Below are 88,594 nucleotides of genomic sequence, written 5' to 3' on the forward strand. Positions count from 1 at the left end.
CGCTGGGTCGCGCAGCGGCCCCAAAAAAGCGATGAGCGCTGCGCACTCAAGCGGGAGCAAGCTCCCTCGCCACAGGACCGTGCCGCTCCCAAAACCCTTGTGGGTATCCAACATCACCGGACATCACATCGCACAAACCACACGATTTCGCCCACTGGCCTTCGCCTGGTACAGCGCCTTATCCGCAGCGAACAAAAGTTGCGAAAGCTCACCATATGGCCCATTCAGCCAAGTAGCGATGCCAATACTTACCGTCATGGTCGCTCCCCCCTCGGTCACTGGCGGTAATTGTTCAACCGCGTCGCGAATGTTCTGGGCCATGGTAAAGGCGCCCGCAGTGGTGGTCTCCGGCAGAATCACCGAGAACTCTTCACCGCCATAGCGCGCCGCCAGGTCGGCGGGGCGTCGCACATGCTGGCCGATCAACTGCGCCAAGGCCCGCAGGGCCTCGTCACCCTGTTGATGACCATGGCGATCGTTGAACGCCTTGAAGTGATCGGCATCGATCATCAACACCGACAACGGTTGACCCGAACGTTGCGCGCGCAACCACTCCTGCTGCAACGTTTCGTCCAGGGTTCGCCGGTTGGCAAGGCCTGTGAGGGCGTCCGTGGCGGCCAGCTCTGCCAGTTCCCGTTCGGCATTGTGGCGGCGGCGCAATTCCCGGCGCAGCAGCCAGGTGAGCCAGAGCAAACCTATGCACAGCGCACCGGTGGCGCCACTGACCAGCAATGCCGTGCGTTGCCAGGACGCGAAGACCTCTCGGGAGGAGAGCGCCACCACGACGATCAGTGGCAGGTTGCCTACCTGGGAAAAGGTGTATAGGCGCTGTGTCTGATCGACACTGGATATGCTGGTAAAACTGCCGTTGCCCTCGCGCAGGATACGCACGAAGTTCGGTCGGTTGCTGAAGTCCTTGCCAATCATGTCGTCAGCCAGGGGCGGTTCCTGGGCCAGCAGGATTCCATCGCGGCTGACCAGGTTGACCGTCCCATGGCCGATGTTCAGGCTCTTGAACAACTGACTGAAGTAGTTCAGGCGCATCGCGGCTTCGGCCACGCCCATGAACTCGCCCTGGTCATCGCTCAGTCGATAGCTGAAGCTGATGCGCCAATCCTTGGTGGCACTCCTGGAACGGAACGGGCGGCTGATCATCATGTCCGGAGTCGGGTTTTGGACATGGGACTGGAAATACTCCCGGTCGGCGTAGTTGCCTTTGCGCGGTTCGACCGAGGCGGAATCGGCGATCACATCGCCCCGCTTGTCGAGCAGCAGGATGTCGCCTTTATAGGGAACGGTGGTGGCGCGGTCGAACAGGGCCAGGTGGCGGATCGTTGGCGAAACGTCTTTCAGGTCGTCGCGTTTTGCCGTGGCGATCAAGCCTTGTAGCGACAGGTCGTAGAGTTCGACGTTGCGCAGCACGTCGGCATCGATCAGTTGCACGATATTGTTCGCCGCGCGTGTGGCCGCCTGCTGGGCCGTTGCGTGTTCGCGAATCAACAGGAACGTCACGATACTCAGGATGGCAATGACAACCAGCGAGCTGGCCAGTACGAGTACCCGTTCCGAACGTATCGAAGACGGGGTGTTGCCGGGTGTCGCACTGCGCGCGCTCATGGTTCCGAATGTCTGCATTGTCATAGGGTTGGGATCCGTCCCAAAGGATTGCAAACCGGCAAATGAACCAGATGCTGGCCTTTTGCTGATTGTGCTTGGATCGATGAGAGCGGGCAATCAGTGTTTGCGCAATATCTGGTACGCGCTGCCGAAGGTGGCGATCTGATAATTTTGATTCAGTTGGCTTTCGCCCAGCATTCAACTGGAAAACACCGGACCTTGTGGCGGTGTCAGGCTGGCAAGCGGATTCCGAACGTGTTGGCGCCCTGGTCGCTGTGCACAAAAACATCGCCACCATGCATCAGTGCGATGGCCTTGACGATGGCCAGCCCCAGCCCATGGTTGGCGCCGCTGTTGCTGCGCGAGGCATCGACGCGATAGAAACGTTCGAACAGGCGCGGCAGGTGTTCGCCGGCAATCGGGTCGCCGGGGTTGGTGACGGCGAGGCAGATCTGCTCGCCAAGGGCTTCGATGCGCACATCGATCACTTGACCGGGCGCCGTGTGCTGGACGGCGTTGCTCAACAGGTTGATCAGCGCCCGGCGCAGGTGGGCGATCTCGATGTTGGCCTGGGCATCGCCGCTGACCCGGACCTGGACTTGGGCATCTTCCAGAATGAAGTCCAGGTAATCGAGGGTGGTTGCCACTTCGCTGGCCAGGGAGGTGCTGGTCAACTTGGTGGCCTTGCTGCCCTGGTCGGCGCTGGCCAGGAACAGCATGTCGTTGATGATCGAGCGCAGCCGCTCCAACTCCTCGAGATTCGATTGCAGCACTTCGAAGTAATGTTCGGCCGAGCGTCCGCGGGTCAGCGCCACCTGGGTCTGGCCGATCAGGTTGGTCAAGGGCGAGCGCAGTTCATGGGCGACGTCGGCGTTGAACGACTCCAGCCGTGAGTAAGCCTGTTCGACCCGGTCCAGAGTGGCGTTGAAGGAGCTGACGAACTGGTTCAGTTCCGGCGGCAAGGGCGACAGTTGCAAGCGCCCGGACAGGCGGGGCGGGGTCAGGCGTTGGGCTTCATCGGAAAGCTTGATCAGCGGCTTGAGGCCGATGCGCGCGACCCAATAGCCCAGCAACGAAGCCAGGAGCACTCCGACAATCGCCAGGCTCACCAGCGCCACCAACAGGCGATGCTGGGTCTGGTAGAAGGTCTCGGTGTCGATACCGATCATGAAACGCAGCGGCGGGCGTTGGTCCTTGGCCGGGAACTGGCTCACCAGGACTTTCATCGGGTAGTGTCGATGGGGCAACGTCAGGTCGCGTTTACCCAGGGGACCTTGGGCAAAGGTGCGGATCTGCCCATCGGGATCGCCGTACTCAAAGCGCGGATCGTCACTGACGATCCAGAAATGGATGCGCTTGTCTTCCTCGCCGAGCAATCGCAGCTTGTTGTTGATCTTTACCCAGTGTTCAGGCGTGCCATAGCGACCGACAGTAGACTCCAGGACACTGTAGCGGGCATCGAGCTCGGCTTCGGGTAACAGGCCCAGGCCTTTGGCGACTTGTTGATACAAAGCGCCACCGATCAACAGGAACACTAATGCCGCCACCAGCGTGAACAGGCCGCTGAGGCGCAGGGCGATGCTGTCAGGCAATTTCATTGCCGCGATTCTCCAGCACATAACCCATGCCGCGAATGGTGTGCAGCAACTTTTGCTCGAATGGCCCGTCGAGCTTGGCCCGCAAGCGTTTGATCGCCACTTCCACCACGTTGGCGTCACTGTCGAAGTTGATGTCCCAGACCATTTCGGCAATGGCGGTCTTCGAAAGGATTTCGCCCTGGCGGCGGGCCAGGACACTGAGCAGGGAGAACTCCTTGGCGGTCAGGTCCAGGCGCTGGCCGGCGCGGGTGGCCTTGCGGCTTATCAGATCGATCCACAGGTCGGCGATGCTCACCTGCACCGGTTCATGGCCGCCACTGCGGCGGGTCAGGGCTTGCAGGCGGGCCACCAGTTCCAGGAACGAAAAGGGCTTGCCCAGGTAGTCGTCGGCGCCGTCGCGCAGCCCCTTGATGCGGTCCTCGACCCGTTCCCGGGCGGTGAGCATGATCACCGGCGTCTGCTTGCGGGCGCGCAAGGCCCGGAGCACGCCGAAGCCGTCCAGGCCCGGCAGCATCACGTCGAGCACGATCACCGCATAGTCGGTTTCCAGGGCCAGGTGCAGCCCCTCGATGCCGTCCGGCGCCACGTCCACGGTGTAGCCCTGTTCGGTCAGGCCGCGGTGCAGGTAGTCCGCGGTTTTTTCTTCGTCTTCGATGATCAGAACGCGCATGGCTCCGCCTCAGTGGTCTGTGCTTGCCAGCGCCGCCGTCGGCGCCGACCCTGGCTGGTGGGCGGGCCGATGGAACAGGCGCTCGAGCCACAAGTATATGACCGGTGTGGTGAACAGCGTCAGCGCCTGGCTCACCAGCAGGCCGCCCACCACCGCGATGCCCAGGGGCTGGCGCAGTTCCGCGCCGGCGCCGTAGCCGAGCATCAGCGGCAACGCACCGAGCAGGGCGGCCAGGGTGGTCATCATGATCGGACGGAAGCGTGTCAGGCACGCCTGGAAAATCGCCTCCTGGGGCGCCAGCCCTCTGTTGCGTTGGGCGTCGAGGGCGAAGTCGATCATCAGGATGCCGTTCTTCTTGACGATCCCGATCAGCAGCACCAGCCCGATCAGCGCCATGATCGAAAAGTCCTGGCCCAGCAGCCAGAGCATGATCAGCGCGCCGAGGCCGGCCGAGGGCAGGGTAGAAATGATCGTCAACGGGTGTACGAAACTCTCGTAGAGCACGCCGAGGATGATGTAGACGGCCACCAGCGCGGCGAGGATCAGCCATGGCTGGCTCGCCAGCGAACTTTGGAAAGCCTGGGCCGCGCCCTGGAAATTACCGGTGATGGCGGCGGGCATGCCGATTTCGTTTTTTGCCTGGTCGAGCAGGCGCACCGCGTCTCCCAGGGCCACGCCGGGCGCCAGGTTGAACGACAGGTTGGCGGCCGGGAACATGCCGTCGTGGGCAATGGACAGCGGGCCGTTGCTCGGCGCATCGAAGCGGGCCAGGGCCGAGAGCGGCACCATTTCCCCGCTCAAGGGCGAGCGCAGGTAGAAATATGCCAGGCTTTCGGCCTTGCCCCGCTGCGCGGTGTCGAGCTCCAGGATCACGTTGTACTGGTTGGTCTCGGTCTGGAATTCATTGATCTGCCGCTGGCCGAAGGCGTCGTACAGGGCTTGGTCGACATCGGTGGCGGTGAGGCCGAAACGCGCCGCCGCGCTGCGGTCGATGTTGATGTGGGTGATGCTGCCGCCCAGTTGCAGGTCGTTGGAGATGTCGCGGAACGCCGGGTTGCCGCGCAGCTTGTCGGTGAGTTTTTGCGTCCAGGCGTTGAGGCTCGGTCCGTCGTTGCTCTTGAGCACGTATTGGTACTGGGCGCGGCTGGGGCCGGAGCTGAGGTTGATGTCCTGCCCGGCCCTGAGGTACAGCACCACGCCAGGGATTTTCAACAATTGCGGGCGGATCCGGTCGATGAAGCCACTGGCCGACACGTCACGCTCGCCCCGGGGCTTGAGGGCGATCCAGAAGCGGCCGTTGGCGATGGTCTGGTTGTTGCCCGAGACACCGACGGAGTGGGAGAAGGTCTGCACCGCCGGGTCGGCGGCGACGATCTCGGCCAGGGCCTTGTGCTTGGCCACCATGTCCGGGAACGACACATCGGCGGCGGCTTCGCTGGTGCCCAGCACCAGGCCGGTGTCCTGTACCGGGAAGAAGCCCTTGGGAATGAACACATAGCCGACCACCGCCAGTGCGAGGGTCAGGCCGAACACGCCGATCATCAGTTTTTGATGGGCGAGGGCCCGACGCAGGCCGCGTTCATACCAGCCCAACAAGCGTTCGCCGAACCCTGGCGAGTCGTGGGCGTGGTGCACCGGGGCACGCATGAACAGCGCGGCCAGGGTCGGCGCCAATGTGAGGGACACCACCACCGAAATCAGGATGGTCGAGGTGGCGGTCAGGGCAAACTCCTTGAACAGACGCCCGACCACGCCGCCCATGAACAGCAGCGGAATGAACGCGGCGATCAGCGAAAAACTGATGGAAACCACGGTGAAGCCAATTTCGCCGGCGCCCTTGATCGCCGCCTCGCGCATGCCATCGCCGGCCTCCAGGTGTCGGTGGATGTTCTCCACCACCACAATCGCATCGTCCACCACGAACCCCACCGAGATGACGATCGCCACCAGGGTCAGGTTGTTCAAGCTGAACCCCATCACGTACATCAGGGCGAAACTGGCGATCAGCGACACCCCCAGCACCGCCGAGACGATCAACGTCGCCGAGAGCTGGCGCAGGAACAATGCCATTACCGCCACCACCAGCAGCACCGCGATCAGCAAGGTGATCTCCACTTCATGCAACGAGGCGCGGATGGTCTGGGTGCGGTCGATCAACACTTTGACCTGCACCGCGGCGGGCAACATCGCTTGCAAGGTGGGCAGGGCCGCCTGGATGCGGTCGACGGTCTCGACGATGTTCGCCCCCGGCTGCCGGAAGATCACCAGGTTGACCCCCGGCTCGTTGTCGGACCAGGCCTGGACGTAGGCGTTTTCCGAGCCGTTGACCACCTTGGCGATGTCCTTGAGGTGTACCGGTGCCCCGTCCCGGTAGGACACGATCAGCTCGCCATACTCGGCAGGTTGGAACAACTGGTCGTTGGTGGACAGGGTGGAAATGCTCGACTCGCCGTACAGTGCGCCCTTGGCCAGGTTGAGGCTGGCCTGTTGCAGCGCCAGGCGAATGTCCGCCAGGGTCAGGCCGATGGCGGCGAGCCGGTCGGCCGAGGCCTGGACGCGGATCGCCGGGCGCTGCTGGCCGGTGATGTAGATTTGTCCGACGCCGTCGATCTGGCTGATCTGGCGGGCGAGCAGGGTTTCGACGTAGTCGCTCAGTTCGGTGCCGGGCATCAGGCTGGAGCTGATGCTGAGGATCAGCACCGGGCTGTCGGCGGGGTTGACCTTGCGCCAGGTCGGCAGGTTCGGCATGTCGTTGGGCAATTTGCCGGCGGCGGTGTTGATGGCGGCCTGCACTTCCTGGGCGGCGGTGTCGATGCTTTTATCGAGGCTGAATTGCAGGATCAGGTTGGTCGAGCCCAGGGCGCTGCTGGACGTCATTTGGGTGATGCCGGGAATGGCGCTGAATTGCACTTCCAGCGGCGTCGCCACCGACGACGCCATGGTTTCGGGGCTGGCCCCGGGCAACTGGGCGTTGACCTGGATGGTCGGGAATTCCGCCTCCGGCAACGGCGCGACGGGCAGGCGAGGAAAGGCGATTACCCCCAGCAGCACCAGGGCAAATGTCAGCAGCACCGTGGCGATGGGGTGGTCGATGCACCACGCCGAAACCGAGCCGCGGCCCTTCATGGTTGCGACTCCGCAGTCTTGGCCAGGGCGGGCGGATCACTGAGCACCTGGATGTGGCTGCCCGGCTTGAGCCGTGACTGGCCGTCGCTCACCAGTTGGTCGCCGGCGTTGACTCCCTTGATGATGTGCAGGTCGCTGTCCTGGTAAACCATCGTCACCGGCACGCTCTCGACCTTGTCGCCCTTGATCCGGTACACGAAGTGTTGCTCCAGGCCACGCTGGACCACGGTGGGCGGCACCACCAGGGCGTCCTTGTCGATGGCCGTCTGGATTTTCAGCGTCACCAGTTGCCCAGGCCACAGTCGTTGCGCGGCGTTGTTGAATTCGGCCTTGGCCCGCAGGGTTCCGGTGTTGGCGTTGATCTGGTTATCGATGAGGCTCAGGCGCCCCTCGCCGAGCAGTTCCCCGGTGGCGCCATCGGCACCGATGTAAGCCTTGACCAAGGCTTGTTCAGGGGCGGCGATCAACCGTTGCAAGGTCGGCAGCATTTGTTGGGGCAGGGAGAACTCCACCGCGATCGGGTCGATCTGGGTCACCGTGAACAGGCCTTCGGCATCGCTGGTGCGCAGGAAGTTGCCTTCGTCTACGTTGCGAATGCCGACGCGCCCGCTCACCGGGGAGCGGATCTGGGTGTAGGACAGTTGCACCTGTGCCGAGTCGATGGCCGCCTGGTTGCCCTGGGCGGTCGCCTTGAGCTGGTTGACCAGGGCCTGTTGCTGGTCATAGGTCTGCTTCGAGACGCCGTCATCGACGCTCAGCAACTTGTAGCGCTTGAGGTTGACCTGGGCCACCGCCAGCTGCGCCTGGCTCTCGCCGAGCTGGGCCCGGGCCTGGTCGAGGCTGGCGCGGATCGAGCGGTCGTCGATGGTCGCCAGCAGGTCACCCTTCTTGACCAGCTGCCCTTCCTTGACCAGAAGCCGGGTGAGGATGCCGTCGATCTGCGGCCGGATTACCACGCTGTGCAGCGACAGGACCGTGCCGATGCCGCTGGCAAAGCGCGGCACATCCTTTTGCACCACGCTGACGGCCCGTACCGGAACGGCGGCGGGGGCGCCGGGCTTGGCGGCCACGGGCTTGAGCGCATACCAGAGGACGAGGGCCGCCAGGGCGACCAACAGCATGACAAGCAGGACAGTTTTCTTCTGGGTGCGCATGGATATGAAGGGCCGGTTCGGGACGCAGGAGTTTGAGCTTTCTTATATAGCGTTGCGAGCCGGTCAGGAAGGTGACGGCTAACTGACAGGCGTGTCAGTTTTGTCCTGGATTGCTGTCGGATGAAGGGATGTTGGGTTTGCTGGCCCCATCGCGAGCAAGCTCGGCTCCCACAGTGGCTCTGTGTTGGATATCAGTTTCGTGCCCACTGAAGATTGAATGTGGGAGCGAGCCTGCTCGCGATGGCGGTGGTTCATGTTGGATGAAACTGGCCTGCGCGCCGGGATATCGGGCAGGTATACTGCCGCCTTTCGCGGCTTGCCTACCGAGCCCGGCATACTGAATTGTGGCGAGGGAGCTTGCTCCCGCTGGGCTGCGAAGCGGCCCCATCCCTGTGAGCGCTTCGCACTCAAGCGGGAGCAAGCTCCCTCGCCACGGGTTTGTTGTCCTACTCAAGTGAATAATTCAAATGACTTCCTCAATACCATCGCCCGCGGACGAACGCTCGCAAGGCGAACCGTCTGGCCAGACGGACAGCGATGTTTCCAGCAGCGAGGACGTGAAAGCGGCGATCCCCGCCTTCAAATTCCCATTCAAACCCGGTGAACTGGCTGCGGCCAAGGGCGCCGGCCAGCAGCCGTGGTACAAGAATGGCGCAAAGAATGGCCACACCAAGACCCCGGGCGCCGCGCCTCCCGGCACGCGCCGTTCAATGGGCAAGCGCTGAAGTCATCCTTCGAGCACGGGGGCACGACTTCAGTTCGCGACCCGTGTGCCTGCCAGGCTGCCGCTCAATTCATAAGCCGTCAGTTCAGCCTGGTGCGCCGCGAGGATTTCCGGCAACGAGCCGCGCAGGTATTCGACCCAGGTCTTGATCTTCGCGTCCAGGTATTGGCGCGACGGGTAGATGGCGTAGAGGTTCAGTTCCTGGGAGCGGTAGTTGGGCATGACCCGCACCAGCGTGCCGTTGCGCAAGCCTTCGATGGCGGCGTACACCGGCAGCACCCCCACGCCCATGCCACTGGTGATCGCGGTTTTCATCGCATCGGCGGAATTCACCAGGAACGGTGAGCTGTTGATGGTGACCATCTCTTGGCCTTCCGGGCCGTCGAACACCCATTTTTCCAGCGGGATGACCGGGCTGACCAGGCGCAGGCAGGCGTGGTTGAGCAGGTCGCTGGGTTTTTGCGGGCAGCCGCTGGCTTTCACGTAGGCGGGCGACGCGCAGACGATGCTGTAGGTGATTCCCAGGCGTTGGGAAACGAAGCCCGAATCCGGCAGTTCGCTGGCGAGCACGATGGAGACGTCGTAGCCCTCGTCGAGGATGTCCGGCACGCGGTTGGCCAGGGTCAGGTCGAAGGTCACGTCCGGATGAGTCTTGCGGTAGCGGGCGATGGCGTCGATCACGAAATGCTGGCCGATGCCGGTCATGGTGTGGACCTTCAACTGCCCGGCCGGCCGCGCATGGGCGTCGCTGGCCTCGGCTTCCGCTTCTTCGACATACGCCAGGATCTGCTCGCAACGCAGCAAGTAGCGTTTACCCGCCTCGGTCAACGCAATGCGTCGGGTGGTGCGGTTGAGCAGACGGGTTTGCAGGTGGGCTTCCAGGTTGGAAACCGCACGCGAGACGTTGGCTGTGGTGGTATCCAATTGCGCGGCGGCGGCGGTGAAACTGCCGGCTTCGGCCACACAGCTGAACGCGCGCATGTTTTGCAAGGTGTCCATGGAGGGCTCTCTTGGGAGGTGGCAAATTGTGACATGAAGTTACAGAGATGCGGGACCCGACTAATGGATTATCGCGTTAACGGTAACAAAGATTCGCAGAAAGGTCGGCTTATCGCCGGGGAGGGCGATGCCTAGAATTGCCGCCAATCCTGGGTCACTGACTCCTGTGGAAGCGAACTTTGTGGGAGCCGAGCTTGCTCGCGATGAACGATGACGCGGTCCTGTGGTTAAACCGTGTCGTCCCCATCGCGAGCAAGCTCGGCTCCCACAAAAGCTTGCTCCCACAGGTCTTGTGTCCACAGGCAAGCACTCTCATCCCATCGTTGTGCCCCTCTCAGGAATTTTGCGCCAGTGCCGCGTTGCATCAGCAGAGAGCTGAAGACTCTCAGTGTTTGGGTTCTGACATTAACCATCAGCGGTTGCATCGGCACAGGCGGCATTGCGCCACACGGCCAGGTAGTGCGGGCCAACCAACTGGCAACCGATGCCGCCATCCGCGAGGCCGCCCGCGATGCCCGCTGGCCCGCCGGCCAATGGTGGCAAGCCTACGGTGATCGGCAATTGGATCGCTGGATCGACCTGGCGGTGCAGGGCAGCCCGAGCCTGGCCATGGCCGCCGCCCGCGTGCGCCAGGCCAAGGCCATGGCCGGTGTTGCCGAGGCCGCCGAGTCGCTGCAGATCAATGGCCAGGCGACCCTCAAGCGCCATGACTGGCCTACCGATCAGTTCTACGGCCCGGGCGAGTTGGCCGACACCACGACCTGGGACAACAAGGCTTCCCTGGGCTTGAGCTACGCCCTGGACCTGTGGGGCCGTGAGCGTAATGCCAGTGAACGGGCGGTTGATCTGGCCCACGTAAGCGTCGCTGAAGCACGACAGGCGCAACTGGAGTTGCAGAACAACATCGTGCGCGCCTACATCCAGTTTTCACTGCACTATGCCCAGCGCGATATCGTCGCCGCGACGCTTCATCAACAACAGCAGATTCTCGCTCTGGCGCAAAAGCGTCTGGACGGCGGCATCGGTACCCAGTTTGAAGTCAGCCAGGCCCAGGCGCCCCTGCCCGAGACCCATCGCCAACTCGACGCCCTCGACGAAGCCATCGCCTTGAGCCGCAATCAGTTGGCGGCGCTGGCAGGCAAAGGGCCGGGCGCAGGCGCGCCGTTGCAACGCCCGACCCTGTCCCTTGGTGCGCCCTTGAAGCTGCCGTCGGCCTTGCCCGCCGAACTGCTTGGCCAGCGGCCGGATGTGGTGGCCGGGCGTTGGCAAGTGGCGGCCCAGGCCCGAGGCATCGATGTGGCCCGGGCCGGTTTTTATCCCAACGTCGATCTGGTGGGGAGCCTCGGCTACATGGCCACCGGTGGTGGGGCGCTGGAGTTCCTGACCGGCAAGAAACTCACCTACAACGTCGGGCCGGCGATCACCTTGCCGATCTTCGACGGCGGGCGCCTGCGTTCGCAGTTGGGCGAGGCGGCCGCCGGTTATGACATCGCCGTGGCGCACTACAACCAGACACTGGTGAACGCCCTCAAGGGCATTTCCGATCAGTTGATCCGCCGCCAGTCCCTGGACAAGCAACAGGTCTTCGCGGCTGAATCGGTGGCTGCGGCCCAGCGCACCTACGACATCGCAAGGGTGGCGTTCCAGCGCGGGCTCACCGACTACCTCAACGTGCTCAACGCTCAACGCCTGTTGTTCAAACAGCAACAGGTGCAACAGCAGGTGCAGGCGGCCCGGTTGAGTGCCCATGCCGATTTGGTGACGGCGCTGGGTGGCGGGCTTGAGGCCGGCAACGACAGTCCTGACTTGGGCCATACCCTGTGGCGAGGGAGCTTGCTCCCGCTGGGCTGCGCAGCAGCCCCTCCAATCGCGCCGCAAAGTGGGTGCTGCGCACCCAAGCGGGAGCAAGCTCCCTCGCCACAATGCTGAGTCGTCCTATTGTGATGTCTTTATTCGCCCCTGCCCGCTGGCTGTACCGCCTCGAATGGCGCCGTGGTTTCTTCGACTGGGCCCGCAGCGACGGGGTGACCTGGGTTTATATCTTCAAGGTCCTGTTGGCCGCGTTCCTGACCTTGTGGCTGGCGATGCGCCTGGAATTGCCACAACCACGCACGGCCATGATCACCGTGTTCATCGTCATGCAACCCCAGAGCGGGCAGGTGTTCGCCAAGAGTTTCTATCGTTTCCTCGGCACCCTGGCCGGCTCGGCGGTGATGGTGGCGCTGATCGCCTTGTTTGCCCAGAACACTGAGCCATTCCTCGTTTGCCTGGCGATCTGGGTCGGCCTTTGTTCGGCGGGAGCGGCGCGTTACCGCAACTTCCGCGCCTATGGTTTCGTGCTGGCCGGTTATACCGCGGCGATGATCGGCCTGCCGGCCCTGGCCCATCCAGAAGGTGCATTCATGGCGGCGGTCTGGCGGGTGCTGGAAATTTCCCTGGGGATTCTTTGCGCCACCCTGGTCAGTGCCGCGATCCTGCCGCAAACCGCCAGTGCCGCCATGCGCAATGCCTTGTACCAGCGCTTCGGGGTGTTTGCCCTGTTTGTCACCGACGGCCTGCGTGGACGCAGCCAGCGAGAGGCGTTCGAGGCGCGCAACGTGAGCTTCATTGCCGAGGCCGTGGGCCTGGAAAGCCTGCGCAGTGTGACTGTGTTCGAAGACCCGCACATGCGCCGGCGCAACGGTCGGCTCAGTCGCTTGAACAGCGAGTTCATGGGTATCACCACTCGCTTCAACGCCTTGCACCAGTTGCTTGAGCGCTTGCGCAGCAGCGCGGCGGGTCATGTCGTCAATGCCATCAAGCCTGGTTTGCAAACCCTGGCCGAACGGTTGGACGGTTTCAGTAGCCGGGCCCTGACCGACGCCGATGCGGCCCGTCTGTCGGCGACGCTGGCCGAGTACAAGGCCGATTTGCCGGCCCAGGTGCGGCGGCTGCGGACGGTTTTCCAGGACACCGCGCCGAGCGACGGGCAACTACTGGATTTCCACACCGCCTATGAACTGCTGTATCGCTTCGTCGACGACCTGCATGGCTACGCTCAGACCCACGCGTCCCTGGCCGAGCATCGCCATGACCGTGAACGCTGGGACGAGCCGTTCGTGCCGCAGACCAACTGGCTGGCCGCCACGGCGTCGGGGGTTCGCGCTGCTTCCATCCTGTTGTTGCTGGGCAGCTACTGGGTCGCCACCGCCTGGCCGAGCGGCGCAACCATGACGATGATCGCCGCCGCCACCGTGGGCTTGTCGGCCGCGACGCCGAACCCCAAGCGCATGGCCTTCCAGATGGCCTGCGGCACGTTGGCCGGGGCGTTGATCGGCTTCGTCGAAATGTTCTTCGTCTTCCCGTTGATCGATGGTTTCCCATTGCTCTGCGTGATGCTGGCACCGGTGATCATGCTGGGCTCGTTCCTCAGTTCGCGTCCCCAATACGCCGGGGTCGGGCTGGGGCTACTGATCTTTTTCTGCACCGGCTCGGTGCCGGACAACCTGACGGTCTACAACCCCTACGCCTTCATCAACGATTACATCGCGATGATCCTCGGCATGCTGGTGTGCGCCGCGGCCGGGGCGATTATTCTGCCGCCCAACAGCCGCTGGCTATGGCGCCGGCTGGAACAGGACCTGCGCGAGCAAGTGGTGTTTGCCATCAGTGGCAAGCTCAAGGGCCTGGCCTCGGGTTTCGAAAGCCGTAGCCGCGACTTGCTGCATCAGGCCTACGGGCTGGCGGCGGGGCAACCTGGGGTGCAACGGGACTTGCTGCGCTGGATGTTCGTGGTGCTGGAAGTCGGCCACGCGATCATCGAGCTGCGCAAGGAACAGGCGATTTTACCGGTGCATCCGGCGTATGCCGAAAGCCAACCGTGGCGCCAGGCGATCCGGGTGATGGGGCGGGCGCTGGTGCGGCTGTTCCGCCAACCGAACCCGAGCAATCTGGAGCGTGCCCTGGTGGCGGTGGACCACGCCATTGGCCGTGTGCAGGCCACCGACGAACCCTTCGCCCCGCATTTCGACACCTCGGCCCTGCGCCGGGTGAAAAGCTACCTGCATTTCATCCGCACCTCGTTGCTCGACCCGCAATCGCCTTTGGCCGGCTATGTCATACCGCCTGCCATGCCGCAGGCCACAGCGCTTCCCCAGGAACCTGAACATGCCCCGTGAAATCGCCTTCCATGGTGTGTACATGCCCACCATGACCTTGATGTTTTTCATCGCCGCCGCCCTGGCCTGGGCCTTGGACCGATTCCTGTCGGGGCTGGATTGGTACCGCTTCTTCTGGCACCCGGCGTTGCTACGCCTGAGTCTGTTTACCTGTCTGTTCGGCGCACTGGCGCTGACGGTCTACCGTTGAGATCAATGCGATGAAAAAGTTTTTCAGCCTGCTGGCGACGCTGTTGGTACTGGCCTTGGCGTTGTGGATCGGCCGTACGCTGTGGGTCCATTACATGAATACGCCCTGGACCCGCGATGGCCGGGTGCGAGCCGACATCATCAACGTGGCCGCCGATGTCAGCGGCGAGGTGGTCGAGGTGCCGGTGGGCGACAACCAGTGGGTGAAAAAGGGTGATCTGCTGATGCGCATCGACCCCGAGCATTACCGCATCGCGGTGAAGCAGGCGCGCTCCCTGGTGGCGTCGCGCAAGGCCACCTGGGAAATGCGCAAGGTCAACGCCCATCGGCGTGCCGACCTGGACAGCCTGGTGATCTCCCGGGAAAACCGCGACGACGCCAGCAACATCGCCGACTCGGCCCTGGCCGATTACCAGCAGGCCCAGGCGCAATTGGAAGCCGCCGAATTGAACCTGTCCCGTACCGAGGTTCGCGCAGCGGTGGACGGCTACGTCACCAACCTCAACGTCCACCGTGGCGACTATGCGCGCATCGGCGAGGCGAAGATGGCCGTGGTGGACATGCATTCTTTCTGGGTCTATGGCTTCTTCGAAGAGACCAAGTTGCCCAAGGTGCGGGTCGGCGATTCGGCGCAGTTACAGTTGATGAGCGGTGAGGTGCTCAAGGGGCATGTGGACAGCATCTCCCGTGGTATCTACGACCGCGACAACCCCGAAAGCCGCGAGCTGATCGCCGATGTCAACCCGACCTTCAACTGGGTGCGCCTGGCCCAGCGGGTGCCGGTGCGTATTCATCTCGACGAAGTGCCCGACGGGGTGCTGCTGGCGGCGGGGATGACTTGCACGGTGGTGCTAGAACCCCATGACAAGCGCTGAGATCACTGGCTTGCTTGTGGATGATGTTGAGTTTGTTGCACACCAAAAAACCTGTGGGAGCGAGCCTGCTCGCGATAGCGGTGGTCCAGCTTGAACTGATGTTGGCTATGCCGGCGCCTTCGCGGGCAAGCCCGCTCCCACATTCGATCTTCGCTGGGCCTGAATGTTGTGTTCACCCCAGGTCCCTGTGGGAGCCTGCTCGCGATAGCGGTGGTCCAGCTTGAACTGATGTTGGCTGTGCCGGCGCCTTCGCGGGCAAGCCCGCACTTTTTCCGGTTGCACCCGGAACTCTCGTTCACCCGTGGCGAGGGAGCTTGCTCCCGCTGGGTGGCGAAGCCACCCCAAAACAGGCATTGCGGTGCGACGGATTAACCGTGCAAGCCGGGTTACGACTGCTGCGCAGCCGAGCGGGAGCAAGCTCCCTCGTCACAACAGCCAAAAAGCCAGGTTTGCGATGATTACAGCGATTTGCCCAACCCAAACCGCTTCATCAACCCCTTCTCCAGCAGCCCTTTTGGCAACAAACCGGCCATCATGGGCAATGCCCGGCTGCCATTGCCCAGTCGCAGCAGGCGGGGCGGCTTGGGTTGTTGTACGGCCTTGAGCAGCGCGGCGGCGAATTCGTGGGCCGGGGTCGGGTTGTCCTGGGAGGCCTTGGCCCGGGCGCGGATGCCCTCGCGCAGGGGCCACCAGGGCGATTGTTCGCTGATCAATTGTTCGGCTTCGTGGCCGGCATTCTTGGCGAAGCTGGAGGCGATCGCGCCAGGCTGGACTTCCATCACGCGGATGCCGAACGGCGCCAGTTCCATGCGCAAGGCATCGCTCAAGGCATGCACCGCCGCTTTCGAGGCGCAGTAGGCGCCGGCAAACGGCGTGACCAACACCCCGGACACGCTGCCGATGTTCACCACCAGCCCCCGGGCCCGACGCAATACCGAAAACAGCGCCCGGGTGACCCCGACGATGGCGAACACGTTGGTTTCGAACTGACGTTGCATGGCCGGCACGCCGCCATCCAGTAGCGGGCCCATGGCGCCGTAGCCGGCATTGTTGACCAGCACATCCAGGCCACCCCGCTGCTGGTTGATCCGTTCGCTCAACAGCTCCAGCGCCTGGCCATCGTTGACGTCCAGTTGCACGGCGGTGAACCCGGCCGTGGCGAGCGTCGCCACGTCCTCAGCCTTGCGCGCCGTGGCCCAGACCTGATAACCCGCGGCCTTGAAGGCGTCGGCGAGGGCGCGGCCAATGCCGCTGGAACATCCGGTGATCAACGCAACAGGCATGGCGCGTTCCTTGTGCAAAAAGTGGGGGAGGCAATCAGTTGGAGAAGCTGCCGTGCAAGCGCTCGGCGCGAAACTCCAGGGTTTGCGGGCGATAACCCGGACGCAGGGGCGGCAGGGGCAGGCAATCCTGCCAGTCGGCGCCGGCCTGCAATTCGCCAGGGCCACGGTAGCGTGGTGCGTCGTAGGGGCTGTCGGCCAGGTTGATGGTGTCGCCAGGTGCATAGGCCGCGACCCGCCAGCGCAGTTCCAGCAGCGGCACGTCGTTGTTGTTCTTCAGGGTCAGAGACAGCGGCCGGTCGGCGGGGCACTGTCCGGGGGCATAGCTGATGCGCAATTCCAGGCGCTCCAGTTGCCGGGTCTCGCGACTTTCCTGCCAGAGCACCCACACGGCGACCAGTCCCAGCCCGATGAACGCCGCGAGGGAGACCGGCAAGGCCTTGGCCGGGTAGCGCAACAGCAGGATGAGCCAGGTGATGACCAGCAAGACGCCGATAAGCATGGTGGAAGCCTCCGTTACCGTAGGCACATCCTACCGAAGGGCGCGGGCAATGTTGAAGCAATGATGCCCGGCCATGACTTACTTGCAAAAAAAAAGCCCCCACCCAACCCACTGCGGATAGGGGACGCAATGGGCTGGATGGGGGCTTCTTGTACGGCTGATCGTTGCTGCGGGTTACTGTGCGATGGTCTTCACCGACACGCCACGTTCGATCGGGGTGGAGCGACCGTAGATATCCTCGAAACGCTCGATGTCGTCTTCGCCCAGGTAGCTGCCGGACTGCACTTCGATGATTTCCAGCGGGATCTTGCCCGGGTTGCGCAGGCGGTGCACCGACGCGATCGGGATGTAGGTCGACTGGTTTTCGCAAAGCAGGAACACGTTCTCGTCGCAGGTCACCTCAGCGGTGCCACTGACCACGATCCAGTGTTCGGCGCGGTGGTGGTGCATCTGCAGCGACAGGCACGCACCCGGCTTGACCGAGATGTGCTTGACCTGGAAGCGCCCGCCCATGTCCACCGAGTCATAGGAACCCCACGGACGATAGACTTCGCAGTGGTTCTGGGTCTCGGTACGGCCCTGTGCGTTGAGGGTGTTGACCATCTGTTTCACGCCTTGGACCTTGTCCTTGTGGGCGATCATCATGGCGTCCTTGGTTTCGACCACCACGATGTTTTCCAGGCCGATCACCGACACCAGCTTGCCGTTGCCGTGGATCATGCAGTTGCGGCTGTCCTGGACGACGACGTCGCCCTTGGTGACGTTGCCATTGGCGTCTTTCTCGTTGACTTCCCACAGCGACGCCCAGCAGCCGACATCGCTCCAGCCGGCCGACAGCGGTACGACGCAGGCACGCTGGGTCTTTTCCATCACGGCGTAGTCGATGGAGTTGTCCGGGCAGCAGGCGAAGGTGGCTTCGTCGAAGGTGATGGTGTCGGCGGTCTGCTCACTGCGCTCCAGGGTCAGCAGGCAGGTGTCGTAGATGTCCGGATCGTGCTTTTTCAGCTCTTCGAGGAAGCGGCTGGCGCGGAACAGGAACATGCCGCTGTTCCAGAAATAACCGCCGGCCTCGACGAACTCGGTGGCACGCTTGACGTCGGGTTTTTCGACGAAGTGCGAGACGCGGCTCACGCCCTCGGGCAGCAGCGCATCGTTGGTCGACTTGATGTAGCCGTAGCCGGTTTCCGGTTTGGTGGCCGGTACGCCGAACAGCACCATTTCGCCACGCTCGGCGGCCACGGTGGCCAGTGCCAGGGCGCGTTGCAGGGCTTTCTGGTCGTCGATCACATGGTCGGCCGGCAGCACCAACATCAGCTCGTCGCGGCCTTCGTTGACCAGCATCATCGCGGTCAGCGCCACGGCCGGAGCGGTGTTGCGGCCGAACGGTTCCATCAGGATGCGCTGGGTTTCGAGCTTACGGGCGCTCAGTTGCTCGTTGACGATGAAACGGTGGTCTTTGTTGCAGACCACGATCGGCGTGTCCATGCCTTCGAACACCAGGCGCTCGAGGGTCTGCTGGAACAGGGTGTGTTCACCGGTCAAGGCCAGGAACTGTTTAGGGAATTGCTTGCGCGAAAGCGGCCAAAGACGTGAGCCACTACCACCTGACAAGATCACCGGAATCATGTTTGTTACTCCTTGAAGCGAAATGGTTGTTAGAGCTACTGCGTTCTGTCGTTTCACTCTCTTGTTGTTGTTCCGTACCCGATTGACACCCCGATTCAGGGTGGGAGCGGGCTTGCTCGCGAAAGCGGTGGTTCAGCCAACATCAATGTTGAATGTGAGACCGTATTCGCGAGCAAGCCCGCTCCCACAGGGGTACAGCGTCAATCAGGTGAATTCATCAGCGGGTCGACACTGGGCGTTTCACCCACACTGGCGACAGGCTGCTGCCTGAACCGGTGACGTACAGCACGGCCGCTTCGCCGCGCTCCAGGGCCACGGGCTTGACGTCGCCGACTTTCTTGTCGCCTTCGAACAGGGCCAGGGACACTTTCACTGGGTTGATTTCACGTTCGCCACGGCCCTTGGCGGCCACGTTCGGCACCACTTCGGTCTTGCCGTCGGCGGTCTTGAGGGTCAGTGCCTTGTCGCTGAGGTTCTGTACGCGGACCAGGGACTTCTGTTTGTTCTTGAACGGTGGCTCTTCGATCAGTTGCGGCTGGCCGGTGGCGTTGTTGACCAGGGTGTAATAGTGATCGGAGGCCAGTTTCACCGGCACGGACTGGCTGCCGACCTTGGCGCTGTAGTCGCCACCGGGCATGAAGCTGAAGTCGCTGCTGGCCAGGGGAGCTACGTCGCTGATGTTGGTGCTGCCGACGGTGGCGCTGACTTCGGCGTTGCTGGCGTTGTACACCCGCACGAAGCTCGAGCCTTTTGGCGCGACCGGACCGTAGAGGGCCGAGTCACCGGCGAAGGCCGAGAAGGAAAGGGCGCTCATGCTGGCGACCAGGGCAACAGCCTTGAAGGAGCGAGCAGCGAGACGGCGAGGAGTAGTGTTGAAAGTCATGGTGGACCTCTCTTTCAGTTTTGCGCCCGGTCGGGCGTCTCGGATTGTGTGTTAGCAGCTACGTTCTGTTGGCGGGCGCCGGCCTGCTTGAGCTCGGCGACCCACTGCGGATCGGCGTCGCCGATCTCGTTGTTCACGGGCAGATAACGTTCAGGGAACTCCCAGATCAGCACCTGTGGCGGGCTGTTCTTGAAGGCATCGCTCTTGAGGTAGCTGAGCATCGGCAGAATCGGCCCATGGCCGTCTTCGGCGTAGTTGACGACGTCGCTGTGCAGGGCTTGCTTGAGCGCACCGACGAAATTCCAGTTGGGGTTGGCGCTGTAGCTGGTGCCGATCAGGGCCACGGGCACCTGGGCATCGGCGAACAGTGCGTCATCGCTGGCCGGCTGGTCGTCGGCTTCGCGGGTGTTGCGCTTGACGAGCGGCTCCTGGGCCGGCATCAGGTTTTCGAACAGCGGGTCCAGCGGCAGGAACTGACGCAGGTCGCCTTTATGAATGACTTTTTCTGCCGGCTCAGTGACGAAACGCTGTGGTTCGCCATTGAGTGGTGTGCGTTCGGCAATGGCTTTGGCCAGATGTTCCGCAGCAATTTGCGCGCCTTCCGGTGTCCAGTGGGTGTCGGTGCGCAGGAACACTTGCTGGCCGCTTTGCTTGGCCTGCTGCAGCGGGGCGAGCAGGTCAGGGGCGACGATCTTGTCCGCTGCCACGCGGGCATGGAAGTCCTGGTACAGGTTGGCGTGAATGCTCGAAGGCTTCACTTCACCCAGGTGCTCGGGGTACAGCCGCGCCTTGGCCGGCACGATCGCCATGACGAGGGTGATGCCTTGCTCCTTGAGCTTCTGGCGCACGCCTTCGATCAGCGCGTAGTTGCCTTGCAGGTTCTGGTCTTCGTTGACGATCGGGTTGAACTCTTCGTCGCTGTACAGCCACTGGTCGCGGCCCAGGACCACGCCTTTGCGGCCCTCGTTGAACAGCTTGTAGTCCAGCGCGGCCCAGATGTTGGTGCCCAGGCGCTTGATCGGAAACTCTTCGTCGTAGTGCGTTTCCACGGCCTTGGCCCAGCGCCCGTTGAGCACGGTCGCGTCGGGGTTGGTGCTGAAGCCGAAGAAGCTGCGCATCGACCACAGGCCCAGCGCTGTCAAAATCAGCATGAACAGTGCGATGTAAAAGATGCGTAATGAGCGGGTCATGTTCAGATCCCTCAGAACTGGAAGTAAAGGAACGGCGAGAAGCTTTGCGCCGAGAGTTTGAGAATCGAGGCAATGAACAGCAGCAGCACCAGGGCGCGCATCACGTAGCGTGACCAGTCCACGGTCCAGTAGGCCGGTTGCACTTGGGCCTCGACGCCGACGGTGTAGCCCGGCTCGTGGATCGCCGCTGGGTTGTCACCCGGCACGGCCTTGATCATTCCCGGTTGCGCGGTGGCCGGGCCGTTGGCTTCGGTATTGACCTCAGGCTTGGTCTTGACCGGTGGACGGTTGGTGTAGAAGTCCCGCAGGCCGAAGAAGGCGAGGGTGGCGTAGGCCACCACCAGCGTGGCGATCTGCAGGCCGGTGAGGTTGGCGCGGGTCAGTTCCGACAGCGACCAGTCGCCGAAGCTGAACATCGCGCTGTACATGCGACCGGCCACGTGCAGGTTTTCGGCGCGGAAGATCACCCAGCCCATCACCACCAGCAGGAAGGTCAGCGCCCAACGAATCGGGTTGATGCTGCGTGGGTTGGTGTCGATGCCTACCGCTTTTTCGATGGCCAGCCACATGCCGTGCCAGGCACCCCAGATCACGTAGGTGATGTTCGCGCCGTGCCACAGACCACCGAGCAGCATGGTCAGGAACAGGTTGCGATAGGTCATCAGCGTGCCTTTGCGGTTACCGCCCAGGGTGATGTAGAGGTAGTCGCGCAACCAGGTCGACAGGCTGATGTGCCAGCGGCGCCAGAACTCGGTGATCGACTGGCTGATGTAGGGCTGCTTGAAGTTTTCCATGAAACGGAAACCCATCATCAGGCCCAGGCCGATGGCCATGTCGCTGTAGCCGGAGAAGTCGAAGTACAGCTGTGCGGTGTAGGCCAGGGCGCCGAGCCAGGCATCGCCCGTGGTCGGGTTCTGCAAGGCGAAGCAATGGTCGGCCACCACCGCCAGGGTGTCGGCGATGAACACTTTCTTGATGAAGCCCTGCATGAAGCGGGTGCAGCCTTCGGAGAACTTGTCCAGCGTGTGGGTGCGGTTGTTGAACTGGTCGGCCAGGTCGCGGAAACGCAACACGGGGCCGGCGATCAGGTGCGGGAAGATCGCCACGAATGCCGCGAAGTCGATCAGGTTGCGAGTCGCCGGTGTGTCACCGCGATAGACGTCGATGATGTAGCTGATGGACTCGAAGATGTAGAACGAGATCCCGATCGGCAACAGCACGTGGGTCAGGATGAACGGGTTCAGACCAAAGCCGGTGATGATCGCATTGAGGCTGTCCACGCCGAAGTTGGCGTATTTGAAATAGCCCAGGATGGCCAAGTCCACGCCCACGCCGAGCAACAGCCAGCGCTGGGCCGGTTTGGTGCGCACGCCGGCGGCGCCGACTTTCAGGCCGATCCAGTAGTTCCACAGGGTCACGCCGGCGAACAGCGCGAGGAAGTCCACGCGCCACCAGGCATAGAACACGTAGCTGGCGATCAGCAGCAGCAGGTTGCGATAGCGTTGCCCGCTCAAGTAGTACAAGCCGAGAAAGATCGGCAGGAACAGGAACAGGAACACGTTGGATGAAAATACCATCCCGATCTCTCCATGTTGAATCAACAGTCAAGGGCCAGAGCCCCCCCAAACCCCCCCATGAAAACCGGGGGGCGTATACAGTTCATGTCTGACACTGCCCCTGTGGGAGCGGGCTTGCTCGCGAAGGCGGTGTATCAGTCGACATCATTGTTGGATGTCAGACCGATTCGCGAGCAAGCCCGCTCCCACAATGGGTTTGCCGCCAGGCAAGGGGTACGGTGTCAGCTCCCTTTCTCGCCTTTCTCCCGCGAAGGGTCATACACCCGGGTCAAGTCCCCGCCGAGGCGGAAGGTCTTGAACGGTTGCATTTCGTGCTTACGTTCCAGCACGTCCTCCGAGCAGGTGTAGAGGCTGCAGAACGGTTCGAGCCAGGCGAATTTCGAATCGACCTTCAGGTCCTTCATGTCCTGCTCTTCGCCGTTCTTCTCTTCGAAGATGTCCGGGTCTTTCACCCCGGCCAGCACCCGGTCGCCCAGGCGCTTGAGCGCACCGTTGTTTTCCTGGCGCAGGTCGACGCCGTTGACCTGGGCGAAACTGGCGATCATCGCCAATGGCGGCAGGGCGTAGTTGTGGTAGGACAGGGCCCGTTGCTTGCGCTTGAGTTCGTTGGGCAAATAGCCTTCGGCGTCGACTTGATTGACGCCGACCTTGTATTCCTTGACGGCCCAATCGAACAGGTCGCGGCGGTTGGTTGCCACGGAGGTGGCCATCACCGACCAGGCAGCCCAGTAGGAATGGTTGTTGATCTTGTCCAGCGGCAGGTTGTCCCAATCGCTGACCACCTGGTCGGCCATCCGACTGAACCAGCCTTCGATCAATTGCGCCTGCTCCGGGTGATTGGCCAGCGGACGGGACTCGGAGAACTTCAGGCGCACATAGGCCGAAGCCATGCTGCCCAACGCCCATTTGCGCATGGACTTGCCGGTGTGGTTGAAGTCCTTGGACATCAACGCATCGGCCTGGGCCCAGGCGGTCAGCCAGTTCAGCGTGCATTCCAGTTGCTCGGGGCGGCCGTCACGCATGAACTGCATCACTTGCTTGCTGACGCCACGCTCGATCTTGGTGATGTCGGCGGTGCTGTCGCGGAAGGCTTTTTCCGATTGCACGTTCAGCGTTGCGCGGGCCTTGTCGGAGCCCTCGTACTTGCTGCGAAATTGCAGGGAACCGGTGTAGGGCGTCGGCGTGGCGTCGCAACCTTTGGCCGCTTCGCCGGCCTTGACCTTCTCGATCGGTGCGAAGTAACCCTGTGGCGGGCGCAGCGGGGCCGCCGCCTGCGTGGCCCCGGCGAACATCGCCAGGGTCAGCAGGGAGGGCGCCAGCAGCGTTTTCAACGTTCGGGTGCGCGTGGTACTGGTCATGAGACGAGACCTCATTGTCCGATTTGAGCCGTTTGTTGCCCGGCTTGCGGAGATGCGTTGCGTTTGCAGACTTTCGCTTCCACTTGCAGTGGCTCCTTGCCGGCTTCAGGACCCTGGACCTCTAGAGCCAAGAGGTTCTGGGAGGCCCAGTCCTCGTCGGTACGCAATTGGAAGGCGAAACGTCCGTCGGTGTCGGAGGTATTCGGTTTTTCGATCTTGATGTCCTCGTGGCGCCCATTCATGTACCAGAGGGTGGCTTGCAAGGTTTTCACCGAGGTGTCGGCGAAGCGGATGTCGACCTGGTGGCTGCCGTTACGCAGATCCATGTTCTGGCTGTTGACCATCAATTCGTTCTTGCCCGGCTTGAGCTTGGCCTTGCTGCTCATGAGCGCCGGCTTGCCTTCGCAACCGTTGTTGTCCAGCAGCGCCATCATCTGGCGGTAGATGGTTTCCTGGTCCAGGCGATACAGCGGCGAGAATTCCCAGATGAGAATCTTCGGTGGATTCTTCTGGAATTCTTCACTGCCCAGGTACTGGATCATCGCGCCTTCGAAACCACCGCCAGGGAAGGCGACGTTGAGGATGTCGGCGCCGATGGCTTCTTCCAGGAAACCGGCAAAGTTGTAGTTCTTGCCGCTGTGACTGGTGCCCACGAGGGTGATCTGCGGGTTGCCGGAATCGCCGAACAGGTCGCCGTCGCCGGCCTCGCCCTTGGGTTCGGTGGTGAACTGGTCCATGTATTGGATCGCGTAGCTGGTGCCGCACAGCTGCCCGGCCATGTTGTGCAGGGTGCCGGTCTTGCCCATGCGACCGGACTTCTTGGTCTCGAACTCACGCTTGGGGATGTCGGCGAAGGCCGGGATCTGCTTGACCTTCTCGGCCACGACCTTGGCGGTGCGCTGGGCGCCGTATGGGGTCCAGTGCTGGTCGCCACGGAAATAGAAATCGTGGGCCGGCAGGGTTTCGGGCAGGTTTTCGTTGGTCAGCGGCGACAGGTCCGGCACCACATAACCCATCTGGGCGAAACGGCCGAGCATGGATTTGTAGTTGGCCAGGGCTTTCTCATAGTCGAAAGCGGCTTTTTCCTGCGGGTTGAGCTTGTTGCGGTTCACCAGGCCCCGGGTCGGCTGGTAGACGAGCACCAGCTCGACGCCTTTGGCCTTGAACGCATCGTGCAACTGCTGCAGGCGCTTGTAGCCGGCCGGCGAGGTGTTGAATTCGGTGCGCAGGTCTTCCTGGGTCCGGAACAGCCAATCGCCCTGGGCTTGTACCAGCGTGGTGAAGTTCTGCTGGTAGCGCGTGGTGTAGTTCTTCGCGTCATGGGCCGCCGGGCACAGGTTGCAGCACGGTTCGGCGGTGAAGCTCGGTGCCTTGACTTCATCGGCGCGCGCGCCACTTGCAGCGGCGAGAATGCCGGCAGTCAGGGCGGACAGGCCCAAAAGTTTGATCATCTGTGGGTTCATAAAGGTCATCCTCAGTCCCGCATTTCGGTCTGGCGTTCGACAGGGTCGATCAGCACGGCTTTCTGCTGGCGCACCAACAGGTCGAGAATTTCATCCTGGCGCTCGCCAAGGATCCCCGTGAAGCTGATGCCGCTGGATTTGGTCGGCGCGAGCATGGACACGCGGTACAGCTCAACGCTCAAGGGCGAGTCAATGGACAATGGGCCGCTGCCATTGGCGGCGAGTTCGCCACCCACCACGATCAACGACACTTCGGTATCGAACGGGTCGAGCTTGATGTCCCGGTCGGTGTCCGACAGGTCTTTGATGTGGCCGTAGAGACCGGTCAGGCCGTTGGCCATGGACACGTTTTCGTAGAGGCGGATGTTCACGCTGTTACGAATCCGGATGCCGTGGCGGCGGTTGCTGATCACTTTGTTGCCCCACAGCAGGTTGTCACCACTCTCGTACAGCGTGATGCCGTCGGTGTGGTTCTTGTAGATCTCGTTGTAGGCGATCAGGTTGTTCACACTGTTACGGTCGATCACCAGGCCCGAGAGTTTGTTGTCATAGCTGCGGTTGTTGAAAATGAAACTGTCGTTGACCTCACGGGAAATAATGATCCCGTGCTTTTTCTTGGTCCCGTAGACGGTGTTGTCGGCAATGATCAGCCGATGGGAACGGTCGTGGGGGTCGATGCCGTAGACGATGTTGTCCTTGTAGGTATTGCCCTTGACCACGAAGTCGTTGGTTTCGTAGCAGTAGAAGCCGTACCACATGTCCGAGAACTCGGAACCGATGATCCAACCGGTCGGTTCCGGGCGCTTGAGGACCTTGGCCATGTTCGGCGTGTACTGGGAAATACTCACCCCGTACGACTTACTGTTGGCGTAGCCGAAACTGGCCATCTTGCTGTTGACGATGTAGGTCTCGGTGCCGCCCCAGGACAGCAGGAACGGACGGAATTCATTGGGTGAGCGGAACGTGGCAGGGCCGTTTTCCTTTTCGCGCCAGCCGGTGACCTTGGTGTCGCGGATGAACATCCGGCCATCGTTGATCAGGAACGCGCCGCCCTCCTGGGACAGGCGCAATTCCTGGGTTTGCTTGTCGATCTCAAGGATGCCTTTCTGGCCGACCACAATCGGAATCCTGGCCAGGAATACGCCTGGCGAGGTTTCGCTGAGGTACTGCTTGGGCACCTTCTTGACCAGGTCCTTGAGGTTCATGTAGCCATCGTCGATGAAGATGGCCTGTGGGATGCCGCGCTGGCGCACCACCCACTCGGCCATCTTGTTGTCGCCGCCGATGAAGTCTTTCAAGGCGTTTTCCTGCATCATCCGGCGCACGCTGATCTTGCCGGGCTTGCTGCGCACGATCTTGGCCGCGACCGCTTCGGGCGTATAGCCTTTGAGGTCGGGCAGGGTCGGCGCGGCCAGCTCCAGCGGTGCGGTCGGCGCGCTGCTGACGGTGTAGGTCTTGGCTTGTTGCAGTTCCTTGGCCACGTTGCCCGGCTTGACCACCGGTTCAACGTTGGCGAACGCCGGCGAGCCGGCCAGCAGCATCGCTGCGACCAACAGGCTGATCGAACCTTTCATCGCCTGGCTGTTCCTGAGGTAGCGGTTCATATCGGGCACTCCCATGGCCATTCGCATCAGAAGCGCCAGATCACGTCGACAAAGGCGCGATGCATGTACGAATCGACCTCTTTGCCGTAGGCGTCGCCTGGCTTGAACACGCCGCCACGAAAGCGCACCAGCGCCGACGGCTCATCAATGGACTGACTCAGCGCGGCCGGCAGCAGGCCTTGCTTGAAGTACTTGGTGACGACGAGGTCGACTTCCTGGCCCAGGTCCTTGTCGCCATCACGCAGCGGCAGGGTCGAGGTGGACAGGATCGCGCCGGTCACGTCGTCGGTGTTGTTTTCCACGGCGTTGATGCCGTTGCTGCCTACCGGCTTGTTGCCGTCCACGCGCCAGAACTTGTGGTACACAAGGCTTGCGTCGTATTCGTCACGCAGTTGCCAGGAACCGAACAGGCTGGCGCTCTGGGTGTTGGCCATTTCGCCGCGGAACGCTTCGCCGAAACGGTGCACGCGCGAGCGGGTGCCGGTGAAGTTCGAGCGGTTGCTCTGCAGGCCGTTCTGCTCGTAGTCCTCGCTGGCGCGGGCATAGGCCGCACCGACTTGCCATTGCGGGTCCAGACGCAGACGGATACCCAGGTCAGTGGCCCAGCCGTCGACATCATCGCTGTGCTTGGCTTCTGTTGGGCGCGTGCCGTCGGCGTTGAGCGGGTTGACGGTGTCGCGGTCGCCGGTCATGCCGGTGAGGCTCGCCCAGTAGTTGACGGTGTTGGTGTTGCGCCAGTTGTAGGCGTCGCTGTTGGCTTCCAGGCCCAGCCAGGTCAAGTCACCGTTCTCGGTCTTGTCCAGGGTGTCGGTGGCTTCGCCCGGGGTCGGGTAATCGAGGCTGCCGCTGTCATGGGAGTGGTGGGCACGGATCCCGGCCCACTGGCCTGGCATCCACTGGTAGCCCACGTCGCCGTAGACGTGCATGCGGTCCTTGTCCTTGGGGGACAGTTCCTTGAGGTCGGTGCGGTATTCGCTGAACCGTTCGGCCACGCCGAGGTTGGCCCGCAGCAAGGTGGTGTCGAAGGTCCAGTTCAGGGCTTCGATGTTGGTGTCGCGCCATTGGCCGTCGTCGTTGCGCAGGCGCTGGCGACCGAACTTCAACTGCTCGCCCGGGTAAGGGGTCAGGCCACGGTAACCGATCCAGAACTCGCGCATGGCCAGGTAGCTTTTCTTGGCTTCGCGATCACCGCTGTCGGTTTGCTGGGTGCTGCCATCGGACTGCTGCAGGGTGTCGGTCTCGATGATGTCGCTGGACGTCACGGCCTGGGCCATGGCGTAGGCGCTCCAGGCGCCGCTTTCGCTTTCGCCGTAGACCCATGGACGCAAGTCCAGGCCGACACCGTTGACGTCGCCACCGCTCTGGGTGCCGAGGTCACGGTCGTCTTCGGACTGGCCGGTGATCTTCACTTCCAGGCCGAAGTTCTTGGTGTCAGTCAGGGCCGCCAGGGTCGGGCTGGACCACAACAGGGCAAACGACAGGCCAATACCAGCCTGTACAAAAGGATTGAGCTTCAAAAGCTTCATAGAGGTTCCTCGCCGTCATCTTCTTTTAGGGCTTGCAGTTCAAGCGTATCGGGGCTCATTGCGCCGCGAATGGCCTGCTCTTGTTGTAGCAGGCGTTGCGCTTGTGCAAGTTGTTCCGGCGGTAATTGTGCTTCGAGGGTTTGGGCAAGCTCGGTGGCTTGCGGGGTGTTCTGCGCCTTGGCCAACTGGCTGAACACATACGCGTTGACCGGGTTGGGCTTGGTGCCCTTGCCCTGGGAGAACAGCTGGGCAATGGCGTAGTCGGCGCTGTTCTGGCCGTTGCGGGCGGCCTTGAGCAGGTGGTCCAGGGCTTTTTGCGAGTACACCTGGCCCAGGTAACCGCGGCGATAAATCTGGCCGAGGTAATAGTCGGCGGCCACTTCACGGCCCACGGCTTTCTGGAAATGCGCCTCGGCGACCTTGGCATCGGCCGGGACCCACTTGCCTTCGTAGTACAGCTTGCCCAGCAACAGATCAGCGCGCGACTGGTCGGCGGCGCGGCCGTTTTCCAGGTACTGCATCATCTTGTCGACGTCACCCAGTTCCGGGAAGTCGTAGAGCAGTTGCGCCAGGCTGACCCAGGCAGCGGGGTAGCCAGGGGCGATGCCTTCGAGCAGCGATTGGGCGGTCTTTTCATCGGTCTTGCCCAGGCTGGCATCGGCCAGGACGCGGGCGACGCTGTCCACGCGCTGGGCGGAAACGACGCCACGGGCGTGGCCGTCCTGCATTTGCTTGAGCAGCGCGGCCTGCTGTTCCGGCTGGCCGCGTTTCTGATAGACGGTGGCCAGTTCGACGTAGCAGATGTCCGTGGTCGCCAGCGCGGCCTTGCAGACTTTCTCGACTTCATCCAAGTGCTGGTCGTAGGTGCCTTGGGTGCGGTAGAGCAGGATCTGCGCCAGGCCCGCTTCCGGATAACCGGCGCTGCGCCATTGACTGATCTGCTGCTGGGCGTTGACGTTCGGGAAGCTGTGGGGATATTGCAGGTACAGCATCGCCAGCGGGATCAGGGTGTTGCCTTCGCCGTTGGCGAAGGCTTTCTTCAACAGGCCTTCGGCTTCGTGTTTTTCCGCTTCGGTGGAACCGGGCTTGGCCACCAGCAGGCGACCCAGGCGCGCCTGGGCCCGCGGCGAGATGTCGGCCGCGGCGCGGTAAGTCGCCTCGGCTTTTTTCATCTGCTCGGGATCGCGGCTGTCCACCTGGATATCGGCCAGGCCTACTTGGGCTTCGCTGTAGCCCAGGTCGGCCAGTTGCTGGTAGTTCTGCTGCGCCAGCGCCGTGTCGCCGCGCTTTAGGGCTTCGTTGGCCAGGCGTTGATCGGGCAGGCCGGCGCAACCGCTAAGACTGACTGCCAGCGCCAGTGCACACAACGCATATCCTGTGTGGGAGCGAGCCTGCTCGCGATGCGGGCCGCTCGGTGTACCAGACAGACCGCGTCGATCCCATCGCGAGCAGGCTCGCTCCCACAGGGAATGCGGTGCATTGTTGTTTTGTGGAGTGATCACGGGCATATCCTCGACTTAAATACCGACGGCCATGGCTTTGTCGATCAGCCAGTTCAGGTTCGGGCCACGGTCGCTGGTGACTTCTACCGGACGGCCGGCCAGCGCGCTGTCCAGGGGTTCGTCAGGCTGGATCAGCACACGGATATCGGAGGACAGGTCGGCACTTTTCAGGCTGGTGCTGCTGACGATCTTGCCGGTACGGGTGGTGTCTTCGCCGGCGACCTGGAAGCTGACCGGCGTGCCTGGGCGCACGTCGCCGAACTGGCGATAGGAGAAACGCGCTTCGACGTTGGCCTCAGTGCCCCGTGGAACCAGTTGGAAGATCACGTCGCCCTTGCTGGCGTACTGACCGTTGGCAACCAGTTGTTGGGCCACGATGCAGTCGCACGGCGACGTCAGGGTGCCGGTCATTTGCTTGCCGAACAGCTCTTCGACTTTGGACGGCTGCAATTGGTTGTCGTCCAGGTGACCCTTGAGCACATCGAGCATGCTGGTGCTGAAGGTCGCCAGTGGGGCGCCCTTGGCGGCCGCGCCGTCGGCCTTGACCAGGCTCTGCACGGTGCCGTCGCGCGGCATGGTGATCGCCATGCCCGGTACATTCACCAGGCCTGCCTGGGCGTGGCTGACGAAGTACATGCCATACACCGACTTGAAGATGAACCCGAACGCCGCCAGGCCAACGATGAAGATCCCGAGGCTGAAGGTCACGGCGCGCAGGCGACCGAAGGCGCTCATGCCGCCGTTGTCGTCTTTCTGCTTGCGGGCCTTGGTGAAGTTGTCGCGCTGCAGGGTCGCCAGCACGTCGCCGACGCCGACGATGTCGCCGGCCAGGTGCGAGGTGATGATGTGACGCAGTGTCGAGATGTCCCGCGGCTCCAGGTTCTGGAACTGGCAACCGGTACGGCCGGTCTCGCGGTCGTAGGAGCGGATCTGCAATTCCACGTCCATGGCCAGGCCAAGGTTGTCGATGACGAATTGCAGGCGAGCCTTGTAGGTCTCGCCAACCTTGAGCGGCAGCTGGCCGGCGTTGAAGCACAGCCCGCCGGCGGACAGGTCCAGGACCTTGACTTCCATGGGCGTGCGGTCGGGACCGAAGAAGCGCAGCTTGGCCGGGATTTTGACCCGGGCGTGTTGGCGCTGGGCTTCGGATTCATGCACTACGTTGACATTCACGGCGGTGTTCATAGGGGCGATTTCCTAGTTAATTCATTCAAGTCCGGTCAGACCATCGTCAGCAGCACGGCGACAAAAATGCTGCCGGCGGAGAAGGTCATGGTCCGAGACGACCAAGTGTTGAACCAACGTTGAAAGCTGGCGAGATCACGGGTCAGGTGGGTGGGCTGGCGAGTCCAGGACTGCTGGTCGAGGCGGAAGAACACGTAGATCTTCACCAGGGCACCGACGATCTGGTTGTAATAGAGAATCGCCGGGTAGGCAGGGCCGATCTTGTGTCCGGAGCACGACAGCAGCAGGGTCAGCAGGAACCGGGTGATGCCGATCCACAGCAGGTACACCAGGATGAACGCGGTGCCGTACTTGAAGCTGGCGATCAAGGCCACGGTCAGGCCCAGCAGCGAGGTCCACATCGACACCCGTTGGTCGAACAGCACCACCGAGGTGAACAGGCCCAGACGCCGCATGCCCAGGCCCAAAGCCCGGGAGTTCTGCCGCAGGTTGTTGCCGTACCAGCGGAACATCAGCTTGCGGCTGGCCTTGATGAAGCTCTTCTCCGGCGGATGCTCGACGGTGTTGATCGCCGCATCGGGCACGTAGAAGGTGTCGTAGCCCAGGCGCATCAGGCTGAACCAGCTCGACTTGTCATCGCCGGTCAGGAACTTGAAGCGGCCCAGGCGCCAGTGCTGCAGCGAGTCGCTTTCCACATCGGCGATGAAGTCCGGGTTGGTGACCACGGTGGCGCGGAATACCGACATGCGCCCGGTCATGGTCAGCACGCGCTTGGACAACGCCATGGAGCACATGTTGATGTGCCGCTGGGCGAAGCGCAGCTTGTGCCACTCGCTCATGATGTAGCCGCCGCGCACTTCGCAGAACTCGTTGGTGGTCAAGCCGCCGACATTGCCGAACAGCTGGAACCACGGCACGGTCTTGCGCACGACGCCTTCGGCGAGCACGGTGTCGCCGTCGATCACCGCCACCACGGCGCGGTCGTCCGGCAAGTGACGGGAGATGGCGCGGAAGCCGAAGGCCAGGCCGTCGCGCTTGCCGGTGCCGGGAATGCGCACGAAGTCCAGCTTGACCCGCGCTGGCGGGTTCATGCGGGCCCAGAGGCTCTTGACCAGCAGTTCATCGGACATTTCCACGATGGAGCAGACCACGGTGGTGGGCAGCCCGCAGTCGATGGCCTCGCGAATGACCGAGCTATAGACCTGGGCCGTGGTCAGCGCGTCGATCCGGAAGCTGGTGACCATCAGGTACACATGGGACGGATCCGCCGCCTTGCCCAGCTTGCGGACCTTGCGGCGCAGGTGCGGGTAGACGATGTACAGGAAGATCATGCCGCGCACGAAATGCGTCGCTCCCATGGAGTAACGCCAGATGCCCACGGCGCCGATCAGGAAGATGAAATCCTTGGATTCGGAGTCGAACGTGGACGTGGGCAGCGCCATGGCGATGCCCATCAATAAACTCAAGTAAAACAGCCAACCGGCGGCCTGAAGCAGGCCGTGCTTTAGCCTGTGCATAATCTGCATCCGTCTCTATCTCGGGCGGGCCTTGTGGGCGGCCCGATGGGTTAAGGCAGGCGAAAGGCCGGCCAGGGCATGCCCCGGCCGGCAAACAGACTTACCAGCAGATGCCTTCGGTCCGGCCACTCGGGTTGGTGGCCTTGGACATGAAGCCGACCAGGTCGATGACCTGCTTGCCTTCCGGTACGTTTTCGGTCAGCGCGCGGAACTTCTCGTCGCGGTTGCCCAGGATGATGATGTCGGAGCTGTCGATCACCGAGTCGAAGTCGGCGTTGAGCAAGGACGAGACGTGAGGAATCTTCGACTCGATGTAGTCCTTGTTCGCACCGTGGACGCGGGCGTATTCGACGTTGCTGTCGTAGATCTTCAGGTCGAAGCCCTTGCCGATCAGCATTTCCGCCAGTTCTACCAATGGGCTTTCACGCAGATCGTCGGTGCCGGCCTTGAAGCTCAGGCCCAGCAGCGCGACTTTGCGCTTGTCGTGGCTGGAAACGATGTCGAAGGCGTTCTGCACCTGGGATTCGTTACTGCGCATCAACGAGTTGAGCAGCGGTGCTTCCACGTCCAGGGCGCCGGCGCGGTAGGTCAGGGCACGAACGTCCTTGGGCAGGCAGGAGCCGCCGAAGGCGAAGCCTGGACGCATGTAGTACTGGGACAGGTTCAGGGTCTTGTCCTGGCAGACCACGTCCATCACTTCACGACCATCGACGCCGACGGCCTTGGCGATGTTGCCGATCTCGTTGGCAAAGGTCACCTTGGTGGCGTGCCACACGTTGCAGGTGTACTTGATCATCTCGGCAACGGCGATGTCCTTGCGGATGATCGGCGCGTCGAGTTCTTCGTACAGCGACTGCAGAACGTCACCGGAAGCGGTGTCGAACTCACCGATCACGGTCATTGGCGGCTGGTCGTAGTCCTTGATCGCGGTGCTTTCGCGCAGGAATTCAGGGTTGACCGCGACACCGAAATCGACGCCGGCTTTCTTGCCGGAGCAGTCTTCCAGGATCGGGATGACAACGTTTGCCACGGTGCCCGGCAATACGGTGCTGCGAACCACGATGGTGTGGCGGGTGGTCTTGTCACGCAGGACAAAACCGATCTCGCGGCACACGGCCTCGATGTAGTTCAGTTCCAGGTCACCGTTCTTTTTGCTGGGTGTACCGACGCAAATCATCGACAAGTCAGTATCACGAATGGCTTCGGCGAAGTTGGTTGTACCGCGCAGTCGGCCTGTTTGAATGCCTTGCGCCAATAGCTCGCCAAGACCAGGTTCAACGATCGGCGATTTGCCCGCGTTGATCATGTCGATTTTGTCTTTGGCGACATCTACGCCAACTACATCATGGCCCCGTGCAGACAGGCAACCGGCACATACTGCACCGACGTAACCCAAACCAAATATGCTAATGCGCATCGCATTTACCTCTGTTTTTCACGCCATTAAATGGCCGGAGTTAATAGTGTTCAGCGGTCATCGTGCACTCGGAAGTGTGGAATGCAGGCGCCACAGTGCCGTGTGCAGGCATACTAAGTTCCGAGTGTCTAAATAATTGCACTCAAGTTGTGCGCAAAGCGGCCTAGTTGTTATGACCTGCCCTGTTATGCAGCCAGTCCTCGTTGTCGGGAACGCTCGTGCAAAGGTCCTTCACTTCCAATCCCTGGCGAAAAGCCCACAAAATCAGAAGCTTGTGTGCTCGGGTGAGCACGTTATAGGGGCGCAGCCTTGGCCTTGTAGGGGATAGTAATGGTGCGTTATCTCCCATCCTTTAAGGGTGGATCCAATTAGACGACCGTTTCGCTAAGTTGTCGTGACAACTTGGTTAATCCGTTCGACGTCCTGTGTAAGTGATCTCCTACAGATCTGCGAAGAATCGTTACGGGTGGTATGAGCCGTGCAATTTCACATAGTTCCGATCCGCTCATCGCGATTTTCGAAATTTTTCGAAATATTATCGAAGATGGCACTGCTCTCAAGATGATGGCACTTACCATTTTGGCCTTTATAAATGGGGAGTTAATGAGCTGAGATATTTTTGTGCCACTACCGATGAAAAAAATCGGTGCCACTACGCAAAAAACTGACGAGTGTCGAGTGAAAGAAAAGTTAGCGGGGGAGTGGGGCGATTTATTGGCGCCATGAAACTGGCGAAACAGGCGAGGAACTAAGATGACAGATCGGGGCTTGATCGAAGCCCCCAATCAGAGAGCGATATAAGGTGATGCCTTATTCGGGGGCGTGATCGCGCAGGAAGACCAATTTGTTCTGGCTCGATTGCTCGGGGTTGAAACGATAGCCTTGCACGTCGAATTGGCGGAGTGCCGCAGGGTCGTTGATCCGTTCCTCGATCACGAAACGACTCATCAGGCCCCGGGCTTTCTTGGCGTAGAAGCTGATGATTTTGTACTGGCCGTTTTTCAGGTCGCGGAATTCGGTATCGATGACGCGCGCTTTCAGTGCGCTGCGCTTGACCGCCGAGAAATACTCATTGGAAGCCAGGTTCAGCAGTATGTCGTCGCCCTGGTCGGCCAAGGCTTCGTTCAGCCATTCGCTGATACGCGTGCCCCAGAAGGCATACAGGTCCTTGCCCCGAGTGTTGGCCAGCTTCGTGCCCATCTCCAGGCGATAGGGTTGCATCAGGTCCAGTGGCCGCAACAGGCCATAGAGGCCGGAGAGCATGCGCAAGTGTTGCTGGGCATAGTCGAAATCGGCTTCGCCAAGGCTTTGCGCATCGAGGCCGGTGTACACGTCACCCTTGAAAGCCAGCAGCGCCTGCTTGGCGTTGGCCGGGGTGAACGCCGGTGTCCAGCTGCCGAATCGCGCGGCATTGAGGCCGCCGATCTTGTCGGAGACGTGCATCAGCTCGCTGATCTGTGCCGGCGAGAATTCGCGCAGCTGTTGGATCAGTTCCTGGGAGTGATCCAGGTACTGCGGCTGAGTGAAACGCGCGGTGGCCGGCGGTGTTTCGTAATCGAGGGTCTTGGCGGGGGAAATCACCATCAGCATGCAATCGTCTCCTTGAAGGTGCGGCGATTCTAGGGGGTTGTCCGGGTGGACTCCAGCTATTGGGGTGATAGTGGATGAGTGGTGAAGTACCGAATTTTGTGGCGTGCTCAATGTGGCGAGGGGATTTATCCCCGCTGGGCTGCGCAGCAGCCCCAACAACAGTGGAATCAATCTGATCAATGAGGCTGCAGATTTTTTTAGGGCTGCTTCGCACCCCAGCGGGGATAAATCCCCTCGCCACAGATCAGCTATCATGCCGCGCGGGTTTCGTTATGGAGACATCCCTTTTGCGCATCGCCCTTCTGTTATCGGCCTGGTTGTTGAGCCTGGGTGCCAGTGCCGCGCCCAACGACGTCGCCACCCTGGACCGCAGCACCTGGCCGGAACAACTTACCAGCCCGACGCTGTTCGACGTGGCCTCGCGGGCCGAGATCCTGATGTTCGCCCGGGGCCTGCTGGATATCGATGCCATGGATGAAATCGCGCTCAAGCAGTACTTGGGGTTGCGCACGGTCAACATGGCTGCGGTCGACGCGCTTCGCGCACGGCTGTGGCAGCGGCTGCTGGCCAATTACAACTTTGCCCAGCGCAGTTGCGATCAGGATGCTTCTTTCTGTTATTTGGTCGAGGACATGGCCACCCTGCGCGAAGAGGCTCGCAGGTTCCATCTGGATGACAACTCCTACTACATCAAATGGGCGGCGCCGAGCCAGATTTTCCATACCCAATATCGCGATGAACTGCTGCGTAAAGCCGCGCTTTTTCCGCAAACCAGCAGTGAAGTCGCTCGTTTTGGCGACTACGAGCGCAATGGCGAGAACATGAACGATCGGCTGTTCCTGCTGACCTTCGACAGCGCCGCCAACGTGGTGCCGGACAACACCCCGTGGCTGACCGATTACCTGCGCAAAGCCAACATGAACGGCACTTTTTTCGTGCTGGGCAAGGACATCCAGGCGCGGCTGGAGGAGCGCTCGGCCAACAGCCTCCAAATGTTGTATGCGGGGCAGTGCGTGGGTGTGCAGGGCTGGGAGTTTCGTTCCCACAGCCATTGGCAGGACTGGCAAGACTCGGTCCGGCGCAGTGTCGAGCTGGTCAAAGGCAAGTTGCCCGAGAATTACGTACCGCTGTTCCGCCCGCCCCAAGGCCAGCGTCGAGGCGATGCCGAAGGGTTTTTCCGGCAGCAGGGCCTGCAAGTGGCGCTGTGGGACATCGATCCCCAGGACAGCGGCAAGCGGCTCAAGCCTGAGCAAAGCGCCCAGCGTGTGCTGACCCTGATGCTGCTATGGCGTCACGGGGTGATCAATTTCAACGCCAAGCAGGATGGGGTGAAAACGGCAATGCCCTGGCTCATGGCGCAGACGGCGCAGAGCGGGATCGGTTGGGCGGACTGCCAGGAAGCGTTTCGCTGAAACCGGAAAAAGCCCGGAAACATTGGGGAGGGAGGAAAACCCGGGCCACATTCGTGACAACCGGACTTCCGACTTTAACGGCGCAATGACGGTACGCCAAGGGTTATTCGTCACTCTGAAAAATAAACTTCAAAAAAACGTCAAAGTGCTTTTTCCTGTCATGTGTTTTGGAGTATCAAGAAGTCAGACCGCCGAAACCTGCAACACAGGTGGCGTCTTCCAAGACCCAATTGTGTGCAGTTCACCTGAATCCTCGCGGGTGAATTCGGTGGCTACCTCGAGGCGCAGCACTGTCACGGTATTGCGTCGAATGGCCCCCACATAGGTGACCGAGTATGGATGACCACGGACGTAGCCCTTCCTCCAACCAGCCAATCCTCTATGTACTCGATACCAACGTATTGATCCACGATCCAAACGCGCTCCTGAACTTCGAAGAACACCACGTTGCCCTCCCGATGACCGTGCTTGAAGAGCTGGACAAGCTCAAGAGCGGGCACCACAGCGTTGCGGCCGAATGCCGGCAGGCGATCCGCCTGATCGACAAGACCCTGGGCGATGCCTCCCCGGAAGATGTCGAACTCGGCGTGCCGATCCAGCGCGGCAAAAGTGGCCCCAAGGGCCTGCTCTCGATCCTGATGAGCAAGCGCACCGAACCCAACCTGGTGCTGCCTGAACACCTGAACGACAACATCATCATCAACCAGTTGATCGACCTGCACGCGCGCAACAAGGACCAGGCCGTGGTGTTGGTGACCAAAGACATCAACATGCGCCTCAAGGCCCGCGCCTGCGGGATTGCGGCGGAGGACTACAGCACCGACCAACTGGTCGACGACGTTTCACTCTTGCCCAATGGCTACCACAACATGACCGGCTCCTTCTGGGACCGTGTGAGCAAGGTCGAGACCCGCCAGGACCATGGCCGAACCTGGCATCAGGTGCAACTGATCGACAACCTGCCGGCGGTGCACATCAACGAATTCATCATCGACGAACAAGGCTTCGTCGGCTGGATCAAGGAAATCCAGGTCGACAAATTGCTGATCCTGGATTTGCACCAGGAACCGCTGTTGCATCAAGAGGCGTGGGGCCTCAAGCCTCGTGACATCTACCAGAGCCTGGCGCTGTTCGCCTTGCTCGATCCGGATATCCACCTGGTCAACCTGTCCGGCGCCGCCGGTTCCGGCAAGACCATCCTGGCCCTGGCCGCCGCTATCGAGCAGACCATGGTCAGCAAACGCTACCGGCGCATCATCGCCACCCGCAGCGTGCAGGGCCTGGACCAGGAGATCGGTTTCCTGCCCGGTACCGAAGCGGAGAAAATGGAGCCGTGGCTGGGGGCGATCACCGATAACCTCGAAGCCTTGCACATGGATGATGAAAGCACCCATGGCAGCGTCGACTACATCCTCAGCAAAGTGCCGTTGCAGTTCAAATCCCTCAACTACATTCGCGGGCGCAGCTTCCAGCAGAGCCTGATCCTGATCGACGAATGCCAGAACCTGACCCCGCACCAGATGAAAACCATCATCACCCGTGCCGGTGCCGGTTCCAAAGTGGTGTGCCTGGGTAACCTGGCGCAGATCGACACCCCTTACCTGTCCGCGACCAGCTCCGGGCTGACCTACCTGACCGAACGCTTCAAGGACTTCCCCAACGGGGTCCACATCACCCTGCAGGGCGTACCGCGCTCGATCCTGGCCGAATACGCCGAATCCCATCTGTAACTCCAGCCAAGCCTGGGCGACCACCAAGTCGCCCGGTTTTTTTGTATGCGCCACATAATCCCTGTGGGAGCGGGCTTGCTCGCGAAGGCGGTGTATCAGTTGACATATATGCTGCCTGACACGCCCCCTTCGCGAGCAAGCCCGCTCCCACAGGTAAATGCGGTGTTTTGCAAATTGCAGGTGCGACAATCAGCCCTGCCGGAATCTGACCCACGGGTTTACAATCGACGTTCCTGATCAGGAGTAACCCTGTGCTGACTCATCTCGATTCCCAAGGTCGCGCCAATATGGTTGACGTGACCGACAAGGCCGTGACTTTCCGTGAGGCCACGGCCGAAGCTTTTGTGCGCATGCTGCCCGACACGCTGCAGATGATCGTCAGCGGCGGTCATCCCAAGGGCGATGTATTCGCCGTTGCGCGCATTGCCGGCATCCAGGCGGCCAAGAAAACCAGTGACCTGATTCCGCTCTGCCACCCGTTGATGCTCACCAGCGTCAAGGTCGAACTCAATGCCGAAGGCGAGGATCGGGTGCGCATCGTCGCCCGCTGCAAACTGTCGGGACAGACCGGCGTGGAAATGGAAGCGCTCACCGCCGCCAGCGTCGCTGCGCTGACCATCTATGACATGTGCAAGGCCGTCGACCGGGGCATGACCATCGAAGGCGTGCGGGTGCTGGAAAAGCTCGGCGGCAAGAGCGGCCATTTCCAGGCGGATGCGTCATGAACATCACCGTGAAGTTCTTTGCTCGCTACCGTGAAGCGCTAGGCGTGGACTCGGTAAAGGTGGAAGGCGATTTCGCCACGGTCGACGATGTGCGCGCATTGCTCGCCCAGCGGGACGGTGCCGAGGTGCTGAAAGAGCAAAACCTGATGTGCGCGCGCAATGAAGATCTGTGCCAGCTCGACGAACCATTGGCGGACGGTGACGAAGTTGCGTTCTTCCCCACCGTGACCGGAGGCTGAACCATGGCGATTCGTGTGCAGGTCGAACCGTTCGACCCGGGTGTTGAAGTCAACGCGATGCATGCGGCCAATGTCGGCGTGGGGGCGGTGGTGAGCTTTGTCGGCTACGTGCGCGACTTCAATGACGGCCTCGATGTGTCAGGGATGTTCCTGGAGCATTACCCGGGCATGACCGAAAAAGCCCTGGGCAAGATTGCCACCGAGGCCGAGCAGCGCTGGCCGTTGCTCAAGCTGGAGGTGTTGCACCGTATCGGGGCGCTGGAGCCGGGTGAGCCGATCGTTTTTGTCGGCGCCGCCAGTGCCCATCGCCAGGCGGCGTTCGACGCCTGCGCCTTTGTCATGGACTACCTCAAGACCCGCGCGCCGTTCTGGAAGAAGGAAAACACCGTCGACGGGCCGCGCTGGGTGGAAGGGCGGGACAGTGATCATGCGGCGGCGGATCGCTGGAAGCAGTAAGCAGCAAGCAGCAAGCAAACTGTTGTTTTTTCGCAGCCCATAAGTCCGTCTTCGCGAGCAAGCCCGCTCCCACAGGGAATTTGTGTTGTACACAGCATGTGTGTTCGGCACAGATCCTTGTGGGAGCGGGCTTGCTCGCGAAGGGGCCAGCAGCCTCCCATCACATTCCCTTGTTTCCCCAATTGACGATATATACATTAAAGTCCAGTATGGATTTATAAGTACATATAAAGTCATTGCCCCACCTTTCTCTGCCAAACCAACAACAACCCCGCGAGAGATCGATCATGAAGAAACTCCCCCTCATCACCAGCCTGGCCTTGAGCCTGTTGGCCTCCAGCGGCCTGTTCGCCGCTGAGAAAACCCTGCGCATCGGCATCGAGGCGGCTTATCCGCCGTTTGCTTCCAAGACCTCGGAAGGCAAGATCGAAGGTTTCGACTACGACATCGGCAACGCCTTGTGCACCCAGATGCAGGTCAAGTGCGAGTGGATCGAGGGTGAGTTCGACGGGCTGATCCCGTCGCTCAAGGTGAAGAAGATCGACCTGGCGCTGTCGTCCATGACCATCACCGAAGAGCGCAAGAAGTCGGTGGATTTCACCCACAAGTACTATTTCACTTCATCGCGGCTGGTGATGAAGGAGGGCGCTGTGGTCGATGACCAGTACGCCAGCCTCAAGGGCAAGACCGTGGGTGTGCAGCGGGCTACCACTACGGATCGTTTCGCCACGGAAGTTTTCGAGCCCAAAGGCGTGACGGTAAAGCGCTACAGCAACAACGAAGAAATCTACATGGACCTGGCGTCCGGTCGCCTGGACGCGATTTTCGCTGACACCATCCCTCTGGAAGACTTCCTGTCGATGCCCCGTGGCAAGGGCTACGCGTTTGTCGGGCCGGAGCTCAAGGACCCGAAATACGTGGGTGAGGGCGCTGGTATCGCAGTGCGCAAAGGCAATACCCAGTTGGTGGCGGACTTGAACAAGGCCATCGATGGGATTCGGGCGAATGGGGAGTATCAGAAGATCCAGGCCAAGTATTTCAAGTCTGATATCTACGGCGACTGATCAATCGCCTTCGCGAGCAAGCCCGCTCCCACATGGATCTTCGTCGGACATAAATCTCGTGTTCAACGCAAATCCCTTGTGGGAGCGGGCTTGCTCGCGAAGGCGTCAGTAAGGCATCAAAGGTCTCAGCCCTTCAACTCCTTCAAATGCTTGTACACCGTCGCCCGCCCCATGTTCAGCACATTCGCCACATAGTTGGACGCGCTCTTGCCCTTGAACGCGCCTTCGGCATGCAGCGCCAATACCAGCTCGCGTTTGTGGTCGCGGGTCAACAGGTTCAAGCTCAGTTGACGCTCGCGCATCCAGGCGTGCAGGAAGGTGTTGATCCGCTCCTGCCAGTCATCGCGAAACAGTGAATCCGGCTGGGGGATCAGCTTGCCCGGCGACAGGAACAGATCCAGCGCGGCCTTGGCATTCTCGAACAGCGAAATATTCAGGTTGATGCACAGCACCGCCAACGGACGACCCTGGGCATCGCGCAGGACGCTGCTGAGGCTGCGAATCTTCTGTCCGTCCCAGTTCAGTTTTTCATACGGCCCGATGTTACGTTCGCTGACGTCCTCACTGAGCATGTCTTCCAGGGACGAGTCATCACCGATTTCGCGCTTGGACAGGTTATTGGCGATGTAGTCGACCTTCTGGGTGCGCAGGTCGTGCAGCACGACTTCGGCGTGGGGGTAGAACAGCGTGGCGATGGCGTCGGCGATGGTGCGGAAGTTTTCCAGCGCCGTATCGGAGGGCGAAGCAGTCATGACAGGGCTCCAGGCAGCGTCAGCGCCCCGTGGAACAGGGGCGCGGGGGGAGTGTGCCGCAATCGTGGCGATGCGTCACCTGAGTGGGTTCATCCCAAGCGCTCGGGAGAGAGCATGGCGCTGCTCAGGCCGAAACGCGCCAGGGCTTCGGGCAGCGGTTCGCCACGCACCAGCGCCGCGCTGGCCTGGCCCATGGCCGGGGAGGTCTGGATGCCGTAGCCGCCCTGTGCCGCGACCCAGAACAGCCCGGGCACCTGCGGATCGAAACCGGACAGCAGATCACCGTCGTGGACGAAACTGCGCAATCCGGCCCAGGTGCGGGTCGGACGGCGAATGGTCAGGGTGGTGGCCTCTTCGATCTGGTAGATGCCCATGGCGATGTCCAGCTCTTCCGGCTGCACGTCGTGGGGTTCCACCGGGTCGGCGTTGGCCGGCGAGCCGAGGAACATGCCGGCGTCGGGCTTCATATAGAAGGATTCGTCCAGGCTCACCAGCATTGGCCAGTCGTGGATGTCCACGCCCTCGGGGCCGGCGAAGATGAACGCCGCACGGCGCTTGGGTTGCAGGCCCAGTTTGCGGGCGCCGGCCAGCTCGGCCAGTTGATCGGCCCAGGCGCCGGCGGCATTGATCACGATGGGGGCGGTGAAGGTCTGGCTGGCGGTTTTCACCTGCCAAAGCCCTTGGTCATCGCGGCCCAGGCCCAACACTTCGCTGTCGGTGTGCACACTGCCGCCGCTGCGACGGATGCCACGCAGGTAGCCTTGGTGCAGGGCATCCGTATCGATGTCGCAGGCCGTGGGGTCATAGATCGCCCCGTGGACCTTTTCCCGCCGCAGGATCGGCAGCCTCACGCAAGCTTCGTCGGCGCTGAGCAGTTGCATCTGCGGCACCGTGGCCTTGGCGCTCAGGTATTGGTTGTTCAGCTCGGCGGGGTTACCGGTGAAGTCCACGGTCATTTCGCCCCGTGGGCTCAGCAGCGGGTGCTCGCAGAAACCGGCCGGTGGTGCGTCGAAAAAATCCCGGCTGGCCTGGGTCAGCGCCCGCACCTGAGGGGTGCCGTAGGCCGCGGTGTACAGCGCCGCGGAGCGTCCGGTGGAATGGTAGGCCGGGTGCGATTCGCGTTCGAGCACAACGACCCGGCCGTGGGGTGCCAGCCAGTAACCGGTGGAAGCACCGGCAATGCCGCCGCCGATGATGATGAAGTCTGCTTGTGTCATGAAACGCTCCTGTCGAGCACATTGCCGGGAGTTCGCGGAACCTGTGGGAGCGGGCTTGCTCGCGAAAGCGGCTTGTCTGCCACATCAATGTTGAATGTGCTGCCGCCTTTGCGAGCAAGCCCGCTCCCACAGGGAATCGAGTTGTGTCAGTGGTGGTGCAACCGATACAGCGCATGCGCCAACGCAACATCCTCCAGCCCCAGGCCGATGGAGCGGAAGAATACGTGGCGGTGGTAGTCAGGACGCTCCACGTGTTCGCTGAGCAATTCAGGCAAGTCACCGATGATGCTCGACGCTTGCCAGCCGTACTGTTCGCTGGCGATCAACATTTCACCGGCCGAACCCGGAGTGGTCTGACGATAGTCGCAGAACACGTCCATGTCGCTGAGGCGCTGGGGCGGTATTTCGTGGGCGCGTGGGGCGTTGGTGCTGATGGAGGTAATCAGTGCTGGTTTGCCCAAGGTCCGTGGGTCGAACACGGCGTTGGCGGACGAGGTGCAGAGCATCACCACATCGGCATCGTGCAGCGCCGCTTCGAGGGTGTCGGCGATTTGCAGGCGCGGGTCCAGGCCGGTGAGCGAGGCAAGTTCCTGTGCCGACTTGGTTTTCAGGCCGGGCGAAAACAGGCTGATGCCTTGCCAGTCCCGCAGGTCCTTGACGTAATGCACATGCGCCCGCGCCACTGCGCCGCTGCCAATGACCACCAAGCGCCGGGCGGTATGCGGGGCGAGGGCATCGACGGCGACGGCGGTGGTCGCGGCGGTGCGGGCGGTGGTCAGTTCGGCGGCATCGCACAGCAGCAGCGGTTGGCCGGTCTGCATCGACATCAGCAAGGTCCAGGCGGTCACCAACGGGCCTTGCTCGCGCACGATGTAGGGCGAGGTCTTGATCCCGTAGACCTGTTCTTCAGCCAGCACGCCCAGGTAATTGATGAAGTCCCCGGCACCCTGGGGAAACACCACCAATTGCTGGGGTGGCTGCACCGCTTGCCCGGCCGCGAGATCACGAAACAGCTTGCGCAAGATGTGTGGCACATCGACCTGTCCGAGCAGTTCTCGGGCTGTCGCTTGGGTCATGACATAAGGCGTGCTGGACATAGGGACTCCGGGATGGGCTTCTAAACTAATTTGTCCATTATGGACTTTTAGTTTATTCGAGCAATATCCCGGGGCAAAAAAAAGCGCAGCCTGTCGTGGCTGCGCTTTTTGTTTTGTGGGGCCGTTAAGGGCGCTTGCGCTCAACCGACCGCAACAAATGCGTCGGTGGCATCTCACAACTGATCTTGCGCCCCAGCAACGCCTCGATCGACGGCAATTGGTAAGAATCATCTTCACCGGCGAAGCTGATCGAAACCCCTGCGGCCCCGGCACGACCGGTGCGGCCGATACGGTGCACGTAATCGTCCGGTACTTCCGGCAGGGTGAAATTGATCACATGACTGATACCGTCGATGTGGATACCACGACCGGCCACGTCGGTGGCGACCAGCACACGGATCTTGCCTTCGCGGAAGCCTTCGAGGGTCTTGATGCGCTTGTGCTGGGGCACGTCGCCGGAGAGTTGGGCGGCGTTGACGCCATCACGCACCAGGCGTTCTTCGATACGCCGCACTTCGTCCTTGCGGTTGGCGAATACCATCACCCGTTCCCAACCGTTGTCGTTGACCAGGTTGTAGAGCAGCTTGTATTTGTCGGCACCGGCGACGGCGTAGATATGTTGCTCGACGTTTTCGCTGGCGACGTTCTCGGCTTCGATCTCGACGATGGCCGGGTCGGTCGTCCACTGTTTGGCCAGGTTCATCACGTCTTCGGTGAAGGTGGCGGAGAACAGCAGGGTCTGGCGTTCGCTTTTCGGTGGGGTCTGGCGAATGATCTGGCGCACTTGTGGGATGAAACCCATGTCGAGCATGCGGTCGGCTTCGTCCAGCACCATCACTTCGACCATGTCCAGGTGCACGTCGCCGCGCTGGTTGAAGTCCAGCAGGCGGCCCGGGGTGGCCACCAGGATGTCGCAGTGGCGGGCTTCGAGGTGCTTGAGTTGCTTGTCGAAATCCATGCCGCCGACGAACGTCATCACGTTCAGGCCGGTGTACTTGGTCAGGTCGGCGGCGTCCTTGGCGATCTGCACCACCAGCTCGCGGGTCGGCGCGATGATCAGTGCCCGCGGTTCGCCCATGTAGCGTTCCTTGGGCGGCGGGGTCTGGAGCAATTGGGTGATGATGGAGATCAGGAACGCGGCGGTCTTGCCGGTGCCGGTCTGGGCGCGACCGATGGCGTCTTTGCCGGCGAGGGTGTAACCGAGCACTTGCGCCTGGATCGGCGTGCAATAGGGGAAACCCAGGTCCTGGATGGCATGCATCAATTCAGGGGCGAGCTTGAAGTCGTGGAAGCGGGTCTTGCCTTCCTGGGGATCTACGGCGAAGTCCTCGAGTTTCCAGGCGACGACCGGTGGTTTCGGTGCGCGTTCGCGGCGCGGCCTGGGGGCTTCGTTGCGAGGTTTCTCGGGCTCGGAGGCCGTGACAGGCTGGACGACGGGTTCTTTTGTTGCCTGTGCAACAGGTGCCGCCCGGCGCGGTTGTTGCGCATCGGTATGGCTCGGGCCGTGGGTCGGCGCTGTGGGGCCAGGCGCGAGTTGCTCGGCCTCGCTTTTACCGAACATCTTCTTGAGTGCTTTGAGCACGGTCATCTCATCGATTGGTTAAGGAATGTACGCCGGCCAGTGTAATGCAAGAAACGGGCGCGGCGTAGTGGGATCGTCAAAGGACCGGCGTGGCGATTGGCCGCCTAGCGCAACCGCTCGGCCAGCCAGGTGCCGATGTCGCGAATCTCCTCGGGTAACACTTCGTGGCCCATTGGGTATTCCTGCCATGTCACGGTGACACCATGCTGCTTTAAATACTCTTTAGCAGTCCGCCCCATGGGGTTGAGTACCACTTCGTCGTATTGACCATGCAGCGCCAGGACCGGAATGCGCTGCTGGCTGGCCGATAATTGCAGTTCTTCGCTGAAGGTCGGTGCATAAGTAGACAGTGCGACCACGCCGCCCAGCGGGCCCTGCCATTTCACGAAAGCGGTGTGATAGACCACCGCGCCACCTTGGGAAAAACCGGCGAGGAAAATCCGCGAGGCGTCTATTCCGCTGGCTCGCTGGGTTTCGATCAGGTCAATGACCCGTTGCGCCGAGGCTTCGAGTTGCTGTTCGTCGATGGCCCGGGCCGGGCTCAAGGCACGAATGTCGTACCAACTGGGCATGGCATAGCCGCCGTTGATCGTTACTGGTTGGGTCGGGGCCTGGGGTAGAACGAAACGTGTGGTGAGCAGGCTTTGCTGCAACATTTCGGCGACCGGCAGGAAATCAAAACGATCGGCGCCGAGGCCGTGGAGCCAGATAACGCACGCGTCAACAGTGCCGCTGGGCTCGAGAATCAAGGGGTCGGTCATGGTTGTGCTCCAAATCTGTGCGGGTGCGCTCAATCAGTGCGTGATTACAGTGCGCTTCCGGTGTCTCAGTTAATTAGATGTCGCAAAGTTGAAAGTTTTTGTCTTGACGTGTTTTACATGGCCTAAGCGCAGCGGTCTGGTACGGGCTTTGCTATGGGGTAGCTGAGTGATGATTCTTACGCTGCGCGGTAACACTATCAGTTAGACGCGTCGCATGGGATATCAGAAATCCGGTGATGAATGTTCGCCAATAGCCGCTACGGGCTTCGCGAACGTGAAGGGCTACAGCCCGTTCGGCCGATTGGTGAGAGATGGGCATGACCACTGTTTACGGACATCCTCATTAGTAGACCCATAGCGAAAGTCCAGACGTCGGTTGACCCTAAAAAAAGCCAACAAGGGTCGGCAATGCCCCAAAAGGGTGCGACAGGGCTCGAGCTCCGACACAACAAGAGCAAAACTGGAGGTTTGAATGAAGTTACTGAAATCCACCCTGGCAGTCGTGACTGCAGCAGCAGTCCTCGGCGTCAGCGGGTTCGCTCAGGCGGGTGCAACCCTGGATGCCGTGCAGAAGAAAGGTTTTGTGCAATGTGGTGTAAGTGACGGCTTGCCGGGTTTCTCGGTACCTGATTCCACCGGCAAGATCGTTGGTATCGACGCTGACTTCTGCCGTGCCGTGGCCGCTGCGGTGTTTGGCGACGCGACCAAGGTCAAGTTCAGCCAGTTGAACGCCAAGGAGCGCTTCACCGCGCTGCAATCCGGCGAAATCGACATGCTGTCGCGCAACTCCACCATGACCAGCTCCCGTGATGCGGGCATGGGCCTGAAGTTTCCTGGCTTCATTACCTACTATGACGGCATCGGTTTCCTGGCCAACAGCAAACTGGGCGTCAAGAGCGCCAAGGAACTGGACGGTGCGACCATCTGCATCCAGGCCGGTACCACCACCGAGCTGAACGTGTCCGACTACTTCCGCGCCAACGGCCTGAAGTACACCCCGATCACTTTCGACACCTCCGATGAAAGCGCCAAGTCGCTGGAATCCGGCCGTTGCGACGTGCTGACCTCGGACAAGTCCCAACTGTTCGCCCAGCGCAGCAAGCTGGCGTCGCCGAAGGACTACGTGGTCCTGCCGGAAACCATCTCCAAGGAGCCACTGGGCCCGGTCGTGCGTAATGGCGACGACGAGTGGCTGGCCGTTGTGCGTTGGACTGGCTACGCCATGCTCAATGCTGAAGAAGCCGGCATCACTTCGAAAAACGTCGAAGCTGAAGCCAAGTCCACCAAGAACCCGGACGTCGCTCGTATGCTGGGCGCTGACGGTGAATACGGCAAAGACCTGAAGCTGCCGAAGGACTGGGTCGTGCAGATCGTCAAGCAAGTCGGCAACTACGGTGAAATGTTCGAGCGCAACCTCGGCAAGGACACCCCGCTGCAGATCGATCGCGGTCTGAACGCTCTGTGGAACGCAGGCGGCATCCAATACGCACCACCAGTGCGCTGATGGTTCTATCACCCGGTGGGCCAACCACCGGGTGATGTTCTGTTCCATTCTTTGCGGGGCACTTCATGCAAAATTCAATCGGCGCACCTAAGCAGAGGCTCAGCCTCAGCGATCCACGAGTGCGTGCGTGGGTATTTCAGATCGTCACCATCGTGGCGGTTATTTCGCTGGGCTGGTTTCTGTTCGATAACACGCAGACCAACCTGGAGCACCGGGGCATCACGTCCGGTTTCGGCTTTCTGGAGCGCAGTGCCGGGTTCGGCATCGCCCAACACCTGATCGACTACACCGAAGCGGACAGCTATGCCCGCGTCTTTGTCATCGGTTTGCTCAACACCCTCCTGGTGACCTTCATTGGCGTGATTCTGGCGACCATCCTGGGGTTCATCATCGGCGTCGCACGCTTGTCGAAGAACTGGATCATCTCCAAGCTGGCGACCGTCTATGTGGAGGTTTTCCGTAACATTCCACCGCTGTTGCAAATCCTGTTCTGGTACTTCGCCGTATTCCTGACGATGCCGGGACCACGGGCTGCCCACAATTTCGGTGACACCTTCTTCGTCAGCAGCCGCGGCCTCAACATGCCAGCGGCGCTGATGGCGGATGGGTTCTGGCCGTTCGTGGCCAGTGTCGTGCTGGCGATCGTCGCCATCGTGCTGATGACCCGCTGGGCCAACAAGCGTTTCGAAGCGACCGGCGAGCCGTTCCATAAATTCTGGGTGGGCCTGGCGCTGTTCCTGGTGATCCCGGCACTGTGCGCCGTGATCTTCGGTGCGCCCGTGCATTGGGAAATGCCGCAGCTCAAGGGCTTCAACTTCGTCGGTGGCTGGGTATTGATCCCTGAGCTGCTGGCCTTGACCCTGGCCTTGACCGTGTACACCGCGGCGTTCATCGCCGAGATCGTGCGCTCGGGCATCAAGTCCGTGAGCCATGGCCAGACCGAGGCGGCCCACTCGCTGGGCCTGCGCAACGGTCCGACCCTGCGCAAGGTGATCATCCCGCAAGCCTTGCGCGTGATCATCCCGCCGCTGACCAGCCAATACCTGAACCTGGCGAAAAACTCTTCCCTGGCTGCCGGTATCGGTTACCCGGAAATGGTTTCGCTGTTTGCTGGCACGGTGTTGAACCAGACCGGTCAGGCCATCGAGGTGATCGCGATCACCATGAGTGTGTACCTGGCGATCAGTATCAGCATTTCCTTGCTGATGAACTGGTACAACAAGCGCATTGCGCTGATTGAGCGGTGAGGAAAAGCGCATGACATCCCATACTTTCAAACCTGATATGCCGCCACCGAGCAAAGTGTTCGGGCCAGTGGCATGGATGCGCGCGAACATGTTCTCCAGCTGGCTCAACACGCTGCTGACGTTGTTCGCGTTCTACCTGATCTACCTGATAGTTCCACCGATCCTCGGTTGGGCTATCCTCGATGCCAACTGGGTCGGCACCACCCAGGCCGATTGCACCAAGGAGGGCGCCTGCTGGGTGTTCATCCAACAGCGTTTCGGCCAGTTCATGTACGGCTATTACCCGACGGGCCTGCGCTGGCGCGTAGACCTGTCCGTGTGGGCGGCAGTGCTGGGTGTGGCGCCGCTGTTCATCTCGCGCTTCCCGCGCAAGGCGATCTACGGCCTCAGCTTCCTGGTGCTGTACCCGATCATTGCCTGGTGCCTGCTGCACGGTGGCGTTTTCGGTCTGGATACCGTGGCGACCAGCCAGTGGGGTGGCCTGATGCTGACGTTGGTGATCGCCACCGTCGGTATCGTCGGTGCTCTGCCGCTGGGCATCGTCCTGGCCCTGGGCCGGCGCTCGAACATGCCGGCGATCCGCGTGGTCTGCGTGACCTTCATCGAGTTCTGGCGCGGTGTGCCGTTGATCACGGTGCTGTTCATGTCGTCGGTGATGCTGCCGCTGTTCCTGCCCGAAGGCATGAACTTCGACAAGCTGCTGCGGGCATTGATCGGGGTGATCCTGTTCCAGTCGGCCTATGTGGCCGAAGTGGTGCGCGGCGGCCTGCAAGCCATTCCGAAGGGGCAGTACGAAGCGGCCGCGGCGATGGGCCTGGGTTACTGGCGCAGCATGGGCCTGGTGATCCTTCCACAGGCACTGAAGATGGTGATCCCGGGGATCGTCAACACCTTCATTGCGCTGTTCAAGGACACGAGCCTGGTGATCATCATCGGCCTGTTCGACCTGCTCAACAGCGTGAAACAAGCTGCCGCCGACCCGAAATGGCTGGGCATGGCCACTGAAGGCTATGTGTTTGCCGCCCTGGTGTTCTGGATTTTCTGTTTTGGTATGTCCCGCTATTCCATGCATTTGGAACGCAAGCTGGACACTGGCCACAAGCGTTAGGAGTTGACTCATGAGTGAAGCGATCAAACAGCCTGTGAGCCCTGAAGGCATTATTCAGATGCAGGGCGTGAACAAGTGGTACGGCCAGTTCCACGTGTTGAAAGACATCAACCTGAACGTCAAGCAGGGCGAGCGTATCGTGCTGTGCGGCCCGTCGGGTTCCGGCAAGTCCACGACTATCCGCTGCCTCAACCGCCTGGAAGAGCACCAGCAGGGTCGCATCGTGGTCGATGGCGTGGAACTGACCAACGACCTCAAGCAGATCGAAGCGATCCGCCGTGAAGTCGGCATGGTGTTCCAGCATTTCAACCTGTTCCCGCACCTGACCATCCTGCAGAACTGCACCCTGGCGCCGATGTGGGTGCGCAAGATGCCCAAGCGCAAGGCCGAGGAAATCGCCATGCATTACCTGGAGCGCGTACGCATTCCAGAGCAGGCGCACAAGTATCCGGGCCAGCTCTCGGGCGGTCAGCAACAGCGTGTGGCCATTGCCCGTGCCCTGTGCATGAAGCCGAAAATCATGCTGTTCGACGAACCGACCTCGGCACTCGACCCAGAGATGGTGAAAGAGGTGCTGGACACCATGATCGGCCTGGCCGAAGACGGCATGACCATGCTGTGCGTGACCCACGAGATGGGCTTCGCCCGCACCGTGGCCAACCGCGTGATCTTCATGGACAAGGGTGAAATCGTCGAACAGGCCGCGCCGAACGACTTCTTCGACAACCCGCAGAACGACCGCACCAAGCTGTTCCTGAGCCAGATCCTGCATTGATCGGCGTTAGGCAGTGAAATAAACCCGGACTTGTCCGCAATGCTGTTCACGTAAGAAAAACGGTGAACCCGTGGCGAGGGAGCTTGCTCCCGCTTGAGTGCGAAGCGCTCACAAAGAGGGGGCCGCTACGCAGCCCAGCGGGAGCAAGCTCCCTCGCCACGGATTTTTCTACCGCCCGATGTGAATAGCGTTGGACTTGTCCGTTTTTTTTGCTGTTTTGGCTGCTCAGTGAGTCGTGAGGGTTTCGTGCTCTTTGTGCGCTGTAGTCTTGAATCCTCTCAAGTCCGCACCTTCAGCCAGGGTTCGTGCATCTACGAGCAAATGCGGGTAGCGATCGAGCAGGCGCATCAGCAGCATCAACGCTTTTGGTGGCAGTACCTCACCGCGCTCATAGCGGGAAAACGCGTTGTGCCCGCCACCTGATAACAGCGCTACCGCTTCTTTTTGAGAGAGATTCAGTTTGCGCCGGACACGTTTGATCTCTTCGCCAATCATTCGCCTGGCCGCATTGACCAGCTCATCACCGGCGTGGTCATAGCGATCCGAGCAGCTTGAATCGAGCTCGACTTCGCCGCACATCTGACATTCCCAGCCAGACAAGTCATCGACCCGGCGTTCCAGTCCCTTGACGCTGATGGTTTCGCCGCGACCTTCGAAATGCAACATGCCCTCCGGGGCACCACAGCTGAAGCATTGCTGGTGTTTCATGAGTTTTTCTCCTTGAAGGAAATTACCGGTGAGCCTCCGCTGGGGCGGTACGTCACTTTCAGGTAAATCTGCAGACCGTGTGAATTGGCGTGGTAGACGTCATGCCAGACTCGATGATCGTCATAGGTGGTCATCGATTTATAGAACTGTTTTCGTTCAAGCCCATGGATGACCTGCTGCATATCCGAGACGTTTAAACCGAGCGTCCGAGCAGTGTTCTTCGCAGTGCTGGTGAAAGCTTTCCCTTTTAGCCGCCTGACATCCGCCTGTATCGCCACCAAGGCGTAATGGGGTGTGTTCTTTTCCATGGAACGGTGCGCCCTGTTCGTAAAATTACCCTTAAAGGGTAATTTTGACTAATCGAAAATCTCGTTTCATTTGCCTCCGATTGACCCTAGGCAGTTGCCGTCCTACACGAAGCTGACTAACATGTCAGAAAATTCATCCCATGATTGGATGAAAGGGCGGACTCTATGTCAGATATTTCTCCATTAATGAAACGCTCCCTGGTCGATCAGGCCCTGGAGCAATTGCGTCGACGAATCAGCGAGGGCGTGTGGGCTGTCGGCCAGCGCTTGCCCACCGAGCCAGAGTTGGTGGCGGAGCTGGGTATCAGCCGCAACACGGTGCGCGAAGCCATGCGCGTGCTGGCGTTTTCCGGTTTGATCGAGATCCGCCAGGGCGACGGCAGCTACGTGCGGGCGGTGGTCGATCCGCTGGATACCCTCAAGGTGTTGTCGCGCTGTTCGCTGGAACAGGCCCGGGAAACCCGGCACATCCTGGAAGTAGAGGCCATTGGCCTGGCGGCGCTGCGGCGTACCGATGAGGATTTGCTTGCCTTGCGCCAGGCGCTGAAAACCAGCGGCGAGCATTACCACGGCGACCTGGAGCACTACATTAAGTGCGACCTGGTGTTCCATCGCCTGCTGGTGGACGCCGCGCATAACCCGGCCCTCAGCGAGCTGTATCGCTATTTCTCCAACGTGATCGGCGCGCAATTGCGCCAGAGCCTCAACATCATTCCCCGTCATCAACATGTGTTCGATTTGCATATCGAGATTCTCGAAGCCGTCGAACGCCAGGATCCGGAGCGGGCCAAGGCCCTTTGCCGGCAGTTGATCAATGAACCCTGAACCAGAGCTTTCCATGTCCCGCGATCCGCTTGACCGCACCCCTTTGACGCCGAAAAAACGCGCCGCCGAACTCGAAGAACTGTTGATCGACGCCGAAGCCGACGATGAGCAGGCCCAGCAGAGCCACCCGTTGGTACGACGTCCCTGGTTGTTGCTGCTTGGGTTGATTCTGGTGGCGCTGAACTTGCGTCCGGCGCTGTCGAGCATGGCGCCGTTGCTCAGCGAGGTTTCCAAGAGCCTTGGCCTGTCGGCTGCGCAAGCAGGTTTGCTGACGACCCTGCCCGTGCTTTGCCTGGGATTGTTCGCACCGCTGGCGCCTGTGCTGGCGCGACGCTTTGGTGCTGAGCGCGTCGTGCTGGGCATTTTGCTGACCCTGGCCTGCGGCATCGTCTTGCGCAGTTCGTTCGGCCAGTTCGGCTTGTTCGCCGGCAGCATCCTGGCGGGCGCCAGCATCGGCGTCATCGGGGTGCTGCTGCCCGGCATCGTCAAGCGCGACTTCGCCAAGCAGGCCGGCACCATGACCGGTGTCTACACCATGGCGCTGTGCCTGGGCGCGGCGATGGCGGCCGGGGCGACGGTGCCGTTGAGCGAGCACCTTGGCCACGACTGGGCCTTGGGCCTGGGGTTCTGGGCGGTCCCGGCGCTGCTGGCTGCGGTGTTCTGGTTGCCGCAAGTGGGCGAAAAACACGGTGCCCATCAGGTGGCGTACCGGGTTCGCGGCTTGCTGCGCGATCCCCTGGCCTGGCAAGTGACCTTGTACATGGGGCTGCAGTCCTCCCTGGCCTACATCGTCTTTGGTTGGCTGCCCTCGATCCTGATTGGGCGTGGCCTGACCCCGACCCAGGCCGGGCTCGTGCTGTCCGGTTCGGTCATCGTGCAGCTGATCAGTTCGCTGGCGGCGCCTTGGCTGGCCACGCGCGGCAAGGACCAGCGCCTGGCCATCGTGGTCGTCATGGTCATGACCCTGGGCGGGTTGTTCGGTTGCCTTTACGCACCCATCGATGGCTTGTGGGGCTGGGCGATCCTGCTGGGCCTGGGGCAGGGCGCGACGTTCAGCCTGGCGCTCACGCTGATCGTGTTGCGTTCGCGGGACGCCCATGTGGCCGCCAACCTGTCCGGCATGGCCCAGGGCTTTGGTTATACGCTGGCGTCGCTGGGGCCCTTCGCGGTGGGCGTGGTCCACGACTTGACCGGCGGCTGGAATGCACTGGGCTGGATCTTCGGCCTGATTGGCCTGGGGGCGATCATTGCGGGCATCGGCGCGGGCCGGGCATTGTATGTCGGCGTCAGCAGCGAAAGGGTCTGACCTTCGTTGATATCATTTTCATGGCGAATGACGATGGTCTTCCCCACGGCGGCAGATTATCGTGCTGGCCTACTGAAACGTTTTTCGGAGCCTGTCCATGAGTGATGCCCACAACGCCTTGATCACCCGTTTTTACCAGGCCTTCCAGCGCCTGGACGCCGACGCCATGAGCGCCTGCTACACCGATGATGTGGTGTTCAGCGATCCAGCGTTCGGCGAACTGCGCGGGCGTGATGCCGGTGACATGTGGCGCATGTTGACGACCCGGGCCAAGGACTTCTCCCTGACCTTCGATAACGTGCGCAGCGACGAACGTACCGGCGGTGCGCACTGGGTGGCGACGTACCTGTTCAGCCAGACCGGCAACATCGTGATCAACGACATCCAGGCGCGCTTCGTGTTTCGCGATGGCAAGATCTGCGAACACCATGACAGCTTCGATCTGTGGCGCTGGTCCCGCCAGGCGCTGGGCACCAAGGGCCTGTTGCTGGGCTGGACGCCGCTGGTGCGCAACGCCGTCAGGGCCCAAGCGCTCAAGGGGCTGCGGGCGTTCCAGGCCAGTCGCTGATAAGATCGCGGTTTGTCCTGGCTCACCTGTTGAACATTTTGTGACGACCGTCGACTTATCCTCCGATCTGCCTGCACAAGGCGCCGCCGAACCGGACAAACCCTGGTTCGTCTACCTGGTGCGGGCCGCCAACGGCTCGCTGTACTGCGGCATCAGTGATGACCCGGTGCGGCGCTTCGCCAAGCATCAAAGCGGCAAGGGCGCGCGCTTCTTCCTGTCCAGCCCGGCAGTGGCCCTGGTGTACACCGAGGCCTGCCGCGACAAGGGCGAGGCCTTGCGTCAGGAGCGGCTGATCAAAAAGCTCAGGAAAAGCGCCAAGGAATGCCTGGTGGCCAGTGCGCTGCCCCTTCATCAGCCTGGCTGATAGGCCTTTATCAGGCCGGTAGGCTGGCCCGGTCAGGCGCGCTAAGCTGCAAGACTTCATTCCTGCAGTGGCGAATCTCATGTCAGAGTTGATTCTTCATCATTACCCGACGTCTCCTTTCGCGGAAAAAGCCCGGCTGTTGCTGGGTTTCAAGGGCTTGTCCTGGCGTTCGGTGAGCATCCCGCCAATGATGCCCAAGCCTGACCTGACGGCGCTGACGGGTGGCTATCGCAAGACGCCGGTGTTGCAGGTTGGCGCGGATATCTATTGCGATACGTCGCTGATTGCTCGTCGACTGGAGCAGGAGAAAGCCTCGCCGGCGCTGTTCCCTGAAGGCCGTGAGATGATCGCGGCGTCCTTCGCGGCATGGGCCGATTCGGTGGTGTTCCAGCATGCCGTGAGTCTGGTGTTCCAGCCGGAGTCGGTGGCGGTGCGGTTCGCCAAGCTATCGCCTGAAGCCATCAAGGCATTCATCAGCGACCGCGCCGGGTTGTTCAGTGGTGGCACGACCACGCGCTTGCCCGCCGACCAGGCCAAGCACCAGTGGCCGACGATCATGGCGCGCCTCGAACAACAATTGCAGCGCGAAGAGGGCGATTTCCTGCTGGGCGATCCGTCGATTGCCGACTTCGCCATGGCTCATCCGCTGTGGTTCCTCAAGGGCACGCCCGTCACTTCGCCGTTGGTGGACGAATACCCGGCGGTATCGGCGTGGCTCGCGCGGGTGCTGGGTTTCGGCCATGGCGCGTCGAGCCAGATGAGTTCCGAAGAAGCCTTGGAGGTTGCCCGCAATGCGACGCCGGCCGCGCTGCCGGATGAGTCGTTTGAAGAGCCGAACGGGTTCGCGGTTGGGCAGCAGGTGACCATCGCCGCGACGGACTATGGTGTCGATCCCGTGGCCGGGGAGTTGGTGTTTGCGGGCAGTGAGGCGTTGATCGTACGCCGGGAAGATGAGCGTGGCGGGGTGGTGCATGTGCACTTTCCGCGGTTTGGGTTTCGCGTCGAGGCTCGATGAACAACGAATGATCTTGTGGGAGCGAGCTTGGTGGGAGATTTGCTCCCACAAAGCTCGCGATGAGGCTCTCAAATCTATATCGCGGACAGCACCCTATCGAACTCGCACTCTGCCGAGCATCAGTTGCGGCGCTTGAGCTGATCAGTCAACGAAGTCGGCAACCCCTTGATGATCAACGTCCCAGCCTCTTCGTCATATTCGATCTTGGAACCCAGCAGGTGCGCTTCGAAGCTGATGGACAAGCCTTCGGCTCGGCCGGTGAAGCGGCGGAACTGGTTGAGGGTGCGTTTGTCGGCGGGGATTTCCGGCGATAGGCCGTAGTCCTTGTTGCGGATGTGATCGTAGAAGGCTTTCGGGCGCTCTTCGTCGATCAGCTCGGAGAGCTCTTCCAGGCCCATCGGCTCGCCGAGCTTGGCCTGGCTGCTGGCGTAGTCCACCAGGGTCTTGGTTTTCTCCCGAGCATCGTCTTCCGGCAGGTCTTCGCTTTCGACGAAGTCACTGAAGGCCTTGAGCAGGGTACGGGTCTCGCCGGGGCCGTCGACGCCTTCCTGGCAGCCGATGAAGTCACGGAAGTACTCCGAAACCTTCTTGCCGTTCTTGCCCTTGATGAACGAGATGTACTGTTTGGACTGCTTGTTGTTCTGCCATTCCGACACGTTGATCCGCGCCGCCAGGTGCAACTGGCCCAGGTCCAAGTGACGGGACGGGGTCACGTCCAGCTCATCGGTCACCGCCACGCCTTCGCTGTGGTGCAGCAGGGCGATGGCCAGGTAATCCGTCATGCCCTGTTGGTAATGCGCGAACAACACGTGGCCACCCACCGACAGATTGGACTCTTCCATCAGCTTTTGCAGGTGTTCCACCGCCACGCGACTGAACGCGGTGAAATCCTTGCCGCCGTCCAGGTATTCCTTCAACCAGCCGCTGAACGGATGCGCCCCGGACTCGGCGTGGAAAAAGCCCCAGGCCTTGCCTTGCTTGGCGTTATAACTTTCGTTGAGGTCGGCGAGCATGTTCTCGATGGCCGTGGACTCTGCCAGTTCGGAGTCGCGGGCATGGAGCACAGCAGGGGTGCCGTCGGGTTTTTTGTCGATCAGGTGGACGATGCAATGACGGATCGGCATGGATTTCTCGGCTGATGAAAGAGAGGAGGGCACGCTCCCCGAAAAAGGGCCCAGTGTACCGCAATCACTGGTTTTGGAACCCGGCAAAGGCCCTTTCAGAGCCGTCCGACAGCCTATATGCAATTTTTTAACGTTTTAGCGCAAGAAAGCTGACCAAATGGGTAGCTAGAGGCGGATATTTCATAGGCATTGTGCTAGTTTTGCCCGGTCTTACGCGATGTCACTGCGTTAAGCGTGCATTCAGCATCTGTCAGGTCGAACCAAACCCGGTTTTCGGCATCTATTACCCCGATCCGTCGTGGTGATTGCCGAGGGTGCCTGATCCACAGAGATCGGGCTCGATGGCTGACACTGCACTCTGCAATCCATATGAATTTGATAGGGAAGGAACACTACATGGCTCTTACTAAAGACCAACTGATCGCTGATTTGGCTGAATCTGTAGACGCACCAAAAGCTACCGTGCGTGCTCTGCTGGACCAACTGGGCCAAGTCGTTGCCGATCAGCTGGAAAATGGCGGCGAAATCACTCTGCCAGGCGTTGGCAAGCTGAAAGTCACCGAGCGTCCTGCCCGTACCGGCCGTAACCCTTCGACTGGCGCTGCCATCGAAATCGCTGCCAAGAAAGTGATCAAGCTGGTTGTGGCCAAAGGCCTGACCGACGCGGTCAACAAGTAAGACCGCTGTAAAAAAAACCGTGCCTCGGAGCGATCCGGGCACGGTTTTTTATTGTCTTGTAAAAAGTGGTCTGTGGTGAGGGCATTTGTGGGAGCAAGGCTTGCATCCACTCAGCCCTTGCGGACCCATCGCTCACGCCGCCAGATCTGCTGCTCGGACTTGGTCTGGAAAGTCCACGCCACAAAGCGACTCTGCTTCTGCCCCTGCGACATCTCCACCACCTGGCTCTCCAGCGCGCCAGCCTTCTTCAACGCAGTTTCGATCGCCGGCAGGTTCGAGGCTTTCGACACTAACGTACTGAACCACAGAACCTTGTGTTGGAAGTTCGCACTTTCGGCAATCAACTGCGTTACAAAGCGTGCTTCACCGCCTTCACACCATAACTCCGCCGATTGCCCGCCGAAGTTCAGCACCGGCAGCTTGCGCTTCGGATCAGCCTTGCCCAGGGCCCGCCACTTGCGCTCGCTGCCCTTGGTCGCTTCTTCCATCGAGGCGTGGAACGGCGGATTGCACATGGTCAGGTCGAAACGCTCGCCCGGTTCCAGCAAGCCGATGAGGATGTGCTTGCGGTTTTGTTGCTGGCGCAACTGGATGACCTTGTTCAGATCGTTGGACTGAACGATGGCCCTGGCGGCCGCCACGGCTGTCGGGTCGATCTCCGAGCCGAGGAAGTGCCAGCGGTATTCGCTGTTGCCGATCAGCGGATAAACGCAATTGGCGCCCATACCGATGTCCAGCACATTGACGATTGCGCCACGCGGCACCTTGCCGTCGTTCATGCTCGCCAGCAGGTCAGCGAGAAAGTGCACGTAATCGGCGCGGCCTGGAACCGGAGGGCAGAGGTAATCCGCGGGGATGTCCCAGTGCTGGATGCCATAGAACGCCTTGAGCAGCGCCCGGTTGAACACCCGCACCGCGTCGGGGCTGGCGAAGTCGATGCTTTCCTTGCCGTACGGGTTGGTGATCACAAACTTGGCCAGTTCGGGTGTGCTCTTGATCAGCGCCGGGAAGTCGTAACGACCCTGATGGCGGTTGCGCGGGTGCAGGCTGGCCTTCTCACGCGGCTCGACGGCTTTGCTTGGGGACGCGGCGTCAGGCTTCTTGCGTGCGGGTTTGGGAGTGCGGGGGGCGTTCATGGGCGTGGCCGATTCGGGTATGGCTGAAAATGGCGGGCATTGTCCCACATCCCGCGCGCTCTTGATGGTAATGCGGACTAAATGTGGGAGCGGGCTTGCTCGCGAAGGCGTCGGTACATTCCAAACAGAGACAAGCTGACCTACCGCTTTCGCGAGCAAGCCCGCTCCCACGAGGGTTGCTCATTGTCCGGGAGAAAGGGGCGGGCATAAAAAAGGAGGTCCAACAGGACCTCCTTTTTCATTGCGAACAACCGTTACAGACTGGCAATCCGCGCATGCTGCTCAGCCAGCTTGCCCAGGGCCTGTTCGGCCTCGGCCAGCTTGGCCCGTTCCTTCTCGATGACCTCGGCCGGCGCCTTGTCGACGAAGCCGGCGTTGGACAGCTTGCCGCCGACCCGCTGCACTTCGCCTTTGAGGCGCAGGATTTCCTTGTCCAGGCGCGCCAGTTCGGCCGCCTTGTCGATCAGCCCGGCCATCGGCACCAGCACTTCCATTTCGCCGACCAATGCGGTGGCCGACAGAGGCGCTTCTTCACCCGCAGCCAGCACGGTCACCGATTCAAGCTTCGCCAGCTTCTTGAGCAACGCTTCGTTTTCGTTCAGGCGGCGCAGGTCTTCGGCGCTGGCGTTTTTCAGGAACAGGGTCAGCGGCTTGCCCGGGCCGATGTTCATTTCGGCGCGGATGTTACGCAGGCCGAGCATGAAGGTCTTGAGCCACTCGATGTCGTCCTCGGCCGCTGGATCGATGCGGCTCTCGTTGGCCACCGGCCACGGTTGCAGCATGATCGTCTTGCCTTGGATGCCCGCCAGCGGTGCGATGCGCTGCCAGATTTCCTCGGTGATGAATGGCATGAACGGATGCGCCAGGCGCAGGGCCACTTCCAGTACGCGCACCAGGGTGCGGCGGGTGCCGCGCTGGCGTTCGACCGGTGCGTTTTCGTCCCACAGCACAGGCTTGGACAGTTCCAGGTACCAGTCGCAATACTGGTTCCAGATGAACTCGTACAGGGCTTGCGCGGCCAGGTCGAAACGGAACTGGTCCAGTTGGCGGGTCACTTCGGCTTCGGTGCGTTGCAACTGGGAAATGATCCAGCGATCGGCCAGGCTCAGCTCATAGGCTTCGCCGTTCTGGCCGCAGTCTTCGCCCTTGTCCAGCACGTAGCGCGCAGCGTTCCAGATTTTGTTGCAGAAGTTGCGATAGCCTTCGACGCGGCCCATGTCGAACTTGATGTCGCGACCGGTGGACGCCAGCGAACAGAAGGTGAAGCGCAGGGCGTCGGTGCCGTAGCTGGCGATGCCTTCGGCGAATTCTTCGCGGGTGGCTTTCTCGATCTTCTTCGCCAGTTTTGGCTGCATCAGGCCGGAGGTGCGTTTCTGCACCAGGGTTTCCAGGTCGATACCGTCGATGATGTCCAGCGGGTCCAGGACGTTGCCCTTGGACTTGGACATTTTCTGGCCCTGGCCGTCGCGCACCAGGCCGTGGACGTAGACGGTCTTGAACGGTACTTGCGGGGTACCGTCTTCGTTTTTCATCAAGTGCATGGTCATCATGATCATCCGGGCGACCCAGAAGAAAATGATGTCGAAGCCGGTGACCAGCACGTCGGTGGAGTGGAATTTCTTCAGGAACTCGGTCTGCTGCGGCCAGCCCAGTGTGGAGAAGGTCCACAGGCCCGAGCTGAACCAGGTGTCGAGGACGTCGTTGTCCTGCGCCAGGGCAACGTCCGGACCGAGGTTGTGCTTGGCGCGGACTTCGGCTTCATCGCGGCCGACATAGACCTTGCCCGACTCGTCGTACCAGGCCGGGATGCGGTGGCCCCACCACAGCTGACGGCTGATGCACCAATCCTGGATGTCGCGCATCCACGAGAAGTACATGTTCTCGTATTGCTTGGGCACGAACTGGATGCGGCCATCTTCCACGGCGGCAATCGCAGGCTCGGCCAACGGCTTGGTGGACACGTACCACTGGTCGGTCAGCCACGGCTCGATGATGGTGCCGGAGCGGTCGCCTTTCGGGACTTTCAGGGCGTGATCGTCGACGCTGACCAGCAGGCCGGCGGCCTCGAACGCCGCGACGATCTGCTTGCGTGCTTCGAAGCGGTCCAGGCCGGCGTATTCGGCCGGGATCTGGCCGTCGACGTTTTCGTTCAGGGTGCCGTCGAGGTTGAAGGCCTGGGCGGCCGGCAACACATGGGCGTTCTTGTCGAAGATGTTCAGCAGCGGCAGGTTGTGGCGCTTGCCGACTTCGTAGTCATTGAAATCGTGGGCCGGGGTGATTTTCACGCAGCCGGTGCCGAATTCGGGGTCGCAGTAATCGTCGCCGATGATCGGGATCCGACGGCCAACCAATGGCAACTCGACAAACTTGCCGATCAGGGCCTGGTAGCGCTCGTCGTTCGGGTTCACCGCCACGGCGGAATCGCCCAGCATGGTTTCCGGACGCGTGGTGGCGACGATCAGGTAATCCTTGCCGTCGGCGGTCTTGGCGCCGTCGGCCAGCGGGTATTTCAGGTTCCACAGGAAACCTTTCTCGTCGTGGTTCTCCACTTCGAGGTCGGAAATGGCCGTGTGCAACTTGGTGTCCCAGTTGACCAGGCGCTTGCCGCGATAGATCAGCCCGTCCTCGTGCAGGCGCACGAAGGCTTCCTTCACCGCTTCCGAGAGGCCGTCATCCATGGTGAAGCGCTCGCGGCTCCAGTCCACGGATGAACCGAGGCGGCGGATCTGGCGGCTGATGTTGCCACCGGATTCGTCTTTCCATTCCCAGACTTTCTCGAGGAACTTCTCGCGACCCAGGTCATGGCGATTCTGGCCCTGGGCTTCAAGGCGGCGCTCCACCAGCATCTGCGTGGCGATACCGGCGTGGTCGGTGCCCGGCTGCCACAAGGTGTTGCGACCTTGCATGCGGCGGAAACGGATCAAGGCGTCCATGATCGCATTGTTGAAGCCATGGCCCATGTGCAGGCTGCCGGTGACGTTCGGCGGCGGGATCATGATGGTGTAGGAATCGCCCGCGCCTTGCGGAGCGAAATAATTCTCGGACTCCCAGGTGTTGTACCAGGAAGTTTCAATGGCGTGCGGCTGGTAGGTCTTATCCATGCGCGGCGGGACCCTATTGGCATTTATTCAGGAAAAGCCGGGAAGTATAGCGGGGCGTGGGGCGCAGGGCGAGTCGGGGTGGCTGCGATCGCTTCATTCAAGCCGAGAAACATTGTGGCGAGGGAGCTTGCTCCCGCTGGGGCGCGAAGCGGCCCCAAAACTAACAGGCTTTTCACGACTGCTTCGCAGTCGAGCGGGAGCAAGCTCCCTCGCCACAAAAGCAACCACAACCGGGTTACCGGGTTATTCGTACTGGCTGAGCAACCGCTCCATCCGCGCATCCAGCCGGCGCTTGATCTCGGTTTCGATGTGCGGGGCGAAGTCGTCGATGACGTCTTGCATGATCAACTGCGCGGCAGCGCGCAATTCGCGGTCCAGGTGCAGCAGGGCGTCGGGGCCCTTGGCTTCGGCCTTGGCGGCAGGCTCGGGTTCGGGCTGGCCGTTGATCGGATCGAACAGCAGGGGAATCTGTTCGTCATGCACCGGCTCATGAGCAGGCTCATGCACGACCGTGTCGGTCAGCAGCGGTGGTTGGAGGTTGTCGTCGCCGAGCAGTTGGCGGATCGACTCAAGGTCATCCAGCAGGTGCGCGGGCTTTTGTGGCGATTTTGGAGTGTCCATCGTAGGGCTCAGAGTCGCTGTAAACGGTGGTCTTGCAGAGGATAGCCCTGTTCGCGGTAGAAACGGAAACTCTCCCGCGCGGCTTGTCGAATGGCCGGGTCTTCCACCACCACTTCCGCCACACGGGCGAAGCGCTGGGCAAAGGCCGGTACTTTCAGGTCGAGGTTGACCAACAGGTCCTGGTGCTGACCGCAGTCATTCCCCAGTCCCAGTACGATCAGGCCCTCGGGTTCGCTTTCGGCCGGGCCGTGGGGCACGAAGCTCTCGCCCTTGAATGCCCACAGCCGTGCGTCCAGGTCCTCGCGCTGGGTGGCATCGCTGCAATGCAGGTAGATGCGGTGTCCCATGCGCCAAGCCTTTTCGGTGAGCTTGCAGGCGAAATCCAGCCGCGCCGACGGATCGGCGCTGGGCAGGATATAAAAATCGACTTTGGTCATTGCGGTTCCTGAGCCGTCGATGGCGCCACCCGAGGGCGACGCCAACGACGGTCATTGGTGTCAGGCCTTGGCGCGGTCCAACAGGTACTGGGTCAGCAGGGGCACCGGACGACCGGTGGCGCCCTTGTCCTTGCCGCCGCTGGTCCAGGCCGTGCCGGCGATGTCCAGATGAGCCCAGTTCAGGTTCTTGGTGAAGCGCGACAGGAAGCAGGCCGCGGTAATGGTCCCGGCTTTCGGGCCGCCGATGTTGGCGATGTCGGCGAACGGGCTGTCCAGTTGTTCCTGGTACTCGTCGAACAGTGGCAACTGCCAGGCGCGGTCGTCGGCTTGCTGGCCGGCGCTGAGCAGTTGGCCGATCAGCTCGTCGTTATTGCCCAGCAGGCCCGAGGTGTGGGCGCCGAGGGCGACGACGCAGGCGCCGGTCAGGGTCGCGATGTCGATCACCGCTTGCGGCTTGAAGCGTTCGGAGTAGGTGAGGGCGTCACACAGCACCAGGCGGCCTTCGGCGTCGGTGTTGAGGATTTCCACGGTCTGGCCGCTCATGGTCGTGACGATATCGCCCGGACGCGAAGCCGTGCCGCTGGGCATGTTCTCGGCGCAGGCCAGGATGCACACCAGGTTGATCGGCAGTTGCAGTTCGAGCACGGCGCGCAGGGTGCCGAACACGCTCGCGGCGCCGCCCATGTCGTACTTCATTTCATCCATGCCGGCGCCCGGCTTGAGGCTGATGCCGCCGGTGTCGAAGGTGATGCCCTTGCCGACCAGTGCGTACGGCTTCTCGGACTTCTTGCCGCCGTTGTATTGCATGACGATCAGGCGTGGTGGCTGGGCGCTGCCCTGGCCCACGGCATAGAACGAACCCATGCCCAGGTCCTTGATCTTCTTCTCGTCGAAGACTTCGACTTTCAGGCCCTTGAACGCTTTGCCCAGTGCCTTGGCCTGTTCGCCCATGAAGGTCGGGTGGCAGATGTTCGGCGGCAGGTTGCCCAGGTCACGGGTGAACGCCATGCCATTGGCAATCGCGGTGGCGTGGGTCACGGCGCGCTGGACTTCAGCCTGGGCGGCCTTGATGGTCAGCAGGGTGATTTTCTTCAGGGCGCGAGGTTCGGCTTTCTGGCTCTTGAACTGGTGGAATTGATATTCGCCGTCCACCAGGGTTTCGGCCAGCAGGCGGTTCTTGCCATAGCTGTCGCGACCCTTGACCACCAACTCGTCCAACGCCAGGACGGCATCACCGCCGCCGAGGCCTTTAAGGGTGGCCAACACGCCGGCGATGATTTTACGGAACGGACGGTCGCCCAGTTCGGCGTCCTTGCCCACGCCCACCAGCAGCACGCGCTCGGCCTTGAGGTTGGGCAGGCTGTGCAACAGCAGGCTCTGGCCGACCTTGCCGGCCAGGTCGCCGCGCTTGAGCACGGCGCTGATGGCCCCGCCGCTCAGGCTGTCAAGCTGGGTGGCGACGACGCCGAGCTGGCGGTTTTCGCCGACGGCAACCACCAGCGTGGCGGTTTTCAACGTTTCTGGGCTGACGCTTTTTACAACCAGTTCCATGTCCGGATCCCTGAATGAATGGTCAAGAGGCCAGGCGCCGAAACAATGGCGCGCTGAACAGCTGTCTTCTATATAAAAGAAGCGCCGGTACTTGCCGGCGACAAAGGCCGCAGTTTGAACCCCGGCGCCCGAGCCTGACAACCCTCGGCGCCCCTAACTTTTCGGCTTTGAGCAGCGGGTTAAAGCGTGCGAAGTGACAGGCGCCTTCAATCACAGGATAATGCGGCTCTTTTTTCGGCGGCTCGCAATATGAGTCGGCTCGATACGTTTCTTGTTCGGCCGCCTAGCCTGACAATCGTGGAGTGTCTGGTTTGATCGTCTTTCGTTATCTGTCCCGCGAAGTCCTGCTGACCCTGAGCGCCGTCAGCGCCGTGCTGCTGGTCATCATCATGAGCGGGCGCTTCATCAAATACCTCGCCCAGGCAGCCTCCGGTGCCCTGGATCCGGGTTCACTGTTCCTGATCATGGGGTTCCGCCTGCCCGGCTTCCTGCAATTGATCCTGCCGCTGGGGTTGTTCCTCGGCATTTTGCTGGCCTACGGGCGCTTGTACCTGGACAGCGAAATGACCGTGCTGTCGGCCACCGGCATGAGCCAGCAACGCCTGTTTCGCATGACGCTGTTCCCGGCCACCTTGGTGGCGCTGGTGGTGGCGTGGCTGAGCCTGAGCCTGTCGCCCCAGGGCGCCAACCAATTCCAGCTGCTGATCAACCAGCAGGACGCCATGACCGAATTCGACACCCTGGTACCAGGGCGCTTCCAGGCCCTGCGCGACGGCACCCGGGTGACCTACACCGAACAGCTCTCGGATGACCGGGTCGACCTGGGCGGCGTCTTCATCACGCAAAAGAATGTGTCTGCGGACACCAAGAAGGACCGTGGTATTTCCGTGCTGGTGGCCGAGAAGGGCCGGCAGGAAATCAACCCCGACGGCAACCGCTACCTGATCCTGGAAAATGGCTATCGCTACGACGGCAAGCCAGGGCAGGCCGATTACCGGGCCATCAAGTACGACACCTATGGCGTGCTGCTGCCCAAGCCCGAGGTCAGCGACGAAGTCACCGACCGCGACGCGATGCCGACCGCCAGCCTGCTGGGCAACGAAGACATTCGCGCCCGCACCGAGCTGCAATGGCGCCTGTCGCTGCCGCTGCTGGTATTCATCGTGACCCTCATGGCGGTCCCGCTGTCGCGGGTCAACCCGCGACAGGGCCGTTTCCTCAAGTTACTGCCGGCGATTCTCCTGTATATGGCTTACCTGACCATCCTGATTTCCGCCCGCGGCGCATTGGAGAAGGGCAAGATCCCGCCGGCGCTGGGCTTGTGGTGGGTGCACGGCATCTTCCTGGCCATCGGCCTGGGGCTGCTCTATTGGGAGCCGCTGCGCCTGAAGCTGGCCAGCCGTCGCAGTGCGATGGAGGTGGCCCGTGGTTAAACTCGACCGCTACATCGGCAGCAGCGTGTTCATGGCGATCCTCGCAGTGCTGGGGATCATCCTTGGCCTGGCGACCTTGTTTGCCTTCATCGATGAAATGAGCGACGTCAGCGATACCTACACCCTGATGGACGTGGCGAGCTATGTGCTGCTGACCGCGCCACGCCGTCTGTACGACATGCTGCCGATGGCCGCGCTGATCGGCTGCCTGATCGGCCTGGGCAGCCTGGCCAGTAACAGCGAACTGACCATCATGCGCGCCGCCGGCGTGTCCATTGGTCGGATTGTCTGGGCGGTGATGAAGCCCATGCTGGTGTTGATGCTGGTGGGCCTGCTGATCGGTGAGTACATCGCCCCGGCCACCGAAAACACCGCCCAGGCCAACCGCTCCCTGGCCCAGGGCGGCGGTGATGCGCAAAGCGCCAAGCACGGCCTGTGGCACCGCCAGGGCGACGAGTTCATCCACATCAACTCCGTCCAACCCAACGGCATTCTGTACGGCGTGACCCGTTATCGCTTTGACGAGCAGCGGCACATGCTGTCGTCGAGCTTCGCCAAGCGTGCGCATTTCGTCAAGGACCACTGGCAACTGAGGGATGTGACCACCACGCTGTTCCATGACAAACGCACCGAGGTGGTCGCCGCCCGGAAGGAGCGTTGGAATGTGTCGATCAGTCCGGAGTTGCTCAGCACCGTGGTAATGGCGCCGGAGTCCTTGTCGATTACCGGTTTGTGGGGGTACATCCACTACCTGGCGGACCAGGGCCTGAATAACGGCCGCTATTGGCTGGCTTTTTGGGTCAAGGTGTTGCAACCGCTGGTCACTGCCGCCCTGGTGTTGATGGCGATTTCCTTCATTTTCGGCCCGTTGCGTTCGGTGACCCTGGGGCAACGGGTATTTACCGGCGTGCTGGTGGGCTTCACCTTCCGTATCGCCCAGGATCTGCTGGGGCCGTCGAGCCTGGTGTTCGGTTTCTCGCCGCTGTTTGCGGTGCTGGTGCCGGCCGGTATCTGCGCGCTGGCCGGGCTCTGGCTGCTGCGTCGGGCGGGTTGATCCATTTTCTTGTGGCGGGGGGAGCTTCTGTGGCGAGGGAGCTTGCTCCCGCTGGACTGCGCAGCAGGCCCCTGCAGCCTGCCTGACACATCGCCGTGGCGCATAATCGAGGGGCCGCTTCGCAGCCCAGCGGGAGCAAGCTCCCTCGCCACACGTGACGCTTGCGCGGTGTATCAGGTACAATTCCCGGCTATTTTTCGGCGGGCCATGCCTGCAGCCTTTTTGAGTGTTGATCCGTGAGTGATTTGAGTCATATCCGCAATTTCTCCATCATCGCCCACATTGACCATGGCAAGTCGACGCTGGCTGATCGCTTCATCCAGATGTGCGGCGGCCTGGCCGAGCGTGAAATGGAAGCCCAGGTCCTGGACTCCATGGACCTCGAGCGTGAGCGCGGGATCACCATCAAGGCCCATAGCGTTACCCTCTACTACAAGGCTCGCGACGGCGTCACCTATCAGCTGAACTTCATCGATACCCCCGGCCACGTCGACTTCACCTATGAAGTCAGCCGGTCGCTGGCGGCCTGTGAAGGCGCATTGCTGGTGGTCGACGCTGGCCAGGGCGTTGAAGCCCAGTCGGTTGCCAACTGCTACACGGCCATCGAGCAGGGCCTGGAAGTCATGCCGGTGCTGAACAAGATCGACCTGCCCCAGGCCGATCCGGACCGCGTGAAGGAAGAAATCGAGAAAATCATCGGCATCGACGCCACGGACGCGGTCACCTGCAGCGCCAAGACCGGCCTGGGCGTCGACGAAGTGCTCGAGCGCCTGGTCGCCACTATTCCTGCACCGACCGGCAATATCGAAGATCCGCTGCAAGCGTTGATCATCGACTCCTGGTTCGACAACTACCTGGGCGTGGTCTCCCTGGTTCGCGTGCGCCATGGCCGCGTGAAGAAAGGCGACAAGATCCTGGTCAAGTCCACCGGCAAGATCCACCTGGTGGACAGCGTTGGTGTCTTCAACCCGAAACACACCGCCACCGTCGACCTGAAGGCCGGTGAAGTGGGCTTCATCATCGCCGGTATCAAGGACATCCACGGGGCGCCGGTCGGCGACACCCTGACCTTGAGCTCTACCCCCGACGTCGATGTGCTGCCAGGCTTCAAACGCATCCAGCCGCAGGTCTACGCCGGCCTGTTCCCGGTCAGCTCCGACGACTTCGAGGATTTCCGCGAAGCACTGCAAAAGCTGACCCTGAACGACTCGTCGCTGCAGTACACCCCGGAAAGCTCCGACGCCCTGGGCTTCGGTTTCCGTTGCGGGTTCCTTGGCATGCTGCACATGGAAATCATCCAGGAGCGCCTGGAGCGCGAGTACGACCTGGACCTGATCACCACGGCGCCGACGGTAATCTTCGAACTGCTGCTCAAGAACGGCGAAACCATCTACGTCGACAACCCGTCCAAGTTGCCGGACCTGTCGGCCATCGAGGACATGCGCGAGCCGATCGTGCGGGCCAACATCCTTGTGCCTCAGGAGCACCTGGGTAACGTCATTACCCTGTGCATCGAGAAGCGCGGCGTGCAGCACGACATGCTGTTCCTCGGCACGCAGGTCCAGGTGACCTATGACCTGCCGATGAACGAAGTGGTGCTGGACTTCTTCGACCGTCTCAAATCCACCAGTCGCGGCTATGCTTCGCTGGACTATCATTTCGATCGTTACCAATCGGCTAATCTGGTAAAGCTGGATGTGCTGATCAACGGTGAGAAAGTCGATGCCCTGGCATTGATCGTGCACCGCGACAACGCGCACTACAAAGGTCGTGCATTGACCGAGAAGATGAAGGAACTGATTCCGCGGCAGATGTTCGATGTGGCAATCCAGGCCGCCATTGGCGGGCAGATTGTGGCGCGTACAACCGTCAAGGCGCTCAGAAAGAACGTATTGGCCAAATGCTACGGCGGCGACGTCAGCCGTAAGCGCAAGCTGTTGGAAAAGCAGAAGGCCGGTAAAAAACGCATGAAGCAGGTCGGTAACGTGGAAATTCCACAGGAAGCCTTCCTCGCGGTGCTCAGGTTGGATAGTTAGGTCCTATGTCGCTAAATTTCCCGCTGTTGCTGGTTATCGCCGTGTTTGTCTGCGGTCTGTTGGCGTTGCTTGATCTGTTGTTCCTGGCGCCTCGGCGCCGGGCGGCCATCGCCTCGTATCAGGGCAGCGTCAGCCAGCCTGATGGTGTAGTGATCGAAAAACTCAACAAGGAACCGCTGCTGGTCGAATACGGCAAGTCGTTCTTCCCGGTGCTGTTCATCGTGCTGGTGCTGCGTTCGTTCCTGGTGGAACCGTTCCAGATCCCGTCCGGCTCGATGAAGCCGACCCTGGATGTGGGCGATTTCATCCTGGTGAACAAGTTTTCCTACGGGATCCGCCTGCCGGTGATCGACAAGAAAGTCATCGAGGTGGGTGACCCGCAACGCGGCGATGTCATGGTGTTCCGCTTCCCTAGCGACCCGAACGTCAATTACATCAAGCGCGTGGTCGGCCTGCCGGGCGACACGATCCGCTACACCGCTGACAAGCGTTTGTTCGTCAATGGCGAATCGGTGGCCGAACAGTTGCTCGGCTCCGAACCGGGGACGCTGGGCAGTGCCGAACTCTACCGGGAAAAACTTGGTGAGGCCGAGCACCTGATCCGCAAGGAAATGAGCCGCTACCGCGCCGCGCCGGACCGTTCCTGGACCGTGCCGGCGGGGCACTATTTCATGATGGGCGACAACCGTGACAACTCCAACGACAGCCGTTACTGGGATGATCCGAACATTCCCAAGAACCTGCTGGGCATGGTCCCCGACCGGAACATCGTCGGCAAGGCCTTCGCGGTCTGGATGAGCTGGCCGGAACCCAAACTCAGTCACCTGCCGAATTTCTCGCGGGTTGGCCTGATCAAGTAATCACCCACGGCGCTGTTGAACACAGCGCCGAATGCTTTTCTGGAGCCTGTACAAGGGTTGCCCGGAGGCATGAAGCCAACGATAGTCAGGACGTCATTTTTGAACACAGCGTTAATTGTCCCAAGCCAACGGTGCCTTGCCGCCGTGGCGGTGGAATCCAGCCACGAACTCAGCGTGGGTAAACCGTGAGCGTTTCTCTAAGCCGTCTCGAGCGTCAGCTCGGCTACACCTTCAAGGACCCGGACCTGATGCTCCTGGCCCTCACTCACCGCAGTTTTGCCGGGCGCAACAACGAACGCCTGGAATTCCTCGGTGACGCCATCCTTAACTTCGTCGCTGGCGAGGCGTTGTTCGAGCGCTTCCCGCTGGCCCGCGAAGGCCAGTTGTCGCGTTTGCGCGCGCGACTGGTAAAAGGTGAGACGCTGGCCGTATTGGCCCGTGGTTTCGACTTGGGCGATTACCTGCGCCTGGGCTCCGGTGAGTTGAAAAGCGGCGGTTTCCGGCGCGAGTCGATCCTGGCCGATGCCCTGGAAGCGTTGATTGGTGCGATCTACCTGGATTCAGGCATGGAAATGGCGCGCGAACGCGTGCTGGCCTGGCTGACCTCCGAAATCGACAGCCTGACGCTGGTGGACACCAACAAGGACCCGAAGACCCGCTTGCAGGAATTCCTGCAATCGCGCAGTTGCGAACTGCCGCGCTACGAAGTGGTGGACATCCAGGGTGAGCCGCATTGCCGAACCTTCTTCGTCGAATGCGAAGTTGTCCTATTGAATGAAAAAAGCCGGGGTCAGGGTGTGAGTCGTCGTATTGCCGAACAGGTAGCGGCCGCCGCAGCACTGATTGCCCTGGGCGTGGAGAATGGCAATGACTGATACAACCGTCACCCGCTGCGGCTATGTCGCCATTGTCGGTCGGCCGAACGTGGGCAAGTCCACGCTGCTGAACCACATCCTGGGCCAGAAATTGGCGATCACCTCGCGCAAGCCCCAGACCACCCGCCACAACATGCTGGGCATCAAGACCGAAGGCGCCGTGCAGGCGATCTACGTCGACACCCCGGGCATGCACAAGGGCGGTGAAAAGGCCCTGAACCGCTACATGAACAAGACTGCCTCGGCGGCGTTGAAGGACGTCGACGTGGTGATCTTCGTGGTCGACCGCACCAAGTGGACCGAAGAAGACCAAATGGTCCTCGAACGCGTCCAGTACGTGACCGGCCCCTTGATCGTGGCGCTGAACAAGACCGACCGTATCGAAGACAAGGCTGAGCTGATGCCGCACCTGACCTGGTTGCAGGAGCAGTTGCCGAACGCCCAGATCATCCCGATCTCTGCCCAGCACGGCCATAACCTCGATGCGTTGGAGCGGGTGATTGCCGAACACCTGCCGGAAAACGATCATTTCTTCCCTGAAGACCAGATCACCGACCGCAGCAGCCGTTTCCTCGCCGCCGAGCTGGTGCGCGAGAAAATCATGCGCCAGATGGGCGCCGAGCTGCCGTACCAGATCACCGTCGAGATCGAAGAGTTCAAGCAACAGGGGAAGACCCTGCATATTCATGCGTTGATCCTCGTCGAACGTGACGGCCAGAAGAAAATCATCATTGGCGACAAGGGCGAGCGCATCAAGCGCATCGGCACCGAGGCGCGCAAGGACATGGAGCTGCTGTTCGACTCCAAGATCATGCTCAACCTGTGGGTCAAGGTGAAGGGTGGCTGGTCCGACGACGAGCGGGCGTTGCGTTCGTTGGGTTACGGCGACCTGTAAAACGTCCAGCGGTACACCACCGACCTTGTGGGAGCGGGCTTGCTCGCGAAGGCGGTGTGTCAGTTGACATCATCGTTGACTGACACGCCGCCTTCGCGAGCAAGCCCGCTCCCACATTGGTTTCGGGTTGTTTAGAAAATTTTGCCCGCTCAGTGAGAACTGCGACTTCAATGTCCCAACCCACCGCCCAGCCCGCCTACGTCCTCCACAGCCGTGCCTACCGCGAAAGTAGCGCCCTGGTGGACTTCCTCACGCCCCAAGGACGGCTGCGGGCGGTGTTGCGCGGAGCGCGGGGCAAGGCCGGGACGCTGGCGCGGCCGTTCGTGCCGCTGGAAGTCGAGTTCCGCGGCAGGGGCGAGCTGAAGAATGTCGGGCGCATGGAAAGCAACGGTGTCGCGGCCTGGCTCAACGGCGAGGCGTTGTTCAGTGGTTTGTACCTCAATGAACTGCTGATCCGCCTGTTGCCCGCCGAAGATCCCCACCCGGCGGTCTTCGACCACTACACCGCCACACTGCTGGCCCTAGCCGAAGGCCGGCCACTGGAACCGCTGCTGCGCTCGTTCGAGTGGCGGCTGCTGGATGACCTGGGTTATGGCTTTGCGCTGAATACCGACCTGCACGGCGAGTCCATCGCGGCTGATGGCCTGTACCGCTTGCAAGTGGACGCCGGCCTGGAGCGGGTCTACCTGCTGCAACCAGGGCTGTTCAACGGTGCCGAACTGCTGGCCATGGCCGAGGCCGACTGGCGTGCGCCGGGTGCCTTGTCGGCGGCCAAGCGCCTGATGCGCCAGGCCCTGGCCGTGCATCTGGGTGGTCGGCCACTGGTCAGTCGCGAGCTGTTTCGCAAGCCCTGATCAACCCGTATGCTGTGGGCCGACTATTTGTCCTTTTCAGGAGCCTTTTCGTGAGCACCAGCAATCGCATTCTTCTCGGCGTGAACATCGACCATGTCGCCACCCTGCGCCAGGCCCGTGGTACGCGCTACCCGGATCCGGTCAAGGCCGCACTGGACGCGGAAGAAGCGGGGGCCGACGGCATCACCGTGCACCTGCGTGAAGACCGTCGCCACATCCAGGAGCGCGACGTGCTGCTGCTCAAGGACGTGCTGCAAACCCGCATGAACTTTGAAATGGGCGTGACCGAGGAAATGATGGCGTTCGCCGAGCGCATCCGCCCGGCGCACATCTGCCTGGTGCCGGAGACGCGCCAGGAACTGACCACCGAAGGCGGCCTCGATGTAGCGGGCCAGGAGTCGCGGATCAGCCTGGCGGTGGAACGCCTGTCGAAAATCGGCGCCGAGGTCTCGCTGTTCATCGATGCCGACGAACGGCAAATCGAGGCAGCCAAGCGTGTCGGCGCCCCCGCCATCGAACTGCACACCGGCCGGTACGCCGACGCCGAGACCCCCACGGACGTGGCCGATGAGCTGCAACGGGTCGCCGATGGCGTCGCCTTTGGCCTGGCCCAAGGCTTGATCGTCAACGCCGGCCATGGCCTGCACTACCACAACGTCGGCGCCGTCGCGGCCATCAAGGGCATCAACGAACTGAACATCGGCCATGCACTGGTGGCCCATGCCTTGTTCGTCGGGTTCAAGTCGGCTGTGTCGGAGATGAAGGCGCTGATCCTGGCTGCCGCCAAGTCCTGATCCACCACAAAACTTCTGAACACCCCAATAAAACTGTGGGAGCGGGCTTGCTCGCGAAAGCGGTGTGTCAGCCACTTCAATGGTGACTGACCTGACGCCTTCGCGAGCAAGCCCGCTCCCACAGGGGATCTGGGTAGGTACAAGACTTGTGGGTATCCAAGTAAAGCTGTGGGAGTGGGCAGCTGTCAGAGCTGCGGGGATTCCTGGCTCGGCTTGCTCTTGTCCACACCCGGCACATGCAGATTGCCCTCGGCCACTTGGTCGCCTTCAAGCTGCGGCTGTGTCACCCAGGTCAGGATGTCGTAGTAGCGACGGATGTTCGCCACGAAATGCACCGGTTCGCCGCCCCGGGCGTAGCCGTAGCGGGTCTTGCTGTACCACTGTTTCTGGGACAGGCGCGGCAGGATTTTCTTCACGTCCAGCCATTTGTTCGGGTTCAGCCCTTCCTTGGCCGCCAGTTTGCGGGCGTCGTCCAGGTGGCCGCTGCCCACGTTATAGGCGGCAAGGGCGAACCAGGTACGGTCCGGCTCCTCGATGCTCTCGTCCAGCTGTTCCTTCATGTAGGCCAGGTACTTGGCGCCGCCCATGATGCTTTGTTTCGGATCCAGTCGGTTGGACACGCCCATGGCCTGGGCGGTGTTCTGGGTCAGCATCATCAGGCCGCGCACGCCGGTCTTGGACGTGACCGTTGGTTGCCAGAGCGATTCCTGGTAGCCAATGGCAGCCAGCAGGCGCCAATCGACTTTCTCTTTCTTGGCGTAAGCCTTGAAGTGTTGCTCATATTTGGGCAACCGTTGCTGCAAATGCTGGGCGAAAGTTGTTGCGCCCATGTAGCCGAGGACGTCGACGTGCCCGTAGTAGCGGTCCTTGAGCCGCTGCAGCGTGCCGTTTTTCTGCACCTTGTCCAGATAGGCGTTGATTTCGTTGAGCAGGCTATTGTCTTCGCCGGGGCCCACCGCCCAGCTTTGGCTGCGGACGTCGCCAAGGTCGAAGGCGACGCGCACGTTGGGGAAGTACACCTGGTTCATCGCCACTTCGTTGGAGTCCACCAGCGTCAGGTCGATCTGGCCCTCGTCCACCATGCGCAGCAGGTCGACCACCTCAACCGCGTCGGACTCTTCGTATTCGATGCCCGGGTATTGCTGCTTCAACTGCGCCAGTTGTTCGGCATGGCTGCTGCCCTTGAGCACCATGATTTTCTTGCCCGCCAGGGCGGCCGCGTCGGTGGGGCGGGATTGGCCGTTGCGGTAGATGATTTGGGGGGTGACTTCCAGGTAGGAGCGGGAAAACCGCACCTGCTTCTTGCGCTGTTCGCTGCTGACCAGGCCCGCGGCGGCCAGGACCGGCCCGTTGGGCTTGCCCACCTGGCCGAACAGGTCGTCGAGGTTGTCGGCGGTCTCGATTTTAAGCTCGACTCCCAAATCCTCGGCGAAACGCTTCACCAGCTCGTATTCGAAGCCGGTCTCACCACTGCGATCCTGGAAGTAGGTGGCGGGGCTGTTTCGGGTAACCACCCGCAGCACGCCATCCTCCTTTACGCGCTCCAGTGTGTTGGGTTTCTCAACACAACCACTGAGCACCAGGAAGAGTCCGGTTGCGATCAGCCATTTGGCATATCGCGGACGCAAAGCCGTTGGGGAAAACATCTGCGCAGTATACGCAAACGGCCCCTACCGCCATATCTCGACAGCAAAAGGCCAGTCTGCTAGCCGTTGCAAAACATGTCCGCAACACCGGCCGGCCGGGCTGTGGCGGGCTTTGCGCCGCTGAAAAATATCTGTGCGCGAACCTTGGCACGGGTGTCCAATACCGCCGTGCGCGCAAAGACCGACATTCGGCCAGCACCGCGCGTGCCGTTTCGGGTGCCGTTGCCGGCGGTTTAGGCTAGAATGCACGGCCTCAAAGCACACCCCCTTCCCGAGGCTGTCCCGAAGATGTTGATCCTGCGCGGCGCTCCTGCCCTTTCTGCCTTTCGCCACAGCAAACTCCTTGAGCAACTGAGCCAGAAGGTTCCGGCTGTCAGTGGCTTGTATGCTGAATTCGCTCACTTCGCCGAAGTCACCGGCGGTTTGACCGGCGACGAACAGCAGGTGCTCGCGCGCCTTCTGAAGTACGGCCCCAGTGTTCCTGTCCAGGAGCCGGCCGGTCGCCTGTTCCTGGTGTTGCCGCGTTTCGGCACTATTTCGCCGTGGTCGAGCAAGGCCAGCGACATCGCCCGCAACTGCGGCCTGGCGAAAATCCAGCGCCTGGAGCGCGGCATTGCCTTTTATGTCGCCGGTGAGTTCAGCGAGGCCGAGGCCCAGTTGATCGCCGAAGGCCTGCATGACCGCATGACCCAGGTCGTGCTCGGCAACCTGGAGCAGGCCGCCGGTCTGTTCAGTCACGCCGAACCCAAGCCCCTGACCGCCATCGACGTACTGGGCGGTGGCCGTGCCGCGCTGGAAAAAGCCAACGCCGAGCTGGGCCTGGCCCTGGCCGAAGACGAGATCGATTACCTGGTCAACGCCTTCCAGGGCTTGAAGCGCAACCCCCACGACATCGAACTGATGATGTTCGCCCAGGCCAACTCCGAGCACTGCCGCCACAAGATCTTCAACGCCAGTTGGGACATTGACGGCCAGGACCAGGAAAAAAGCCTGTTCGGCATGATCAAGAACACCTACCAGATGCACAACGAAGGTGTGCTGTCGGCCTACAAGGACAACGCGGCGGTGATCGTCGGCAGCGTTGCCGGTCGCTTCTACCCGAACCCCGAGACCCGCCAGTATGGTGCGGTCCAGGAGCCGGTGCACATCCTGATGAAGGTCGAGACTCACAACCACCCGACCGCCATTGCCCCGTTCCCGGGCGCGTCCACCGGTTCCGGTGGCGAGATCCGCGACGAAGGCGCCACCGGTCGCGGTGCCAAGCCCAAGGCCGGCCTGACCGGCTTCACCGTGTCGAACCTGCAGATCCCGGGCTTCGAGCAGCCATGGGAAAAGCCGTACGGCAAGCCTGAGCGCATCGTCAACGCCCTCGACATCATGATCGAAGGTCCCCTGGGCGGCGCGGCGTTCAACAACGAATTCGGCCGTCCGGCCCTGACCGGTTACTTCCGGACCTTCGAACAGTCCATCACCACTCCCCGTGGTGAAGAAGTCCGTGGTTACCACAAGCCGATCATGCTCGCTGGCGGCATGGGCAACATCCGCGCCGAACACGTGCAGAAAGGCGAGATCCTGGTCGGCTCCAAGCTGATCGTCCTCGGCGGCCCGGCCATGTTGATCGGCCTGGGTGGCGGCGCGGCTTCCTCCATGGCCACCGGCACCAGCTCGGCCGACCTGGACTTCGCTTCGGTCCAACGGGAAAACCCGGAAATGGAACGCCGTTGCCAGGAAGTCATCGACCGTTGCTGGCAGTTGGGTGAGCACAACCCCATCAGCTTCATCCACGACGTCGGCGCGGGCGGCCTGTCCAACGCCTTCCCGGAACTGGTCAACGACGGTGGTCGCGGTGGCCGCTTCGAATTGCGCAACATTCCGAACGACGAGCCGGGCATGGCCCCGCACGAAATCTGGAGCAACGAATCCCAGGAACGCTACGTCCTGGCGGTCGGTCCGGCCGACTTCGAACGCTTCCAGGCCATTTGCGAGCGCGAGCGTTGCCCGTTCGCGGTGGTGGGTGAAGCCACTGCTGAGCCACAACTGACCGTCACCGACAGCCACTTCGGCAACAGCCCGGTGGACATGCCGTTGGAAGTGCTGCTGGGCAAGGCCCCGCGCATGCACCGTTCGGCGGTTCGCGAAGCGGAGCTGGGCGACGATTTCGATCCGTCCACCCTCGACATCGCCGATTCCATCGAGCGCGTGCTGCATCACCCGGCCGTGGCGAGCAAGAGCTTCCTGATCACCATCGGCGACCGGACCATCACCGGCCTTGTGGCCCGCGACCAGATGGTTGGCCCATGGCAAGTGCCGGTGGCCGATGTGGCCGTGACCGCCACCAGCTTCGACGTCTACACCGGCGAAGCCATGGCGATGGGCGAGCGCACGCCGCTGGCGCTGCTGGACGCCCCGGCCTCGGGCCGCATGGCGATCGGCGAGACCCTGACCAACATCGCGGCGTCGCGCATCGGCAAGATGTCCGACATCAAGCTGTCGGCCAACTGGATGTCCGCCGCCGGTCACCCGGGTGAAGACGCCCGCCTGTACGACACCGTCAAGGCGGTCGGCATGGAGCTGTGCCCTGAGCTGGGCATCACCATTCCAGTGGGCAAGGACTCCATGTCCATGGCCACGCGCTGGAACGATGAAGGCGTGGACAAGAGCGTAACCTCGCCGCTGTCGCTGATCGTGACCGGTTTTGCGCCTGTCACCGATATCCGCCAGACCCTGACCCCGCAACTGCGCATGGACAAGGGCACCACCGACCTGATCCTGATCGACCTGGGCCGTGGCCAGAACCGCATGGGCGCCTCGATCCTGGCCCAGGTGCATGGCAAGCTCGGCTCGCAAGCACCGGACGTCGATGATGCCGAAGACCTGAAGGCGTTCTTCGCCGTGATCCAGGGCCTGAACGCCGACGGTCACCTGCTGGCCTACCACGACCGCTCCGACGGTGGTTTGCTGACCACCGTGGTGGAAATGGCCTTCGCCGGTCACTGCGGCCTGAGCCTGACCCTGGACAGCGTTGCCGAATCCAAGGCCGAGATCCCGGCGATCCTGTTCAACGAAGAACTGGGTGCCGTGATCCAGGTTCGCCAGGACGCCACGCCAGACATCCTTGCCCAGTTCAGCGCGGCCGGCCTGGCCGATTGCGTCTCGGTGATCGGCCAGCCGATCAACAACGCGCACATCAACATTACCTTCAACGGCGACACCGTCTTTGAAGGCCAGCGTCGCCTGTTGCAGCGCCAGTGGGCGCAAACTAGCTACCAGATCCAGCGCCTGCGGGACAACGCCGAGTGCGCCGAGCAGGAATTCGACGCGCTGCTGGAAGAAGACAACCCGGGCCTGAGCGCCAAGCTCAGCTACGACGTCAACGACAACGTGGCCGCGCCTTACATCAAGAAAGGCATTCGCCCACAAGTGGCGGTCCTGCGCGAGCAGGGCGTCAACGGTCAGGTGGAGATGGCGGCAGCGTTCGACCGCGCCGGTTTCAACGCGATCGACGTGCACATGAGCGACATCCTGGCCGGTCGTGTCGACCTGAACGACTTCAAGGGCATGGTCGCTTGTGGCGGTTTCTCTTACGGCGACGTACTGGGCGCCGGTGAAGGCTGGGCCAAGTCGGCGCTGTTCAACAGCCGCGCCCGCGATGCGTTCCAAGGTTTCTTCGAACGCACCGACAGCTTCACCCTCGGCGTGTGCAACGGTTGCCAGATGATGTCCAACCTGCACGAGCTGATTCCGGGCAGCGAGTTCTGGCCGCACTTTGTGCGTAACCGTTCCGAGCAGTTTGAAGCCCGCGTGGCGATGGTCCAGGTCCAGGAATCGAACTCGATCTTCCTGCAGGGCATGGCCGGTTCGCGCATGCCGATCGCCATCGCCCACGGCGAAGGCCACGCGGAATTCGAAAGCGAAGAAGCCTTGCTCGAAGCCGACCTGTCCGGTTGTGTGTCGCTGCGTTTTGTCGACAACCATGGCAAGGTCACCGAAACCTACCCGGCCAACCCGAACGGCTCGCCGCGCGGGATCACCGGCCTGACCAGCCGCGACGGCCGCGTCACGATCATGATGCCGCACCCGGAGCGGGTGTTCCGCGCGGTGCAGAACTCGTGGCGTTCGGACGACTGGAACGAAGACGCGCCATGGATGCGCATGTTCCGCAACGCGCGCGTCTGGGTGAACTAAGACGGTGTACAAGCTCTGCTTCTTCGTCCCGGACAGCCATGTGGACGAGGTCAAAAACGCCGTATTCGCTGCCGGTGGCGGGCGAATCGGCGACTATGACCACTGCGCCTGGCAAGTGCTGGGCCTGGGCCAGTTTCGCCCTTTGGACGGCAGCCAGCCGTTCATTGGCGAGGCGGGGCAGGTCGAGCAGGTCGAGGAATGGAAGGTGGAGCTGGTGGTGGCCGATGCGTTGATTCGCCCCGTGGTGGAGGCGCTGAAGCAGAGCCATCCCTACGAGACACCGGCGTATGAGGTGTGGCGGTTGGAGGATTTCTGATCTTCCCGCTGTTGCAATAAAAAACCCGCTGATCGATTCAGCGGGTTTTTTATTACGTGCAATTCCTGTGTACACAAACCCTTGTGGCGAGGGAGCTTGCTCCCGCTGGGACGGTCCGACGCCTCGGGCGTAGCGGCCCTAAGCTTTTGCGGTTGCTGCGCAACCGAGCGGGAGCAAGCTCCCTCGCCACAGGATTGTTGTGTATCAGATATAGGTGTTGGGTGTGTGCAGGCCCCTTCGCGAGCAAGCCCGCTCCCACAGTGGATTTGTATTGTCCACAGAACTTGTGAACGACATCAGACCTGTGGGAGCGGGCTTGCTCGCGAAGGGGCCAGACAGTCGGCGAAGGCCTAGGCTTTGACATCCGCCTTACGACTCAGCACCACCGCCTCCAACGCCCGCCACAACCCCGGCGCTTTCTCCCCTAGCAACAAGTGCCAAACGCCGCCTTCCAGCGAACTGATCCCCTGGCAGCCCAGCGCCTTGAGCTGGTTCTCCGACAACCCCTTGCCATCAGCCAACCGCACCCGCAAACGGCTCGTCGCCACGCAATCGAGCTGCAACACATTCCCGCCACCGCCCAGGGCATCGAGCCATTGTTGTGCTTCGGCCTCCGAGACAATGGTCGTCAGGGCCGGCTCGACCACCACGTTCGCGGGCGCACTGACTGGCCTATCGGAAGAAGGCAATGCCAAGCGGATCTCATCGGCGATGCTGTCGGCCATCGGCCCCACCACCACCTGCAAGCTGCCGCCATTGCCGGGGCGAACCACAGCCATGGCGCCGAGGGCCTTGAGTTGTGCGTCGGACGCCTTGTTGCGATCCACCAGGTCCAGCCGCAGGCGCGTGGTACAAGCGCCGAGTGTGATCAGGTTGTCAGCGCCACCCAAGGCCTGGATGTAGGCGGCGGCCCGCTGGTTTTCGGCGATGACCGGTTTGTCGCCCGTCGGCACGTCTTCACGCCCCGGCGTCTTCAGGTCGAAGCGGCGGATGCAGAAGTCGAACACCAGGTAATAGATCGCCGCATAGGCCAGGCCCACCGGAAAGACCAGCCAGCCGTTGGTGGATTTGCCCCAGCCCAGGACCATGTCGATAAATCCGCCGGAGAAGGTAAAACCCAAGTGGATGTCCAGCAGATTGGTCACCGCCATCGACAGGCCGGTGAGCAGCGCGTGGACCAGGTACAACAGCGGCGCAAGGAACATGAAGGCGAATTCGATGGGCTCGGTGACGCCGGTCAGGAACGAGGTCAGCGCCATCGACAACAAAATCCCGCCCATGACCTTGCGCCGCTGGGGCAGGGCGTTGCGGTACATCGCCAGGCAGGCGGCGGGCAGGCCGAAGAGCATCACCGGGAACATGCCGGTCATGAACTGGCCGCCCTTGGGGTCGCCGGCGAAATAGCGGGTCAGGTCACCGGTGACCACCGCTCCGGTAGTCGGGTCGGTGAAGCTGCCGAAGATGAACCAGGCCATGTTGTTGAGGATGTGGTGCAGGCCGGTGACGATCAGCAACCGATTGAATACACCGAAGACGAACGCACCAAAGCTGCCGCTGGCCATCAACAGCTCGCCGAAGCTGTTGATGCCGTGCTGGATCGGTGGCCAGATCAAACCGAACACCACGCCAAGGCCCACCGCGCTGAAGCCGGTGACAATCGGCACGAAGCGTCGCCCGCCAAAGAATGCCAGGTATTCCGGCAGCTTGATGTCCTTGAAGCGGTTGTACAGCGCGCCGGCCAACAGGCCGCTGATGATCCCGGCGAGCATGCCCATGTTGATGGTCGCGTCGAGCACCTTCAGCGTCGCGATCATCACCAGGTAACCAATGGCCCCGGCCAGCCCGGCCGTGCCGTTATTGTCCCGGGCGAAACCCACGGCGATGCCGATGGCAAAGATCAGCGCGAGGTTGGCGAAAATCGCCTGGCCGGCATCGTGAATGATCGCGATGTTCAACAGGTCCGTGTCACCCAGGCGCAGCAGCAGGCCGGCGATCGGCAGGATCGCGATGGGCAGCATCAGCGCCCGGCCGAGGCGTTGCAGCCCTTCGATGAAATGCTGGTACATGGCGTCTCTCCTTTTATTGTTGTCCGACGTGGCTCAGCCCAGGGGCCAGTGTTGATGACAGGCCTGGCGCACGGCGGCGGCACTGGCCAGGTTCAGCAAATCGGTACTGACGCCGCGGCACTGGGCGGCATCGAGGTGACGCACGCGGTCCTTGATTTCGCCGATCTGGGGCGGGCTGACCGACAGCTCCCGTACGCCTAGCCCGATCAGCACCGGCGTCGCCAGGGGATCGGAGGCCAGGGCCCCGCACACGCCGACCCAACGCCCATGTTTGGCGGCGCCAGCGCAGGTCTGGGCGATCAACCGCAGCAGTGCCGGGTGCAGGGCATCGACTCGGGCGGCGAGACCGGCGTGGTCGCGGTCCATGGCGAGGGTGTACTGGGACAGGTCGTTGGTGCCGATGGACAGGAAGTCCGCGTGCTCGGCCAACTGTTCGGCCAGCAAGGCGGCGGCCGGGACTTCGATCATCACCCCCAGTTGCGGGCGTTCGCTCACGCCAAGCTCGGCACCGAGGGCGTCGAGGCGCTGGCGAATGTGCAGCAGTTCATCGACCTCGGTGACCATCGGCAACAAAATCCGGCAGCGGTGCAGAGGGCGGATTTGCAGCAGGGCGCGCAATTGCTGGTCCAGCAGTTCCGGGCGCGCCTGGGCCAGGCGAATGCCCCGCAGGCCGAGCACCGGGTTGGCTTCGGCCGGCAGCGGCAGGTAGTCCAATTGTTTGTCGCCGCCAACGTCGATGGTGCGGATGATCACCGGCCTGTCGCCCATGGCATCGAGCACGGCTTGATAGGCAAGGCGCTGTTCTTCTTCATCGGGGGCGGTGTGGCGGTCGACGAAGAGAAATTCGGTGCGCAGGAGGCCAACGCCCTCGGCACCGTTGGCGAACGCCTGGTTGGCTTCGGCGCTGGAGGCGACGTTGGCGGCGATTTCAACCGCCACCCCATCGACGGTTCGCGCCGGCGTGTGGGCGAGGGTCTGCTGCTCGGCGCGCCGGGCTGCGCGTCGGGTCTGCGCTTGCTGCACTTGGGTCAGGCGCTCGGCGGTTGGCGTGAGTTCGAGGCGGCCACCGTCCGCGTCCAGCACCACCGATTGCCCCGGCGCCTGTGCAAGCACGGCCTCGCCCAGCGCCACCAGGCAGGGCAGGCCTTTGCCACGGGCCAGGATCGCCACGTGGGACGTCGCGCCGCCCTCGGCCATGCACACACCGGCCACGCCTTGGGCACTGAGTTGCAGCAGGTCCGACGGGGTCAGCTCCTGGGCGACGACGATGGCGCCCGCCGGCACGTCGAATTGCCAGGCTTCACCCAGCAGCACCCGCAGGACCCGCTGGCGCAGGTCATGCAAATCATTGGCGCGCTCGGCCAGCAGCGTGCTTTGCAATTGCCGCAGCACTTGGCACTGCACGTCGATGGATCGGCTCCAGGCGTGGGCCGCCGCGCTCCCTTGGTCGATGGACAGGTAGGCGGCGTCCAGCAGGACCGGATCTTCCAGCAACGCCAGGTGGGCGCTGAAGATCGCTTGCTCATCGACGTGATGCCGGGCCTTGGCGTTCTCCAGGGTCAACTCGATGTCGCGACTGACGTGCGCCAAGGCATCGCGCAGCCGTTGCCGTTGTTCTGCAACGACGTGACTGCCCACATCCTCGGGCAACTGGATACCTTCGAGTCTAACCAACGGTCCGCTGACCAGCCCGGGCGCGGCACAGACGCCATGGAGCGCACCATCTTCGGCGGTGCGGCTCGGCGCCTTGGCCGGTGGTGCCGCGACATGGGCCTCTTCGGCCAAGGCTGTGGATAACGTTTTCAGCAGCGCTTGCAACGCCGCTTCGGCATCACTGCCGCGACAACTGACATGCACTTCGGCCTGTTCGGTGATCGCCAGACCCATCATGCCCATCACACTGTCGCAGGACGCCGAGCGGCCACCGAAGTGCAGGTGTGAGCGACTCTTGAACCCTTGTGCGGCCTGGCGAACCAAGGCGGCCGGCCGCGCGTGCAGGCCGCCTCGATGGGCGATACGGATCTGGCCGAACACTTCGATGCCGACGTCCGGCTCATTGTCGCGTGTTTCACTCGGCTTCTGGCTGACGATGTGCAGCAACGGCTCGCCGACCTTGACGCCTTTGAGGGTAATGGGCCGTGCCTGGAAGTGTTCGCCATTGGTGAGGATCAGCAGGCTGACCAGGCTTTTGCAGCGCTGGGCCACGCTGTCCACGTCATAACGCAGCAGTGCCTGGCCGTTGCTGACCCGCGCGCCTTCCTTGACCAGCATGGAAAAGCCGTTGCCCTGCAACTCGACGGTGTCCAACCCCAGGTGCAGCAGCAGTTCGGCGCCGTTGTCGGCCCGCAGGGTCACGGCGTGGCCGGTGCGCGCGACGTGGATCACCTCGCCGTCACAGGGGGCGTAGAGGGTGTCGTTCAGCGGATCGATGGCGATCCCGTCGCCCATGGCGCCGCTGGCGAACACCGCGTCCGGGACGTTGGCGAGGGTGAGCACCGGCCCGCTGAGTGGGGCGCTGAGGATCAGCTCTTTATTGTTGTTGGGCATGGGCTCGCTCTCTGTGAAGTCTTATTGGCCTTGCGTTAAAGGGCCATCGGTTCAGTGGGTCCGGGTGACCTTGCTCAAGTACCGTGGCTGGTCCGGGTCCAGGCCTCGGGCCACGGCCAGGTTGGCGGCCATCCGGTAAAAGCTCTGGATCGCCAGGATCGGGTCCAGGGCCGGGTGTTCGGCACGGGTCAGCGTCAGGTCACGCTCGGCGATGTCATCGGGCGCGGCCAGTAGCACCCGGGCGCCGCGCTGGCGCATGTCGGCGGCCAGGCTCAACACACCGGCCTGCTCGGCACCGCGGGGGGCGAATACCAGCAGCGGGTAATGCTCATCGATCAGCGCCATCGGCCCGTGGCGAACCTCGGCGCTGCTGAAGGCTTCGGCCTGGATCGCCGAGGTCTCCTTGAACTTGAGCGCCGCTTCCTGGGCGATGGCAAACCCGGCGCCACGGCCGATGACCATCAAGCGCTGGCATTCACGCAGCGCCTCAACGGCAACGCTCCAATCCTGGCGCGCGGCCTCGCGCAGGCCTTCGGGCAGCGCGGCACCGGCTTCGAGCAACTCGGCGTCGTCTTTCCAATGGGCCACCAGGCGCGCGCTGGCGCTGAGGGTGGCGATGAAACTTTTGGTGGCGGCGACACTGCTTTCGATGCCAGCGCACAGGGGCACGCTGAATTCACAGGCCGCTTCCAGCGGAGAGTCCTCTGCGTTCACCATCGCCACGCTCAAGGCGCCGCGCTTGCGCAACAGGCGCAGGCTGTTCACCAAGTCTGGGCTCTGCCCCGATTGAGAAAACGCGAACGCCACCTGGCCACTGACCTTCAACGGCGCCTGCTGCATGGTCACCACCGACATCGGCAACGAGGCCACCGGTAAACCGAGTTGTTGCATGGTCAGGTAGGCAAAATAGCTGGCGGCGTGGTCGGAGCTGCCGCGAGCCACGGTCATCGCCACCTGCGGCGGTTGGCGGCGCAGGCGTCCGGCAATTTCCTGCAGGGCGGGGTCCAATCGCTGCAATTGGCGCTCGACGGCGTCGGACGAGGTCAGGGCCTCTTCAAGCATTTTGGAAGTCAATGGCTTCTCCTTCGACCATCACGTCGATCAGGTTCAGGGCACGGTCAAGGCGCACGCAGTCGGCCCAGGCGCCGGGTTGCAGGCGCCCGCGCTCGGGCAGGCCGAGGTAGTCGGCGGGGAATTGCGACAGGCGTCGGGAGGCTTCGTCGATCGGCAGGCCGATCTTCACCAGGTTGCGCAGGGCCTGGTCCATCGTCAGGGTGCTGCCGGCCAACGTGCCGTCGGCCAGCCGCACGCCACCCAGGCATTTGGTCACGGTGTGGCTGCCCAACTTGTATTCGCCGTCGGGCATGCCGGCGGCGGCGGTGGAATCGGTGACGCAATACAGGCACGGGATCGAACGCAACGCCACGCGCATGGCGCCGGGGTGTACGTGGAGCAAATCCGGGATCAGCTCGGCATATTGCGCATGGGCTAGCGCCGCGCCGACGATGCCGGGCTCGCGGTGATGCAGCGGGCTCATGGCGTTGTACAAATGGGTAAAACTGCTGGCCCCGGCCGCCAGCGCCGCGACGCCTTCTTCGTAGCTGCCGAGGGTATGGCCGATCTGCATGCGCACGCCCCGGGCGCTGAGGGCGCGAATCAAGGCATCGTGGCCGGCGATTTCCGGTGCGACGGTGATCACTCGGATCGGCGCCAGGGCCAGGTACGCCTCCACTTCAGCCATCAACGCGGTGTGGGCGAAATTCGGTTGGGCGCCGAGTTTGCCAGGGTTGATATAAGGGCCTTCCAAGTGCACACCCAGGACTCGTGCGCTACCCCTGGTCCGCTGTTCGCAGAATTCACCGAGGGCCTTGAGTACGCTGGCGATCTCTTCGCTCGGCGCCGTCATGGTGGTGGCGAGCAGCGCCGTGGTGCCGAAGCGCACATGGGTGCGGGCAATGGTGTCGAACGCCGGCGCGCCTTCCATGATGTCCTTGCCGCCACCGCCGTGCACATGCAGGTCGATGAAGCCGGGCAACAGGTAGGGCAGGTCGTTGCTCGTCGGATCGCAGGGTTGGCCTTCGATGGACACGACCTTGCCGTGTTCATGAACCAGGCGGCCGCGTATCCAGCCGTTGGCGGTGAGGATGTTGTCTTCGGACATGGGGATTCTCTGATCGTCTAGCGCCGCAACTCTGCGACGAAGTCGTAGTAGTCGTTGCGGCAATAGGTGTCGGTGACTTCGATGGGCGTGTTGTCTTCCAGGTAGCCGACCCGGGTCATCAGCAGCATCGCGGTGCCGGGGGCGATACCCACCAGGGCGGCGAATTCGTCCGAGGCGTTGATGGCCTGGATGTGCTGCAGGGCGCGCACCACCGGTTTGCCGATGCCATCGAGGAATTCATAAAGCGAATCGCCCACTGCCTGCGGCTTGGGAATAATCGAGGCGGGCAGGGTGCTCATCTCAATGGCCATGACCGTATCGTCGGCCTTGCGCAGCCGTTTGAGCCGGGCGACTTTGTCAGTGGGCGACAGGCCCAGGCGGATCAGTTCTTCGTGGGTCGGCGGGGTGATTTCTCGCTCCAGCCACTGGGACCCGGGTACGAAACCTTTGAGCCGGAGCATCTCGCTGAAGCCGCTGAGGCGTGACAGCGGTTGTTCCAGGCGCGGGGTGATGAACGTGCCCGAGCCTTGGTTGCGGCGGATCAGGCCTTGTTCGAACAGCACCTCCAACGCCTTGCGGGCGGTGACCCGGGAAATGCCCAGTTGCTCGCTCAAGCTGCGCTCGGATGGCATCGCTTGCTCGGCTTTCCACTGGCCGGCGTGGATGGCGGCTTCGAGGTTGCGGGCCAGTTGCAGGTAGAGCGGGGTGGGTTGGGTGTCGTCGGGGCGTAGGGTCTGGATGTTGTTCATTTGTTTGTCCGATGCGGTTTTTTGGGCGTTGTCGCTCGGTGATTGGGGTGGAAGCTAATACCACTTGAATACCATGTCAACGCTGCTTCTGGCGATTACGGCGCGCTTCATGGGGCATTTTTGGAAGGTTGGCTTTAAGTGGTATTAGCGTGGTGGAGGTGGGACGTGGCGTTATGGTGTCGGGCTGATGTTTTTGAGGGCAGTGGTATGCACCGAGGGCAGGTTACGTAATTTGATTTTTATTTTTGCTGGCGACCGCTGATTCGTTTTATTTGGCCGGCCTGGTTCTGGGGGCGGCGCGCTTCTACTGTGGGAGCGAGCCTGCTCGCGAAGGCGGCGTCACAGTCGATGAAGATGCTGAATGTGCTAGCCTCTTCGCGAGCAGGCTCGCTCCCACAGAAGTTGTACGACGTACATCAAATTTATGTTCGCTAATGTGCGATCTGTCAGACGCCCAGAAGTCTCCGACATCTTTTTAGGGTTGCCCCTCGGAAGCGGGAATTCTAGCTTCCATATCTTGCAAATTATTTGGAGATTCCAGATGGCGAAGCCTGCTAACGGCCACGTCCTCTCAGCCGCTCTGGACACATTGGTCAGAAGCCCGTTGGATCATGCAGATGATGTTGCGCTCGTAAGTGCAGCCAAAGCTGTTTGGTATTCCGACTCGGACTTGATAAGCGCAGCCCAAGCTTTTCTGAGCCAACACACGGATGAGGTCGAGTTGCGTCGTGCCGGCTATTTGCTTGAACGACTTACCCGGTTTTCGTGTGTCACGGATAATCGAGCATTGGAAGTCTTCAAAGCCCTTGAGCTGTTTTTACGCTCGACACCCAAGCAAGCAATAATCTCGCAAACAGCTGTTGCGCTTCGCAAACGCCGTGATGAACTCGCTCTCTCTTGGGGGCTGAATGAAGGGCTTGGCTTGAAGGTGCAAACCCTCTTGCCCTTTCAGACTCGGCATTATGAGGCTGAGCAGCGCGAAGCTTTTGGGTGAATACAAATGTCACCAACAAAAACCGGCTTAGGCCGGTTTTTTGTTGTGCGAATCATCATCGCTTGGTCTGTCAGACGCACCGAACTTTCCGACAAGTTTTTAAGGTTGTCCCTCGGAAGCGAGGGGCCTAGCCTTTGGGTGTCGCTGCCAATTCAGCGACCGGATTTGACCGTCCGAGAATCTAGACACGCCAGTGTTCCAAGACCTAGTTCAGGCGTTTTTCTTTCGTCTGAGGTATCGTGTCGCGGCAGCTGTGCGTGGGACGTCTTCGGACGTGCCGGTATCTGATTCCCGGTCGGTCAACCCGCGTACAGCTGCCCTTTTTTGTTTGACCGCGAAGAATGGTGGCTCCATTGAATCAGGAGCTCTAAATGATCAAAGAAACCCCC

Annotated in this window: 72 protein-coding genes; 32 read left to right on the plus strand and 40 right to left on the minus strand. The window is 61.7% G+C overall.

From position 1 onward, the window contains the following. Positions 1-123 precede the first annotated feature (123 nt). The 5 genes from HU767_RS16025 to HU767_RS16045 all read right to left on the minus strand — a co-directional run bounded on the left by HU767_RS16025 (position 124) and on the right by HU767_RS16045 (position 8,165). Entirely contained in the window at positions 124-1,617 is a 1,494-nt protein-coding gene (locus HU767_RS16025) for a sensor domain-containing diguanylate cyclase (RefSeq protein ID WP_186729989.1), read from the minus strand. Between the two features lie 230 nt (positions 1,618-1,847). Continuing rightward, positions 1,848-3,215, minus strand: a complete 1,368-nt coding sequence (locus tag HU767_RS16030; protein WP_186705130.1) for a heavy metal sensor histidine kinase — start codon at positions 3,213-3,215, stop codon at positions 1,848-1,850. Beyond that, entirely contained in the window at positions 3,202-3,885 is a 684-nt protein-coding gene (locus HU767_RS16035; protein ID WP_186705131.1) for a heavy metal response regulator transcription factor, read from the minus strand. Before HU767_RS16035 ends, HU767_RS16030 begins: the two co-directional genes overlap by 14 nt. Before the next feature lie 9 nt (positions 3,886-3,894). After that, a complete protein-coding gene (locus HU767_RS16040) occupies positions 3,895-7,011 on the minus strand; it encodes a multidrug efflux RND transporter permease subunit (protein ID WP_186705132.1) in 3,117 nt (1,038 codons plus the stop codon). Next, on the minus strand, positions 7,008-8,165 hold the full coding sequence (locus HU767_RS16045) for an efflux RND transporter periplasmic adaptor subunit (RefSeq protein ID WP_186705133.1): 1,158 nt from the start codon (positions 8,163-8,165) through the stop codon (positions 7,008-7,010). Before HU767_RS16045 ends, HU767_RS16040 begins: the two co-directional genes overlap by 4 nt. 467 nt (positions 8,166-8,632) lie before the next feature. Here HU767_RS16045 and HU767_RS16050 point away from each other — a divergent pair, with 467 nt between their 5' ends. Then, on the plus strand, positions 8,633-8,890 hold the full coding sequence (locus HU767_RS16050) for a hypothetical protein (RefSeq protein WP_186705134.1): 258 nt from the start codon (positions 8,633-8,635) through the stop codon (positions 8,888-8,890). 29 nt (positions 8,891-8,919) lie between these two features. Here HU767_RS16050 and HU767_RS16055 read toward each other — a convergent pair whose 3' ends face one another. Beyond that, complete coding sequence (locus HU767_RS16055) at positions 8,920-9,888, minus strand: LysR family transcriptional regulator (RefSeq protein ID WP_186705135.1); 969 nt, start codon at positions 9,886-9,888, stop codon at positions 8,920-8,922. 351 nt (positions 9,889-10,239) lie between these two features. Here HU767_RS16055 and HU767_RS16060 point away from each other — a divergent pair, with 351 nt between their 5' ends. From HU767_RS16060 to HU767_RS16075, 4 genes are read left to right on the plus strand one after another with little or no spacing between them, the layout of a single operon-like run. Further along, positions 10,240-11,817 (plus strand): efflux transporter outer membrane subunit, encoded by a 1,578-nt coding sequence (locus HU767_RS16060; RefSeq protein WP_346343473.1) that lies wholly within the window; start codon positions 10,240-10,242, stop codon positions 11,815-11,817. A gap of 11 nt (positions 11,818-11,828) precedes the next feature. Continuing rightward, positions 11,829-14,045, plus strand: coding sequence for an FUSC family protein (locus HU767_RS16065; RefSeq protein ID WP_186729990.1), 2,217 nt, complete (start codon positions 11,829-11,831; stop codon positions 14,043-14,045). Next, complete coding sequence (locus tag HU767_RS16070; RefSeq protein WP_186729971.1) at positions 14,035-14,235, plus strand: DUF1656 domain-containing protein; 201 nt, start codon at positions 14,035-14,037, stop codon at positions 14,233-14,235. Before HU767_RS16065 ends, HU767_RS16070 begins: the two co-directional genes overlap by 11 nt. A 10-nt stretch (positions 14,236-14,245) precedes the next feature. Next, on the plus strand, positions 14,246-15,109 hold the full coding sequence (locus HU767_RS16075) for an HlyD family secretion protein (protein WP_186729972.1): 864 nt from the start codon (positions 14,246-14,248) through the stop codon (positions 15,107-15,109). A gap of 458 nt (positions 15,110-15,567) precedes the next feature. Here HU767_RS16075 and HU767_RS16080 read toward each other — a convergent pair whose 3' ends face one another. The 15 genes from HU767_RS16080 to yaaA all read right to left on the minus strand — a co-directional run bounded on the left by HU767_RS16080 (position 15,568) and on the right by yaaA (position 35,329). After that, on the minus strand, positions 15,568-16,392 hold the full coding sequence (locus tag HU767_RS16080; protein WP_186729973.1) for an SDR family oxidoreductase: 825 nt from the start codon (positions 16,390-16,392) through the stop codon (positions 15,568-15,570). Positions 16,393-16,426: 34 nt separating this feature from the next. Continuing rightward, a complete protein-coding gene (locus tag HU767_RS16085; protein WP_053124934.1) occupies positions 16,427-16,891 on the minus strand; it encodes a hypothetical protein in 465 nt (154 codons plus the stop codon). A gap of 174 nt (positions 16,892-17,065) precedes the next feature. After that, positions 17,066-18,517, minus strand: coding sequence for a mannose-1-phosphate guanylyltransferase/mannose-6-phosphate isomerase (locus HU767_RS16090; RefSeq protein WP_186705139.1), 1,452 nt, complete (start codon positions 18,515-18,517; stop codon positions 17,066-17,068). 217 nt (positions 18,518-18,734) lie between these two features. Further along, on the minus strand, positions 18,735-19,400 hold the full coding sequence (locus HU767_RS16095; RefSeq protein WP_186705140.1) for an alginate O-acetyltransferase AlgF: 666 nt from the start codon (positions 19,398-19,400) through the stop codon (positions 18,735-18,737). A gap of 14 nt (positions 19,401-19,414) precedes the next feature. Next, positions 19,415-20,590 (minus strand): alginate O-acetyltransferase, encoded by a 1,176-nt coding sequence (locus tag HU767_RS16100; protein WP_186705141.1) that lies wholly within the window; start codon positions 20,588-20,590, stop codon positions 19,415-19,417. 11 nt (positions 20,591-20,601) lie between these two features. After that, complete coding sequence (locus HU767_RS16105) at positions 20,602-22,167, minus strand: MBOAT family protein (protein WP_186705142.1); 1,566 nt, start codon at positions 22,165-22,167, stop codon at positions 20,602-20,604. Between the two features lie 221 nt (positions 22,168-22,388). Continuing rightward, positions 22,389-23,525: a mannuronate-specific alginate lyase gene (locus HU767_RS16110; RefSeq protein WP_186705143.1), complete on the minus strand. Its 1,137-nt coding sequence runs from the start codon at positions 23,523-23,525 to the stop codon at positions 22,389-22,391. Between the two features lie 11 nt (positions 23,526-23,536). After that, entirely contained in the window at positions 23,537-24,988 is a 1,452-nt protein-coding gene (locus HU767_RS16115) for an alginate O-acetyltransferase (RefSeq protein ID WP_186729974.1), read from the minus strand. Positions 24,989-24,999: 11 nt separating this feature from the next. Then, positions 25,000-26,592 (minus strand): mannuronan 5-epimerase AlgG, encoded by a 1,593-nt coding sequence (gene algG / locus HU767_RS16120; RefSeq protein WP_186729975.1) that lies wholly within the window; start codon positions 26,590-26,592, stop codon positions 25,000-25,002. A 26-nt stretch (positions 26,593-26,618) separates the two neighbouring features. Next, on the minus strand, positions 26,619-28,109 hold the full coding sequence (locus HU767_RS16125) for an alginate export family protein (RefSeq protein WP_186705201.1): 1,491 nt from the start codon (positions 28,107-28,109) through the stop codon (positions 26,619-26,621). A 5-nt stretch (positions 28,110-28,114) separates the two neighbouring features. Next, positions 28,115-29,626, minus strand: coding sequence for an alginate biosynthesis TPR repeat lipoprotein AlgK (algK, locus tag HU767_RS16130; RefSeq protein WP_186705146.1), 1,512 nt, complete (start codon positions 29,624-29,626; stop codon positions 28,115-28,117). A gap of 9 nt (positions 29,627-29,635) precedes the next feature. Continuing rightward, positions 29,636-30,805: an alginate biosynthesis protein Alg44 gene (locus HU767_RS16135; RefSeq protein WP_186705147.1), complete on the minus strand. Its 1,170-nt coding sequence runs from the start codon at positions 30,803-30,805 to the stop codon at positions 29,636-29,638. A 35-nt stretch (positions 30,806-30,840) separates the two neighbouring features. After that, on the minus strand, positions 30,841-32,325 hold the full coding sequence (gene alg8, locus HU767_RS16140) for a mannuronan synthase (RefSeq protein WP_186729991.1): 1,485 nt from the start codon (positions 32,323-32,325) through the stop codon (positions 30,841-30,843). Positions 32,326-32,422: 97 nt separating this feature from the next. Next, on the minus strand, positions 32,423-33,739 hold the full coding sequence (locus HU767_RS16145; protein ID WP_053124910.1) for a nucleotide sugar dehydrogenase: 1,317 nt from the start codon (positions 33,737-33,739) through the stop codon (positions 32,423-32,425). 810 nt (positions 33,740-34,549) lie between these two features. Continuing rightward, a complete protein-coding gene (gene yaaA, locus HU767_RS16150; RefSeq protein WP_186705148.1) occupies positions 34,550-35,329 on the minus strand; it encodes a peroxide stress protein YaaA in 780 nt (259 codons plus the stop codon). 287 nt (positions 35,330-35,616) lie between these two features. Between yaaA and HU767_RS16155 the strand changes: the two genes are divergently transcribed. The 6 genes from HU767_RS16155 to HU767_RS16180 all read left to right on the plus strand — a co-directional run bounded on the left by HU767_RS16155 (position 35,617) and on the right by HU767_RS16180 (position 40,955). Next, on the plus strand, positions 35,617-36,741 hold the full coding sequence (locus tag HU767_RS16155) for a polysaccharide deacetylase family protein (RefSeq protein WP_186705149.1): 1,125 nt from the start codon (positions 35,617-35,619) through the stop codon (positions 36,739-36,741). Positions 36,742-37,076: 335 nt separating this feature from the next. Next, positions 37,077-38,471 carry a PhoH family protein gene (locus HU767_RS16160; protein ID WP_186705150.1) on the plus strand — a complete coding sequence of 465 codons (1,395 nt, stop codon included), beginning with the start codon at positions 37,077-37,079 and terminating at the stop codon, positions 38,469-38,471. A gap of 251 nt (positions 38,472-38,722) precedes the next feature. Continuing rightward, a complete protein-coding gene (moaC, locus tag HU767_RS16165; RefSeq protein ID WP_030139643.1) occupies positions 38,723-39,196 on the plus strand; it encodes a cyclic pyranopterin monophosphate synthase MoaC in 474 nt (157 codons plus the stop codon). Then, positions 39,193-39,435 (plus strand): molybdopterin converting factor subunit 1, encoded by a 243-nt coding sequence (moaD, locus tag HU767_RS16170; protein WP_186705151.1) that lies wholly within the window; start codon positions 39,193-39,195, stop codon positions 39,433-39,435. The genes moaC and moaD overlap by 4 nt, the downstream gene beginning before the upstream one ends. 3 nt (positions 39,436-39,438) lie before the next feature. Next, on the plus strand, positions 39,439-39,891 hold the full coding sequence (gene moaE / locus HU767_RS16175; RefSeq protein WP_053124900.1) for a molybdopterin synthase catalytic subunit MoaE: 453 nt from the start codon (positions 39,439-39,441) through the stop codon (positions 39,889-39,891). Between the two features lie 287 nt (positions 39,892-40,178). After that, positions 40,179-40,955: an ABC transporter substrate-binding protein gene (locus tag HU767_RS16180; RefSeq protein ID WP_186729976.1), complete on the plus strand. Its 777-nt coding sequence runs from the start codon at positions 40,179-40,181 to the stop codon at positions 40,953-40,955. 125 nt (positions 40,956-41,080) lie between these two features. Here HU767_RS16180 and HU767_RS16185 read toward each other — a convergent pair whose 3' ends face one another. The 5 genes from HU767_RS16185 to HU767_RS16205 form a co-directional block, all read right to left on the minus strand. Beyond that, positions 41,081-41,707, minus strand: coding sequence for a transcriptional regulator (locus tag HU767_RS16185; protein ID WP_186705153.1), 627 nt, complete (start codon positions 41,705-41,707; stop codon positions 41,081-41,083). Between the two features lie 89 nt (positions 41,708-41,796). Next, on the minus strand, positions 41,797-42,924 hold the full coding sequence (locus HU767_RS16190; RefSeq protein WP_186705154.1) for an FAD-binding oxidoreductase: 1,128 nt from the start codon (positions 42,922-42,924) through the stop codon (positions 41,797-41,799). Between the two features lie 146 nt (positions 42,925-43,070). Beyond that, positions 43,071-44,021, minus strand: coding sequence for an ornithine cyclodeaminase family protein (locus tag HU767_RS16195; protein WP_186729977.1), 951 nt, complete (start codon positions 44,019-44,021; stop codon positions 43,071-43,073). 124 nt (positions 44,022-44,145) lie between these two features. Further along, positions 44,146-45,609 carry an ATP-dependent RNA helicase RhlB gene (gene rhlB, locus HU767_RS16200; protein WP_186729978.1) on the minus strand — a complete coding sequence of 488 codons (1,464 nt, stop codon included), beginning with the start codon at positions 45,607-45,609 and terminating at the stop codon, positions 44,146-44,148. A gap of 98 nt (positions 45,610-45,707) precedes the next feature. Then, entirely contained in the window at positions 45,708-46,364 is a 657-nt protein-coding gene (locus HU767_RS16205) for an alpha/beta hydrolase (RefSeq protein WP_186705157.1), read from the minus strand. 472 nt (positions 46,365-46,836) lie between these two features. On the opposite strand from HU767_RS16205, the gene HU767_RS16210 reads away from it, so the two are divergent. From HU767_RS16210 to HU767_RS16225, 4 genes are all read left to right on the plus strand, one after another. Beyond that, positions 46,837-47,868, plus strand: coding sequence for an amino acid ABC transporter substrate-binding protein (locus tag HU767_RS16210; protein WP_186705158.1), 1,032 nt, complete (start codon positions 46,837-46,839; stop codon positions 47,866-47,868). Between the two features lie 65 nt (positions 47,869-47,933). Continuing rightward, positions 47,934-49,115, plus strand: a complete 1,182-nt coding sequence (locus HU767_RS16215) for an amino acid ABC transporter permease (protein WP_186705159.1) — start codon at positions 47,934-47,936, stop codon at positions 49,113-49,115. 10 nt (positions 49,116-49,125) lie between these two features. Further along, positions 49,126-50,223 (plus strand): amino acid ABC transporter permease, encoded by a 1,098-nt coding sequence (locus tag HU767_RS16220; RefSeq protein ID WP_186729979.1) that lies wholly within the window; start codon positions 49,126-49,128, stop codon positions 50,221-50,223. Positions 50,224-50,233: 10 nt separating this feature from the next. Then, positions 50,234-50,998, plus strand: a complete 765-nt coding sequence (locus HU767_RS16225) for an amino acid ABC transporter ATP-binding protein (RefSeq protein WP_003178331.1) — start codon at positions 50,234-50,236, stop codon at positions 50,996-50,998. Between the two features lie 225 nt (positions 50,999-51,223). On the opposite strand, the gene HU767_RS16230 is transcribed toward HU767_RS16225, so the two are convergent. Both HU767_RS16230 and HU767_RS16235 read right to left on the minus strand, forming a co-directional pair. Further along, positions 51,224-51,706, minus strand: a complete 483-nt coding sequence (locus HU767_RS16230; protein WP_186705161.1) for a type II toxin-antitoxin system MqsA family antitoxin — start codon at positions 51,704-51,706, stop codon at positions 51,224-51,226. Next, entirely contained in the window at positions 51,703-52,014 is a 312-nt protein-coding gene (locus HU767_RS16235; RefSeq protein WP_186729980.1) for a type II toxin-antitoxin system MqsR family toxin, read from the minus strand. Before HU767_RS16235 ends, HU767_RS16230 begins: the two co-directional genes overlap by 4 nt. Before the next feature lie 165 nt (positions 52,015-52,179). Between HU767_RS16235 and HU767_RS16240 the strand changes: the two genes are divergently transcribed. The 5 genes from HU767_RS16240 (at position 52,180) to HU767_RS16260 (ending at position 56,092) form a co-directional block, all read left to right on the plus strand. Next, complete coding sequence (locus tag HU767_RS16240; RefSeq protein ID WP_186705162.1) at positions 52,180-52,839, plus strand: FadR/GntR family transcriptional regulator; 660 nt, start codon at positions 52,180-52,182, stop codon at positions 52,837-52,839. A 13-nt stretch (positions 52,840-52,852) separates the two neighbouring features. Beyond that, on the plus strand, positions 52,853-54,145 hold the full coding sequence (locus tag HU767_RS16245; RefSeq protein WP_225917655.1) for a CynX/NimT family MFS transporter: 1,293 nt from the start codon (positions 52,853-52,855) through the stop codon (positions 54,143-54,145). A gap of 97 nt (positions 54,146-54,242) precedes the next feature. Then, positions 54,243-54,713 (plus strand): nuclear transport factor 2 family protein, encoded by a 471-nt coding sequence (locus HU767_RS16250; RefSeq protein WP_186705164.1) that lies wholly within the window; start codon positions 54,243-54,245, stop codon positions 54,711-54,713. 40 nt (positions 54,714-54,753) lie between these two features. Beyond that, complete coding sequence (locus HU767_RS16255; protein ID WP_186705165.1) at positions 54,754-55,077, plus strand: GIY-YIG nuclease family protein; 324 nt, start codon at positions 54,754-54,756, stop codon at positions 55,075-55,077. A gap of 79 nt (positions 55,078-55,156) precedes the next feature. Continuing rightward, positions 55,157-56,092: a glutathione S-transferase family protein gene (locus HU767_RS16260; RefSeq protein ID WP_186729981.1), complete on the plus strand. Its 936-nt coding sequence runs from the start codon at positions 55,157-55,159 to the stop codon at positions 56,090-56,092. Between the two features lie 119 nt (positions 56,093-56,211). Here the strand turns inward: HU767_RS16260 and yejK are convergent, their stop codons facing one another. Continuing rightward, the gene (gene yejK / locus HU767_RS16265; protein WP_030139623.1) at positions 56,212-57,216 is read right to left on the minus strand and encodes a nucleoid-associated protein YejK; all 1,005 of its coding nucleotides are present in this window, start codon (positions 57,214-57,216) and stop codon (positions 56,212-56,214) included. Between the two features lie 396 nt (positions 57,217-57,612). On the opposite strand from yejK, the gene HU767_RS16270 reads away from it, so the two are divergent. Then, positions 57,613-57,894: an HU family DNA-binding protein gene (locus tag HU767_RS16270; RefSeq protein WP_058544106.1), complete on the plus strand. Its 282-nt coding sequence runs from the start codon at positions 57,613-57,615 to the stop codon at positions 57,892-57,894. Between the two features lie 110 nt (positions 57,895-58,004). Here the strand turns inward: HU767_RS16270 and rlmF are convergent, their stop codons facing one another. The 5 genes from rlmF to HU767_RS16295 all read right to left on the minus strand — a co-directional run bounded on the left by rlmF (position 58,005) and on the right by HU767_RS16295 (position 64,740). Further along, on the minus strand, positions 58,005-59,030 hold the full coding sequence (rlmF, locus tag HU767_RS16275; RefSeq protein WP_186705167.1) for a 23S rRNA (adenine(1618)-N(6))-methyltransferase RlmF: 1,026 nt from the start codon (positions 59,028-59,030) through the stop codon (positions 58,005-58,007). 254 nt (positions 59,031-59,284) lie between these two features. Then, positions 59,285-62,131, minus strand: coding sequence for a valine--tRNA ligase (locus HU767_RS16280; RefSeq protein WP_186705168.1), 2,847 nt, complete (start codon positions 62,129-62,131; stop codon positions 59,285-59,287). 243 nt (positions 62,132-62,374) lie between these two features. Then, positions 62,375-62,752 (minus strand): DNA polymerase III subunit chi, encoded by a 378-nt coding sequence (locus HU767_RS16285; protein ID WP_186705169.1) that lies wholly within the window; start codon positions 62,750-62,752, stop codon positions 62,375-62,377. Between the two features lie 8 nt (positions 62,753-62,760). Then, a complete protein-coding gene (locus HU767_RS16290) occupies positions 62,761-63,189 on the minus strand; it encodes a DNA polymerase III subunit chi (protein ID WP_186705170.1) in 429 nt (142 codons plus the stop codon). A 60-nt stretch (positions 63,190-63,249) separates the two neighbouring features. After that, complete coding sequence (locus HU767_RS16295; RefSeq protein WP_186729982.1) at positions 63,250-64,740, minus strand: leucyl aminopeptidase; 1,491 nt, start codon at positions 64,738-64,740, stop codon at positions 63,250-63,252. Positions 64,741-65,051: 311 nt separating this feature from the next. On the opposite strand from HU767_RS16295, the gene lptF reads away from it, so the two are divergent. The 8 genes from lptF to pdxJ all read left to right on the plus strand — a co-directional run bounded on the left by lptF (position 65,052) and on the right by pdxJ (position 73,541). Continuing rightward, positions 65,052-66,173, plus strand: a complete 1,122-nt coding sequence (lptF, locus tag HU767_RS16300; protein WP_186705172.1) for an LPS export ABC transporter permease LptF — start codon at positions 65,052-65,054, stop codon at positions 66,171-66,173. After that, positions 66,166-67,227: an LPS export ABC transporter permease LptG gene (lptG, locus tag HU767_RS16305; RefSeq protein WP_186705173.1), complete on the plus strand. Its 1,062-nt coding sequence runs from the start codon at positions 66,166-66,168 to the stop codon at positions 67,225-67,227. The genes lptF and lptG overlap by 8 nt, the downstream gene beginning before the upstream one ends. 236 nt (positions 67,228-67,463) lie before the next feature. Continuing rightward, complete coding sequence (gene lepA, locus HU767_RS16310) at positions 67,464-69,263, plus strand: translation elongation factor 4 (RefSeq protein ID WP_135847028.1); 1,800 nt, start codon at positions 67,464-67,466, stop codon at positions 69,261-69,263. A 5-nt stretch (positions 69,264-69,268) separates the two neighbouring features. Next, a complete protein-coding gene (gene lepB / locus HU767_RS16315) occupies positions 69,269-70,123 on the plus strand; it encodes a signal peptidase I (protein WP_186705174.1) in 855 nt (284 codons plus the stop codon). A gap of 185 nt (positions 70,124-70,308) precedes the next feature. Further along, complete coding sequence (gene rnc, locus HU767_RS16320; RefSeq protein ID WP_186705175.1) at positions 70,309-70,998, plus strand: ribonuclease III; 690 nt, start codon at positions 70,309-70,311, stop codon at positions 70,996-70,998. Next, the gene (gene era / locus HU767_RS16325) at positions 70,991-71,893 is read left to right on the plus strand and encodes a GTPase Era (RefSeq protein ID WP_003205264.1); all 903 of its coding nucleotides are present in this window, start codon (positions 70,991-70,993) and stop codon (positions 71,891-71,893) included. The genes rnc and era overlap by 8 nt, the downstream gene beginning before the upstream one ends. 170 nt (positions 71,894-72,063) lie before the next feature. Continuing rightward, complete coding sequence (gene recO / locus HU767_RS16330) at positions 72,064-72,747, plus strand: DNA repair protein RecO (protein WP_186729983.1); 684 nt, start codon at positions 72,064-72,066, stop codon at positions 72,745-72,747. A gap of 50 nt (positions 72,748-72,797) precedes the next feature. Further along, the gene (pdxJ, locus tag HU767_RS16335) at positions 72,798-73,541 is read left to right on the plus strand and encodes a pyridoxine 5'-phosphate synthase (RefSeq protein ID WP_186729984.1); all 744 of its coding nucleotides are present in this window, start codon (positions 72,798-72,800) and stop codon (positions 73,539-73,541) included. A gap of 185 nt (positions 73,542-73,726) precedes the next feature. On the opposite strand, the gene mltF is transcribed toward pdxJ, so the two are convergent. Beyond that, positions 73,727-75,187, minus strand: a complete 1,461-nt coding sequence (mltF, locus tag HU767_RS16340) for a membrane-bound lytic murein transglycosylase MltF (protein WP_186705178.1) — start codon at positions 75,185-75,187, stop codon at positions 73,727-73,729. Between the two features lie 288 nt (positions 75,188-75,475). On the opposite strand from mltF, the gene purL reads away from it, so the two are divergent. Both purL and HU767_RS16350 read left to right on the plus strand, forming a co-directional pair. Further along, entirely contained in the window at positions 75,476-79,372 is a 3,897-nt protein-coding gene (gene purL, locus HU767_RS16345; protein ID WP_186705179.1) for a phosphoribosylformylglycinamidine synthase, read from the plus strand. A 4-nt stretch (positions 79,373-79,376) separates the two neighbouring features. Then, complete coding sequence (locus HU767_RS16350; protein WP_186705180.1) at positions 79,377-79,688, plus strand: YqfO family protein; 312 nt, start codon at positions 79,377-79,379, stop codon at positions 79,686-79,688. A gap of 350 nt (positions 79,689-80,038) precedes the next feature. Here HU767_RS16350 and nagE read toward each other — a convergent pair whose 3' ends face one another. Genes nagE through HU767_RS16375 form a run of 5 tightly spaced genes read right to left on the minus strand, consistent with a single transcriptional unit; the run spans position 80,039 to position 87,211 of the window. After that, complete coding sequence (gene nagE, locus HU767_RS16355) at positions 80,039-81,754, minus strand: N-acetylglucosamine-specific PTS transporter subunit IIBC (RefSeq protein ID WP_186729985.1); 1,716 nt, start codon at positions 81,752-81,754, stop codon at positions 80,039-80,041. A gap of 33 nt (positions 81,755-81,787) precedes the next feature. Beyond that, on the minus strand, positions 81,788-84,301 hold the full coding sequence (gene ptsP / locus HU767_RS16360; protein WP_186729986.1) for a phosphoenolpyruvate--protein phosphotransferase: 2,514 nt from the start codon (positions 84,299-84,301) through the stop codon (positions 81,788-81,790). Positions 84,302-84,352: 51 nt separating this feature from the next. Then, on the minus strand, positions 84,353-85,375 hold the full coding sequence (locus HU767_RS16365; protein WP_186705183.1) for an SIS domain-containing protein: 1,023 nt from the start codon (positions 85,373-85,375) through the stop codon (positions 84,353-84,355). After that, positions 85,356-86,462, minus strand: a complete 1,107-nt coding sequence (gene nagA, locus HU767_RS16370) for an N-acetylglucosamine-6-phosphate deacetylase (RefSeq protein WP_186729987.1) — start codon at positions 86,460-86,462, stop codon at positions 85,356-85,358. Before nagA ends, HU767_RS16365 begins: the two co-directional genes overlap by 20 nt. 17 nt (positions 86,463-86,479) lie before the next feature. After that, the gene (locus tag HU767_RS16375) at positions 86,480-87,211 is read right to left on the minus strand and encodes a GntR family transcriptional regulator (RefSeq protein WP_181286541.1); all 732 of its coding nucleotides are present in this window, start codon (positions 87,209-87,211) and stop codon (positions 86,480-86,482) included. Positions 87,212-87,752: 541 nt separating this feature from the next. On the opposite strand from HU767_RS16375, the gene HU767_RS16380 reads away from it, so the two are divergent. Beyond that, on the plus strand, positions 87,753-88,205 hold the full coding sequence (locus tag HU767_RS16380) for a hypothetical protein (RefSeq protein ID WP_186729988.1): 453 nt from the start codon (positions 87,753-87,755) through the stop codon (positions 88,203-88,205). Positions 88,206-88,594 lie beyond the last annotated feature (389 nt).

The organism is Pseudomonas sp. SWRI179 (genome assembly GCF_014268705.1).
In the GTDB taxonomy this organism is placed as follows: Bacteria; Pseudomonadota; Gammaproteobacteria; order Pseudomonadales; family Pseudomonadaceae; genus Aquipseudomonas; species Aquipseudomonas zanjanensis.

Coding starts and splice junctions, on each gene's coding strand:
- HU767_RS16160 (WP_186705150.1), top strand. CDS start 37,077: ATGGATGACCACGGACGTAGCCCTTCCTCCAACCAGCCAATCCTCTAT.
- HU767_RS16135 (WP_186705147.1), bottom strand. CDS start 30,805: ATGAACACCGCCGTGAATGTCAACGTAGTGCATGAATCCGAAGCCCAG.
- HU767_RS16190 (WP_186705154.1), bottom strand. CDS start 42,924: ATGACACAAGCAGACTTCATCATCATCGGCGGCGGCATTGCCGGTGCT.
- HU767_RS16280 (WP_186705168.1), bottom strand. CDS start 62,131: ATGGATAAGACCTACCAGCCGCACGCCATTGAAACTTCCTGGTACAAC.
- rlmF (WP_186705167.1), bottom strand. CDS start 59,030: ATGAACGCCCCCCGCACTCCCAAACCCGCACGCAAGAAGCCTGACGCC.
- ptsP (WP_186729986.1), bottom strand. CDS start 84,301: ATGCCCAACAACAATAAAGAGCTGATCCTCAGCGCCCCACTCAGCGGG.
- HU767_RS16100 (WP_186705141.1), bottom strand. CDS start 20,590: ATGACCCGCTCATTACGCATCTTTTACATCGCACTGTTCATGCTGATT.
- HU767_RS16185 (WP_186705153.1), bottom strand. CDS start 41,707: ATGACTGCTTCGCCCTCCGATACGGCGCTGGAAAACTTCCGCACCATC.
- HU767_RS16070 (WP_186729971.1), top strand. CDS start 14,035: ATGCCCCGTGAAATCGCCTTCCATGGTGTGTACATGCCCACCATGACC.
- HU767_RS16270 (WP_058544106.1), top strand. CDS start 57,613: ATGGCTCTTACTAAAGACCAACTGATCGCTGATTTGGCTGAATCTGTA.
- nagE (WP_186729985.1), bottom strand. CDS start 81,754: ATGTACCAGCATTTCATCGAAGGGCTGCAACGCCTCGGCCGGGCGCTG.
- HU767_RS16110 (WP_186705143.1), bottom strand. CDS start 23,525: ATGACCAGTACCACGCGCACCCGAACGTTGAAAACGCTGCTGGCGCCC.
- HU767_RS16095 (WP_186705140.1), bottom strand. CDS start 19,400: ATGACTTTCAACACTACTCCTCGCCGTCTCGCTGCTCGCTCCTTCAAG.
- HU767_RS16080 (WP_186729973.1), bottom strand. CDS start 16,392: ATGCCTGTTGCGTTGATCACCGGATGTTCCAGCGGCATTGGCCGCGCC.
- HU767_RS16045 (WP_186705133.1), bottom strand. CDS start 8,165: ATGCGCACCCAGAAGAAAACTGTCCTGCTTGTCATGCTGTTGGTCGCC.
- HU767_RS16180 (WP_186729976.1), top strand. CDS start 40,179: ATGAAGAAACTCCCCCTCATCACCAGCCTGGCCTTGAGCCTGTTGGCC.
- HU767_RS16210 (WP_186705158.1), top strand. CDS start 46,837: ATGAAGTTACTGAAATCCACCCTGGCAGTCGTGACTGCAGCAGCAGTC.
- algG (WP_186729975.1), bottom strand. CDS start 26,592: ATGAACCGCTACCTCAGGAACAGCCAGGCGATGAAAGGTTCGATCAGC.
- recO (WP_186729983.1), top strand. CDS start 72,064: ATGTCCCAACCCACCGCCCAGCCCGCCTACGTCCTCCACAGCCGTGCC.
- HU767_RS16030 (WP_186705130.1), bottom strand. CDS start 3,215: ATGAAATTGCCTGACAGCATCGCCCTGCGCCTCAGCGGCCTGTTCACG.
- HU767_RS16090 (WP_186705139.1), bottom strand. CDS start 18,517: ATGATTCCGGTGATCTTGTCAGGTGGTAGTGGCTCACGTCTTTGGCCG.
- HU767_RS16230 (WP_186705161.1), bottom strand. CDS start 51,706: ATGAAACACCAGCAATGCTTCAGCTGTGGTGCCCCGGAGGGCATGTTG.
- purL (WP_186705179.1), top strand. CDS start 75,476: ATGTTGATCCTGCGCGGCGCTCCTGCCCTTTCTGCCTTTCGCCACAGC.
- HU767_RS16260 (WP_186729981.1), top strand. CDS start 55,157: ATGTCAGAGTTGATTCTTCATCATTACCCGACGTCTCCTTTCGCGGAA.
- yejK (WP_030139623.1), bottom strand. CDS start 57,216: ATGCCGATCCGTCATTGCATCGTCCACCTGATCGACAAAAAACCCGAC.
- HU767_RS16240 (WP_186705162.1), top strand. CDS start 52,180: ATGTCAGATATTTCTCCATTAATGAAACGCTCCCTGGTCGATCAGGCC.
- nagA (WP_186729987.1), bottom strand. CDS start 86,462: ATGTCCGAAGACAACATCCTCACCGCCAACGGCTGGATACGCGGCCGC.
- HU767_RS16035 (WP_186705131.1), bottom strand. CDS start 3,885: ATGCGCGTTCTGATCATCGAAGACGAAGAAAAAACCGCGGACTACCTG.
- HU767_RS16145 (WP_053124910.1), bottom strand. CDS start 33,739: ATGCGCATTAGCATATTTGGTTTGGGTTACGTCGGTGCAGTATGTGCC.
- era (WP_003205264.1), top strand. CDS start 70,991: ATGACTGATACAACCGTCACCCGCTGCGGCTATGTCGCCATTGTCGGT.
- algK (WP_186705146.1), bottom strand. CDS start 29,626: ATGCCCGTGATCACTCCACAAAACAACAATGCACCGCATTCCCTGTGG.
- HU767_RS16295 (WP_186729982.1), bottom strand. CDS start 64,740: ATGGAACTGGTTGTAAAAAGCGTCAGCCCAGAAACGTTGAAAACCGCC.
- mltF (WP_186705178.1), bottom strand. CDS start 75,187: ATGTTTTCCCCAACGGCTTTGCGTCCGCGATATGCCAAATGGCTGATC.
- HU767_RS16040 (WP_186705132.1), bottom strand. CDS start 7,011: ATGAAGGGCCGCGGCTCGGTTTCGGCGTGGTGCATCGACCACCCCATC.
- HU767_RS16285 (WP_186705169.1), bottom strand. CDS start 62,752: ATGGACACTCCAAAATCGCCACAAAAGCCCGCGCACCTGCTGGATGAC.
- yaaA (WP_186705148.1), bottom strand. CDS start 35,329: ATGCTGATGGTGATTTCCCCCGCCAAGACCCTCGATTACGAAACACCG.
- HU767_RS16105 (WP_186705142.1), bottom strand. CDS start 22,167: ATGGTATTTTCATCCAACGTGTTCCTGTTCCTGTTCCTGCCGATCTTT.
- HU767_RS16205 (WP_186705157.1), bottom strand. CDS start 46,364: ATGACCGACCCCTTGATTCTCGAGCCCAGCGGCACTGTTGACGCGTGC.
- rhlB (WP_186729978.1), bottom strand. CDS start 45,609: ATGACCGTGCTCAAAGCACTCAAGAAGATGTTCGGTAAAAGCGAGGCC.
- HU767_RS16050 (WP_186705134.1), top strand. CDS start 8,633: ATGACTTCCTCAATACCATCGCCCGCGGACGAACGCTCGCAAGGCGAA.
- HU767_RS16055 (WP_186705135.1), bottom strand. CDS start 9,888: ATGGACACCTTGCAAAACATGCGCGCGTTCAGCTGTGTGGCCGAAGCC.
- HU767_RS16245 (WP_225917655.1), top strand. CDS start 52,853: ATGTCCCGCGATCCGCTTGACCGCACCCCTTTGACGCCGAAAAAACGC.
- HU767_RS16375 (WP_181286541.1), bottom strand. CDS start 87,211: ATGAACAACATCCAGACCCTACGCCCCGACGACACCCAACCCACCCCG.
- HU767_RS16225 (WP_003178331.1), top strand. CDS start 50,234: ATGAGTGAAGCGATCAAACAGCCTGTGAGCCCTGAAGGCATTATTCAG.
- HU767_RS16085 (WP_053124934.1), bottom strand. CDS start 16,891: ATGCTTATCGGCGTCTTGCTGGTCATCACCTGGCTCATCCTGCTGTTG.
- HU767_RS16215 (WP_186705159.1), top strand. CDS start 47,934: ATGCAAAATTCAATCGGCGCACCTAAGCAGAGGCTCAGCCTCAGCGAT.
- HU767_RS16075 (WP_186729972.1), top strand. CDS start 14,246: ATGAAAAAGTTTTTCAGCCTGCTGGCGACGCTGTTGGTACTGGCCTTG.
- HU767_RS16220 (WP_186729979.1), top strand. CDS start 49,126: ATGACATCCCATACTTTCAAACCTGATATGCCGCCACCGAGCAAAGTG.
- HU767_RS16380 (WP_186729988.1), top strand. CDS start 87,753: ATGGCGAAGCCTGCTAACGGCCACGTCCTCTCAGCCGCTCTGGACACA.
- moaD (WP_186705151.1), top strand. CDS start 39,193: ATGAACATCACCGTGAAGTTCTTTGCTCGCTACCGTGAAGCGCTAGGC.
- HU767_RS16235 (WP_186729980.1), bottom strand. CDS start 52,014: ATGGAAAAGAACACACCCCATTACGCCTTGGTGGCGATACAGGCGGAT.
- HU767_RS16025 (WP_186729989.1), bottom strand. CDS start 1,617: ATGAGCGCGCGCAGTGCGACACCCGGCAACACCCCGTCTTCGATACGT.
- HU767_RS16250 (WP_186705164.1), top strand. CDS start 54,243: ATGAGTGATGCCCACAACGCCTTGATCACCCGTTTTTACCAGGCCTTC.
- lepB (WP_186705174.1), top strand. CDS start 69,269: ATGTCGCTAAATTTCCCGCTGTTGCTGGTTATCGCCGTGTTTGTCTGC.
- HU767_RS16115 (WP_186729974.1), bottom strand. CDS start 24,988: ATGAACCCACAGATGATCAAACTTTTGGGCCTGTCCGCCCTGACTGCC.
- moaE (WP_053124900.1), top strand. CDS start 39,439: ATGGCGATTCGTGTGCAGGTCGAACCGTTCGACCCGGGTGTTGAAGTC.
- HU767_RS16290 (WP_186705170.1), bottom strand. CDS start 63,189: ATGACCAAAGTCGATTTTTATATCCTGCCCAGCGCCGATCCGTCGGCG.
- HU767_RS16195 (WP_186729977.1), bottom strand. CDS start 44,021: ATGTCCAGCACGCCTTATGTCATGACCCAAGCGACAGCCCGAGAACTG.